Genomic DNA, 115,343 nt, shown 5'->3' on the forward strand with positions numbered 1-115,343 from the left:
GATTTCCCATAGCGTAAGCTAGTAAGACCCCTTGAAGAACACAAGGTTGATAGGTCAGAGGTGTAAGCATAGCAATATGTTCAGCTGACTGATACTAATAGGTCGAGGGCTTGACCAATAAAAAAGACGATCAACAAAAATTCATGTGCAATTTTCAGAGAACAATCTGAAATCTGGTGATGATGGCATAGAGGAAACACTCCTTCCCATTCCGAACAGGAAAGTTAAGCTCTATAGCGCCAATGGTACTGCACGGGAGACTGTGTGGGAGAGTAGGACGTTGCCAGGTCCAATTGGATCTTTAGCTCAGTTGGTTAGAGCAACCGGCTCATAACCGGTAGGTCCGGGGTTCGAGTCCCTGAAGGTCCACCATTTTGGGGGTATAGCTCAGTTGGGAGAGCACCTGCCTTGCACGCAGGGGGTCAAGAGTTCGAATCTCTTTATCTCCACCAAATAGGTGGAAAGCTATGAACTTAGGTTCATAGCTTTTTTTGTTTATATAAAATTGATAAGATATAATCTAAATGATATTATAAAGTAAGAAATAAAATATTTTTAATGAATTTAAAGTTTTGAGGAATTAAAAATGATATATAGAGTTAAACAATTTTTTTGGCATGTAACTTCTAGATGGCAAAGTATAGACAATAAGCTAATAAAAAAATATTTAAACAAAAAAGAAATAGAAATATTTAATAGATTAAATGTATCCGAACAGCAACATTGTATTAGAGTTTGTAATGATGCATTAGAAAAAGTTAATAAAGAAAATATAGATATTAATAAGAATAAATTAGCAAAGGTGGCTCTTTTACATGATGTAGGAAAGACTATAAAATCATTAAATGTAATGGATAAGTCTATAATGGTAATATTGGATAAGTTCACTAAAGGAAGTCTTAGAAATTATACTAATATTAAAAAAATAGATGTGTATTATAATCATCCTAAAGAAGGTGTTAGAATATTAGAGGACTTATATAGATATGATAATGAGTTCCTAGAAGTAGTAAAGAAGCACCATAAAGAGTCTGAAGAATCAGAAGATAATATATATCTTAAAATAATAAGAGAGTGTGATAACAAAAATTAAGGATGCTAAAATTATTTAAGGAGGATATATAAGAGAAAAATGGATTCAAAGAAAAGAAGAGAAGATATTTTATTAAAATTAATAGAAAATAATGGTCCTATAAAAGGTACTGATTTTGCCAAAGTATATGGAGTTACTAGACAGATAATAGTTAAGGACATCGCTATATTAAGGGCAAGAGGAAATAAGATTATAGCTACTCCAGATGGGTACATTATAGCTAAAGAAGAAAATAGAGTTAAATCTATAATTGCAGTGTCTCATGATAGTGATAGTATTAGAGAAGAATTGGAGATAGTTATAAAGTATGGCGGAATTATAGAAGATGTAATTGTTGAACATCCTATGTATGGAGAAATAAAAGCTATGCTAATGATAAAAAATTTGAATGATATAAATAACTTTGTAGATAAATATAAGAATAACCATGCTAAGCCGCTATCAGTATTAACAAATGGCGTTCACATACATACCATTTCGGCTGATGATGAGGTTAATATGGATTTGATAAAGAAAGAGTTAAAAGATAAGGGGTTTGTAGTTTCTTAAATGACTACACTTTAAATATGGAGGTATATCAAAAGTATGGATTATGATGTATTGATACTAGGTGGAGGAATAGTTGGATGCGCTGTTGCATATGAGCTTTCAAAGTATAACCTTAATATAGCATTAATTGAAAAAGGATATGATGTTGCAGATGACATTGCTGTAGTAAATACTACTATTGTATATGATGGGTCAGAAACTTCTAATGAAGTTATGGCTGGATTTGAGAATATAGGGAGCGGTCTTATTAGGGAAGCTTGTGAGAAATTTAAAATTCCATATAAGAAAGTAGGCTCTCTTAGAATAGCTACTAATGATGCACAATGTGCTAAGCTTGAGGAAATGTATTTAAATGCAAAAGATAGAGGTATATCTGGAGTTAAATTAGTTAATGATAGTGAAATAAAAGAGATAGAGCCTAATTTAGATATAGAGGTAAAAAAGGCTTTATATTCAAAAAATACAGCTATAATAGCCCCTTATCACTTATCAATAGCATATGCAGAAGTAGCGGCTGATAACGGGGTTAATTTTAGGCTAGAAGAGGAAGTCTTAAATATATCTAAAATAACTACCAAAACAACTAAGGGATTTGATGTAATTACAAGCAAAAATAAATTTAAATGTAAGGTAGTTATAAATACTATTCCAGACGAAATATATGTTTATGATAATAACAGGATAGAAGAAAAATCAGAGGAAATAATTCAAAAGAAAATGAACTACTTTTTAGCTGAGGATAAAATTAAAAATAGTCTTAAAAAGATAGTTGTTAATGTTATTGATGAGCAAACATTTGTTATAAGTTCTCCTATGATTAATGGTGGTACTATGTTTGGTGTTAAGAATACAAATGTATTAGATACTAATAAGGGTGTTTATTTTAGTAAATGTATCGTACCTAGCGTAACTAAGGAAGACATTAGTGAAATGATTAGAGAAGTATATAAAAGAGACGAAATGGTTATTGATAATAGTAAATTCGATGATGGATATATAAGAGTTACTGGTAAGCATTATGGTAAAGTAACTATAGCGCCAGCTATTGCGCAGAGTATACGAAATGATATAGTCTACGGAATGAATTCTACATTAAAGAAAAATTTTGTTGATAAGAGAAGAGAATTTTATAGATTTAAAAATTTAAATAGGGATGAAATAAATGAAATAATAAATCTAGATAGAAGATATGGAAATATTATATGTGCATGTAATAAAGTAAGTGAAGGCGAAATTGTAGATTGTATTAGAAGACCACTTGGTGCTAGAACAGTTGAGGGAGTTAAAAAAAGAACAGGAGCTGGATATGGTAATTGCCATGGATCATATTGTATTAGAAAAATAGTAAATATATTGGCAAGGGAAATGGATAAAAGCCCAACTGATATAGTTAGAAATTCAAAGGATTCTAAAATTGTATCAGGAAGAATAAAGGAATTTGATGAGGTCTAGTTTAGGGAGGAATACTTTTGGGTAAGAAAGATATTTTCACTAGTGTTGTGAGAATTAAAGGAGATATTAAGCATAAGGTTGTACCTGTAAAGAGTAGTGATAAGGTTGATATAGCTTTATGGAAAGAGTTTTCTAAAGTTATAGGGAGAATATATGCAAGTACACCTATTAATACTGGAGATATTATATGTAAAAATATATTAAATACAGGTATAGATATTGTATGTAGTAAAAGAATAGATAATGAGTAACAAATATATTGAGTAAAATATTGACAAAGAAGCTTGGAATGTAATATATTAGAGATAATCGTATAAAATACTTTAAACCGATGATAAGGATAAGTAATTTTAATTAGGCTTTAAGAGAGTCAGTGGTTGGTGTAAACTGATAGTTTTAATTAACATGAATCCACCTTTGAGGGACTGTGAACACAAGCAGTACGGTGTGAATCGTTAAATTTATTAAGAGGATAAGGAAAATTTTCTTATCAATTAGGGTGGCAACGCGGAGTCTATTCGTCCCTGTATTAGGGATAATAGGCTCTTTTTATATGTAAAAAATTAAATGATTAAATAGATTTTAGGAGGAAATAGAAATGTTAGACTTAAAAAGAATAAGAAATAATCCAGAAGAAATTAAGTTAGCTTTAACTAACAGAGGAGAAGATTTTGATGTAACTATTATTGATGAATTAGTTAAATTAGATGAGGAAAGAAGAAATATTTTAAGTGAAGTTGAAGTATTAAAGAGTAAGAGAAATCAAGTTTCAGCGGAAATTCCAAAGCTTAAAAAGGCTGGAGAAGATGTAGCTCCAATAATGGCTGAGATGAAAGAGCTTGGAAATGAAATAAAAGAACATGATACTAAGCTTGCTGAAGTTAATGAGAAAATGGATTATATAATGCTTAGAATTCCAAACATACCAAATCCACAAGTACCAGAAGGGGACTCTGATGCTGATAATGTTGAGATTAAGAGATGGGGGGAAACTAGAGTATTTGAAGGCGAACCAAAGGCTCACTGGGATTTAGGAACAGACCTTGGTATACTTGATGCAGAAAGAGGCGGAAAGGTTGCAGGTTCAAGATTTACATTCTATAAAGGATTAGGAGCTAGACTTGAAAGAGCTGTTCTTAACTACTTTATGGATAAACATTCAGATGATCATGGTTATACTGAAATATTACCTCCTTATATGGTTAATAGAAATAGTATGACTGGAACTGGCCAATTACCTAAATTTGAAGATGATGCATTTAAAGTAGAGAATAATGGATTCTTCTTAATACCAACGGCAGAAGTACCAGTAACTAATATGTATAGAGATGAAGTATTAAATGGAGAGGACCTTCCAATAAAGCATGTTGCTTACTCAGCTTGCTTTAGAGCAGAAGCTGGATCAGCAGGTAGAGATACTAGAGGTCTTATAAGACAACATCAATTCAATAAAGTTGAATTGGTTAAATTCTCAAGACCAGAAGATTCATATGATGAATTAGAAAAGTTAGTTAGAGATGCTGAAGAAGTTCTAGAAGAGCTAGGATTACCATATAGAAAAGTTAGAATATGTAAGGGCGATTTAGGATTTACTGCAGCATTAAAGTTTGACTTAGAAGTTTGGATGCCAAGTTACAATAGATATGTTGAAATTTCAAGTTGTTCAAACTTTGAGGATTTCCAAGCTAGAAGAGCTAATATTAAATTTAGAGACGGAAAGGGTAAGCCTCAATTCGTTCATACATTAAATGGATCAGGATTAGCTGTAGGAAGAACAGTAGCAGCTATACTTGAAAACTACCAAAATGAAGATGGAACTGTTACAGTACCAGACGTTTTAAAGAGATATATGGGTGTGGATGTAATAAAGTAATATAAATTTATATACAGAATAGCAGGAATTTAATAAATCCCTGCTATTTTGTATGAATAATTTTATAAAGATAATGATTCTAAGTATTTAACAACTCCATCATTAACATTTGAGTCAATTATAGAAGTAGATAAGTCTTTTATGTCTTTTGCAGCATTTTTTACTGCATAACATTCATCAGATATCTCAAACATAGGAATATCATTTAAGTTATCACCAAAAGAGACTAATCTATCGAAGTTAAAAAGGCTCATGATTTCTTTTATGGAATTAGCTTTTGAAGATTTGTTACTATATATTTCTAGATTATAAAAACCTTCGTTATAAACATCTTTATAAGCAATAGCATATATATCTTCTATATCTTTTACTTTATTATATATATTCATTACAATATCTTTTTTATTTAGTAGTAAAAAATATAGAACATTTGAATCTTTAGGCAAAGAAGCATTTATAAAGGTTTTATGAGGACTTCCTGCTCGATCTTTTATAAATTTTTCTTCAACATGATTGTTAATTTTATCATAGTATGCGTTTATATGATTATCACAAAGTGTATATGATAATGCAGAAATTTTGTTTTCTGATAATATAGATAGTATTTTATCTACTGGATTAGGTAAAATAGGATTAAATTTTAAATATTTATTATTTTCTATATCATATATTGCAGCACCATTCATCACGACTACAGGTAGCCTGATATCAATATCTGATAATATAGGTACAACCGTTGCTGGAGTTCTTGCTGTTGCAATAGAAAAGTTCAAGCCATTTTTTATAAGATTTTGTAGATTGGATTTTGTATAGTTAGAAAGCTTAGCAGTGCTATCTAACAAGGTCCCATCTAAATCTGAAATATATAAATTCATAAAATTCCTCCGATTTCATTTAAAAGATAAATTTCCAATAATTATAATATAAATGGTTGTATTATTCAATTAATAAATATTATAATATAATTCGATGATAATGAATTAAATGTAATATTATGGATAATAATATATAGTAGTGGAGGCGAAAAAATGAAAAAAAATAAAAAAAGTAATGTAAGCATATACTTACTAGCATTTTTAATTCCTATAATAATAATGATAATAGTTTATGCTATTTCTAAAATATATCCCTTTGGTGATAAAACATTATTATTTAGAGATTTAAGAGGACAATATATAAGTTATTTTGGTGCTTTTAGAAATGCCTTATTAGGTGACGGGAGTTTATTATATTCATTTACAAAGGAGATGGGTGGAAATATGTTTGGGCTTACAGCTTACTATATGATGAGCCCATTTAATATAATTTTATTGTTATTTCCTAAGGAAATGATTACCGAAGCTATTTTAGTTATGACTTTATTAAAGATAGGATTGTGTGGATTAACATTATCAATATTTTTAAGAAAATCATTTAAAGAGTTTGGATATTTTTCGATTATATTCTCATCAGCTTATGCACTGATGGCTTACAGTACGATGTATCAATCAAATATTATGTGGTTAGATGGAGTTATATTACTTCCTTTAGTCTTACTTGGTATAAATAATATTGTAAATAATAAGAAAATTTTACTGTATATATTTACTTTAGCACTGAGCATAATAACTAATTTTTATATAGGATTTATAATATGTATTTTTTCAGTTATATATTTTATATATAAAATTGCTGTAGAAAATACGTATAATAAAAAAAAATTTTCTAAACTAGTTATTTATAATAGAATTAAATACTTTTTATTAGGCTCTATTTTAGGTGGAGCTCTTAGTTCATTTGTATTAATACCAACTGTATATGCACTATCAGGTGGAAAAGCTAAATTTGAATTTTTCTCAGCGCCAATACATTCAAATTTTAAAATATATGATATAGTATCTAAATTCTATATAAATGGATTAGTTAATAATGATATATTAAAGGGTTTACCTAATATATATTGTGGTATATTTATAGCTATTTTATTTATACTATATTTCTTTAATAAAGGCATAAAAAGAGGAGAAAAAATTTGCTCAATTATAGTTGTTGGAATTTTATTAGTTAGCTTTTATGTAAATAAAATTGATTATATATGGCATGGATTCAATAAGCCTGTTGGATTCCCGTATAGGTATTCATTTATATTTAGTTTTTTTATGATATTACTAGCATACAAGGCTTATATAAACATAAAGAACACATCAAATAGATCAATATTAATAACATTAATATTGATCTGCATAACGTCATTGTTTATGTTTAAAATGAATTATGTTTATCTATCAAACTTTAATATTATAGTAAGTACAATATTAGCAATAGTGTACTGTATATTACTTATAATTAATAAAAATAAAATGAGCTTAGATAATATACTTACATTTTTTATAATTATACTAATGCTTGGAGAACTTGGGATACATGCATTAGAGATAAATATGAGATTAGACTATGCTAAAAGAAGTGAATTTGTAGAATATAATTTAGAGCTAAACAATATTTTAAGTGATATAAAAAGCAAAGATAATAGTTTTTATAGAGTAAGTAAGAGTTTTGGATATAATATTAATGACCCTATGCTTTTAAATTATAATGGATTATCTCACTTTAGCTCAATGTATAAGGTATATGTAAAAGATTTTTTAGGTAAAATGGGATATATAGCAAATGATGTTTGGTTTTTGGATGGTATGACTTCAACAATAATATCAAATTCATTATTAGATGCTAAATATATATTATCTAAAAAGGGAGAGGAAAACTTATATAATGATTATTATAAGCTATTGGGGAATGATAATGGAATAAACGTATATGAAAATCCTTATTATCTTCCATTAGGTTTTATGGTAAATAAGAATATTGTTAATTTAAATGTAGAAGATGAAAAGAATCCATTTAAGTTACAAGAGGATATAGTAGATTCTATGATTAAGGATAATGATGGAAATAATTATTATAAAATAGATGATTATAACGTCAAATTAACGAACTTAAATGTTAAAGATATAAATGGAGATAAAGAGTATACTAAAAAAAATGAGAATAAGCCAGCATATATAGAATTTACTATAAAGAATCGAAATAGTGGTCCTTTATATGCCTTTATTCAAACTAATAAAGCTTATGAAGCACAAATATATATTAACAATAATAAGTTAACATATTTTTCATCTAATAATTATAAAATTATACCTTTAGGTAAGCAAAAGATTGGTGAGAAATTGAATTTTAAAATTGAGCTTAAAGGAGATAAATTTAATATAAAAAATCAATATTTTTATTACTTAAATATAAATAATTACGAAAAAGATTATAAAGAGATGTCTAAAAATAAATATGATATAAGTTACTTTAGTAATACTAATATAAAGGGAACTGTAAAATCATCTAATTCAAAAAATGTGTTATACACATCAATTCCATATGATGAGGGATGGACTGTTAGTATTGATGGTAAGGAAGTTCCAAAAATAAAATTACTTGATTCATTAATAGGAGTAAATGTGCCAACTGGAGTACATGAAGTTGAGTTTAAATTTGTTCCTGAAGGTCTACGTTTAGGGAGTATAATATCAATAGTAGCATTAGGAGTAATAATAATAGGAGGTCTTTATAAGAAAAAAAGAAGTAATTAATTTATATAAGTATATATAAATTTATATTTAGAAGACTCATATAAATAAATTAAAGAATATTAGCTAGATATCTTATAAATTATACATAAGATATCTAGTATTTATTTAATAGAATATTCAGCAATAAAAGTTTTTTTAGGAAAAGTTTCGAAAATTAGTTGACATAAAAAATATATGTTGATATAATTCTACTTGTATTTCGCATGGAGAGATGGTCGAGTTGGTTTAAGGCACCGGTCTTGAAAACCGGCGTACCTTCACGGGTACCGTGGGTTCGAATCCCACTCTCTCCGCCAGAGAGCATAACCTGTTCGTAAGAACAGGTTTTTTCCATATAAAAATAAGTTGATTAATGAAGAATATAAAACTGATAAAAAGTATAGAGTGATATGTAAAATATAAATTTGCATAATGATTTTAATATTTAAGATTCAAGAGCACATAATCAGTTTATATTTTATAGTTAACTTTATTAAAATAGAGCCTAGTGATTAAAATATATTAAGTGAAGACACTAAGATTTATCTTGGTGTCTTTACTATTTTATTATTATGAAAAAAAGTTTTAGAAAAAGTGTTGACAGTATATTACCTTGTTGCTATAATAGTAAATGTCTTTGATACGGAGAGATGGTCGAGTTGGTTTAAGGCACCGGTCTTGAAAACCGGCGTACCTTCACGGGTACCGTGGGTTCGAATCCCACTCTCTCCGCCACATATATTTTTTAATATAGAAGGCACTTGGAGAATTACTCAAGTGGCTGAAGAGGCGCCCCTGCTAAGGGCGTAGGTCGGGCAACTGGCGCCCGGGTTCAAATCCCGGATTCTCCGCCATAAAGCATCTAACTTTTTGTTAGGTGCTTTTTTTATATATTAAATTATTTTGTTAGATAAATTATGTAATTAGGATATAATTAAAATATGTAAATTAAAGAAATAGGAGTTTAGTTATGGGAATAAGATTTATTTATGGGAGAGCAGGAAGTGGAAAAAGTAGATTTTGCTTAGACCAGATAAGAAAAAAATTAGATAATAAAGAACAAAATAAGTTAATATTATTAGTTCCAGAACAATATACATTCCAAACAGAAAATAAACTTTTAGATATAGCTGGAGAAAGGGCACTTTTAAGAGCTCAAGTTTTAAGCTTTAAGAGTATGGCACAAAGAGTCTTTGATGAATGTGGCGGAAGAGTTCATCAAAATATGAAAGATGAAGGAAAGAGTATGCTTATTTATAAGCTTCTTCAAGAAAAAGGTGAGGAACTTGAGTACTTTAATAAGATAGCTAGACAACAAGGATTTATTGATATAGTATCAAAAACTCTTACGGAATTTAAAAAGTATAATATTTCCCAGGAAGTATTATTAGATGGAGCGGAGAGAGCTGAAGATGAAGAATTAAAAGAAAAGCTTAATGATTTAGCTGATCTTTATAATGAATATAATAGAAGAATCGAAAATAATGTAATAGATGGAGATGATGAGCTTACTATACTAGCTAATAAGCTTAAAGGTTGTAATATTTATGAAGGTGCGGAAATATGGATTGATGAATTTACAACATTTACTCCACAACAGCTTGATGTGATTAGAGAATTAGCCTTTAGTGCAAGCAAAATAAATATAACTTTATGTATGGATGAGTCAGGTAATGGAAAAGACTCTGAAGTAACAGATATATTTAATGCATTAAAGAGTACAGAAAATAGAATTATTAAGCTTATGGAGGAAAATAACATAGGTTACTTAGAGCCTATAAATTTAAATAAGGAATATCCTTACAGATTTAAAGATAGTGAGGAATTAAAGCATATAGAGAAGCATTTCTTTACTTATCCTTTTAGAATTTATAGTGGAAAAAATAAAGATGTAAGATTATATAAAGCTAATAATAGTTATGATGAAATTGATATGATAGCTAAAGACATTATTAGGTTAGTTAGAGATAAAGAATATAGATATAAAGATATAGCGGTTGTTTGTAGAGATATTGGAGCATACGAGAAGATAACTTCTGTAGTATTTAATCAATATGATATACCATACTTCTTAGATAAAAAGATAGAAGTTTTAAGTAATCCATTAGTTATATTAATAATGTCAGCCTTTGAGATTTTTATACAAAATTGGTCATATGAAAGTGTATTTAAGTATTTAAAAAGTGGACTTATAAAAATTGATAGGAACTACATTGATATTCTTGAGAATTATATATTAGCTCATGGATTGAAAGGATACAGATGGACTACGGCAGAAGTTAATGATGGATATTTTGGGAGTGAGGATGTTTATGAGAATCAAGATGAGTTATTAATAAAAGAAATAATGGAAGAAGTACGAGCACCTCTTATGACATTCCATAAAAAAATAAAAGGTGAGAAATCTGTTAGAGAAGTCTGTACTGCTATATATGAATTATTACTAGAATTAGATGTATTTAATAGAATAGGTGAGTGGATAGAAACATTTAGTGAAGAAGGCCTAGAGGGGAAAATTAAAGAGTATGAGCAAGTTCCATCAATGGTTATGGAGATATTAGATCAAGCAGTCGATGTAATTGGAGATGATGAGGTATCACCAAAAGAGTTTTATAAGGTCCTAAATGCAGGATTTGAAACTAAGGAGATAGGTGTTATACCAGTTGCTTTAGATCAAGTTAATATAGGTGATATTGCAAGAGTTAAGGGAAGAGAAGTAAAGGCACTTTATATTGTTGGAGTTAATGATGGGGTATTACCAGGGGCAAGTAAGGATGAAGGGATACTATCAGATAGAGATAGAGATATATTAAAGGATATGGGAATAGAGCTTGCATCAACAACTAAGGCAAGGGTATTTGAAGAACAGTATATGGTTTATACTGCACTTACTATACCAAGTAGATATTTAATGGTTACTTATCCTATGGCAGATTTTGAAGGTAAGTCCCTTAGACCATCAATTATAATACCTAGGTTAAAAAGAATTCTTAGCAATTTAAAAGAAGAGAGTGATATATTCAATTACCCTCAAAAATATGATGAATTTAATAAAATAACAACTCCGGTACCAACCTTTAATGAACTTATATTAGCACTTAGAAAGCAGGCTGATAGAGAAGAAGTTGATGGTTATTGGAGAGATGTATTTAGCTGGTATATGAAGCATGAAGGTTTTGAACAGAAGACTAGTACAATATTCAAAGGTATAGATTATTCCAACACAGGAGAGGTTATTCCAAGAGAAAAGATTAGGAAACTGTACCAAAATGAAAATGGCAATTTAAGATTTAGTGTTTCAAGGCTTGAAAAGTATGCGGAATGTCCATTTTCATATTTTGTTCAATATGGATTGAAAGCTAAAGATAGAAAGATATATGAGTTTTCTGCACCAGATTTGGGCTCATTTATGCATGAAATATTAGATAAGTTTACTAATAAAGTTAAAGAAGAAAAATTAACATGGTCAGAATTAAATAGAGAAAAATGCAGAGAAATAGTTGGAAGTTTAATTGATGTGAAACTTAAAGAAGATGCTAATTCAATACTTAATAGTACAAAGAGATATAAGTACTTTACTGATAGATTTAAAAGAGTTATTACAAAATCAGTATCAATTATTTCGGAGCAAATGAAAAGAGGAGAATTCGAAGTATTTAGAAATGAATTTGAATTTGGATCAATGGATGGTGGAGAGCCAATAAAGCTTGATTTACCTACTGGAGAAAGAGTTTATCTAACTGGTAGAATAGATAGAATTGATACATTAAATATGGATGGTAATACTTATCTTAGAGTAATAGATTATAAATCTGGAGCTAAGAAGTTTGACTTAACAGAATTATATTATGGAATTCAAATTCAATTATTAGTGTACTTAGATGCGCTACTTAGAAATTCAGAACATATTTTAAATACAGGTGCTGTACCAGGTGCAATACTTTATTTTAAAATAGATGACCCTATAATAAAGAGTAATAAAGGATTAGATGATGAAGAAATTCAAAAGCAAGTTTTAGATAGACTTAAAATGAATGGTCTTATATTAAAGGATGCTAAGCTTGTAAGGGCAATGGATAACACTATGGAAACATATTCTCTTATAATTCCGGCTAGTTTCAAAAAAGATGGAGATTTTTCATCAAGAAGTTCTGTTGCAACAGAGGAGCAATTTAACATACTAAGAGAATATGTAAATATGAAGATGATAGAGCTTTGTACTGATATGTTAAGTGGAAAGATAAAAATAGAGCCAACTAAAAATAGTCAACGAGTATATTGTAATTATTGCGATTACTCAGCTATATGTCAGTTTGATACTAGTATAAAAGATAATAAATATAAGCTTATTATAAAGAAGAGTGATGATGAGGTATGGCAAAAAATTGAGAAGCAAGTTAAAGGGGAGGAGGAAGGATAGTAATGGGAGAAACAAAATGGACCAATGAACAATTGGAAGCAATAAAAACTAGAAGATGTAATCTCTTAGTAGCAGCTGCAGCAGGTTCAGGTAAGACTGCTGTATTAGTTGAAAGAATTATAAGGATTGTAACAGATATAGAGAATCCTATAGATATAGATAGGCTTTTAGTAGTTACATTCACAAGTGCAGCGGCTTCAGAGATGAGAGAAAGAATAGCTGCTGCAATAACAAAAGAGCTTGAAAGAAACCCTAGCTCTAAAATCCTTCAAAGACAATTAACACTTTTAAGTAGAGCCAATATAACAACTATGCATTCCTTTTGTTTAGATGTTATAAAAAATAACTTCCATACTATAGATTTAGATCCTGCCTTTAGAATCGGTGATGAGACAGAAGGTACACTATTAAAAAATGAAATCATAGATGAGTTATTTGAGGACTTATATGAAAATGATGATAAAGAGTTTTTCAATTTAGTTGAAGCTTACTCAGGAAGTAAGGATGATGAGAAACTTAAAGAGATAATATTAGGTTTATATAGATTCTCAATGAGTGGACCTTGGCCAGGAAGATGGCTTAAGGAAAAGGCTGAAGAATTTAATATTAAATCTTTGGATGAACTAGATGATACAGTGTGGGTTAAAGTGCTAAAAAATGATATAGGAATGGAAGTTGATAGCTTTATAAATATGTATCATAAAGCGATTGATGTTATATCAAATACTAAAGGAATAGAACCATACTTAGATGTATTTAACGACGAATTATCAGCACTTATTAACTTAAAGGATGGTTTAAATGAAGGGCTTAATGATATTTATAATGGGCTTTCTAAGGTATCATTTGGAAGACTTAAATCTATAAGAAAAAATAATGTAAGTGATCCAGAAGCACAAGAGTTAGTTAAGGGCATTAGAGATCAAGTAAAGAAAAAGATAGGAAAGCTTAAAGATGAAGTATTTTCTATGACTCCAGAGGAATCTTTAGATGGAATAAAAGCTTCATATCCATTTATGAAAAAGCTTGTAGAAATCACATTAGATTTTTCTAAGAGATTTAGTGAGAGTAAAAAAGAAAGAAATATGCTTGATTTTAATGACTTAGAGCATTTATGTTTAAAGATTCTTATAGAAGAAGATGAAGATGGAGAGATAAAGCCGTCTAAAGTAGCTGAGAATTTTAGAGAATTCTTTGATGAAGTGTTAGTAGATGAATATCAAGATTCAAACAATGTCCAAGAGGCTATTATAAATCTTGTATCAAGAAAGAGTACTAATAATCCAAATGTATTTATGGTTGGAGATGTTAAGCAGAGTATATATAGATTTAGACAGGCAAAGCCAGAGTTATTTTTAGAAAAGTATAATACTTATTCTAAAGAAGAAGGTGGTCTTGATAGAGTTATACAACTTTATAAGAATTTTAGAAGTAGAGAAGAAGTTATAAATGGAGTTAATTTTATCTTTAAAGAAGTTATGTCAACTAGTGTTGGAGAGCTTGAATATACAGATGAAGAATCTCTAAATTTAGGTGCAAGTTTTAAAGAAGTGAAAGAAGATAAGTGTTATGCAGGTGGACCTATTGAACTTCATATATTAGATAAAAATGATACTAGAGATTTAGATGAAATAGAAGATGACGAAGATATAGATTCAATAAACTTAGAAGCTAGAGTTGTAGCTAAAAGGATTAATGAACTTATGTCACAGCAAAATGAAAAGAATTTTAGGGTATTAGATAAAGATACAGGAGAGTACAGACCCCTTAAATATAAAGATATAGTAATACTTTTAAGAGCAACAAAAAACTGGTCAGAAATATTTTTAGATGAATTAGGATTAGAAGGGATACCTGTTTATGCAGATACAGGTTCTGGATATTTTGAATCAATAGAAATTAGAACTATAATGTCACTTCTTAAAATTATAGATAATCCACTTCAGGATGTACCTATGATTGCAGTATTAAAATCACCTTTTATGAACTTTACAGCTGAAGAACTTAGTGATATTAGAATGATAAATAGAGATAAATATTTCTATGAAAATATAATTTCTATTTCAAAAGATGAAGAAGAGGCTACCGATGAACTTAAAAGTAAGTGTGATAAGCTAGTTAATTACCTTGATAAGTGGAGAAATAAATCTGTATACATGCCAATAGATGAATTTATTTGGTATCTATATATGGATACTGCTTACTATGGATATGTTGGTGCTATGCCAAATGGAGTATTAAGACAGGCAAATTTAAAGATACTATTCCAAAGGGCAAAGCAATATGAGCAAACTAGTTTTAAGGGTCTATTTAATTTTATAAATTTCATAAATAAGCTCAGAAAATCATCAGGAGATATGGGAAGTGCAAAAATATTAGGTGAAAATGAAGATGTAGTTAGAATTATGAGTATTCATAAAAGTAAGGGATTAGAGTTCCCTGTTGTATTTTTAGCTGGAGCTGGAAAACAATTTAACTTAATGGATTTAAATAATTCAATTCTTCACCATGATGATTTAGGATTTGGTCCAGATTATATAAATTTAGAAAAGAGAATTAGTTATGGAACGCTACCTAAGGAAGCTATAAAGAAGAAAATTAGGTTGGAAACTTTATCTGAAGAAATGAGGATATTATATGTTGCATTTACTAGAGCAAAAGAGAAATTAATTATAACTGGAGCTACTCGTGATATAGATAAAGCTGTGGAAAAGTGGTTTCAATCTGCAAGCATAGAACAAAAAAGAATATCCCCAGCTGAAGTATTTAAGGGGAAAAGTTATTTAGATTGGATTGGAATGGCTCTTTGCCAACATAAAGATGGTGAGGTAATTAGGGAAAGAATAGGAGTATCAAATGAAATAGCTAAAGACGACTTATCCACATGGAAGGTTAAATTATGGGATAGAAATGATATAATTGTGGAAAAAAAATTAGAGGTTGTGGATGAAATTTCTATTGATGATGAGTTGTTTATAAATTGCAAAGAAGAAACTGTGGATAAAGAAATAGAAAGAAGACTTGGATATAGATACAAATTTAAAGAATCAACAACTATTAAAAGTAATTTTTCTGTTTCAGATTTAAAAAAGGCTGGATATGAGGCTGAAGTCGATTATAGTGGGGAAAGATTATTTAAAGAAGAGGTTGTTTTAAAGCCAAGATTCCTTCAAGAAGAAAAGGGATTATCAGGAGCTGAAAAAGGTACAGCAGTTCACTTTGTAATGCAAAAGATAGATTATGAAAGAATAGATTCATTAAAGGAAATAAAATTACAACTTGAAGAAATGGTCCAAAATGAGCTTTTGATTAAGGATGAATTTAAGGCTGTTAATCCATTTAAAATATTTAATTTCTTTAGAAGTGAAATAGGAAAGAGAATACTAAAGGTATACAAAGATAGGGGGATGGTTCATAGAGAATTACCATTCTACACAAGTATAAGTGCTAAAGAAGTAAAAGAGGATTTATCAGATGAATCAATTAATGAGAAAGTAAGACTTCAAGGGGTAATAGACCTTTTCTTTGAAGAGGATGGAGAGATAGTTCTTGTAGATTATAAAACTGATTATGTTAAAGATAATATAGAAGAAGAGATGAAGAAGAAATATAAGGTTCAGCTTGATTATTATACTGAAGCATTAGAAAAAATAACAGGTAAAAAAATAAAGAGTAGATATCTTTATCTATTTTATCCAGAAGAGGAAATCGAGATTTAATTTTAAATAAAATATGATGAAAAGAAAGAGTTATGATATTATAGATTAATGTAGAGTAGTTCTTAAGGAGTTTTTAGGAGGAAATTATGTTGGAGAAATTTATTGGATTATATAATAAGTTTAAAGAACAAATATTATATATAGTATTTGGCGTATTAACTACAGCAATTAATATCATAAGCTTTTTCTTATGTACAAGATTATTTGGAATTGGATTAATGGCAAGTAACATAATAGCATGGATAGCTTCTGTAATTTTTGCATTTGTAACTAATAAAATATATGTATTTGATAGTAGAAATTATAGTTTAAAGGTAGTAACTAAAGAATTAGTTGATTTTACTATATCAAGAGGAGCAACAGGTGTCTTAGATATGGGACTTATGTATTTGTTTGTATCGGTTATTCATATAGAAGATATGGCGAGTAAGATTATAATAAATATTATTGTTATTATATTAAATTATATATTAAGTAAACTATATGTATTTAAAAAAAGAGCTTAACTTAGATTTCTAAGTTAAGCTCTTTCTTTGGCCTATTTAGATTAATTTAGCTCTAATACAACCTTATTATTTTTATTAATAAGATTTTTATTTTGTATTATCTAGATTTTTTAGATATTCTTTCGCTTCTCTTAATAGAATATCTTTATTATTTAAATCGGGATCATCCAGAACTAATTGAAGAATATGGTTAAGTGTATCTCCAATAATTTTTCCAGGGACTAGAGATAATTCGCTTATTAATGTACCTCCATCTATAGCTAAGTCCTTAGTAGACATTGGAGCTTTTGATTCTAAAATAAGTTTGGTTTTATCCTTCATAATATTAAGTTTAGATAATGCTTCGTCAGGAATTTTAAGTGATTTTATATCTGCTTCCTGAAGAGAATATAGTAAGTGAATATTATCTACTGATACTCTATTTATAAGCCTTTTTATTGCCACGTTACTTGGATTATCTAAAACATTCATATGCTCTTTAATAAGAATGCATACAGTTTTAATTGTTTTATTATCAAAGTGTAATCTAGTTAATATTTTTTCAGTAATTTCTTCGCTAATATTGTTATGTTCAAAGAACCTTCCATTACCATCATCATCAATAAAGAAAAAATCTGGTTTTCCTATATCATGAAATAATGCAGAAAGTCTTAATATTAAATTATTTGGAGTATTCTCAACTACAGATAGTGTATGCTTAAATACATCTTCATGATGATATTTATTTCTTTGATTAAAACCTATAAGTGGTATTAATTCTGGAATTATTATATTTAAAACTCCACAATCTCTTAAAAGAATAAGTCCTTTTCGTGGATTATCGGATATTAATATCTTACAAAGTTCATCACGTATCCTTTCAGCACTTATATTTTTAAGTAACTCTTTATTTTTCTTAATGGCATTTAAAGTATTTTCTTCAATTTCAAAATTTAATTGAGCAGAAAATCTTATAGCACGCATTATTCTAAGAGCATCTTCATTAAATCGTTTATCACTATTACCCACTGTTCTTATAATTCTATTTTTAAGATCTTCTAGTCCGTTAAAATAATCTTTAAGACCTTCTCTAGAATTATAAGCAAAGGCATTTATAGTAAAGTCCCTTCTTGAAAGGTCATCTTTAATATCTGTAACAAAAGAGATTTCATCAGGTCTTCGATTATCCTTATATTTACCTTCAACCCTATATGTTGTAACTTCGAAAGGATCTTTATCAATAAGTACTGTTATAGTGCCATGTTTGATACCTGTTGGGATTGTCTTGTCAAAAAGTGATTCGGTTATTGTTGGTGTAGCAGAAGTTGCAATATCATAATCCTTAGGGTCTTTTAAAAGTAAAGAATCTCTTATGCAGCCTCCTACAATAAACGCTTCATAATTATTTTCATAAAATGTATCTATTATAAATTTAACTTTATCAGGAATATTTATATTCATAATTTCCTCCTATAATATTAAAATACCTTATCTATATTATAAATTAATAGATAAGGTATTTAAAACATAAAGGGACTACTTAATTATTACTTTAGTGCTTTTTGTTACATTATCATAAAGCCATTTAGAATCTGTTAATGATAATCTTATACATCCATGTGATGCAGGTGTACCTAATGTTGTATCAAGAACATTTTGCTTACCTTTATCATAAGGTAGTGAGTGGAAGAGATAATCTCCATCAAATTGGACCCAATACTTACCGCCTTGATTAAACTTTTCTGAGAAAAACCATTCATCTCTATTTTGAATAGTATAAACACCAGATGGAGTTTCTTTCCCTTTTATACCAGTAGAGCATTTCATTGATTTCTTTAAGTTCCATTTATTTTTTGAACCAGTATAAACATTAGTGGTTTGAGATGTAGTATCTACATATATTAGATAATCAGTTAAGCTTTCAATATCTAATGAATTTATGTTTGCTGCATTTATTGCACTAACTAATTGTGAAGAACTCGCTGGGGCAGCAGAAGATTTTTGACTTGCTAGATAATTATCTTTAGAAGTCTTTAAATCTTCAATTTTTTTAACTAAATCTTTATCATTAGAAAGTAAACTAAGCTTACTTTCTATTAAATTAATAGCAGCTGTAAAATACTCTTTTTTTTCATAGTCATTAGCTGTTTTTAGAAGATCTTCTTTTAGTTTTTCTTTAGATTTAGCTATATAATTTGTAGCATTTTGATAGCTTGGATCACTAGATGGGACATTTTGTAATGTTGCAATTGCATCTTCATATTTACCATCTTCAAACTCAGAGATACCTTTAGATAGGGGAGTATCGTTATTTGTACCTTGAGATAAAACAGAAGAATCATTTTGTAAATCTGTGCTCAATAGATCATACCTATTCATTTCATTAAATACTATTAAAGCATCATCTTTTGAAATCTCATTTAGACTTATCTTATTTTTTAGATCTGTTGCTTTTACTCTAAAATAAGTTTCTAAATCATCCTCTAAAAAGAATGTTTTAAATATATTAGAATTTCCTGAAGTTACAATATATTTATTAGCTTCTGAATAATTGCTTGAATCAAAATTATCTTTAAAGGTAGCCATTAGCGATTTATATTGATAAGCTTGATAACTTACTATACCTGCAGTTATAAATATAATAATTATTAATGCTGGAATTAATTTTCTAGGATTAAACCTTTTATAAAATCTATCTTCTAATTCATTTAGATTGTCCTCATTAATAGGTTCATTTGAATCATTAATATTATGTTTATCTTCTTGTAAGGCATTATCTTTTTGTATATTGGTTATATTTTCATCTGGTGTATTATTAAGTTCTTTCATATCTGACAAGCTGATCCCTCCTAAAATAATATTTATCTTAATACTTGACCAAATTTTGGAATATTAAACATAAAACATTTAATAATGTAATTGAGTATGTTACTATAGTTAAAGAGGATTTAGGAAAAAATAATTACAGAAAAGTAGTTTAAAGGAGTAGAGAACGTGAAGAGAGATGGTTTTTTTAGTAAGCTAAAAAATAATATATATAACATAGAAAAATTTTCGGAATATGTAAGATATGGACTTGGTAAAGCTATATTATATGCACTTATCCTAAGTCTTATAATCGGTGGCATACAAGGTGTATACATGGGATTTAGGGTTAAAAATAATATAAATGAAGGTATCATAGAACTTAATGAACCTAAGTATGATTTTTCAATAAAAAATGGAATATTAGAAATGAAAAATAGTCCAGTTAAATTTAATCAAGATAATATAGTTGTTTATATAGATAGTAATAAAGATTTAAATCAAGCAGAAGGATTAAAGGATGCATATGTTCATGGAGACATGTATATATTACTTCTTAAAGATGGAATTAAATTAGGTTCAGGAGGAGTTAATAAAGATATATTATATAAAGATGCATTTACAGGAGAATATACTAATAAAACTATTGTCGAACAATTAAAACTTGCATCGGTTGTTATACTTCCGATTACAGTAGGATTTACAATATTCCAATACTTCACAACATACTTACTTAATTGCTTAATAATAGCAGCTTTTTCAATAATAATCGGAATGATAATGGGGTTAAGAATGAAGGCATCAGCAATGTATTCATTATCTGTTTATGCAGCAACACTTCCAAGTTTAATATTGCTACCATTTAGCTTAATAAGGCCAGATATATATTTTGATACAGCATTTATGGCAGGGACAATAATATACGTGTCATTTATATTAAGGTATATAAAAAAGGATCTTTTAAAGAAAATAAAATTATAATATATAAGGTGATTTCTAATTCTTAGAGATCACCTTTATTACATTATTATAAATAATATCTTAATTTTATAGTATTATTTTCTAAATTAAAATTATATAAGCAAGGATATCCTATTTTTAAAAATAAAGTTATTGAAAAAAGATTTTATTTAGAAGAAGAAAAAGAAATACCTTAAATAGAAAAATATTATTAGAAAAATAAAGGTTTATAATATGCTTTTATAGAAGTAATTTATAAAATAAATGAATTAAATATAGTTTTTTGTACATACAAAAGTTGTAAGATATGATTTTATAAGGGTTAGAATTATAAAAGAAAAAATAAAATCCACTTTCCATATGTAGACCAGCTTATGTGATGTAGTAACAGAAAGCATATGTATTGTTATGAACTAATAAGAAATAATAATTTGGGGAGGAAAAAAATGATAAGATTAGGGATTGCGGGAATTGGATATATTGCTGAGGAATATATAAAATTAATTGTCAGCAATAAAATTAAGGGGTGTCGTATTTGTGCTTTATCAAGTAGAAATTTTGAACGTATGGAAGGTATATGTTCAAAATATGACTTGACAAATGTTTCATTATTTACAAATTATGAAGATATGGTTAAGTCTGGAAGGATAGATATGGTAATGATTTGTACACCACATTTTACCCATCCATCAATGGCAATCAAGGCTATTGAATCAGGCATTCACACATTAATTGAAAAGCCTGTTGGAGTATTTTCAGATGAAGTGGAAAAACTTATGAAGTGCGTAGAAATGCATCCTAATATTTTAAGTGGTGTACTGTATTGTAGAAGAACCAGTCAGGCCTTTAACAAAATAAAGGATCTGATTTCTTCAGGAAAAATAGGAGAGTTAAAGAGAGTTAACTGGATAATTACAAACCTGTATCGTACTCAGGCATACCATAATGCACAATCTTGGAAGGGTACATATAAGGGAGAAGGCGGTGGTTTATTGATGACACAGGCCTCTCATCAATTAGATTTGTTGATCTGGCTATGCGGTATGCCAAAAAATATTCATGCATTTTGTTATTACGGTGCTGAGCGTAAAATTGAAGTAGAAAATGATGTAATGTTGCATATGGAATATCAGAATGGTGCAACTGCTCAGTTCATCGCATCCTCAAGGGAATTTCCAGGAAGTAACCGTTTGGAGATAATAGGAAGTAAAGGACAGGTAATTTTATCTGATGATCAAAACTTGCTATTTCGTGAATTAGAACAAGATGAAAAAAATTATGCAAATACAACAGATGAAGTCTACGGAAAAATTCCGTTCAAAGAGAAAGAATTTACATTTGATGATGCAGATAATTCAATACAGCAAGCTGCTATTGTAAACAACTTCATAGGTTCTATTGCAGGTAATACAAATGTGTTGTGTCCTGTAAAAGAAGCTATAAATTCATTATATATAATTAATGGGGCATATTTGTCATCATGGAACAGTGAAATAATTACTTTCCCAATGAATACTAAAGAATTCAGAATGAAATTGGAGGAAAGGTTTTAATACAGTTGTGGGAAAGATAATAGATGAATTATTAGAATATGGTTTTAGAAATTTATATTGATGTATGAAATATGAATATAACAGATAGAGATATAAATATTCTAAAAATCTGAGTATTAAAAGCAATTACTATATTTAGTAAAATGGACTCATATAAAATATAAAGATGATTTCTAAAGGTTAGAAATCATCTTTTTTGATATAATTAATTTATATAGTAAAAATGGTAGGGAGGATTAATATGAAAATTATTCATACAAGTGACTGGCATATTGGGAAAATAGTAAATGAATTTTCAATTTTAGAAGATCAAAAATATATATTAGATGAATTAATAAAGCTTGTAGATAAAGAAAGGCCAGATGTACTTATAATAGCTGGAGATATGTATGATAGATCAATCCCACCTGTTGATGGGGTAGAATTACTAAATAATATTTTAAGTAAATTAGTAATGGAAAAAGGAATAAAGGTTTTAGCCATATCAGGAAATCATGATAGTGGAGAGAGAGTATGCTTTGCTAGTAATATATTAGAAAAACAAGGATTATATATCGTAGGTCGTGACGAAGAATTATATAGAAAAATAGAGATAGATGATGAATATGGTAAGGTGAATTTTTATTTAATACCTTATAAAGATCCATCAGTAATTAAGAAACTTTTAGATAATAGTGAAATTAGAAATCATAATGATGCAATGAAAGCAGTTGTAGAAAATATAAATAAAAATATTGATAAGAGTGATAGAAATATACTAGTAGCACATGGATATGTAACTATGTATAGAGAAGAGGCTAAAGAATCAAGTGAAGATAAATATGAGGCTGCAAATCTTGAGGTGAGCGAATCAGAGAGACCTTTATCAATAGGTGGAACAGATCTCATTGATTGTAATATATTTAATGACTTTGATTATGTGGCACTTGGACATCTTCATGGAAGGCAAAAAATAGGAAGAGAAGAAGTAAGGTATTCGGGTTCATTATTAAAGTATTCATTCTCGGAAGTTAATCAAAAGAAGGGAGTTACAATATTCGATATAGATAAGGATAAGAATGTAACTTTAGATTTAAGAGAATTAAAGCCAATAAGGGATTTAAGAATCATAAAAGGAAATATAGATGAACTTATAGAGATCGGTAGAAGTGTAGTAGATGGAAGAGAAGATTATATACAGGCAATTCTATTAGATGAAGGTGAACTTATAAATCCAATAGAAAAATTAAGAGCAGTATATCCAAATGTAATGCTAATAACTAGAGAAAAGAAAAGAGAACATGATGAGAATAGCACATCAGCTAAAAAAGGATATAAAAATAAATCAGAAAAAGATTTATTTGAAGAATTTTATAATGCATTATCAGATGGAGAATTTACAGAAGAGAAAAGTAAAATTATAGATGAAACTATAAATAAAATTTTAAAAGAGGAGGTGTAATTTATGAGACCAGTTAGATTAGTAATATCAGCATTTGGACCATATGCAGAAAAGCAAGAACTTGATTTTAGAGAATTAAAAGGTAGAAATATATTTGTTATAACAGGTACTACAGGTTCAGGTAAGACTACTATATTTGATGCTATAAGTTATGCTTTATATGGAGAGGCAAGCGGAGAATCTAGAGAAAATGATTCCCTTAGAAGCCACTTTGCAGATGATGATACGGAAACATTTGTAGAGTTAGATTTTGAACTTAGAGGAGATACATACAAAGTTGTAAGAAGCCCTAAACAAAAGAAAAGAAAGACTAGGGGGGAAGGGTTTACAGATAAAGAGCCAGAAGCTGAGTTAGTACTTCCAAATGGTAAAGTTATTACAAAGGTTAAGGCTGTTAATGATAAAATAACTGAAATTTTAGGTATAACTAAGGAACAATTTAAGCAAATTGTTATGCTTCCACAAGGTGAGTTTAAGAAATTACTTCTTGCAAGTTCTGTAGAACGTGAAGGTATTTTTAGAAAGATATTTAATACGTATGCCTTTGAAAAAATACAGTCATCACTTAAAGATAAGGCTATTAAATTAAGTAAGGAAAGAAACTTATGTAAGGAAAAGATGAAGACTTATTTAGAAAATATACAAGGTGAACATAATATTTTAATTGGTGATTATATAGATTTTCCTTTAGTAATAGAGGAGCTTACTGAATTAATAAATAGTGAGAAGAGTTCGTATAAGGAAAATAAGGATTCATTAAATGAAATAAAATCTGCTTTAGAGAAAAAGAATAAAGAAAAATTAATAGGAGAGCAAAATAATGCTTTACTAAAAGAAAAAGAAGAAACAGCAATAAATTTAGAAAAGGAATTACTTAAGGAAGGTGATTTTGAAAGAAAAAAAGAATTATTATTAAAAATAAAAAAGGCTAAAGATATTAAACATATAGAAGATAAGTATATAGATTTTAATAAAAGATTAGAGATAAAAGATACAGAATATAATAATTCAATTAAAGAGATAGAAAGATTAAAAAATGAATTAAGCAAGCAAGAGGATTTTGTAAAGGTTGAAGAAAATAATGATAAATTAAGAGTTGAACTTACTGAAGAGATAGGTAAATTAAGAAATATAGAACCTAAGATAGAGGCTTATGAAAAAGAAAGAAAGCTAATAATAACTTTTGAAAATAGAATTAAGGAAATAACTACTGAAATAAGAAATAAGCAATTGCGTTTAGAGGAAAATAAAAAAATTAGAGAAGAAAATGAAGCTATATTAAAAAATATTTCTGAGCTTGAAATCAAAAAAGTTAACTTAGAAAACATCATAAAAGATGAAACAAAAAGAATTAATGAACTGAGGGATTTATACGAGAAGATAAGATTATATGAAGGTATAAAAAATGATCATATAAGTTTTAAAAATGAATATTCTCAGTTTGAAATTAAATATAAAAATATTAAAAGTGAGTATGAAAATTTAGAAGAAATATATAAGAAAGAACAAGCTGGTATATTAGCAAATGGGTTATTAGATGGAATTCCTTGTCCTGTGTGCGGTTCATTAGACCATCCAAATCCAGCAAGCAAAAGTGGCGGAAGCATACCAACTGAAGAGGAATTAAAGAAAAAGAAGATTGAATTTGAAAAATATGAAAAAAAGAATAATGAAAAAATAATAAATCTAACTGAAATAAATTCTAACGTAAATAATGCATTACAAAATATCAATGATATCTTAAAGTCAGTAAACATAGGAGATGATTTTAGTACTTATGAAGATAATTTAAAAGTTATCATAAGAGATAAGGGAATTGAATTAAAGAATATAATTGATTCTATAAATAATGAGCTAAAGGATATTATAATTAAGATAAATAATAAAGATTCACTTCAAAAAAGAAATAGGGAACTAGAAGAAGATATAAAGATATTAGAAGCAGCAATTGAATTGCTAAATAATGAAGACAAAGGAACCTTTGCAAAGCTCGAGGGCTTAAAGGCTTCATGTAATAATCTTAAAAAAGATATTCCAGATGAAGTTAATTCTATTAATAGTTTAGCTAAATCAATAAAAGATAAGGAAAAGCAATTAGAGGATAGTAAGAATAGATTAATTACACTAGTAAAAAAGAGAGATAATACTATAAAAATTTTTGAAGGTGAAAAATCAAAGTGCAAAGAAATAGAAAAAAGCATTAAAGAGCTAAAAAAAGATATTAAAAAGGCCAAAGAAGATTTTGTAGTTAATCTAGGAAAAGAAGGATTTTTAAATGTAGATGACTATAATAATACAAAAATGTATATTGATAAAATAGATATTTTGGATAAAGAAATAATCGAATACAACAAAAAAATCGGAATATTAATGGAAGCTAAAGAAACATTAAATAAAAAATGTGAAAATATAAGTGTAGTTTCTATAGAAGAAATAGATGATTCAATTAAGTGTATGAAGATAGATGAGAAAGAAAAAGAAGATAAATTAAAACAAGAGTTTTCTATAATAGATAATAATATGAATGTTTTAAAAAAGGTTATAGAATTAAATAAGGAATTTAAGGAAAAAGAAGATGAGTATAGAGTTATAGGAGAGCTCTCAGAGCTTTCAAATGGAAGGAAGGCTCCGTATATATCATTTGAAAGATATGTATTAGCGTCATACTTCCAAGATATAATAGATGCAGCAAACTTAAGATTAGAAAAAATGACAGGAGATAGATTCTCTCTTAGAAGAAAAACAAGTAAGAGTAAAGGTGCAGGTCAAAAGGGGTTAGAGCTTGAAGTTTATGATAATTATACAGCAAGTTCAAGAGATGTAAGCTCACTCTCAGGAGGAGAGAGTTTTAAGGCATCGTTATCTTTAGCCCTTGGGTTATCTGATGTAGTTCAGTCAAATAGTGGAGGGGTATCATTAGAAACAATGTTTGTTGATGAAGGTTTTGGTACTTTAGATCCACAATCTCTTGATAATGCTATAGACAGTCTTTTAGATTTACAACGTGGGGGTAGATTGGTCGGTATAATATCTCACGTTGAAGAGCTTAAAGAAAGGGTAGATGCAAAACTTGAAGTAAAGGCAACTAAAAATGGAAGTATAGCAAAATTTAATGTTTTATAATAAAAATGAGATACTTTATAAGTATCTCATTTTTTTACCTTCAATTATTTAGGAGCATATCTTTTACTTTTGCCAAGAGCTTCAGTGTCATACATAATTTCAAAATATCCTTGAGGGTGCTTACATGCAGGACATATTTTGGGAGCTTCAGTCCCTTCATAGATGTATCCACAATTTCTACATTTCCAATATTCTGGTTCATTACGTCTGTATAGAAGATCATCTTTTAAGTTAGCATATAGGTCTAAATAACGTTGTTCATGATGCTTTTCTATTTCTAATATTTTTGAGAATGCAAATGCAACTTCTGGATAACCTTCTTCTTCTGCGACTTTAGCAAATTCAGGATAAGCAGTACCCCATTCTTCTCTCTCGCCTTCAGCTCCATACTTAAGATTATCTAGAGTTGTTCCAAAGCCTATTGGATAATCTGTATCGACGTGAACTTGTGCTGCTCCAAGACCTTCAATCATTAAGTCATAGAAAACCTTAGCATGAGCTCTTTCATTTTCAGCTGTTTCTAAGAATATAGATTCAATTTGCTTATGTCCTTCCTTTGCAGCCACTCTTGAGAAGAATGTATATCTATTTCTAGCTTGAGATTCACCTGCAAATGCCTTAGCTAGATTATCAGCTGTTTTACTTCCTTTTAAACTTTTCATAAAAAATCCCCTTTCAAATAGTTCTCGTTATAGTATTAACTATTTAAAAGAAGATTATGTTTAATTTATATTTCTATTATTTCCCTTAAAGAAAAGAGTTAGTGTATTTGGACCGGCATGACTTCCAATTGCAAGTCCAATATAATTTATAATTACTTCTGTATTATACTTTTCCTTTATCATATTTGCTAAGTTTTTCGCATCATTTAAACAATCGCCATGAGATATGAAAATTGTTTGATTACTAGGATCTACTACTTTTTCTTCAAATTTATTAAATAAAGCTTTTATTGATTTCTTTCTTCCTTTTACTTTACCAAAGTTTTGAAGAGTACCATCATCAGGAATGTAAAGAAGCGGCTTAACTTGAAGTAATGTACCTATAGTAGCCATAGCAGGAGAGATCCTACCCCCACGTTTTAAATGGTTCAAATCGTCAACTGTAAATAGATGATTTACCTTAAGCTTAGTATCTTCTATATATTTAATAACCTCATCTTTTGAAGCTCCATTTTCTCTTAATGTGCATGCATCATAAACTAAAAGTCCTACTCCCAGTGAAGCTGAACGAGTATCTATGATTGATATATCTGCGTTAGGATAAGATTCAAGTATTTCCTCTTTAGCAATTAATGCACTATTATATGTCCCACTTAGTGCTGAAGAGAATGCTAGGTATATAACTGAAATATCTTCTTTAGTATACTTTTCAAAGGCTTCATAAAATCTAAAACTATTTATCTGTGATGTGGTTGGCATTAGACCATTTCTTAAATCATTATAGAAATCTGAATAGCTTAATGATTCTCCACAGTCCTCAACATACTCAGTATTATTTAAATTGCATATAAGACCAATATAATGTATAGAGAATCTATCTATTATATCTTTTGGTAAATCACAACTAGAATCTGTCATTATAATAAAATTTTTAATAATAAAAACCTCCCTTTTATTAATTTATTATACTTAGATATTATCTAATAGTATAAATAGAAATACAAGTTATTAAATTATATCAATAAAATCTTAAAATAATATAATTTTATAAAATTTATTTTATAGAAACAAAAATGAAATTAAAGGATATTATACAAAAAAATGGTTGTTAGTATTCGAAAATAATGATAAAATTTATTTAGGGTTAAAATAGGGGGTAAGGTAGGGAGAATTATGGTCCAAAATAAATTTAAACATAAGGTAAATGAATTATCGAGAGAAGAGATGATATCACTTATAGAGAATTTAAAAGGTAAGCAGGAAATGCAAGAAAAGTTCATACTGAATATATCTCATGATTTAAGATCACCACTAAATGTGATTATGAGCATAAATCAGATGCTAGAATGTGTTAAGAAGAATGAATATTCTAATTATAATGATAAAGAAAAAGAATATTTAAAGATGTTAAAAAGAAATAGCTATAAAATGCTAAAGTTAATAGATAATTTAATTGATGTAACTAGATTAGAGAAAAATTATTTTAAAATGAATAAGAAAAATATAGAAATAGTAAACTTCCTTGAGGATACGATAGGTTCTATAGATAAATATGCAAAACAAAAAGATATAACTCTTATATTTGATACAAATAAAGAGGAATGCATAGTTGCGGTAGATCCTCAATCTCTTGACAGGATATGTATAAACCTTATTTCAAATGCTATAAAATTTTCACCAAGTGGAAGTTATATATATGTAACTCTTATGATAGACGATGAATATATTAAAATTAGTGTAATGGATAATGGTATAGGCGTAAGTGAAGAAGAGCAAAAGAAAATTTTTGATAGATTTGATAGAGGAAATGAAAAGAGTGAGTATAAAGGAAGCGGCATAGGTTTAGATTTAGTTAAATCATTAGTTGGGCTTCATAATGGAAAAGTATCTTTAAAGAGTAAATTAGGAGAAGGTTCTACGTTTACAGTTATGCTTCCTAATATTAAATTAGAAAAAGAAGAAGTCAAGTTTGAAGAACATAGTGACAAGGTTCAATTATTAGAAATAGAGTTTTCAGATATATATCTTTAAATAAGCAATTATAACAAGGAAAGAAGCTTCTAAGTATAGCCTCTTTCCATTTATCTTACCGCAAATAAATTTGCACTGGATTAAAAATTATGATAAGATATTTCTGTTAATAAAAAATAATATATGGGGCGTTAGTTAAATGGATATAACATACCGCTACGGACGGTACATTATGGGTTCGATTCCTATACGCCCTACCAAAATGGTTTAATTTGTAAAGTTAGACCATTTTTTTTAAATAAATATTGGTATATTTTCTTATAATTTTAAGAATAAGGATTAAAATTCTTGTAACTGTACATAGTATAAAATATATAATATAATAAAATGTACTTGAGATTGTAGATAGTTTAAATATTAAGTTATATTTTATTAAGCTATATTTTAGGAGGTAAATGGTTGATTAAAAGATGTAAGGTAAGTGTAATAATACCTGTTTATAACGTAGAGGAATATTTAAGAGAGACATTAGATTCTGTGGTTAATCAAACATTAGACAATTTTGAATTAATAATAGTTAATGATGGGTCAACTGATGGAAGCCAAGCTATTATTGATGAATATGAAAAAAAATATGACATAATAAAGAAAATATATCAAAAAAATAGGGGCCCTGGTGCTGCGAGGAATAGCGGAATAGATATGGCCGTTGGAGAATATATAATCTTTGTAGATTCTGATGATATTATACCGAAGGATTCTTTAAGGCAAAGATATATACAAGCTAAGGAAAGTGATTCAGATTTAAGTATATGTGCTACATGTATGTATGATGGAGAAAATAAATGGCCTATAAAAAGTCATTTTTTAGAAGGATATAAAAGTATAAGGAAAAACTATGAACTACTATGGATCATGGGGCCTTGTAATAAAATATATAAGAGAGATTTAATAAAAAACAATAGATTTCCTGAAGATATAAATTACGGAGAAGATCAAGTATTTGTTCTTAGAGCGTATTTAGAAGCTAATAAGATATTCACTTCCAAATATGTTGGATACTATTATAGGATTAGGAAAAGAGATGGTGGATCACTTACTCAACAAGTATTTGTTGATCCATCAAAAGTGATACAAAATATTACTGAGTTATGGAAATATGTATCATATGATACAAAAAAAGCAGTTGATAATAAAAATGAGTATAATAGCTTGATGAATGCATATTTTTATAGGTTAGTTAATGTTAATATATGGCCACCATTAAAGGAAGCATTTATAGGAAGTAAAAAAGATGATAAACAGAAGGTGTTTAATAGCTTAAAGAATCTTGTTAAAGTAGTAGATATAAGGCATATTGAAAACTTAGGAAAAATTAAAAAAGTTGTTTTCAAGATATTGTATAAGGATAATGATGGTAAATTTATGATTGATGCAATAACGGCATTAGTTTATACAAGTAATAAGTTAGCTATGGCTAGAAAAAAAATAAGTAAGTTAATTAAAAAGTTTAAATAAGATATTAATGTAGTTTTTATTAACTAGGAGGAAATTAAATTGAGCAATCAGTGTAAAGTGAGTGTAATAGTACCTGTATATAATGTAGAAGATTATTTGAGAGAAACTCTTGACTCTATTGTAAATCAAACTTTAGATGATTTTGAAATAATACTAATAGATGATGGTTCTTCTGATAATAGCCCTAATATCATAAAAGAATATGAGGAGAAATATAACAATGTAATTAGTATTTTTCAAAATAATTCAGGACCTGGGCAAGCAAGAAATAATGGTATACAGATAGCTAGAGGAAAATATATCGTATTTGTTGATTCAGATGATGTACTTCCAAGAGACTCATTAGAGGTTAGATATAACATAGCTGAGGAAACTGAATCTGATATAGTTGTATGTGCTACTTGTATGTATGATGGAGAGAAAATGTGGCCTGTAAAAACTCATTTTTTTGAAGAAGGGGCAAAGGATATAAAAAAGAATTATGAATTATTTTGGATGATGGGACCTTGTAATAAAATATATGCTACAGATCTTATACGTGATATTGAATTTCCAAAGGGAATAAATTATGGAGAAGATCAGGTTTTTGTTACAAAAGCCTATATAAGAGCTAAAAAAATATTTAGTTCACAATATATTTCATATTATTATAGAATTAGAAAAGAGGCCGGTGGATCATTAACTCAGCAAGTTTTCGTTAATCCTCATAATGTAATAAATGATATAAAGAAATCATGGATTTTAGCATTAGAAGAAATAAATTCATATATAGATAATGAGCATATAGCAAGGGAATTAGAAAAGGCTTACTTAATAAGATTAATTGATATAAATATATGGCCGCCATTTAAAAAAGCTATAGTAAGCAGAGATATAAATGTTCAGATAGAGGCTATAAAAGGAATGATAGAAATCTTAGATACTATTGATCCAATAATATTTAATCAACTAGAAAAGTTAAGGTGGATATTAATAAATGGAGTAATAGATAAGTTTTTATTTTTATCCAGTGATGCGAAGAAGCAATACATAGAATTACTTGTAAAAGCTTATAAGAAATTAGATGATTATAATATAAACCAGCTTAGATATAATTATAAAAGAATGATGAAATATGTAGAAAAAAGTGTTAAACATAATAGTGAAAAGTATATATATTTTTATTTAGTAAGAAGAAATATTTCTAGAAGAATAACTAAGTTTAAAAATAAAGTTGATAGAAATAGCAATAAGGTAATGTTTTACATGTGTAGCTTATTACCAACAAAAAAAAGCAAAGTTATTTTAGCTAGTAATAAATCGGATAGCTTGACTGGAAATTTGAAATCTATATATTATGAATTAAAAGAGAGAAACATAAGTGATGTTAAGTTATATTTGGATTCAAAGAGAAGCAAAATTGAGACTTTAAAAATGTATTATGATTTTGCTACGGCAAAAACTATTTTACTAGATGATTATTATAGGCAGCTATATGGACTAAAATTTAAAAAGAATGTTGAAATAATTCAAGTATGGCATGCGTGTGGGGCTTTTAAAAAATTTGGGTTTAGCGCTATTGGAAAAAAAGATGGAAATTCGGCTAAATTTGAGGAAAGAGCTCATTCACATTATACAAAAGTTATAGCAAGTTCTAAAAATATAAAGGAAGAATATTCGGAAGCTTTTAATATTGATAAAAATAATGTATTAGCATTAGGAGTACCAAGAACAGATAATTTGTTAGATAATGATTATAAAGAATATATAACTAATAAATTACTAGATGAAAATCCAATGTTAGAAAATAAAAAAATAATTACTTATGCACCTACATTTAGAGGAGGAGCAAAAGAAAGACAGCAATTTAAATTAAAGCTTGATCCCGTGAGAATATTAAGAGAACTTGGTGACGAGTATGTATTAGTATTAAAATTACATCCGAGTGTAAAATTTGGATTGAATGATATACTTGAAATTCCAAATGAATTTACAGATAGAATATTAAGTTTAGATAGTAGTATTGATATAAATGAATTATTAGTAATAACAGATATTGTTATTACTGATTATTCATCAGTAGTATTTGAGGCTGCATTGTTAGATAAAAAAATACTGTTTTACGCATATGACAAACAACAATATTTAGGAGAAAGAGACTTCTATTATGATTATGACGAGTTTGTTCCAGGCCCTATAGCTTATAGTAATACAGATATAATAGAGGTAATAAAAGATAATAAGTTTGATAGTAAAAAAGTAGAAGTCTTTAGAAATAAATTCTTTGACAGTAATGACGGAAAGGCAAGTAAAAGATTAGTTGATTATATAACTAGTACAGATAAATAGGTGATATTATGTTAAAAACTATGATAGTAGAAAATATAAAAAATATTAAACAAACTATATTAATATCTAAAACGGATTTAGTCAAATTTTACAAAGGTGCCGCTTTAGGATATTCTTGGGCAGTTATAAGGCCTATGGTAACAATATTAGTTTATTTATTTGCATTTACTTTCATTAGAACAAGTTCTATGGTTGATGGATTTCCATTCTTTGTTTGGCTAATTGCTGGATTAACACCTTGGTTCTTTGTTAATGATGGAATTGTTGCAGGAGCTATGTCTATTAGGCAATATAGACATTTTGTTACTAAGATGAAATTCCCAATCTCAACAATACCTACATTTGTATTATTGTCTAAGATGTATATACAAATTATGCTAATAGCTGCTGTTATTATATTGTTTTCTTGTTTAGGGTATTTCCCTGATATATACTACTTGCAATTGATATATTACATACCGACTATGTATATATTCTTTTTAGTATTATCATGGACTTTATCATCATTATCTGTTATAAGCAGAGATTTTGAAAACCTAGTTAAAGCAGCAATTCAAGCCGTATTATGGCTTACTCCAATACTTTGGAATATAAATAATGTAAGTTCACCAACTTTAAAGTTTATATTAAAATTAAATCCAGTAAATTATTTTATTCAAGGTTATAGAGATACATTTTTATATAAACATTGGTTTTTTGAAAGTAAATATACGATATATATATGGATAGTTATTTTAATTATTGCATTTATAGGAAGCCATATTTATAAGAAGTTACACAAAGACTTTGCAGATGTTTTATAAGGAGAAGATTTATGGAATATGCAGTTGAATTTAAAAATGTAGTTAAAGAATATAAATTATATAAAGATGATAAAGATAGATTTAAGGATTTGTTTTGGGGAAAAAGATATACACCATATAGAGCGATAGATAGACTGGATTTGAAGTTACCAGAAGGTGAAGTTATTGGGATATTGGGCAAAAATGGATCTGGAAAATCAACAATACTTAAGATGGTTACAGGAGTTGTGTATCCAACAGAAGGAGATATATTAGTTAGAGGAAAAGTATCAGCCTTATTGGAACTTACAGCAGGGTTTGATGGGGAACTTACAGGTAGAGAAAATATATATCTAAAGGGATATTCAATGGGAATGATAAAAAATGAAATCAGTGAAAAGATTGATGATATAATTGATTTCTCAGAACTTGGAGAATATATTGAGCAACCAGTTAGAATGTATTCAAGTGGTATGAAAGCACGTTTAGGATTTGCTATAGCAGTAAATATAGATCCGGATATACTTGTTGTTGATGAAGCATTAGCTGTAGGAGATGAGATATTTAGGGAAAAGTGCATGAAGAGAATGGATAAGTTTAGGGATGAGGGGAAGACAATACTTTTTGTATCTCACTCACTTCCACAGATGAGAAGCTTTTGCACAAAGGGAATATGGATTCATGAAGGTAAACTTATTGCTAGTGGAGAAATAGATGAAATAGGTAATATGTATAAACATTATTTAAATGGGGTATCAGTTGAAAAAATATTAGATGATATTGAAAAGTATAAAGACTTAGTGGAAATTAAGCAAAGTCTAACTGATATAAATATGTTTGGTGATAGTGTTGAATTAAAAGGATATGTAGAAATTGAACCAGAAAATAAAAAGTTTACTATAGATAGACTTGTATTAAAGCAAGATGATATTGAAATTAAATTCAATATCATTGAGGTAGAAGAAGTAAGTGGAACAAATAGAAAGAATTATAAGTTAAATATAAAGTTGAAGGATATACCTAAGGGATACTTCAATGCTGAGATATATTTAAATATTGATGATGAGCCGTTTATAAGACAGATATGGTGCATGAATAAGGTAGGACAATTTATGGCACAAGACTATAAATTATCTCTAATAATAAAGAATAACAGATTAAAGGTAAAAAAAGATTAATAGTTAAAATAAGGGTAGTGTTTATCACTATCCTTATTATTTTAAATAATAAAAAATTATGATACAATTATAATAATATGGAAAACAATAAGTAAATGTAATATATATTTAATACAGTAAAGCATAAAATAATATATTATTAAATTATGATAATATAAGATAAGAAACTAGATAAAGAATCGTTAAATTACAAAGAATGAGCATAAAAGAAAATATGCATAGGAGTGATAATATGATATACGCAGAGATATTAGCAGGTGGAAAAGGTACTCGTATGGGTAACACTGAAATGCCAAAGCAATTTTTAAAAATTGGTGATAAGCCAATAATAATTCATACTGTTGAGACGTTTTTATTAAATACAAGATTTGATAAAATAATCATAACAACACCAAAGCAATGGATTCAACACACTAATGATTTAATAAATAAATACATACCAAAAAATCTAATAGATAACATAGTTATATGTGCAGGTGGATCAGATAGAAATGAGTCAATAATGAGTGGTATAAGGTATATCGAAGAAAAATTCGGAATAAATGATGAAGATATAATAGTTACTCATGATGCAGTAAGACCGTTTTTAACTCATAGAATAATAAATGATAACATAGATTCTACTTTAGAATTTGGTGCTTGTGACACTGTCGTTCCAGCTTTCGATACAATAGTAGAATCAGTTGATGGGGATATAATAAGTGATATCCCAAGGCGTGACTTTATGTATCAAGGACAAACACCACAAAGTTTTAATATAAAAGAATTAACTAATTTATATAATTCATTATCAAATGATGAAAAGCAAATATTAACTGATGCTGCAAAGATATTCGTTGTTAAAGGAAAACATGTTAAGTTAGTACAAGGAGAAGTATTCAATATGAAGATAACTACTCCATATGACTTAAAACTAGCAAATGCTTTAGTGAGGGATGAGATAAATGATAAATAAGGTATATAGATTAATTGCACCTAAGCAAATCACTGTAGAATTTGAAGAGAGAAGCTTAGATGGAGAAGGAATAATTATAAGACCTACAAGATTATCAATATGTGCAGCAGACCAAAGATACTATACAGGAACAAGAGGAAAAGAAGCTATGAAGAAGAAACTTCCTATGGCTCTTATTCATGAAGGTGTTGGCGAAGTTATATATGATCCAAAGGGAGAATTTAAACCTGGAGATACAGTAGTTATGATACCAAATACTCCAACTCAAGTTGATAATGTAATAGCAGAAAATTACTTAACAACAAGTAAGTTTAGAGCCAGTGGTTATGATGGATTTATGCAACAATATGTATTTATGAAAAGAGATCGTATTATAAAATATGATAATATAAATCATGACGTTGCTTCATTCCTAGAACTTATAAGTGTTTCAGCTCATTCAATAGATAGATTTGATAGAAGAGCTCATAAGAGAAGAAATAAGATAGGAATCTGGGGAGATGGAAATGTAGGATTTATAACTGCATTAATACTTAGAAAGAAATTCCCGGAATCAGAAATAATAGTTTTCGGTAAAAACGAAGAAAAATTAAACTTCTTCTCATTCGTAGATGAAACTATACAAATAGATAATATTCCAGATGATTTAAGAGTAGATCATGCTTTTGAAGCAGTTGGTGGAAAAGGAAGTCAATATGCAATAGATCAAATAATAGATTACATAAATCCAGAAGGTACAATTGCACTACTTGGAGTTTCAGAAAATCCAGTGCCTATAAATACTAGAATGGTTTTAGAGAAGGGTCTAACATTTGTAGGAAGCAGTAGAAGTGGAAGAATTGATTTCCAAGAGGGAGTAGATTTCTTAGAAGCTCATGAAGATGCTCAAAATCAATTACAAAAACTAATTTCAGCAGTAATTGATGTAAGAGGCATTGAAGATATAATAAAAGGATTTGAACATGACTTAACAACTCCATTTAAAACAGTATTAAATTGGAGAGTTTAATATTAAAATAAAGGCCCTTTTATAAGGGTCTTTAAATATATCTTAAGGTGAGGATTTTAGTACATGAAAACATTAGAAAGAGTAATATTAAAGTACCTACTAAGGATTGTATATTATTGTTCTTATATAGTTCCTGTAAAGAAGAGGATAATATTTGCAACTTATAGAAATGACACTATGAATGGTAATTTTAAATATATACATGATGAAATAGAATCAAGAAATTCAGGATATGAGTGTAAATTCCTTTATGAAAAGTTTAATAAAGGAGTAAAAGGAATAGTAACTTATTTTCTTCATATGATGAAAGCTACATACTATATGGCAACTTCTGAGTATTTTTTAATAGATGATTTTTACTTTCCGGTATATACGGTAAGGAAACTTAGACGAGGTACAGAAGTAGCTCAAGTGTGGCATGCCTGTGGCGCATTTAAAAAGTTTGGATTTAGTATATTAGATAAAAACTTTGGGGCAGATAATAGTTATGTTAAGTATATACCAATACACAGTAACTACTCACATGTGTTAGTTAGTTCAAAAGAGGTAGCTAAGTATTATGCTGAAGCTTTTAATATGAGTGAGGATAATATCGATCCTATAGGAATACCAAGAACAGATATATTCTTTAATGAGAAAATGAAGCAGGATGCCATGGAGAGAGTATATAATAAATATCCAGAAATCAAAGGCAAAAAGATTGTATTATATGCGCCTACATTTAGAGGTAATAGTCAATCAGATGCTAAAATGGATATAGCTTTTGATGTAGAGAAAGTAGTAAATACATTACCAGAAGGTTATATATTGGCACTTAAGATGCATCCATTTGTAAAAGATAGTATAAATATAAAAAATGATAGAATAGTTAATTTATCAGACTATCCAGCTATAAATGATATTTTAATAATTACAGATTTACTTATTACAGACTATTCATCAATAGTATTTGAATATTCACTACTAGAGAGACCTATGATATTCTATGCTGATGACTTAGACTCATATGAGCATGAGAGAGATTTCTATTATCCATATGAAAGCTTTGTACCAGGGCCTATAGTTAAGAATACGGACGAACTTATAGAAGTATTAAATAGCAGTAATTGTGATTATGAAAAAATAAAGGCATTTAAAAATAAATTCTTTGATTATACTGATGGTTTAGCATCTAAAAGATTTGTAGATAAAATAATCTTAAAGAAGGATATTTAGGTGAGATACATGAAAAAAGTTATATTTATATCATCAACTGGTGGGCACTTATCTGAATTAATGCAATTAAAAAGTATATTTAAAAACTATGATTATCATATAATAACTGAGAAGAATGATACTACTTTAAAACTAAAAGAAGAGTATGGAAATAAAATAAATTATTTAGTGTACGGAGCTAGAAATTATATGCTTAGTTATATGTTTAAGTTTCCATATAACATAATAAAATCATTACTTTTGTATATGAAGATAAGACCAGATGTAATAGTAACAACTGGAGCTCACACAGCGGTACCAATGTGTTATATTGCAAAGTTATTTAAGAAGAATATAATATTTATTGAAACATTTGCAAGAGTAAATTCTCAAAGTATGTCTGGTAGGATGATAAATAAAATTGCAGATGTATTTTTAGTTCAACATGAAGAAATGCTTGATGTCTATGAAAATGCAATTTACAAAGGAGATTTATATTAATGATATTCGTTATTTTAGGAACTCATGAGCTAGAGTTTAAAAGAATGTTACAGTATTTAGAAGATATGAATATTAACGAGCAAATTATAATCCAATCAGGGAATACAGAGTTTTCTTCAAAAAAATATAAGGTAATACCTTTTTTATCACCAAAGGAATTCAATGAATATATAAATAAAAGTGATCTTGTTATAACTCATGGAGGAGTTGGTTCAATACTTACTGGGCTTAGATATAGAAAGAAAGTTATAACTATGCCAAGGCTTTCAAAGTATAATGAACATAATGATGATCACCAGTTAGAAATATGTAATAAGCTATCAAAAGAAGGATATACAATTAATTGTACAGATTTTGATTCATTAAATGAAGCTATTAATAACTACAAGAAAATAGATTTAAAGGAATACGTATTTGATAATAGTAAGCTTATCAACTTTATAAATGACACTATAGATAATTTATAGTTTGAATCTAAAGAGAAACCTATATAGGTTTCTCTTTTTTTATAGGGATAATTATCTGATGTATTACACTTCTCTTTGAATTAAAGTTGTGTTTAAGGGTTAAATTAATTATAAAATAGAGTATTTAAGGAGAGTTATTATGAAAGAAGGTACCTTGCTTACAGTATTTAATAATCATAATGAAAGTGGAATAATTTTAGCTAAAAAATATAAGTTTGAAAATATAATTGTTGCTGAATGTAATGTGCATAAAGACGAGGTGTTTGATAACTTAGTGGAGATATATAAAGAAAGTAATAATGATAGTAAGATTGAAATAGTGAAAGATGATATAGATAGTATAATGGATAGGTTTAAAGGTAAAGAGGGTAGACTTATAATAAACCTAACTTTAGATGATACATTAAAGGCTCTTAAACTTTTATATAAGTGTAAGGAACTTAATATAGATGGAGTATATATTGATATACCTAGAAAGAAGGAATATTGGTTTAAGAAGAATTTAAATATATTAGAAGAGGAGCTTGTAGATTTAGATATAGAGGAAATATTTAAATCGAATGGCAATAATATAATATCTCATGAGTGTAGACTTACAAATGATAATCAGATATTAGATTTTGCTAAGATAATCTATGAGAATATGGATATATGGCATAAGTACAAACAAAGGTTATATGATACGGAAATATTTTCACATGATTATACTAATCAAAAAATAGTTACTATAAATAAAGAAAAATTATGTGATGAAGAAAAAACTATCTTATTTAAAGTAATAAGCAGTCTTAAAAAATTAAATTTAATAGATGTAGAAGAAGATAAGGATATAAAAGTTACATTTTTGAATGATTATCTGAAAGGATTTATATTTAAAAGTGGAACTTGGCTTGAGATTCTTACAGAAAGTATAGTTAAAGAAATAAATTCTATAGATGATGTTAAAAGTGGAGTTGTATTTATGTGGAATGAGCTTCACGGAAATATAAAAAATGAATTAGATGTTGTAGCTATTAAAGATTCAGTTATGGTATGTATATCTTGCAAAGATAGTGCAAAGTATGACGAAAATACACTTAATGAGTTAAAGGTATATAGTGATAGAATTGGTGGGGAAAATTCTAAAAAAATACTAATAGCTACTAAAAAGCCAAATAAATCATCAGTGATAGATAGAGCAAGAGAGATGGGAATACACTTAGTTATACTTGATAGAGATATAAATATCTTTAAAAAAACATTAGAGAATATAATAAACAAAATAACTCAAGATTAAATCTTGAGTTATTTTACTATAGTATCTTGGTACCTATTTCTTCACCCATAACTACCTTTGTTTCATATCCTAAATTAGTTTGATTTATTATATCATCATCAATTTTAACTATCCCTTTTTTTAGGAATACTATAACTGTTGATCCACCAAACTTAAAATATCCTTTTTCATCGCCCCTATTGACGTGTTTGCCTACTGTGTATGATTGAATTATACTACCAACACATGTTGCCCCTACCTCAACATAGAGTACATCATCAAAATTATCTGATTTAAATACTGACCATTCACGTTTATTTTGGCAGAATAACTTAGGTATTTTATCAACTGCTATAGGATTTACTGAATAGTAATTTCCTCTTATAAAGTGATTTGGTCCAGGGGTACCAGAATCTATAAAGTGATATCTATGATAATCTGTTGGACAAAGTCTAAAAATTAAACAAGTTCCGCCATCATAGTCTTTAGCAACATTTGAACCTCCAAGCAATTCCTTTAAGCTATATGTAATTCCCTTAACTTGAACGATTTTATTCATATCTATGTTTTCATAAGCAAAGAGTCTTCCATCTGCAGGTGACATTAACTTATTAATATCATCTGGAATTGGACGAGCATTTGGTAGCACCGTTCTTGCAAAGAAATCATTAAATGTTATAAAATCAGAAGCTTCCTTAGAATATATATCCATATCAATATTAAAATCTTCTATAAATTGTGGTATTTTCTTTGTACTTAATTTAGTGTCACAGAAAAGTCCATACATTTTAGAGCAAAGTTTTTTCTTAATTAATAATTCGGTAAGGCGTTTGCCAGCAGGTGATTGATAGCACCATTCTAAATACTTTCTTCCAGCTACCTTTTCTTCCTCATGTGATTTTGTAGTTCTATTGTATACAAGTATCATTAATTACTCCTTTGTTACTTTTATTGGAAATTTCTTAGTAAATATAATAAAAGTATAGTAGAAATCGTTTGTTAATGCAAGTTATAGGAAATTCTGATACATAATAATAGGAACTTCCAATTGATATTAGTATCGGAATAGGTTAAAATCTAATAGTAGTTTAAATATGATTAGATATTTTATATAAATTTATACTTAATAATATAAATTTTATTTTTATTATTATAAGTTAAAATTATAACAAAGTTTTTGTTTAAGAGAGTTTTAAATTTAAGTTAATGGAGGTACGTCTTTTAGGATGAAAAAATTAGTTATTAATGATAAGGAAATCCAAGTTGCAGAAGGTACTAATATATTAGATGCAGCGAGAGCAAATGGGATTGATGACATTGCTACTCTTTGCTATTTAAAAGAGTGTGGAAATGTTGGTAAGTGTGGAGTTTGTGCAGTAGAAGTTGAAGGTAAACCAAATCTTGTACTAGCATGTCTTACAAAAGTTGAAGATGGAATGGTTATAAGAACAAACACAGAAAAGGTTCAAGAAAGAGTTAAATCTAGAGTTTCAGCTTTATTAAATAAACATGAATTCAAGTGTGGACCATGTTCAAGAAGAGAAACTTGTGAGTTCTTAAAATTAGTTATAAAAAGTAAAGGAAGAGCAACAACGCCTTTCTTACCAAAAGATAAAAGTGAATATATTGATGAAAGAAGTAAATCAATTACTATAGATAGAACAAAATGTGTACTTTGTGGAAGATGCCAATCAAGCTGTAAAGTAAAATCAGGTACAGAAGCTATAAAGATAGCAAACTTTGATGGAACTAGAATGGTAGCTCCAACAGATAATAAATGTTTTGATGATACAAATTGTTTATTATGTGGACAATGTGTATCTGCATGTCCAGTGGCTGCATTAGAGGAAAAATCACATATTGAAAGAGTTGAAGAAGCTTTAGCTGATCCAGAAATGCATGTATTAGTTGCTATGGCTCCTGCTGTAAGAACTTCAATGGGTGAATTATTCAAAATGGGTTATGGGGTAGATGTAACTGGTAAATTATATACTGCTTTAAGGGAATTAGGATTCAATAAAGTATTTGATATAAACTTTGGTGCTGATATGACCATAATGGAAGAAGCAACTGAGCTTGTCCAAAGAATACAAGCGGGTGGACCTTTCCCAATGCTTACATCATGTTGTCCTGCTTGGGTAAGACAAGTTGAAAATTACTATCCAAATCTTATAGATAATTTATCAACAGCTAAATCACCTCAACAAATATTTGGTACTGCTACTAAAACATACTATCCTCAATTAGCTGATATTGACCCTAAAAAGGTATTTACGGTAACTGTTATGCCATGTACAGCTAAAAAATATGAAGCTGATAGACCAGAAATGGAACAAAACGGATTAAGAGATATAGATGCTGTTATTACAACAAGAGAATTAGCTAAAATGATAAAAGCTAGAAAGATAGATTTTGCTAATTTAGAAGATGGAGTTCAAGATCCTGCAATGGGAGAATACACTGGTGCTGGAGTAATATTCGGAGCAACAGGTGGAGTTATGGAAGCTGCAATAAGAACAGCTAAGGACTTTGTTGAAAATGAAAGCTTAGAAAATGTAGAATATCATGAAGTAAGAGGATTAGATGGAATTAAAGAAGCTACTGTGAAGATAGGTGGAAAAGACTATAATCTAGCTGTAGTTAATGGTTCAGCAAATCTTTTTGAATTCATTGAAAGTGGAAGACTTGATAATAAACAATACCACTTCATCGAAGTAATGGCATGTCCTGGTGGATGTGTAGATGGTGGTGGTCAGCCACATGTAAGTGCTACAGATAGAGAAAAGATAAATGTAAGAGCTGTAAGAGCATCTGTTTTATATAATCAAGATAAAAACTTTAAAAAGAGAAAATCTCATGAAAATGAAGCTTTATTAAAGATGTATGAAACATATATGGGACATCCAGGTCATGGAAAGGCTCATGAGTTATTACATCTTAAGTATAAGAAAAAAGATAAAAAATCAGAAGAAATTGTATAATTCTGTAGAATAATCTGTAATTTAAATATATCTCATGCTATAGTAAGTGTGAGATATATTTTTTTTATTTATGGAGGTAATATGAAGATACTAGCGAGTGATTTTGATGGAACTTTATTAGTTGATAAAGAGATTAATCAAAAGGATATTGAGGGAATAAAGAGATTAAGGAAAGAAGGACACAAATTTATTGTATCCACTGGAAGAACTTTTTTAGGGATGAAAGATGTCTTAGAAAAATATGAGTTAGAATTTGATTACTTAGTGCTTTGTAACGGAGCATTAATATTAGATAAAGACCTTAAGGTTATAAAAAATAGTATGATAAGTTTTGACGTGGTAGAAAAGATTATTAAAGAATTCTCACAAGAAGAAAATACAATGGTTTATTTTGATAATGGAAATGGAATGAATTTAATTGAAAACCCTAGTGTTGATTTAAATAATCTTGAATTCTTTGCAGAATTAGATGTTGATATAGCATCAAAAGAGGAGATATTAAAATTAAAAAGCGGAGCCCTTATATTAAGTGTATTTGCGACAGATGGCTCAATAGAAAGAGCGGAGAAAATAAAAGAAAATTTAATAGGTATGTTTGGAGATGAACTTGGAATATTTAGAAATCAATTTTTTGTTGATATAGTATCAAAAGGTTCATCAAAAGGAAATGGACTTACAGAGGTACTAGAACTTGAAAATAAGAGTTTTGATGATATATATACAGTTGGAGATTCTTTTAATGATGTATCTATGTTTAATATAACTAATAATAGTTATACATTTAATAGGGCGGAAGAGGGAGTAAAAGAATATGCTAAGAATCATATAGACTTTGTTCATGAAATTGTAGATAACATAATAAAATAATTAAATGGATATTTTAAGAATATAAAGGTTAACTAATTTAAATAAGTTAACCTTTAAAACTATCTAATTTAAGAAATAAGAAGTATAAAAATGTTTATAAAAAATATAATGTTTATTTGCTATATATACTTTTAAAAATAGTATGATTTAAATAAAGGCATTACAGAAAAGGAGCTTTTTACTATGAAATTATTTAATAGTATTAAGAATGGTGCGATAAGGGCAGATATTATGCTAAATAGATTGAATTTTCCAATATTAGCTGTAATATTAGTTTTAGCTATAGGATCAATGACATTATTTATTAAACCTTTAATAGGCATGGCTAATAATGGTGACTTTTTTAGAATTATAAGTCAAAATGAGCTTCATTATTTAAACAATAATCCAGAAGATCAACAAGATGAGCATTTTAAATACTTTCAAAAAGACTATGGTATTAATCAGTATCATAGTAATAACAAAAGAATGCTTATATCAACTCAATCTATTCTAATAAAACCAGCAATTATGTTAAATAAATTAATTACGGGTAATAATAAAATATTTGATATCCGATTTTTGTCAGCTATATTACTTGTATTTCATGCAATAGCTGCTTATATATTAGTAAAGGTATTTACATCGTACTTAAGAAGGCCAGTATTTAAGTTAATAATAACTTTATTATACATATTTATTTTTATGGACACTGGCTATATAGCATATTTTAATTCTTTCTATGGCGAAGGAGTTAATATACCATTCTTTTTATTGAGTATAGGAATATTACTCTATATGATAAGATTTAATAAATTTACTTGGTATAACTTAATTACCTTTTTTATTACATCTTTTATATTTTTTGGAGCTAAGCAGCAATTAGCACCTACTGGTGTATTACTTGGAATTTTAATGTGGAGAATATTGCATTATACAAATAAATTATCAGTAAAAATACTAGCTTGTATAATGGCAATAGCATTTGTTGTAGGAGCAGGATTTTTTTACAAATCAATAGAAGGAGACTTTGACTATATAAATAGATATCATGCATTAAATAGAGGTATTCTTTTAGATGAAGGAGATGCAGATAAAATATTAGATGATATGAATATAAATGATCAATATTCATTGCTAGAAAATACAATATATTTTGTAGATGTCCCTCAAATTGATTTGAAAAATAAAGATCTTATTAAATCATATTATGATAATTTTACGATAGATAAGATAATTCTTTATTATGCAACACATCCGAAGGATATGTTTAAGATGATTGATATAGGATTCAGAAATGCTTATTATATAAGGCCCGTTACACAAGGAAATTATGAAAAAAGTGCAGGAATGGAGCCAGGTGCTAAATCTTATTTCTTCAGTGGATGGAGTACATTTAAGAGTGAATATTTACCTAAAACATTTATTGCATCTATGCTTTATATAATATTATTTTTCATTTTATCTATAAAGAGATATAAACTTTCAAGATATAAAGATGATGATAGTGGGCGATTAACAGAAGAGGCTTATGTATATATATTCTTAATAGGATTGGTCCAAATAGCGACATCATTAGTTGGAGCAGGAGATGCGGACCTTTCTAAGCATGAATTTATGTACAATATGTCTTGGGACATAATGTTTTTATATTTTGTATTAAATTTATTAAAGAAAAAGGACATTAAGGAGGGTTAAAGAGTGAGTTCGTTAGATATAAGAAAGAAAATAGACTTAGCAGTAACTATACTAATAGTATTTTTCTTTGGAATAGGGATTACATTTAATATATTAAAATTGGAATCAAGCTTTGAAAATTATATTATGTTTTTAATTTTAGTAATTGTTATGATTATATCTTATTATACAAATATAACATTGTCACTAATAGTATCCTTAGTTGTAGACTTTGTATATATGAGTATAAAACTTTATTTTGCATTAGGTGGAAATAGTAGAATTGATATTAGTACATATTTTTGGACTATTATTATTATTATTTCAGCTATATTAATATCTAATATATCAAGCCTTATTTTTAAGATGCAAAAAGAGATAACTGAACTAAGAGAAAGAAATAATAATCTTGTAATGATTGATCACGAAACAGGTATGCGAAACTCAAGAGCTTTTATGAATGAACTACCAATATATATAAGCATGACAAGAAGAAGAAAAGATATTCCAATAACTGTAATGGTTGTAAATATACAATATAGCGATAAGATAAAGGGATTTCTCGGAGAGGAGAAGTACAAGGATGTTATAACTTTTGCCGCAAATAGAATAAGTACTTTATTAAGAGGTGAAGACAGAAAATATATTATCAATGATTCAACTTTTGCGTATATATTATTATCAACTGAAGAAGGTGCAAGGGTAGTAATGAAAAGGCTTAAGGAAGAGATAAAGAAGATAGTTTTAGATGAGGATAGTTTGCTTGGAGGATTGAACCTAGAGATACAAGTTGGATATAAGACCTGGAGCGAAGATATAAAAGATCCAATTGATTTCTTAAGGAGAGCAGAAGCAGAGGTCGAGTATGATGTATAAAAAATATAGAAATTATATTTTTTATACTTTTATTATAGTTGCTTTATTTGGTGTGATTCCGCAAAGGAAAGCTTCTGCTTCAACATTTAATAATATAATCATATTATATGATAGCTATACTCAGTATGGAGAAGATAAGAATACCCTGGATTATGTAAATGAAATGGTGTTATCATTTGGAGGGAAAGTAAATATAGTTAATTTTAATGATTTTAAAGATGAGTTATTTAGAGATTACAGTAGTGTAATTATATTAAGTAATGATGATAATAGTCTAAGTAAAGATATGAAGGACAAAATCAAAAACTTTAAAGGAACTATATTCTGGATAGGAAAGAATTATGGTGAGTTTAAAGGCCAATCTAATATAACGCATATTGGTTTAAATTCATTAAATAGTTCTACTCAAAAAAAGATTTTTAAGGCATTTAATGAAAAAGAAGTATGGATTCAGAAGAAATATTTTATATTAGATAATGTTAATCCTTTCATAGATTTAAATGAACTAGTAAATAAAATAGATTATTTAAATAGTCATGGAATTCAATTTTTTATTAGTGCAATACCTATATTTGAAAATACAGATTTTAATGCAATGAAGAGATTTGCAGAAGTGCTTAGGTATGCTCAATGTAAGGGAGGATATGTAATATTACATAGCCCATATATTATGGAAAAATCAGCGCCTTCAGAAGATATAATTAATAAAAGTGAAATAGGATATCAAAATTATCTAAACTATCTTATATATCCATTAGGGTTTGATATACCAGATTTCTTTTTATATAGAGATAATATGAAGCAATTTCTTGAAAAGACAAATACAATCTTTATAAGTGATGATGAAGGTATGGGAGCCCAAAGTCCTGGATATTTTAAAAATATCAAATTTGATAATGTTATAAATAAGGTAGACTATACAAAGATAAATAATATTAAATATCGAGATTTTAAAGATATTGCTATATCTGTGGATAATAGTATACCTTATGATAAGTTTAAAAATATTGTAGATGAACTTAGAAATTTAGAGATATATTTTAATGATCCAAGATATTTAAATATAGAATTGAAGATAAATAATAATACAATAACGTCGGGGATTAGTGGTACTTTTTTAGATGGAAGTCCAGTTACTCAAAATAATTTTATAAGCCGAGATGACTTTGCAAAAGCTGTAGAGAAAAGTAGTAGCTTAGAGGTAGAGGAAAATAAAAAGTTAATAAGCATTGAAAAGCCTAAAAAAATAATTATAATAATAGCGGCATCTTCAAGCATTATTTTCTTAATAATAGTTATCTTGAGTAGGAAAAAAGACAAGAGGAAGTACTTCAAATAAGGAGACTGGTATGAATATATTTGATTATTTGGCTTTATACTCTTTGGCAGTTATATGGGTAATAATATTTATAAATGTCATATTAATGGTTGCTGGATATGTTTATTATACTAAAACTTTAAAAGTTAAAATGGATGAAGAATTAAAAGAATATCCTTTTGTTTCTGTTATGGTTCCAGCGCATAATGAAGCAAAGGTAATTAGAAAAACTGTTCAATCTCTTTTGGAGTTTGATTATCCAAAGGATAGATATGAAATTATAGTCATTAATGATAACTCAAGTGATAATTCACACGATATATTAACTGAAATACAAAATAATAATCCAGATAGAAATTTAACCGTGATAAGTACAGATAATATAGTTGGAGGTAAGGGAAAATCGAATTCTTTAAATATTGGATTTGAAAAAAGCAGAGGAGAAATTCTTGCAATATATGATGCTGATAATACTCCAGAGAAAAAAGCACTTAAATATTTAGTACAGACACTTATAAAAGATGATGGACTTGGAGCTGTTATCGGGAAATTTAGATGTAGAAATAAATCTAGGAACCTTCTTACAAGGTTTATAAATATAGAAACACTTACATTTCAATGGATGGCGCAGGCTGGTAGATGGCAATTGTTGGGTTTATGCACTATTCCAGGAACGAATTTTGTTATAAGAAGAAGTATAATAGAAGAAATGGGTGGATGGGACACAAAAGCAATAACGGAAGATACAGAAATAAGTTTTAGAATGTATAGAATGGGATACAAAATAAAATTTATGCCCCTTGCAGTTACGTGGGAGCAGGAGCCTCAAACTCTAAAGGTTTGGATTAGGCAAAGAACAAGATGGGCAAAGGGAAATACCTATGTTGTAATAAAAAACTTCAAATATTTATTTAAGAGAAATGCTGGTGTTACTAGATTTGATATTCTTTATTATGCTATGACATATTTCTTATTCTTATCAGCAAGTATTATTTCGGATGGCTTATTTATACTTGGAATGACAGGATTTATCCATTTAAATTTAACTGGATTTGGGGCAATAATTTGGTTAATTGCAATAGTCATGTTTATATTATCTATAATGGTAGCGATATCTACAGAAAAAGGTGAATTAACATTTAAAAATATAATTATTATATTCTTAATGTATTTTTTCTATTGTAAGCTATGGGCTTTTGTAGCACTACTTGGATTTTATAATTACATTAAAGATATATTATTCAAAAGAGAGGTTAAGTGGTATAAAACAGAAAGATTTTAGAAGGGAGGATATAATATGAAAAATCACAATAAAGCAGAATGGATGTTGAAAGTATTACTAATATTCAGCTTTACCATTATTATAGGATTTACCTTAAATAATAATATTGCGAATGCAGCACCTAAAAATAATAAAGTTACAAACCAAGCAAATAAAAAAACTTTTTATATAGATTCTGATGTAGTATTTAAAGGGGTATTTTCTTCTCATAGTTGGTTTTTTGATTTAGAAAAATGGTGGGGAACAGACTATGTTGAGGCAGAAATAGATTTTAGTATGAATCAAGTTGTTCAAAAAGGCGTTGAAAGTTATTTAACTCTTTCAGTAAATGATATACCATTTTCATCTGAGAAGATAGCATATAATCCTAAAAAAGAAACTCAAACTCTAAAGGTAAGAATACCAAAGAAACTATTTAAAGAAGGAAGTAATAAATTTACTGTAAATGCATATGCAAGAGTTACTGATTTGCCATGTGTTGATGATGTAAATTCAGCAAATTGGCTTGATATATACAAAAACTCTAAGGTAACAGTAAATTATAAAAACATAGCTTCAGATAATAATATTTCAAATTTTCCATATCCATTTTTAAAAGTTAATGATGATAAAAATCCTGGCACTGCAATTGTAGTGCCAGATAATCACACAGATAGTGATGTAGCATCTGCATTAATGATGAATTCATATCTTGGAAGCATATATAAAAATGGTGATTATAACGGGAAGATAATAAAGTATTCTGATATAAAAAATTATAAGGATTATAATATAATTTATATAGGTGAAGAGAGTAGTCTACCGAATGAACTTAGAGGTTATTTTAATAAAGTTGATTCAGGGAATTTTAAGAATGGATCAATAATAAAAGAAGCACAATCACCTTATACAAAAAATGAAAATACAAAGATACTATTATTAGTATCAAATAATACAGATATGCTAAATAAGTCAATTAAGTTTATGATGAATGAAAATCTAGTTTCTCAAATTAATCAAGATCAATATATAATTGATAATAATACCAAAGAATTAGATATTGCATCAGAGCCTTCAAATAAGATAACCTTTAGTGAACTTGGTAATAATGAGATTCTTTTAAAGGGACCATTTAGAAGAACAGCGAACTTATCATATTACATACCCAAAAATAGGATTCTTGCAGATGGTGGAAAAATAAAACTTAATATGAGATATTCGGAGAATTTAGATTTTGATAGATCACTAGTGACTGTTTATATAAATGGAGTTCCAATAGGGAGCAAGAAACTTACTAAAGAAAATGCTAATGGAGATTTTGTAGAACTAAATATTCCATCTGATATTAAAAAAACAAGTTACTTAAATATTCAAGTTGCCTTTGATTTAGAGGTTCCAGGAGTATGGTGTGAAAAGAGAAGTGAAGATACGCCATGGGCACTAGTTACTGGAGATTCTTATTTATACTTACCAAATTCAAAGCAACTTAATTATTATTTTGATAATTATCCTAATCCATTTATAAATGATGGTGTGCTTAATAATATATTAATAGTTACTCCAGATAATATGGAATCAGATGATTTAACTACATTAGGAAATATAGCATCATATTGGGGTAAGGATTTAAAATATAATATAGGAACTATAATGGTAAAGAAAGGTTCACAAGTAGGGAAAGAAAAGAAAGAAAAGAACCTTTTAATATATGGTACACCAGATAGTAATCCATTTATAAAAGAAGTAAATGAAGATTTATGGTTTAAATATAATAAAGAATATAGTGCATTTGAATCAAATGAGAAGTTGTATTTAACAGATCCATTTAGTTCTCAAATAACAACATATCAATTAAGTGAATCACCATTTAATAATCAATTAGGCATGCTTGTGCTTACATCACCTAACGATAAGTTATTAAGAGAATCAACAGAGTACCTATCATCATCAGATAAAGCATTCAAGCTTACTGGCGATTCAGAGATTATAGATCAGTATGGAAATGTAAGAAGTTTTGTTATGAGTGCTCCGAAGGAAAAGCCTATATTCGAAAAAATAAATAATTTAGATGGAAACATAAAGGTTTTAATGGCTACACTTATATTAATACTAATACTAGTAATAGCTATAATAATAATGTTCACATATAAGTATAGAAAATTAGATAAGAAAGAGAAAAAACATATAGTTGAAGACAAGATAAAGAATATATTTAAGAGAAAATAAAAAAAGCCTTAGGAGTTATAAATTCCTAAGGCTTTTAATTATTTCATTGTTTCTAAGTACTCATCATATGTCATAACTCTGTCAACTAAGCTACCATCTTCTTTAATATCAAAGATTCTATTTGCAATAGTTTGAATGAACTCATGGTCATGAGAAGCGAATAAAAGTACGCTCTTAAAGTCTTTAAGTCCATTATTTACAGCAGTTATTGATTCAAGGTCTAAGTGGTTTGTAGGTTGATCTAGCATTAATACATTTGCATTTGAAAGCATCATTCTAGATAACATACATCTAACCTTTTCTCCTCCAGAAAGTACTGAAGCTTCTTTTAATGCTTCTTCGCCTGAGAATAACATTCTTCCAAGGAAACCTCTTATGTAACTTTCTGATTTTTCTTCTGAGAATTGTCTAAGCCAATCAACAAGTGATAGGTTACAATCATTGAAGAATTCTGAATTATCTTTAGGGAAGTAAGAAGTTGATATAGTAACACCCCATTTGAATGCTCCGCTATCTGCTTCCATTTCTCCGTTTAATATCTTAAATAATGTAGTTATAGCTATTTCATTAGCACCAACTAAAGCAATTTTATCGTCTTTGTTTACTCTAAAGCTTACATTGTCTAGAACTTTAACACCATCGATAGTTTTACTTAAGCCTTCAACTACTAATATATCATTACCAACTTCTCTTTCAGGCTTAAATCCAACGAATGGATATCTTCTAGTAGAAGGTTGAATATCGTCTAAAGTAATTTTGTCTAATAACTTCTTTCTTGAAGTTGCTTGCTTAGATTTTGATGCATTAGCACTAAATCTAGCAATGAAGTCTTGAAGTTCTTTAATTTTTTCTTCTTTTTTCTTATTTTGATCCTTAGACATTTGAAGAGCAAGTTGACTTGACTCATACCAGAAATCATAGTTACCAGTAAATATTTTAATCTTACCAAAATCAACATCGGCTATATTAGTACAAACTTTATTTAGGAAGTGTCTATCATGGGATACAACTATAACAGTTCCTGGGAAGTTTATTAAGAACTCTTCAAGCCAGTTTATTGATTTAATATCTAAATGGTTTGTAGGCTCATCTAGTATAAGGATTCCAGGATTACCGAATAAGGCTTGAGCTAAAAGAACTTTAACCTTTTCTGAACCAGTTAATTCTGAAACTTTTTTATAGTGCGTATCAGTACCAATACCAAGTCCTTGAAGTAATGATGAAGCTTCTGATTCAGCTTCCCATCCATTAAGATCAGCAAATTCTCCTTCAAGTTCTGATGCTTTTATTCCATCTTCATCAGTGAAATCAGGTTTTGCATATAATGCATCCTTTTCTTTCATGATTTGATATAATCTTTCATTACCCATAATTACTGTTTCTAAAACTTCGAACTCATCATATTCAAAGTGATCTTGTTTTAAAACAGACATTCTTGTATTTGGAGCAATTGATACGTCTCCTGTGTTTGGCTCAACTTCTCCTGAAAGAATCTTTAAGAAAGTACTCTTACCAGCACCATTAGCTCCAATTACGCCATAACAGTTTCCAGCAGTGAACTTTAAGTTAACATCTTCAAAAAGCTTACGTCCACCATATCTTAAACTAACATTTGATACAGTTATCAATCTTATTCTACCTCATTTCATAAATATATTTATCTGCCTATTATAACATATAAATTAAAATAAATACCATAACAAAATAAACATTAGGTAAATGGCTCTAAAGTTAGTAAAAGTAATAACTTAGATAACATACCAATAGTAAGAATTTATATTGACAAGTTTTTTATAATGATGGTAAAATTAACTTATATTAAAAAGTAGGTTGGGAGAATCAGTCATGAAAAATTGCATTAACTTCAATTTTATAAAAAAAGTTAATATAGCATATTACTTTAATTATTATAGATAAAGTTTGTATTTATGAAATGAAATTATAGATACAAACTTTAGTCGAAACTCTAAGTTTGTATCTATGATGGTTAAGGTTAAATGACTTGTTCGGATTTAATATATTATTAGCCACATAGGACGAAATACTATGTGGTGCTTTTTATTTTTACAGTAAAATATGCCACATAGGAGAGAAATCACCTATGTGGCTTTTTATATAAATTTAATCATCAAGTACATAATAAATATGTATATTGATTAGTAGGATAGTAGGATAAGAAGGGGGACATTAAAAATGAAAAGAGAAAAATTTAGTAGTAAAGTAGGATTTGTATTGGCGTGTATAGGAGCGGCAATAGGGCTTGGGAACATATGGATGTTTCCATACAGGCTTGGTCAATATGGAGGTGCGGCATTTTTAATACCATATTTCATATTTGTTTTTGGACTTGGTACGATAGGGCTTATGACGGAATTCTCTTTTGGGAGAAGATTTAAGGGTGGATCATCAACTGGACTTAGTAAAATACTTAAAGATAAAGGAATAAAATTTAATAGGCTTATTTCCTTAATACCTGCAATTGGACTCATGGGAGTATTCATGTTTTATAACATTGTTATTGGATGGATAATAAAATATTTTGGTATGAGTATAACAGGTAATATATCAAAAGTAGATATACCAAATTATTTTAATTCTTTTGCAGGAACTAGTAGTTCTATATTCTTTAATTTTATAGCCATAGCCATAACTCTTGGAATTGTATACCTTGGAGTGACAAAGGGGATTGAAAAGATAAATAAAATAATAATGCCAGCATTATTTATAATATTTATATTACTTGCAATTAGATCTTTAACACTTCCTAATGCAATGGAGGGAGTTAAGTATCTTTTAACACCAGACTTTTCATATCTATTAAAGCCAGAAACTTGGGTTATGGCTTTAGGTCAAGCTTTTTTTACAGTTTCTCTTAATGGATGTGGAATGGTTGTATACGGAAGCTACATTGATAAAGACTTTGATATTCCAAAATCAGCATTTAGCACAGCTGTATTAGATACATCAGCAGCACTTTTAGTATCATTTGTAATAATGCCAGCAGTATTTTCTTTTGGATTAGACCCACAAGCTGGGCCACCATTACTTTTTATAACAATGCCAACAATATTTAAATCAATGCCAGGAGGACATATATTAAGTGTTATATTCTTTTTAAGTATACTTTTTGCAGCTATAAGCTCATCAATAAATATGCTTGAAGGGCCAGTTGAAGCTTTGATGGAAAAAACTAAGATTACAAGAAAAAAAGCCTCAATACTTGTTGCACTTATAGGATTTATATTATCAATACCTTTAAATTTGAGCATGAGCGGTTTTGATAATTTTACTAATTTAATAACAATAGTTATATCACCAATTGCAACTCTTATAGTTGCTTTAACCTTTTATTTCATGCATGGAGCAGATAATGTCCTTGAAGAAGTTAATATTGGAGCTAAAAGAAAGCTTGGTGATGGATTTATAGTTATGGGTAAGTATGTATTTAGTATAACAACAATATGTGTAATAGTACTTGGTATTGTTTATGGGGGTATAGGTTAGAAATATCTATTGAAGTATATTTTATCATAAGAAAAAAAGTAATTTAAAGAAATAAAAGAAAACTAACTTCATTGCACTAGAGAGAATGTTTTTAGAGATCATTTTTATTTATTACGATTAGAGTTTAATGATTATTAGGATTTTTATATATTAGCCACATAGTATAGAACTATGTGGCTTTTTGTTTTTCTTTTTGATAGTAGACTAATATAAATTTCAATTTGAATTATAAAAATATTATGTTACATTAAAAAATACTTTTAAAATTTAGGCTAAATTTATTTTTTAATGTAACTAAGCTCTTAATTCAATGTTTTAGTCAAAGTGAACTTTATAAATTTTTATCCATATCAAATGTCAATTTTGAAAGTTCAATGCTTTTAACTACTAGTTCTCCAATGTATTTCATAGTAATTTCACGCATCTTAGCAACAATTTCATGATTTTTATTTGTTAAGAATTTAGTTGCTTCTTCATTCCTTAAGTATTTACCAGCTTCATCTGTTTCATTAATAATTCTAATTAAGAATTCACGACACTCTTTTAAATAATCTAAATCAGATTGTATTAATTTGCTGTAATGGCCTTCTACTAAAGCGGTAACTGTACGATACATCCAATAAGCATCAGTTAAATTCCATTCTAATTTTGTATCACTATAGCTTGGATCTGAGTCGTTAGAATTTCCGTAAAATGGTACATAAGGTGTATAAGCAGGAACACCTACACATATCCACATTATTGTAGACAAATCTTCTGGTACATTATTTCTAACTTGCATTACATGAGAATTTTGAGTACGGTTTAAAGAAATTGGTCTGAATAAAAGTTTTTCAGTTTCTGTTCCTTTACCATATGGATCATATACTGTCTCATCATAATGAGAACTTAAAATATATTCTACATCTTCCACAGAAAGTTTTCTATTTGCATGGAAAATGAATGGTAAATCATTAGAATCAGGTTCTTGTTTAATATCTGGATTAAAATATCTTTGTCCAAACCAAACTCTTGGAGTATTATAGTGACGATCTTTTTCTGTGCTTGTACCAAAAATTTTACGGAAGTTCCATCCAGATAAATTTGGATTTAGATTATTTTTTTCTACAAACTCTTGAATTCCTTCTGACCACATAAAGTTTTCATTATCATTAAAATCTATCTCTTCAATAGATACTTGGTTTGCAATTACACAGCATGCATCATCTGGTATTCTTTGAGCTACCCAATGATGTCCTGTTACTATTTCCATATACCAAACATCATTTTTATCACTAAAAATAACACCATTTCCTTCTGCAGAACCATGTGTTTTAATTAAATTACCTAAATACTCAACACCATGTTTTGCTGAATCAATGTAAGGGAGTACCATAAGCATCATAGAATCTTCAGCTAATCCATCTGATAATAAGGGGTCATAAGCTAGTACATGTTCATTTGCATAAACACTTTCTGTTGCACTCATTCCTACATTTTTTTCATTAAAGCCACTTTCTCCAAAGAATCCTTCTTTTTTTATATCTACATTTGGAACAATTTGATACCTATAAGCGGCTTTAGGTAGCTCTGCCTTAAATCCATTTTGATTAGAAGAATAAATACCACTTTGTTCTTTATTGGATGCTTGAACATAAAATCTTTGTGGATTATAAGGTGCAAAAGTATCGTCATTTCTACCGATAATTGTTGAACCATCAATTGAAGCTTTTTTTCCTACTAAAACAGTTGTACACATAATACATTCCTCCTAAATTTTTTATTTACATATTTTATATTACATAGTAACATTTTCAAGACACTCTATAATTCATATGATATACTTTAAGATTATTTTGTAAATCCTTCTAAATTTTAATTATTGATACCTAAAGTGCTTATTTATAACGTTTAATATACTTTTTAAAATGGATACTATAAAAAGTTTAATTAACTATATTTAATATTGAGAATGTTATAATAGTTATGAAATATTTAAAAAATATTTAGTGTACTTTAGTTAAATAGTAATTTGAATTAGCTATGGCTAACATTTTTAAATTAAACATATAATTATTTAAGAAATTTTTATAGAAGAAATGAAAAATAAATATTTATATAAATTAAAAGACTAGGAATTCACTCCTAGCCTTTATTTTAAAGTTTAGTATGTTTGTTTTATGAAAGGTTTTTTATGGAATAGAATCCATAACGTTAAACTAGTTATAGCAACAATTAAATACATAGTTCCAATGGCAACTATTTTATTACCTACATTTAAAGTTATAAGGAACATTCCAACGCTACCCATTATTGTATTCGCAAAGCTTATAAGAGAAGAGGCTGAGCCTATGTTGGTATCTTGTTGAGCTAACATTAAGTTCGTACTAGGTGGTCTTAGCATATTACCACAAAGCATAGCAGGAACTAGTGAAATAGAGAAAATATATGGTGATTTATTTCCTACTAAAATTAATAAAATTCCACTTAAGATTAAAACTATAAAGTCTATAGTCATAATAGTATTACTTTTAAATTTCTTTGATAATTTAACATAGAGAATTGGCCCTATTATTAAAAATATAGCAGAGAAAGAATAGAAGTAAGTATAAACATCATCTTTTAGACCAAAGCCATCGATGTAGATATAAGATGACATAGTTATATAGGCCATAAGTGGTATTGATGTTATTGAAAATATAAGCATAAGTAATGAAAATCCTGGATTTTTACTAACAACTTTTAAATTACCAAAAACTTTAGATATTTTTTGAGTGCTGTAAGTTACTAAAGTTTCTTCTAATAAAATCCCACCAACTATACCAATTACACTAACAATTGTTAAAGTCCAAAATATTCCGTGCCATGAAGAATATTTTAATATAAGTGCACCTATTGAAGGAGCAATAACTGGTGTAGTCATCGCTATTGATTGAACTAAAGCTAACATAGCGACTAATTTTTTGCCAGTATAGACATCTTTCATCATAGCAGTAGAAACTGATACGGCAGAACCACTGCCTATAGCTTGAATTATACGAGATATTATAAGTGTTTCAACGCTACTTGAATTTGCACATAAAAAACTTCCTATACAATAACAAGTCATTCCTATTAAAAGAATTTTACGTCTTCCGTATTTATCACTTAATGGTCCCCAAAATAACATACCAATTGCATAGAAAATAAAGAAAAATGTTATTGTTAAGTTTAATGTACTTATATCTGTATGAAAAGTATCTACCATTTTAGGTAATGCAGGTAGATAGAGGTCAGTAGACATAGGGACAAAGGCGCTTAAAAATCCAATAAATAATATAAAACCTTTATCTCCTAAGAATTTTTGAGTATTATTGATTTTTTCTTCTGTGTTCATTTAAATCTCCCTGTGTATTCAATTTTATAATAAAAAACAAGAACTTAGACATTTACATTAGATAATTGACTAGTAATGTAAATGCCTAAGTTATTGCATAAAGAAATGATAATATCAAATTAAACATAAGTCAATGTAAGGAAAGGTCTATGTTTACTTTATTTTCTATAACTTTTAAATATTAAAAATAATTTCTTAAGAATTTATAAGTAAATTTATATATAAAATAATAGTATAGAGAATTAACAAAGGAATAGATAAAATGATAGGTAAATAATAGTTGTAACTATTAAACAGATTAAGCATAAAAGGGAGATAGTTTATTTTGAGAAATTTATTTAGTTCAAATGGAAGCTTATTTAAAAAAGTTAAAGATGGGAAGCCATCAGGAATTATATTTACGTTATTACTTCCTATAATAGTGCCATTCTTAGCACTTCCTATAGTAGTATTAATTACAATGATTATTAAACTTTTAGGAATATGGAGAATTGGAGCGTTTGCATCTATAAATAGGCCTTTAGGTCTTATTATATCAACAGGATCAGTAATTATAGTATATTTTCTAATAGTTAAATTTAAAGAAAAGAGAAAAATAGCTACTATGGGATTCTCACTTAAAGATAATGCTGTATTTAAATACATAAGAGGATTTCTTATAGGGGTTTTAATGATTTTTATAGTTGCTGTTTTAATAGTTGCTATAGGTGATGGAAAATTTGTATTTAATAAAAATTTAGACTTTTCTTTTTTAATATCCTTTATATTTATGATTATAGCTTGGATTATTCAAGGTGCATCAGAAGAAATTATGATGAGAGGTCATATGTTGCCAGTTTTAGGGGTTAAAATTTCACCTATAGTTGCAATAATAATATCATCGTCATATTTTGGAGTACTTCATCTTGGAAATCCAGGTGTAGCACCGCTTGCTATAGTAAACCTAATATTATTTGGAATTTTCGCTGCTATATATGCAATTTATGAGGAAAGTCTTTGGGGGGTATGTGCATTACATAGTGCTTGGAATTTCGCGCAAGGAAATATATTTGGATTTCTAGTAAGTGGTACAGAGACAGGTGTAGGAAGTATTATAAACACGAAAATATTAGAAAATAATTTAATTAATGGTGGAACATTCGGACCAGAGGGCGGGGTTATAGTTACTTTAATATTGGCTATTGGAATAGCTATTTTAGTATACTTACTTATAAGAAAAAATAAATTAAAGATATAAAAATAAGCTAACCTATATTTTAAAATATAAGTTAGCTTATTCTATTGTAACCTTATTTATATTTTGCCAAGCATGTAGTTTTTCTTTTATTATTTCACGATGTTTAAGATTAGGTCTAATTTTAGTTTTCAAAATATATTCTTTTGGAAATATAGTTTTAATATCTTTATTATGAGAGATAGATTTAAAATCAGTAACAATAAAATCTTTATCATTTTTTGAGATAGATATTACTCCATTGAAATCTTCATTAGATGTGTTTTTAGCTGTATTCTTATCAACTTTATATCCAGATAGAGAGTATGTTATATAGGCAAGAAGTACATTGTTTTTAACTTCTTTTCCTACAATGTCATATGATAAAAATATTTGATTTGCATTAGAAAAGTGCTTATCTTTATAATCCTTTTTTAAGTAATTAGATATAACATTATCTAATCTTTTATAAGAGATAAAATTTTCTTCTTTATTTAAACTTTCATTAGGAATATACTCTTGTTCAAAAGCAAATAAAAAAATAATGGCAGTTGATACAAGAATTATAATTAATTTCTTCAAAAAATCACCCCCTATAAGAATAGTATAAAGCATGTCTAACACCTAATTAACAACAAAAGGGTTAAAAAAAGGAATATTTAAGGTTACATTAAGGAAAATATAAGATTTCAAAAATAATGTGTATAATAAATATATGAGATTTTAAAAATGGAGTGATTATTATGCAAAAGACTAATGCGATGAGAATATTAGACAAGAATAAAATAGAATACAATGCACTTGAGTATGACTGCTCAGACGGTCATATAGATGGAGCTTCAGTAGCAGAAAAGACAGGGCAAGATCCAAAGACAGTATATAAAACATTAGTTACAATTGGTAACTCAAAAAATCTTTATGTATTTGTTATTCCTGTACTTGAGGAATTAGACTTGAAGAAAGCTGCAAAGGTATCAGGGGAGAAAAAAGTTGAAATGATACATGTTAAAGATATAAATAAACTAACTGGATACATAAGGGGAGGTTGTTCTCCTATAGGAATGAAAAAACAGTATAAAACATTTATACAAAAGGAAGGACTAGAACTGGAAAAGATAGTTTTTAGTGGTGGAAAGATAGGACTTCAGATAGAGATGAATCCAAAAGATATAGAAAAAGCAATTAGAGTGAATTTTGAAGATTTAATAAAATAGTAGTATGTATGGTATAAGCTAACTTGGATAAACTAACCTTATAATGAAAAAGGAGAGTTTATTATGAAAACAAAGAAGGTTATATCGTATTTAATTATAGCTAATTTAATAGTAATTTTATTATATATCCTTGGAAATTTTAAAGTAATAGATGAATTTATAGATGTATTTGTTTTGGTTATATTCACACCAATGATATTTGGAGTTTTTTTATTTTATATATTGAAACCATTAAATGAGATATTTATAAGAAAGGGATTAAAGCGTTCTATGGCAACAGCTTTAACACTTGTTATTTTTATATTTGTGCTATCAGGTATAGCAAAGTATTTTGGAGAATATTTTATAAAGCAGATAATACAATTAAGGCAAATTATAAATTCAATATTAATAGAAAATAATATAAGAGAATTTGCAGAAAAAGGTTTTAATGATGGTCAATTAAAAGTATTTATAGATGGATTTGCTAATCAGATTATAAGATATATTAATTTAATACTATCTAATGTAGGTGGAATATTTAATAAGGGAATGATGTTATTTTCAAATGTTATACTTGTTATTTTAATAACTTTTTTCTTGTTAAGAGATGGAGATCAGTTTAAACCTCATGTACTTAAATATTGCCCTAAGAAATATCAAGGTACTGCTGAGGGTATACTATCTGAAAGTGATACAGTATTATCAAGTTATATAATAGGTCAGGCTACAGTAGCATTATCTTTAGCAATAATGGTCTTTATAGGATATAAAATAATAGGTATGCCAGGTGCGTTATTTTTAGCAGGATCGACATTTGTATTAGCATTTATACCTTTTGTTGGATTTTTTATATCCATGATAATCCCATATATACTTGCAGCATCTATGGGACTAGGTATGATAATTAAACTTACTATATTATTTATAATAGCTCAGACTTTAAAAGGAAGAGTAGTTGTACCATTTATTATGGGAAGGGCCATGAAGATACACCCAATAACGGATATATTTTTAGTTGTAGGAGCTGCTGCAATTGGAGGTCCTATAGCAGCTTTTTGTATAGTTCCTATATATTCATTATTAAAAGTGATTTTGAAAAATTTAAGAGATAATGGTTATATATCTTATGAAAAAATAATAGAGAAAAAATTCAATTAGAAAATAATAAATAACTATCTTATAATTCTATGATTATAAGATAGTTATTTATTCATGTAAATGTTTAAATTGGTGATATAATTGGTATTAAGAACTATGAGGTAATAAAAATTATTATTAAAGGGGTGATATTATGTATGATGTTGTAATAATTGGTGGTGGAGTTATTGGTGGAAACATCGCTAGAGAACTTTCAAAATACAAATTAGAAGTCTGTATGATAGAAAAAGAGGAAGATGTTAGCTGTGGCTGCTCCAAGGCTAATAGTGGAATAGTACATGGTGGATATGCAGATACTCCAGGAACATTAAAGTCTGAGCTTTGCGTTAAAGGGAATAGAATGTTCGCTGATCTGGAGAAGGATCTAAATTTTGGTTATAGGGAGACAGGCTCTCTAGTATTAGCATTCTCAGATGAAGAGAAGGAGCATTTAGAAAAACTTTATAATGATGGTATAGAAAATGGAGTACGTGGACTTAAAATAATAGATGGTGAAGAAGTAATTAAAATGGAGCCTCGTCTAAATAAGGAAGTAAAGTGGGCGTTATATTGTAGTGATGCAGGGGTATGCTCTCCATATGAATTTACTATAGCCCTTATAGAAAATGCCATAAAAAATGGAATGGAATTAAGACTAAGTGAGGAAGTTATAGGACTTGAAAAGTCAGGAGATATATTTAAAGTTAAAACTAATAAATGTGTTATTGAATCAAGATATGTAATAAATGCAGCTGGTGTATATAGTGATAAGGTATCAAAAATGATAGGAGTAGACACATTTGATATTATTCCTAGAAAGGGTGAATATATAATATTTAATAAAGATCAAGCTTATTTAGTGAATAAAGTAATATTCCAAGTGCCTACTAAAAAGGGAAAAGGGATATTAGTTACAACAACTTATCATGGCAATCTTTTAATAGGTCCAGATGCAGAGCAAGTTGCTCATAAAGATGATGTATCTACAGATGAAAAATCTCTTAGAGAGATTGTAGATTCTGCAAGAAAATCAGTAAGTGGATTTGATATGAAGAAGGCTTTAACTTCTTTTGCTGGGGTAAGACCCACTAGTTCAACTAAAGATTTTATAGTGGAGGAGACTGATGTTAAAGGATTCCTAAATGTAACAGGAGACTCACCAGGACTTACATCATCACCTGCAATAGCTAAGAAGGTAATTGGAATACTTAGAGATTCAGGACTAAAATTAGAAGAAAATAATCATTTTATTGCCTATAGAAAACCTATATTTATTAAAAAAGATAGGGACTTTAAAGGAGATATTAATGCAATAGATCCAAAGAAACATATAATATGTAGATGTGAAGCAGTCACTGAAGCTGAAATAGTAGATGCACTAAATAGAGAGATAAAGATTTGCTCTATAGATGCTATTAAAAGGCGTACAAGAGCTGGGATGGGTACATGCCAAGGGGCATTTTGTAGACCAAGAGTTAGAAAGCTTATTGCGGAAACTCTAAATATAAAGGAAGAAGATGTAGGTGGCTTAGCACCAAGGTCCTCAGATCTCCATAATAGAGTTAAAAGAATGGATATAATGAAACTTTAATATAAACATAAAATGAGTGTCTTTACTGTTATATAAATAATAATAGTAAAGACACTCATTTTGTTATATTAAATAACGTAAAAGAATACTGCTATAAAGTGGCATAGAGTTCCAAGCATTATAAAGATGTGAAAAATTTCATGAGTGCCAAAGGGTCCTATTTGAATTCTATCATCCTTAAATGCGTAGATAATCCCACCAATTGTGTACATAACTCCCCCAAGAACTAGTAAAAATAAAGCTTGAGGTACTAATACTTGTGATAATGGGTATATTGCAAATATAGCAAACCAACCAATTGCTATATACATTACACTTGAAATCCATTTAGGGCAACCAACCCAAAACATTTTAAATATAATTCCAAGTACACCAGAGGTTAATACTGCTCCAAATAGAATCCAACCAATTTTATTGTTGAGAGCTATTAAGCAAAATGGTGCATATGAACCTGTGATAAGTACAAATATCATTGAGTGATCTAATTTTTTTAATCTATATATTACCTTTTCGGTAGAAATAACTGAGTGATAAGTCGCAGAAGCTGAGTAAAGCAAAATCATGCTGATTCCAAACATAATAACTGACAGTATAGCAATAAATCCACTATGGGTTAATATCGCCTTTATAACTAAAGCTATTAATCCTACTAATGAAAGAGCAGCACCTATAAGGTGAGTAAGCCCATTTACTGGTTCTCTAAAATATTTATCCATACTTAAACCTCCAAAAAATTCCACGTAGTTTTTATAACTACTTATTATAATATTATTATATTATTTATAACTAAATATGGTCAAAGTTATTATTGACTCAAAAATGAGTAAAAATACTTAAAATACTGTAAAAATATTGAATTATCTCCGAAATACTATTATTATTAAAATATAGATATTTTGACACGTAGTTTTTGAAACTAGATTGGGAAGTGAAGTTATGGAAAAAAAACAAATAATAAAGTTGATAGAGGAAATGGCATTAGAGAAAAATATTAGATTAGAGGATATGCCGGAAATAGATCTATATATGGACCAAGTTATACAGTTATTTGAGAGTAAATATAATGACTCTAAAAGAAATGAAGAAGATAAGGTATTAACAAAAACAATGATAAATAATTATGCTAAGGGTAAGCTTCTTATGCCAATTAAAAATAAGAAGTATTCAAAAGAGCATTTAATACTTATGAGCCTCATTTATAATTTAAAGGGCAGTTTATCAATAAGTGATATAAAATCATCTTTAGATCATATAGTAAAAGAATTTGAAAATGGATCAGAATATCCTTTAAGAGAGGTGTATAATGCTTATTTAGAACAGTGTGAAGAAGATTTAGATAGCTTTAAAAATAGCGTTTGTGATAAGGATGAATTAGTAAAAAATAAGGTTAAAAATGATAAAGATAAGGATTTTGAAGAAAAGTTTCTACTTCTATGCTCAATGATTAATATGAGCAATATGTATAGAAGAATGGGAGAAAAAATTATAGATGAGTTCTTAACTATAGAAGGAGGAAAATAAAATTTATGAAAAATTTAAATGATCTAAAGAAGCAAATAGATTCTATAGATGGTAGAGGTTATAAATCTTATAAGACATTAGAGGGAGATTATGATTTTTCAGATTATATACTTCATATAGATCATGTTCAAGGAGATCCATTTGCATCACCATCAAGAATAAGAGTAAGTATGAAAAGTAATGTAAATAAGATTCCATATGATTTATTTAATGAAAACCATAAAAGAATAGCAGTTCAAGATTTTATAACTAGGGTTTTTTCTCAAAATATAAATAGATTTGGAGAAAGGGTTATGGGGTCTGGTAAAAGTGGAATGATAAATATAAGTAGATGCCCACAAGAAATACTAGATAGAACAGCAATTGTTATAGATAAAGATAAAATTGAAGCGAGATTTGAAGTTGGATTTCCAGCTAGAGGAAGAAGTGTTTTAGGAAGAGAACTTCAAAAGATACTTTATGATTTCTTACCGAAAATAGTAGATGATAGCTTAAAATATGAAAGGCTAAATAAAAATAAACTTATAAATAGAGTTAAACTTGTATGTGATCAAGAGTTTATAAGAGAAGAACTTAAAAGACAGGGATTAGTTGCATTTGTTGCTAATGGATCAATATTACCAAGAGAAAGTGGTGTATCAACTAGACCATTAAGAGATGGAAGAGAATTTATATCACCAAAGGAATTAGAGGTATCAATAAGCTTACCAAACAAAGGACTAATTAAAGGAATGGGAATAAAAAAGGGAATAACTTTGATAGTTGGTGGAGGATACCATGGTAAGTCAACTCTTTTAAATGCTCTAGAACTTGGAGTATACAATCACATAGAAGGTGATGGAAGAGAGTATGTTATATCTGCTAGCACAGCTATGAAAGTTAGAGCTGAAGATGGTAGAGCAATAATAAAAGATGATATATCTTTATTTATAAATAACCTTCCAAATGGAAAAGATACTAAGAAATTTACAAGTGAAAATGCTAGTGGTAGTACATCACAGGCTGCAAATATAGTTGAGGCAATGGAATCAGGAAGCGAGCTATTACTTATAGATGAAGATACATCTGCAACTAATTTTATGATTAGAGATGATGTTATGCAAAGCTTAGTATCTAACGAAAATGAGCCAATAACTCCATTTATAGAGCTTGTTAGAGGAATATATGAAGAAAAGGATATATCAACTATCATAGTTGTTGGAAGTTCTGGAGATTATTTTGATATTGCAGATACTGTAATACAAATGGATGCATATGAGCCAAAGGATGTAACAAATAAAGCTAAGGGATTAGCTAAGGGACTTATTCTTAAGAGAATAGAAGATAGAGATTTAAAGATTGACATAAACTTTGATAGAAAGTTATTAAAGGGATCAATAGAGAAGGGTCCAAAGGGTGTGAAAATTAAGACTCTAGGGGTAGATGGACTTAATATAAATAGAGAAGAATTAGATTTAAGATCTGTTGAGCAAATAGTAGATAGAGAGCAAGTAACTACAATCGGAAACGTAATGAAATGGGCTGATGATAAATTAATTAATAACAACCTTACTATGATTGAAATAACAGATAAAATAATAGATGAGATAAAGAATAAAGGTTTACTATCAATTAGTGGAACTAAAGGTGGAGCGGGGAACTTAGCTCTTCCAAGAAGACAAGAAATAATGGCCGCATTTAATAGATATAGAAAGCTTAGAATAAAGTAAATTTTAAAATAACAGTAGCTAGATTCGTACAAAGACATATCTAGCTACTGTTTTTTTGTGATTAATTATATGATTCAATCTGTAAGCAAAATGATCTTGTACTTATAAATCTTTAGTCATTTTCATATGTAAAATTCCTACTTCTGTGAATTCTTCACCTATCTTTTTATAACTAATTCTTTCATAAAATGGTATAGCTGTTTTTCTAGCATTTAGTATTATTTTAGTAAAACCTTTATCTTTAGCAAAGCTTTCTGCAAAAGATATAAGTTTTTTTCCTATATGTTTATTACGTAAAGATTCATCTACAGCGACTTGTCTCATTTGAAGTGTAGTATTATTAAATTTCCTTAGTAGAAGTGTACCCACAACTTTAGAATTAATAATTGCACAAATATGATAATCATCTACTTCTATTTCTAAAGCATCATCTGATATATCCATTCCTAAAGGCTTTCTTAAAACATTATCTCTAAGCCTCAATTCAGATTTATATTCTGGAGTATTAAAAAATACCTCTTTTATTATTATCTCATTCATTAAAATTCACCCCAAATTAATGTATTTATATTAAGATTTTATTATATATAGTTATTTGTGAACAGTATATAATAAAAATTTAGTATATTATTAAGTAGGAGGGGATGTGTAGGTATGAAAATAATAATTTCTATATTAGTAGTAATTATAATATTATTAGGTGGGGTATTGGGTTTCGTAGGAAATTATTTTTATAATTTAGCACTTAATCCACACATGTCAAAGGATGCAATATTTGGTGCAACTGAAGAAGCAAGTAGTGATGCAGTATCTCAAGATGAAACTAGTGGGGAAACTAGATCTGAAGATCTAGAATGGCTTTTAGCGGAATCAGATTATAAAGATAAATATGTAAAGTCTAATGATGGGCTTAAACTTCATAGCTATGAAGTTAGAAATACAAAGAAAACAAACAACTGGGTTGTAGTTGTTCATGGATATACTAGTGAAGGAAAGCAAATGTCTAGCTTTGCAAAACCTTTTTATGATATGGGATATAATGTACTAATTCCAGACTTAAGAGGGCACGGAAAAAGCGAAGGTGACTATATAGGCATGGGATGGGATGATAGATTAGATATTATAAAATGGATAGATCATATACTAGAAGAAGATAAGAATGCAAATATAGTACTTCATGGAGTATCAATGGGGGCTGCTACAGTTATGATGACAGCGGGAGAAGAACTTCCAAGCAATGTTAAAGCTATAATTGAGGATTGTGGTTACACTTCAGCTTGGGATGAATTTTCATATCAATTAAAAGCACTTTTTAAGTTGCCATCATTTCCAGTAATGAATGCAGCGAGTATAGTTAGTAAGATAAGAGCTGGATATTGGCTTGGAGAAGGCTCTGCAATAAAGCAAGTTGCTAAATCAAAGACACCTATGCTATTTATACATGGTGATGCAGATGACTTTGTTCCATATTTTATGTTGGATGAACTATATAATGCAGCAACCTCTGAGAAGGAAAGGTTAGTAATAGAAGGTGCTGGACATGCTAAGGCAGCAACAGTAAATCCTGAACTTTACTGGGATACAATAAAGAAATTTATAGATAAGAATATTTAAAATACTTTATAGAAATAAAGGAGGACTTTATGAGAAAGTTAAGTCATGGTTGTACTTTAGATTGCTTTGATTGCTGTAAATTTAATGTTTACGTTGAGGATAATAATATAATCAAAATAGAAGGTGATAAGGGACATCCATACACTAAAGGATTTGTATGTAAAAAGGGACTAGCTCATTTAGATAGATTAAATCATAAAGATAGAATATATAGCCCAATGATAAAAAGAGATGATAAGTGGTTGGAGATATCATTTGATGAGGCTTTAGATATAATGGCAGAGAAATTAAAAAAGTATAAAACTGATTTTGGTTCAAAATCAATTATGTACTATGAACAATACGGCAATGGAGCTTTATTAAAGAGCATAGGCAATATATTTTTTAATATGTATGGTGGTGTAAGTACATCAAAAGGGGGACCGTGTTGGAGTGCTGGAATAATGGCACAGAAATATGATTTTGGAGATGTTAGAAGCCATTCATTAGAAGATATGTTAAATAGCAAAAGTATATTTGTTTGGGGTAAAAATCCTGCATTTACTACTATTCATACCATGCAAATGATTAGAAAAGCTAAGGCTAATGGAAGCAAAATAGTAGTAATAGATCCTATATATACTGAGACTGCTAAAATTTCTGATTTATATATAAGAGTTAAGCCAGGTGGAGATTATGATTTAGCTTTAGCAATGGGAAAGATAATCATAGAAAAAGATTTATGTGATTTTGAATATATAGATTCATATGTATTAGGATTTAATAATTATAGAAGATATATTGAATCGTTAGAACTAGATGAACTTTTAAAAAGATCTGGAGTATCTAGAGATGATGTAGAAAAATTAGTTGAGTTATATACTAATAAATACTCTACACTTTTATTAGGTTATGGAATGCAAAAATATAAAAACGGTGGAAATACGATTAGAGCTATAGATGCTTTAGGAGCTATAACAGGACAAATAGGTTTTAGCGGTGGAGGAGTAAACTATGCAAATAAAGTTTATCCTAAAATATTAAATGGAGATCCTTATAATAGCGAAAATTTCGGTGATAATAGACTGTTTTATGTAAGTGATATGAGTGATTTTATTGACGAAACAATAGAGGGTGATACCTATTATAAAAATGGAATATTTACTAATGATATAAAAAATAGAGAAGATTTAGAGAAATTAAATATTCCAATAAAGATGGCTGTTATAACTAAAAGTAATTTATTAAATCAATTAGCTGATTTAAATAAGATTAAGGATTCAATAAATAAAATTGAATTTAAAGTTTGTTTTGATATGTTTATGACAGACACAGCAAATATGTGTGATATGGTTATCCCAACTACAAGCACATTAGAAAGTGAAGATTTACTATTTAGCTCAATGACAAATCCATATATTATTTATAATGAGAAACTTGTAGAACCTAAGAATAAGTATATGGATGAGTATTATTTCTTTATGGAATTAGCAAAGAGAATGGGAATAGAGAAATATCCATTAGTCTCAAAGAAAGAATATTTAACTAAAGTGATAGAACCACTTAAAGGTTATTATAAAGATATATCATTAGATAAAATAAAAAATGAATATATAACAATACATGAGAGCATTCCATGGGAGGATAAAAAATTTTTAACACCATCAGGCAAGTTTGAAATTTCTTTATATAGAGATAACTTCAAAGATAATAGGGAAGGTAAGTTTAGACTATTAACTAATCATGGCAGGGATTCTCTATCTAGTCAGCATTTCATGGATACAGAAGGTATATCTAAAGCTTATATAAATGAGAAGATGGCAAAGAGTATAGATATATCTAATGGAGAGACGGTAAACTTAAAATCAACAAATGGAGCAATAAAAGTAGAAATAATTATAGATGAATCTGTAATTGATGATGTTGTAATGATGTATGTAGGATGGTGGAATAAGCATGGAAATCCTAACTTATTAACAGAGTCAGGAATATCAGATATAGGTGGACAAGTAACATATAATGAAACCTTTGTAGAGATAGAAACTAAGCGTAAATAGTGTCTCACATTTTGGATATAAAGCATATAATAACCTTGAAAAATAATATTTATGGAATGAAGAAATGAAGCACAATGATTGGGTAATAATGAAATTTAGAGGGGAGCCAAATAAGAAATCTTTCACTCTTGAAGAGGCAAGGAAAATAGCAAAAGAATTGAAGATCGATTTTTCTAAAGAAAAGTTTGATATAGAACAATTTAGAATGGGATTAGATGTGGAACTTGAGCACGGCAGTAAGGTCCCAAGTACCAATGTCACTCATGATGACCCTATATTAACAGGGAAAATAGCTTTGGCACACTTGATGGAATTTCCGGATTATTATACAAGACTTAAAAAACTTGAATCTGAGGCTAAGGCTTATTGGAGCAAAAAAATAACATAGGGATATTATTTATAAATTAGATACACAATCTTTATAAGATTGTGTATCTTTTTATACTTAGAAATATTTTCGTGATTATAAAATGTCATCAAAGGGAAAAGGTGACAGGAACTTAAAATAACCTTTAAGAATATAATATAATAAATTTTTTTTGGGGAGAAAAGTTATGATAAGTAATAAAAAGTATGTTGTACTATCGTTAGAGTTACATTTATTTTTTGCAAGAATAATGAAAGAACATTCTCTTTTTTTAGAGGCAGGTTTTACACCTAAAGATTCTAAACTTGCTAAAGAAGCGGATTGTTATAAGCGAAGATTTGAGGAAGTTTTATTAGAAGCAGTTAAATTAAGTGACGGTATAATTAGGGAAGAAGTATTAGAGTCTGGAGAATTTTTTACTGACTATACATTAAGCACGGAACGAAAAACAGAGCACTTTACAGGCATAAAGATAAATGAAAAGATAACTATGATGGAGCTAAAGCTACACTGTGAAGAACATAAATATATTAAGTCTGAAACGGTTAAAGATGTAAAGCAGCTTAATAAGAGAGCAAGGAGATTAGTAGAGGGTCTTATAGATTTAAAGATGAGAATATTGGATTGTGTACTATGTTGTGAGATATTTACAATGAATTATCCTCTACTTATTGAACATATAATCAGAGAGGCAAAATTATATCGTGATTATATAGTAAATCTTGAGAATAATGAAAATGTTGAGGAGATTGATAATAGAGATATTAAAGAAACACAGTTATTCTGGGATAGAATTATGATGGAGCATGCGTTATTTATTAGAGGATTACTTGATCCGGCTGAGAATAATTTAATTGATACGTCAGATAAGATTGCTAAAGAGTATGATATGATTATTAAAAAGGCACGTAGAATGACTGATGAAACGATGTCTGATGTTACTATGGAAACTCTAAATGAAACAATTAAAATTAAAGATTTTAAGCAAGCTGGAACAAAGGGGATAGATGAATGTAAAATACGATCAATAATTTTACCTCTCCTTGGAGATCATGTACTAAGGGAAGCTAACCATTATATTAGAATATTAGAAAAATATAAAGGCAAAATGGAAGAATGTTAGGGGTTATAGTTAATTAAAAAATTATCTATAAGGTATTAATAAATTAGGAGAGGTGAATTTTAAAAAATTCACCTCTTTTTGTTTGATATTAGCCTTTTGACATTTGTTGTTTAACTGTTGCTACTTCTTCAGGTTTTGCTTGTTCAGCAGGTATGTAATATCCCTTTTCTCTCGCTTTTTGGAAAAGAGCATATTGACGAGTTTCATCTTGGTTTCTCATCATTTGAATAGTTTCACGAAGTTCTTTATTTTCTGTTTGAGCTATTATACCTCCATAGCCAGCTAGACTAGCATTTAAGCCAGCAAGGTAATCGCTTATCATTTCTTTTTCTTGCATAAATAATACCTCCTATCCTAAGAAGGACATTAATTTGTCCTTACTTTTTTTAGCATCTTGAGCATCTTTTTGTAACATTTGCTTTAATGTTGCATCTGTACATTGATTAGAGTAATCTGTTAATTTTTTTTCGATTGTACCATGAGCACCAATTAGGTGACGTAAGTTTTGTAATTCTAATTCGTTTAAATTAGCCACAATATTCAACTCCTTTTGTTTAATGTTCAATATTAATATCTGCAATCTAGTAAAAAGTTATTCTTAATTAAGCAATGGTTATTTTAGATTATTAATTCTAATAATGGTATATTTAGATTAGTATATAATTAATTCTTATAGATAAAAATAAATTGTAAAATTTAAGTGTAGTTAATTATTTTATTAGAAATGATAGAAGAGAACCTAGCAATTCAATAGATTAAAGAAACATACATTATTTATTCATTCATTTACGAAAGAGATATATAAGCATCTAAATATAGTATATTAAATTCACGAATATGTATGGATAGAGTATTATAATAATGAAAACTCTTAAATAATGGGGAATTAAATAATGGGATATTATGTTGAAGTTGATTCAAATGTAAAAGTATATGTAGAAGACCTTAATGAGGAAGGAAATAAAACAATTGTATTTTTACATGGATGGCCAGGTAGTCATGAGCTATTTGAATATCAATTTGATTATTTTTCAAAAAAAGGCTATAGGTGTATTGGATTGGACCAAAGAGGTTTTGGTAAGTCTGATAGACCAAAGGATGGATATGATTATAATACATTAGCTGATGATGTAAAGTGTGTTATGGAAAGGTTAGAATTAAAAGACTGTACATTATTGGGGCATTCTACTGGTGGAGCAATTGCTACAAGATATATGGCAAGGCATGAACAATATGGGGTATCAAAACTTGTACTTTGTGCAGCAGCGGTTCCTAGTCTTATAAAACGAGCAAATTTTCCTTACGGATCAAAAGTGGAGACAGTTGAAAGTATTATAGAGGGAACTTATAGAGATAGGCCTAAAATGTTAGAGGATTTCGGTAAAATATTCTTTCATAAGAAGATAAGTAGACCATTTTCTGAATGGTTTTTACAATTAGGATTTCAAGCGGCAGGATGGTCTACAGCAGCAATTGCTAACACTTGGATTAATGAATGTTTATTTGAAGATTTGGAGGAGATTTATGTTCCTACATTAATTTTGCATGGTGTTCATGATAAAGTTGTTTTACCTCCACTTGGTGAAGCACAAAGAGATCTTATTAGAAATTCTAAGCTTATAAAGTTTGAAAAGAGTGGTCATGGATTATTTTATGATGAAAAAGATAGGTTTAATAAGGTGGTAAGATGTTTTATTGAAGAGGGGAATTATTAAATGTATTTTATTTCTTTTTGATAATTTTAAATAGTATAGAAATATAAATTTTAAGCCAATAAAAAAGAGCATTTCTGCTCTTTTTTATAAACAATATTAACAATCTATCCTTGGCTTAGTTGGATCACATTCTGGTCTTTTTACCTCTGAAACCATAGATAACTTTGTTAAATAATAGCATTCTTCCCTATACATATGATCAAGTATAAGAGGTCTCAAAGTTCCTAAAACCTTCTTTTCTATAACTAATTTTTCTAACTTCTTTAAAAATTTCTTAAAACATAACATTTCTTCATCTGCATCTTGATTTAATTTATCTAATGCTGGAAATTTATTTAATCCAGTTCTCATATATCCTTTCATTTCGGTTGCTTTTTCATATAATGTATCGAACTTTTTCCTATACTTCATACTAAGTTTTATTAAGTCTTTTTCAGACATATCAAGTGAACTTGAAATTGATGCGGCGTGACCAGATCCATCAAGTAGCCATAACTTATGATAATGTATAGGGTTTAATAAACTTAGCTCCTTATTCACAAGACAGCTTAGAATAAATATATATTCTTCTACTTCATTGACCATATGATTTATAAATGTTGGGGGAAGGTTAATCTTTATGTTACCTACTAATAGTTCTTTAATAATATGAAGTTTAAAAGCGCGAATTTCACAAGCAGCATTATAGGCTGAATTATTTAGATTCGCAAGTTCTTCTTCGTCTAATTTCATTTTAGATTGGTCTAAAAGTTTATCAAATAAATGTATAAAGTGCTTCGCTCTCTGTATGGTTTCCTTCTCTTCCTCTGCCAAGGCCATTAGTATGAACCTAGAGTGGTCTCCCAATATCTGCAACCAAAAGCGATGTTCAAATAATATTTCGTTTCTATAATTCCAAGTTTCCAAAACATTTCTCCATTAAATATTTCTTTACTAAATTATATTATAATATTTCTAGAAAACTGTTACAGGTTCTTTTGAATTATACGGTTTTTACTTTGAATCGAGTAAACAATAAAGAACTTACATAAAGCATTTATCGTGTTAACCTTAAATTCTTAACTGTAGATACTTTTTATTATTAATTTAAGATAAAAAGAGAAGTAATTATTAGATATTTTTTTAATTTACTTCTATTCCTTTATTTTATACTTCATAGTAATTGGTTCTATTATAAATAATGTAATTATAGCTATTATTACAAATGGAATATAGAAGGGAACAATTCCCTTAGCTGATAGGAGTTGAGATACACCATAACCTATAACTAAGCATATTCCTGCAACAAAGGTATTAGATAAAGTAGCTATTAGAGGAGTTTTGCAATGAGGACATTTTGTAACTCTACTCATTTTTACTTGAGTAACTTTAAAATCTTCTTTACACTTAGGACATGTTTTAGTGAAACTATACAAAGTAATCACCTCCTAATTTAAATATATTATACAGATTATACCATATATTGCTACATATTAAACAAAAACCCCATCTATAGATGAGGTTTTTATTTAAAAGAATATATTTGCCATTATAACAATAACAGGTAGTGTTATGATAGTTCTTTCTATAAATAATATTACTAAGTCTTTTAATCCAACTGGAATTTTTGATCCAAGTAAAAGTCCACCAACTTCTGACATATAAATAAGTTGAGTAACTGATATACAAGCAACTATAAATCTTGTCATTTCACTAGTTATACTAGTTGCAAGAACTGATGGAATAAACATATCAGCAAAACCAACAACTAATGTTTGAGCAGCAGCAGCAGCTTCTGGAACACCAAGTAATTTTAACAATGGAATAAATGGTGTACCCATAACTTGGAATATTGAAGTGTATTCTGCAATCATAAGTGCAATGCCGCCCATAGCCATAACTATTGCAAGAACACCAATCCACATATCTAGTACATTTTTTATTCCTGATATAACAAATTCTTTTGGGTGAGTATTGTCACTAGCCTTTTCTACAGCTTTTTCAAGTCCCCAAGAAAATGGAGTATAGCCTTCTGGTATAACTTCTAAATTTTTTGAATCCTGACCACCAAAGTAATCATCTTTCTTTCTTGAAAGAGGTGGTATTCTAGGTATTATTATTGCAGCAACTATTCCTGAAAGTGTAACTGTTAAATAAAATGGTAGGAACATATGAGCAAGTCCTACTTGAGATATTATAACTAGACAGAATGTAATTGAAACAGCAGAGAATGTTGTACCAATTACAGCAGCTTCCCTTTTAGTATAAAAACCTTGTTCGTATTGTTTTGAAGTTAAAAGTATACCAATACTTCCATCACCAAGCCATGAAGCTATACAGTCAATTGAAGATCTACCTGGTAAGTTAAATATCGGTCTCATGAATTTAGTAAGAAGTGATCCAACAAATTCTAAAAGACCAAAATCTAAAAGTAGTGGAAGTAAGAATCCTGCAAATAGGAAAACTGCTATTAGTATAGGTAATAAATCATTTAAAACAAGTCCACCAGTATTCTCTGACCATATGAATTCTGGTCCAATTTTAAAAAATGCACATATAATAAAAATCATTCCTAAGATTCTAGCAATAAACCATAGTGGTGTTACATTAAATAGATTATTTAAATAAGTATTTTTAGTTAAAAACTTTGGCTTAAATAATTTTATAACAACACTACCTACAACTGATAGTGAAATAAGTATTAATGCCATGAACTTAAGTAATTCTGTAAAATTCCCCTCAATAAAATTAGCCATAAATGCTATTGGTATAGTTATCTGTCCATCTATTTTCATTGGTATCATAAATAGAGATATTCCAATTAAAGATGGTATTATAAATTTCAATAATGATGCCGTGTGGTATTTAGTATCTATCTTTTCCATAATTAGCTCCTTTATATAAATTTTATGCATAAATTATTTATAAATATACAATATATATACATGATAACCTAAAATATTAAAAAAAGATACCCTTTTTAATAAAAATATTCATAAAATATACATAAAACATTAAAGGCTTAATTTAAAATAGTGGAGTATCAAATAAAGAAAACTACAGACAATATTAAGGTAGAAAGAAATGAAGGAGGGTGAATTGCGATGGCACAAAATGAACAAAATACACAAGATTCACAGTGTATGCAATATATGCAAACTGCGCAAAATAAGCAAGGCTTGCAGAATGAACAGAATACGCAAGGTTCACAAAATACACGAGGCTCACAGAATGAACAGAATACGCAAGGTGCACAAAATAAGCAAGTCTCACAGAATGAACAGAATACTCAAGGTGAACAAAATACGCAAGGTTCACAAGATGAACAGAATACTCAAGGTACACAAAATATGCAAAGGCCACAGAATGAACAGAATACTCAAGGTGAACAAAATACGCAAGGTTCACAAGATGAACAGAATACTCAAGGTACACAAAATATGCAAAGGCCACAGAATGAAGAAAATGTGCAGAATGCACAAGTTGCACAAAATGCGCAATATGCTCAATACGCACAAAATGCACAATATGCGCAGTATGCACAAAATGTACAAAATGGGCAAAATACACAAAATGAACAAGGTACACAAAATAATCAAAATGAACAAAATACACAAAGTGCAATAGAAAGTGTAGAAAGCTGCCTAGATGAATTAAATAAGGCTAAAACAAAGTTAGATGAAGCTATTCAATCATCAGAAAAAGAGCAAAATAAAAGCTTAATTCAAAATTCCTTAAAGTCAGTTGACCAATCAATAAATAATGTAGAATATACAATCAATAACTATAAGGAGAGCAGTAAATAGATTGATAAAACATTAAATAAAAAAGAACTATCAATTATAATTGATAGTTCTTTTATAGTTAAATGTTATTAATTAATCTTCTTCCCAATCCATAGATCTCTTAACAGCCTTTTGCCATCCAGCATAATATTTATCCATATCAGCCTTAGAAGCCTTAGGGATGAATGTTTCACCAATGCATTTCATAGACTTAATTTCCTCTTTATCTTTCCAGAATCCAACTGATAATCCAGCTAAATAAGCAGCACCAAGTGCTGTTGTTTCTACTATTATTGGCTTTTCTACCTTTTTATCTATTAAATCAGATTGAAATTGCATTAAGAATTTATTTCTACTTGCACCACCATCAACACTTAAAACGTTTACTTCACAATTTGTATCAGAAACCATTGCATCTAAAACATCTTTAGTTTGATAAGCTATTGATTCTAAAGCAGCCCTTATTAAATGGTTTCTATTAGATCCTCTAGTTAATCCAAGGATTGCTCCTCTAGCATACATATCCCAATAAGGTGCACCAAGTCCTACAAATGCAGGTACAACATATACTCCACCATTGGTATTAACTTTTTTAGCAAAGTATTCAGAATCAGCAGCATCATTTACTAATCTTAATTCATCTCTAAGCCATTGTATAACAGCACCACCAACAAATATGGATCCCTCTAAAGCATATTGAACATTATCCTTAGTACTTGCTGCTATTGTTGTTAGAAGTCCTTTATTACTTTTAACCATTTCATTACCTGTATTCATAAGTAAGAAACATCCAGTACCATACGTATTCTTAGCATCACCTTTATTAAAGGCAGTTTGTCCAAATAGAGCAGCTTGCTGATCACCTGCCATACCTGAAACTGGAACTCTAACACCACCTTCTCCACCTAAATTAGTATATCCATAGATTTCTGATGAGCTCTTAACTTCTGGAAGCATACTCTTAGGTATGTTTAATTCATTTAATAATTTTTCGTCCCATTTTAAATCTCTTATATTAAATAGCATAGTTCTTGATGCGTTAGTATAGTCAGTTACATGAACCTTTCCATGTGTAAGTTTCCAAACAAGCCATGTATCAACTGTTCCAAATAATAATTCACCCTTTTCTGCCTTTTCTCTAGCACCTTCAACATTATCGAGTATCCATTTTATTTTTGTTCCTGAGAAATAAGCATCTATAACTAGTCCAGTAGTATCTTTTATATATTCTTCTAATCCTTTTTCTCTTAATTTATCACATATAGGGGCAGTTCTTCTACATTGCCAAACTATTGCATTATATATAGGAGTTCCTGTATTTTTATCCCAAACTATTGTAGTTTCTCTTTGATTTGTTATACCTATTGCTGCAATTTCATCTTGATTTATATTACTTTTAGCTATAGCTTCTTGAAGCACTGCAAATTGAGATGACCATATTTCCATAGGATTATGTTCAACCCAACCTTCTTTTGGATATATTTGAGTAAATTCCTTTTGGCTAACTGCAATTATATTTTGTTCTTTATCAAAAATGATTGCTCTTGAACTTGTAGTTCCTTGATCTAATGCTATTACATATTTTTTCATTTCACTCACCTCTAAATTAAAAATATTAATTATCTAAATAAGTATATAAATGTAAATCCTCCAACTAGTGCTCCTAGGATAGGTGCAACTACAGGAATCCATGCATATTTCCAGTCAGAATCTCTCTTTCCTGGCACTGGTAAGATTGCATGAGCTATTCTTGGAGCTAAGTCTCTTGCAGGGTTGATTGCATAACCTGTAGTTCCTCCAGAGCTTAAGCCTATTGCCCAGATTAGTAGTCCTACAGCAAGTGTATTTAATCCATTTGCCATTGGAACTGCATTTATTCCTAGAATAGCAAATACTAATAAAAATGTTCCTATAAATTCACTTATGAAATTAAACTTACCATTTCTTATAGCTGGGCCTGTACAGAATACTCCAAGCTTACCATCTTTATCATCAGTTGCTTCAAAATGATTATAATATTGAATAAATACTAGGAAAGCACCTAAGAAAGCACCGATCATTTGAGCGGTTATATACATAGGAACTTGACTCCAAGGGAAATCTCCAATAGATGCTAATGCTAAAGTTAGTGCTGGATTAAAGTGAGCACCACTTGTAGCACCAAATATGAATGCAGGAATAGCGACAGCAAAAGCCCAGCCAGTAGTAATAACCATCCAGCCACCATTTGTGCCTTTTGTTTTTTTCAAGACAACATTTGCAACAACCCCATCACCTAAATAAATTAGGATCATTGTTCCAATCATCTCAGCTAGAAAATTGATCATAAAAATACCCCCATTAGAATTAATTTTTATAATATGAACATTAGCAATAGTTTTAAAATATTGTTAATGAACAAATCAAATAATCTTAGGTTACATAATAAAATAAAAAAAGCTAAGCAAAAAGATGAAAATCTCCTTTATGCTTAACTCTCTAAATCTCTATCACACAAATTATATTCATTTTATTTAATTATCAAACGTAAATGTATTTTTATTCTTTGAAAATGTTTACAACAATAGTATAACACTTTTGACTAGATATGTAAAAAGATTTTTAGAGAGTAAAAAATAATTTATAAGTATAGTATTTTAATATGCTAAAAATATGAGAATAATGAATAATGGACTGTTAATTTTAATAGTTTCAATAAAAAACATTATATTTTTGAGGTATACTATATAAAGTAATTAAACTTTTATAGTAAATATAATAATAAAAAGATATAATAAAATCAGTTTAATAAATAAAATTAATACAAGGGGCTGTGCACAATATGAGCAATAGAAATGAAATAAAAGATTCAAAAAGAATAGTTATAAAAGTAGGAACATCTACATTAACTTACGAGAATGGAAATATTAATTTAACTAGAATTGAAAGATTAACTAGAGTTATTTCAGATTTAATGAATTCTGGCAAAGAGGTTGTACTTGTTACATCAGGTGCAATTGGCGTTGGAAGTAGTAAGTTAAAGCTTAAAGAAAAACCCCAAAGTATTAGAGAGAAACAAGCAGTTGCAGCAATAGGTCAATGTGAATTAATGCATATATATAGTAAATTTTTTGGAGAATATAGCAATACAGTAGGTCAAGTATTACTTACTAGAGATGTTGTTGAAGATGATCATATAAGAAATAATGTATGTAATACATTTAATACATTATTAGAAATGGGAGTAATTCCAATAGTAAACGAAAATGATACGGTTTCAATTGATGAAATAGAGAATATAGTTAAGTTTGGAGATAATGACAATCTGTCAGCTATAGTTTCACGACTTTGTGATGCAGATCTTCTTATAATACTTTCAGATATAGATGGATTCTATGATAAGGATCCAAGAACCAATGAAGATGCTAAACTTTTAACTGAAGTTCATGAAATAACAGAAGAATTAGAAGCAGCAGCAGGTGGAGCAGGAACAAGCTTTGGTACAGGTGGAATGATTACTAAGCTTGCAGCTGCAAAGGTTGCAAATAGTTCAGGTATAAACATGATTTTAGCAAATGGTGAAGAACCAAAGATACTATTAAATATAGTAAACGGAGAAAATATAGGCACATTATTTTTAAAGGGTAGAGAGGAGAATTAAAGTGAGTGAGTTAATTTTAAAAGGGCAAAAAGCCAAGGAAGCATCATATGTATTAGCTAATCTTACTACTACAGATAAAGATAGGGCTTTAGGAAGTATGGCAAAAAAGCTTTTAGAAAAGTCAGATGAAATAATACTAGAAAACAAAAAGGATTTACAAAAGGCGGTAGAGAACGGAACAAGCAAAGCTATGCTTGATAGATTATTATTAGATAAAAGTAGAATAGAAGGTATGGCAGAGGGGTTAATGCAAGTTGTAAATCTGCAAGATCCTGTTGGAGAAGTTATAGGAATGTGGAATAGGCCAAATGGACTTCAAATTGGTCAAAAGAGAGTTCCTATGGGAGTAATAGGAATAATATACGAAGCAAGACCAAATGTTACTTGTGATGCGGCTGGACTTTGTTTAAAAACAGGAAATGCAGTAATACTAAGAGGTGGAAAAGAAGCTATAAATTCAAATATGGCGATAATAAGAGCTCTTAGAGAAGGACTTAAGGAGGCAGGTCTTCCAGAAGATGCAGTTCAACTTGTTGAAGATACAAGTAGAGAAGTAGCTACAGAAATGATGAGATTAAATGATTATATAGATGTTCTAATTCCAAGAGGAGGAGCTGGGCTTATAAATGCGGTGGTTAATAATGCAACTGTTCCTGTAATTGAGACAGGTACAGGGAATTGTCATATTTATGTGGATTCAGAGTGTGATTTTGAAATGGCAAAAGATATTGTAGTTAATGCGAAAACATCAAGACCAGCAGTATGTAATGCGGCAGAAAGTTTAGTTATACACGAAGATATTGCGGAGGAATTACTTCCAATACTTGCAGAAGCCTTAAGAGAAAAAGATGTACTTTTAAAAGGTGATGAAAGAGCAAGAGAAATAGTAAAGGATATGGAAGAGGCTACAGAAGAAGATTTCTATAAAGAATTCTTAGATTATATAATGAGCGTCAAAGTAGTAAAAAATATAGATGATGCTATAGCTCATATAAATAAATATAATACTGGACATTCAGAAGCTATCGTTACAAGGAGTTATGAGAATTCTCAAAAATTCTTACAAAGAATTGATGCAGCAGCTGTTTATGTAAATGCATCAACAAGATTTACTGATGGATCAGAATTTGGATTTGGAGCTGAGATTGGAATAAGTACTCAAAAGCTTCATGCAAGAGGACCTATGGGACTTAAAGAGCTTACAACAGTTAAATATATTATATTTGGCAATGGACAAATTAGATAAATAAGTTATGAATAATTAAGCTCGCTCTAAGATTTTAGAGTGGGCTTTATATAAAAGGAGGAGAGAGCTTTATGAGACTTTGTATTGAGAAGTTTGATGAACTTACAAGAGATGATTTATATAGAATAATGCAAGAAAGATTTGAAGTCTTCGCTTGTGAGCAAAAAATAACATGTGAAAATGAATTTGATGGAAAGGATAAAGATTGTATACATATATATGCTAAGGATGGCGATAAAATAGCAGCTTATCTTAGAATATTACCAAAAGGGATTGGATATGAAGATACGCCTGGTATAGGAAGGGTGTTAGTAAAGAAAGAGTATAGGGGATATGGACTTGGGAGAGTTGTATTAAGAGCAGCTATAAAATATATAAAAGAAAATTTTGATGATAAAAAGATAAAATTATCATCTCAAGCATATATAAAGAGTTTATATGAATCAGTTGGATTTTCAGTAGTATCAGATGAATATGAGGAAGCTGGAATTCCCCATGTTAAAATGATTTATGATATATAGTAAAAAGCCTTCGGACGTTAAGTCTTGAAGGCTTTTAAAGGTATTATTGAAAGTAAGTTTGGTCAGTTCTTAAAAAATCAAGTAACTGCCTCTTACTATAAATTATCTGAATATTCAAATAAATTATACTATAAATTATAAATAAAATCAAATTACATCTATATCTAATATATATTATGAGTTTTGGTAAAATATGTTACAATTAATGTGTAAATAAACACTAAAAGGGAGAGTGTATGGGATATGTTTATAAAGAAGCATAAAAGGGGAATAGCATCACTTTTAATAGTGGGAAGTTTCTTCACTACTATATTATTTGGATGCTCTAAAAAGGAAGAGGTGTCATCTACTCCAAAGGCTAATGGATTTCAGTGGGAAGTAAAAAAGGATGATAAAATTATGTACTTAATAGGTACAATGCATCCTATAAATAAGGGGTATGATTACTTTACTGATACTGTAAATAATATAGTTAAAGAAACAGATGTACTAGCAGTTGAAATTAATCCAACACAGGAAGAGATATTAAAAGTTAACGCTGATGGGGTATATGCTGGGGATGACTCTATTGAAAAGGAATTAAGTAAAGATCAAGTTGAAAAACTAAAATCTATATGTAATGAAATTGGGATAGAATATGAAAAAATAAAGATATTAAAACCTAATATGGTTGTAAATAATCTTGAAGCAGTTTTATATGATAAAGCTGGTCTTACTATGGAAACCTTTGATGATATGTTAATGAAGGATATAAAGAATAAGAAAAAGGAGATAGTTCAATTAGAATCAATTGGTTTTCAAATGGATCTTCTAAATAAAATAGGGGGAATACAAGCATTAAAAGCAACCCTTGATGCACATGAAGATGGGAAGTTTATAGAGAGTGGGAAAGAAGTTATTGAGTATTCAGAAGGGTTAATGGATGGATATGTAAAAGGTGATACAAAGGTAATGGAAGATGCAATAAAAACTCAAAAGCAAAGTCCAGAAAGTTATGATCTTATGATAACTAAAAGAAATAAAGCTATGGTAGAGAAGATGGAAAAGTTCTTTAAAGAAGATAAAACATATACTGTAGCAGTTGGTGCACTTCACTTTTTTGGTGATGATGGAATAGTTAAAATGATGAAAGATAAGGGCTATGAAGTTAATATAATGGAATAATAAAAAGATTAGAGGCAAGTTATATCTTAAATAAAGAAGGTTTAACTTGCTTTTTTATAAGGATTTTATATTAGATCAATTAAAATTAGGTTTATTACAATAATTTTTAATATTTAACTTCAAAATATAATTAAGATAAGTAAATTAAATCCTAATAGAAAGTATACTTTTATATATAGGTAAAAATATATTATTATTATAAAAATAATATATTTTACTTATATGTAATGCAACTATATAATATAATTGAAGTTACTTAAGAATGCTTTAAATAAATTGATAACTATAGATAAATTGATGATAACTAATGATAAGAGGTGATTATTAGATATGAAAAAATACTTAGATAAATTAAAAAATTATCCTATTGGTATAAGTGGTACATGCTTAGCATTTATAACATTGAGTAATTCTTGGATAATAAAAGATGTTAATTATTTCAAGCCAATAGCAATATTTATTGCAGTATGTATGTTAGGACTAATGTTAATAAGATTAATTAGATTTCCAAAAGTTATGTTAGACGAATTGAAAAATCCTGTTACAGGTACATTTTACCCAACTATTGGTATGGTAGTATGGCTTGTTTCAGCTTATTTCTACCCTAGTTTCCCAGTACTTTGTAGTTATTTATGGATTGGTGCAGTAGTATATCACTATGCAATCGTAATTTTCTATACAATATTAAGAATTAAAGAGAGAAAATTTAGTAATATAATGCCAACTTGCTTTATCGTATATACAGGTATGATAACAGGTAGTGTTGCTAGTAAAGGAATGGATGGGGTTATACCTCAAATTCCACAAATAGCATACTTCATGCTTATGTTCGGATTTGTGTTTTATACATTACTATTACCATTAGTTCTATATATAGTGTTTAGAAGTGAAAAATTAGATGATCATAAACTTCCAACAGTAGGTATAATTTGTTCACCAGCTCCACTAGGAGTAGTTGGAATATTAACAATAGAACCAAATCCAAATAAATATATGTTAGCTTGGTTAGTTATTACAGGATTAATTTTACTTGTAGTTGTATATGGATATATTTTAAAATTATTTAAGGAAGGCTTTAAACCAGCATATGCAGCATTTACGTTCCCTTTAGCTATCGCAACCCTTGCAGCGTATAAATTATCAGATTATTGCATGGGATTAGGAAATATATCATTAGGAAATATTTTTGAATTATTAGGGAATATAGAAATATTTATAGCAACTTACGTAGTGCTATTTATATTATTAAATTTCTTAAACATGTTTATTAAAGCTATTAATCCTAGAGCAGGCAAATATATAGAAAAAGAAGAGCAAATAGTAGGGGGCTCTTTATACTCTAAATAATAAAAATATACTCTATATTTATAAAGTTTTATAAATATTAAGGAATAAAATAATAGAATTATTAAAGACAAGCTATAACCTTAGATAAAAAGATTTAGCTTGTCTTTTTTATATTTTAAGAATCGGATATTTCATTATTATATTTAATGTCTAAGTTATCTTGTGGAATAATTTTAAGTTCAATAGTTCCTTTTGCGTTTTTTGCATATATTTTTATTGAAAAATCATAGTTTCCATTAGAATTTATAACCATAGAGCCAGAATTATTAGATGATATTTCTTTAATAATGTTATTATTTTTATCTACTACATAAATATTTAATTTGCCACTTAAAATCTTACTGTCATATTTGATAGTAAAATTACCATTATCTTTAATATGAATTTTGCTTAAAGTAGTAATTCCGGTTAGTTTTCTGAAAGCTACTAATTGTTCATTATTGTTTTCCTCACTATCATAATATAGTGATGAAATCTTTTGATCAGGATCTTTTAGTAGTTCTTGTGGATTGTGAAATGCAAATACTGAAAACGTTTTAAAAAATAGGAAAATAATAATGGCTAAACTTGCTGATATAATGGCTACTCTTCTTTTGTTAATCATCTTCATAGAATATCATCCTCTCATCATATGGTAATAATACTAAAAATTACTTATATGATTATTATACTACAAAACTTAGATAATAAATAAAAGTAGCATAAGCTACTTTTATTTATTGCATGTATTTAAACTCTCTATATTAGATAAGTTTCTTATTTTATATATATTTAGTATTAATCCAATTAACATTAGGTTTATTATACCTGAAGTTCCCCCATAACTTAAAAATGGAATAGAAATTGGTATGTGTGGGGCCATTCCTAAATTCATAAGGATACCATATATAAACTTAATACAAAGAGTAGTAAGCATTATAATTATTAATGATTTATTGTAAGTATTTTTTACTTTCATTAATATTTTTGATATTTTAAATAATAAGAATCCGCATAATAAAACAGTAATAAATCCTGCTAAAAATCCAAATCTATATATTATAAAAGTAAAGATAAAATCTCCCTCAAATCCAGGCATTAAATATGTTGTAAAGTCATTAGCTTGTCCTATAAATACTGAGTTACTAAGAGCAGTATGGATTTGATTATATATATAAGTACCTCCTTGTGGGTCAGATGATGGATTTAAAAATGAAGTTAATCTCATAAATCTATAACCATCTAAAGCAAATAAAAATAATAAGAAACATACCAAAATAGGAATTAGTATATATCTATTTTTATATTTTTTAATTTTTAAAATTGTGCATACTCCAACAACATATATAGCTATACAAGGAATATTTCGAAATGTAATCATAAAGATTAATGGCATAAAGCATAGAGTATATACTTCTAAAAAATCCATTTTACTTTTACATTCTTTAACCCCTTTAACTAAATTGCATAATGATATTAGTATAAGTATAGGAGATAATTCTAATATATTTATAGAAACAGAACCTAACACTAAAAATGCTCTACTACCACCTATCACTTCTTCATGGAATAAGCAAAGTAACAATAATAATATAGATGTTATATATATCTTTTTAGACCATACATTTAATTTAATATAATTGAAATAGCTACTTAAAAATAGAAGAACTATTCCTATAAGAGAAAATACTAAACTTCTACTAATAAATAATTCTCTTAAATCTAAAGAGTTTGATAAAGAATTTAAGGCAATTAGGCCTATACATAATATTAATATTGTTGATATCAATATTCCCCATTCAATTGAAGGCTTATGGATTTTATTTAAATCATTACCAACTTTTTTGTAATCACCCATAACTGTAACTGCGTTTTTAATAGCTTCTTCATCATCTAGCCCCTTATCTAAATCTGAAAGAAATCTATCCTCAATATGGCATAATAATTCCTCACGAATTTCACTATGCATTCTAGTATTTCGTATATTTGAACAGACATTATCTAAGTAGTCATTAACAAGCTTATTATTTTCTATATTCATGCTGTAGTTCCCCCTAAAACTTTATCTACAGTTTTACTAAATAAACTCCATTCATCTTCTTTTTCTTTAAGATGTTTTTTTCCTGTGTTAGTGATGCAATAATATTTCCTTTTTCTTTTAGTTTCTCCTTCTTTCCAGAATGATTCAATTGCTCCTTCGTTTTCAAGTGCATGAAGTATAGGATAGAGTGTACCTTCGTTGAAAGAAAAAACGCTATTTGAAGTTACTTCAATTTCTTTAATCATTTCATATCCATACATCTCTTTCCTGTTTAATAATCCAAGGATTAAAAGAGAAGTACTGCCTTTCATTAATTCCTTGTTTACTTTCATTATTATTCCTCCTCTAATTCATTATAAGTTTAAATAGTTTTACCTTTGAGAATAAAGTAAATATTAAAAAGCCAAATAGTCCCCCTAAAATATTTAATATAACATCATCTATATCAGTAACTCTAAAGCCTCCACTTAATGATGTAATGAATTGGATTAACTCTATAGATATTGTAGCTATTAGTGAGATCTTAAATATAGGCTTTATATTATTAATATTCGGATTTACTATTGGAAGTAAAAATCCGAGTGGCGTGAAGAGTAATATGTTACCAAGCACATTAACTAAAAATAATTTTATTGCAAATAAAGTTGAAAATGAGTCTAAAAGGCTATTAAATGAATTTATAGTTTCTTTAAAAGGAACTAAGTTTATAGTTGCAGAAACATCAATTGTTCTTTGAGTATTTATAATAATAGGGAATATAGTTACACTCATAACCAATAGAATGTAGATTGCAAATAAAGTATTCCATATTACGCGTTTTGTAGAAAACTTTAAATTACTTCTTTTTTGCATTTTAAAGAATAGTATGTTGAGTATAATTATAAAAGGAATAGATATCAGAATTAGAAACCCAGAATTTAAATGAATCATTAAGTGTCCTCCTATATAATCATGAATTTTAAATTATACCTAGATAATCTATGTATAGATTATCTAGGTATAATTATATTAGAATATTTTAACAAATACAATACTTTTATCCAATAATATGTTAATTATGTAAAATGAATTTATATTAAGGGATAAATAAAAAAACAATATTAATCTTTTATATAAGTGTAAATTTAAACTAATACTATAATTCTAAATATTATTATTGTAAAATAATAGAAAGTGAAAGGTGAAAAACTTTATAAGAATAGATGTTAATTATATTTAGGAGTGAACTTAAAATATTATGGATAAAAAATATACACTAATAACTGGAGGAACAAAGGGAATAGGACTAGAGCTTGCTAAATTATTTGCAAAGGATAGAAACAATTTAATTATAGTAGCAAGAAAAGAAGATGAGCTTAAAATAGTAAAAGAAAAATTAGAAAAAAAATTCAATATATTTGTTGAGATTTTAGAATTGGATCTTAGTGTGGATAATTCTTGTGAGGAACTTATAAAATTTGTGGAAGAAAAAAATGTAGTTGTGGATAACTTAATTAACAATGCTGGTGTAGGAAGTTTTGGATATTTTGATGAAATAGATGTGGATAAAGATATAAAACTTATAGATATAAATATTATAGTGTTAACTAAGCTTATAAAATATTTCTTACCAAAAATGAAAGAGAGAAGGTCAGGAGGAATATTAAATGTGGCATCTACAGCAGCATTTGTTGGAGGACCTAAAATGAGTACTTATTACTCTTCAAAAGCATATGTACTTACATTATCAGAGGCACTTTATGAAGAGGCAAAAGAATTTGGAGTTAATGTAAGTTGCCTTTGTCCTGGACCAGTTAAAACATCTTTTCAAGAAAATGCAGGAATTATAAAATCAGAGAAAGCAAAGAAATATTTAATGGATGCAAAGGATGTTGCAAAAGAAGGTTATGATGGATTTAAAAATAAAAAAGCTATTATAATACCTGGATTTAAGAATAAAGCTATGGTTATAGCAACAAAATTTTTACCTAGAGGTATAATAAGAAAAATAATATTTAGTACAAATAAATAGGAGGAATAGGGATATGGGGATTTTTAATGGTTATATTTTAGTTTCAGATATGGATGGAACATTGTTAAATGATAAAAGAATAATTTCAGATGAAGATAAAAAATCAATACAGTATTTTATGGATAACGGAGGGCTATTTACAATAGCTACAGGGAGGATGCTTCCAGCAGCTAGTAGGTTTGCAAGAGAGCTTAATTTGAGTTTACCGATAATTTTATATAATGGTAGCAAGGTTTATGATTATTCAAATGAAGAAGTTATTAAAGAATACTTTTTAGAAGAAGAAAGAAAAGATGTAATAAATAAAATACTTAATACTAGAAATGATGTTGGAATAGAGGTTTATTCAGAAGAAAATATATACATATTTAAAGACTGCACCTATACAAAAAGATTTACAGGTAAGGGATATAACGTAATTTATGATATAGATGAGGATGTATGGAAAAAGAGATGGACTAAGATTTTAGTTGTAGGTGATAAAAACGTATTAGACGAAATGGAAGAAGAGTTTAAAGAAAAGTATGATAGTGAAATTCCAATAAGAAGTGGTTATAATTTTCTTGAAGTTGTTCCTAGATACACATCTAAAGGTCATGCACTTAAAGATTTAATAAATAATTATAATCTAAATGATCTAAAGATAGTTACGGTAGGAGATAACATGAATGATAAAGAGCTTATAGAAGAAGCTCACTATGGATTTGTAGTTGATAATGGAAATGAAAAGCTAAAAGATAGGACTAATTATATAGCTCCAAGCAATAATGAGAATCCTATTACTTATATTGTAAAATTTATAGAAAAAATCTAAAAAAAATCTCTCCTTACGGAGAGATTTAAAAGTTTTATCATTAAATTAAACCTTGATCTACTAGAAACTTATGAGCAACCTCTTCCGGAGATTTTCCAAGTTCATCTACTTGATAGTTAAGATCTATCATAGTTTTTTCATCAATTTTGCCTTTTAATGAATTGAATATATCTTTAAGTTCTGGATGTTCTTCTAAAGTTTCGTTATTAACTAAAGGTACTGCGTTATAAGGCGAAAAGAAACCTTTATCATCTTTTAATACCTTAAGCTTAAATTTCTTTAAAAGCCCATCAGTTGAGAATGCATCAACTACTTGAGATTCATTATTTGCTAGGGCTGAATATCTAAGGCTTCCATCCATTGCCTTAACATTTTTAAAACTCATGTTATAGAATTTAGATAATCCAACTAATCCATCATCTCTGTTTTCAAACTCTATTGTTGGAGAAAATATAAGATCCCTACTATGTTTAGCTAAATCAGATAGTGTATTTATTCCATACTTTTCAGCAACCTCAGGCATCATAGCTAATGTATATGTGTTATTAAATCCAATTGGATCTAATAAAGTTAATCCATATTTATTATTCATAATATCTTTTATATGGTTATAAGATTTAGTCGCATCCTTTATTGGTTGTTCTTTCATTACACTTAATAAAAGCGTACCAGTATAATCAACGTACATATCTAAATCACCAGATTGAACAGCTCCAAATGCTACGGATGTACCACCAAGATTAAGTTTTCTATCTACATTTAAATCTGTTTTAGCTTCAACTAAATCAGCATACATATTTCCAAGTATAAGTTGTTCTGTATAGTTCTTTGAACCGATAGTTATAGTATTTTTCTTACCTACAAATATTGAGTTAAATGCTGTAAATAGAACTAATATAGCAAGTATAACTCCAACTACTTTTAGTACAATAGTATTTCTTCTTGGAGATTTAGGATTTAAACCTGATGGAGTAACAGCAAGCTCTATTTTACCAAATATATAGTCTACGATTAAAGCAAGTATACAAGCAGGTATAGCACCAGCTAATATCATATTATTATTAACAGTTTGAACTCCTGAGAATACTAAGTACCCAAGACCACCAGCGCCTATAAATGCAGCTAGTGTCATAAGACCAACAGCGGTAACAGCTGAAATTCTGACACCTGCCATTATTATTGGAAGTGCAAGAGGTAATTGAATTTTAAATAAAGTCTGATTTCTTGTAAGACCAATACCTTTAGCTGATTCTAAGATTACTGGATCAATGCTTGTAAGACCTGTATAAGTATTCTTAACAATAGGTAATAAAGAATAAATTACTACCATAAATATTGCGGGAGTACTACCTATACCAAGTAGAGGAATAAGAAGTCCAAGTAATGCCATTGATGGTACTGCTTGAATTAGATTTACAAAACCTATTATAGGCTTTCTAAGAAATGAAACTCTAGATACTATTATCCCAAGTGGAACACCAACTAATATAGCAATTAAAATAGCAGTAAGTGTCAATGAGATGTGTTGAACTAAAAGATCAAGTATTTGATTCTTTTGTGAAATTATAAATTGAAAGAAACTATCCAAGAACACTCACCTCCATATCAAGGAATTGTTCACTTAAGACTGAAAGTAAACTACTTCTAGTTATCAATCCAACTAATTTATTAGATGAATTAGTAACTGGAACATATCCAACTGAATGTTCATTCATCTTAGCTAAAATATCTACTAAATTATCATTTTCATTTACAGTAAGAGGCTCTTTACTCATAATTTTTTCTAAATGTGTAGATTTATCATGAGTAGATTTAATATCTTTTACTGTAACTATTCCTTTTAATATATGATCTTTATCAACAACTAAAAGACTATCAACTTTACTACTTCTCATTATTTCTATACCTTGAAGGATAGTTCTAGCTCCCTTAACTGCAACTGGATTTTTAATCATAATATCATCAGCTTTAATAAACTCTGGATTGTTCCAAACTCTATCAGAGCCAATGAAATCTCTAATAAAATCATTAGCAGGATTTCTAAGTATATTTTCAGGTGTATCATACTGAGCTACTTTTCCATTTTCCATGATACAAATCTTATCAGCTATTTTTAGTGCTTCATCCATATCGTGAGTAACAAATATTATTGTTTTCTTTAATTCTTCATGAAGAGAAAATAATTCTTCTTGAAGAGAAGTACGAGTTATTGGATCTAGTGCACTAAAAGGCTCATCCATAAGAATAATCTCTGCATCAGTAGCAAATGCTCTTGCAACCCCAATTCTTTGCTGCTGCCCTCCACTTAGTTCTGATGGATACTTATTTAAATAAGTATCAGGATCAAGTCCTACCATGTTTAAAAGTTTTACTGTAGCTTCCTCAATATCTTTAATAGACTTTTCCTTTTTAAGTTTTGGAATAAGCTCTATATTTTCCTTTATAGTTAGATGTGGAAATAATCCAGTGTTTTGTATTACATAACCAATTCTTCTTCTAAGATCTATAGTATTTTCTTTAGAGAGTGGTTTGCCATCAATAAAAATTTCACCAGAGGTTGGTGTAATTAATTTATTTATAAGTTTAAGTGTTGTAGTCTTTCCACAACCACTTGATCCTATTAAAACAACCAAACTACCACTTTCTATTGAAAGCGAAATATCATCTAATATCAGCCTATTGCCTAATTTTTTTGATACGTTTTTTATCTCTATCACAAAAAAGCCCCCTTTTCGACAACTGACAACTTAATAATAAAATTAAAGTTGTTAGAAGTGATTATATCATTAAAGTTCATAAATTTCAAATAAAATTCATTAATACAATTAATTTTATTAATTATATTATTTGAGTAAAAGGGAGATTTTATTATGAAAATTATAAAAAAAGAAGGTTATTTTTAATAACCTTCTTTAAAATATTTAAGCTCTAAATATAACTTCCTCTCTTGAGAACATATACTTAGCAAATAATACAGCAGCAACTACATAAATTATATGCCATCCAACTACTATTCCTATATGAGTTGGATTATAAACTCCTACCATAACTTCTTTCATGAGAGCAACTGAATTTGCAACTGGAATATTAAATATAAGCATAGATGTATTTTTTGCATCCATGAATACAGGAACATATGAAAGAATCATAAATGGCATAATAAGTCCTGATAAATAAGTTCCAGCCTCTTTAACTGATTTAGCATATAAGCTAACACAAGTTTCTAATGAACAAATTGCAATCAATAATAAGAATGATATCAATAGTATAAGAGTTATACTTGTTGCATTTAATCCTAGTGAGAAGCCTTCTTCAAGTCCAGGTATATTTTGCATAGCAAAGTACATGGAACCTAGGCTTAATACAAGTGCTAAAGCAGATACTATACTCATTGCAACTACTTTACCCCATAAAAGAGCACTTCTATTACATGAAGTTGAAAGTAATGGCTCTAAGGTATTTCTCTCTTTCTCTCCAGCACCTAAATCTGCAGCTATTGCAAGTGTTGGTGAGATCATAAGTATTACTATTAATGATGGAATCATTCCTAAGAATCCATTAGTTGCACCATTTCCAGTACTATCACTTAATCCAGATTTAACATCTAATGAAAATGGTGTAAGTGATGCCTTATCGATTCCTTTTGCTTTTAATTTATCAGTAACTATTTTATCTGATAAGCCTCCTAATAATTCTTGGACTACATTTGAGGCAATAGCTGAATTATTAGAATTCTCATCAATTGATATAGGGATTTTTAGTAATTCACCTTTATTAACTCTTTCATCGAAATTATCTGGAATAGATACAATAAGTTGAATGTCTCCATTTTGTAGTGCTTCTGTAGGATCATCAACATTTTTTATACTTATATTTTTTTGAGATTTAAGTAAGTTTGCTGCACTAGAGTTTACATCACCTTTAAGACATATATTTATATTTTCTGTTGCCTTTTTTGCTGTACTTTCCATGCCTTTAAACATAACGTTAAATATTATTGGAAAAACTAATATTGGAAGTAATATAGAGAATAAAATAGTTTTTCTATCACGGAATATATCTTTAAGTTCTTTCTTTAAAACGATCATAAAATTACTCATGGCTATTACCTCCGATTAAAGATACAAAAACATCTTCTAAATTATCATTATTATATTTTGTTTTAAGAGTATTTATTGAGCAATTTTCTATAAGTTTACCTTTATTTATAATAACAACTCTGTCACAAAGCTTTTCAACTTCTGCCATAGAATGGCTAGAGAATAGAATAGTTTTACCTTCTTCTTTACAGCTAAGTATAAAATCCTGAATTGTTCTTGCAGCAGTAACATCAAGTCCTGTAGATGGCTCATCAAATAGCATAACACTTGGACTATGTACTATTGAACGTGCAATAGATACCTTCTGCTTCATACCCCTTGAAAATTTTGATACTCTTTTATCGATATATTCATCCATTTGAAATCTTTTAGATAATTCATCGATTCTTTTGTCGGCTTCTTTATTGTCTATGCCATAAAGATTTGCAAAATATCTTATGTTTTCTCTTGCTGTTAGTCTATCATAAAGACCAACATCTCCTCCAAAAAGAATACCAATCTCATTTCTCACTTTAATAGGATCTATAGAGGCTGAATAATTATTTACTATAGCCTCTCCAGAAGTAATTTTTAGCATTGTAGAGATCATTCTGAGAGTAGTAGTTTTACCAGCACCATTTTCACCTAAAAGTCCAACTATTTCACCAGGATTTACAGTGAAAGTAATATCGTTAACAACGGTATTTTTCTTAAATGTTTTAGTTAAATTTTTTACCTGTAACATGTATTTCCCCCTTTAATGTTTTCATGTAATATATTACCATATTTTAGTTGTTAAGGAAATTATACTATTATAAAAAACTATTGTAAATAGTATTTAATAACTTTTTAAATAATATTTACATCTATTTTAACGAGTATATGTAATTGAAGGTAATTTAAATAAATTCCTTGACATGGAAATCGTCATAAATTAAAATAAGAAAAAAGAATAAATTTGAAGTTAAGGTACACTTTAAATTGGTCCTGTGAGGCCAGAAAGGAGTATGCAACTATGTTATTGAGAAATATGAATATCATAGCTTTGTCTTTAAAGATAAATTTAAATAACGATGAACATACGAGGATAATAAGGATAGCAATTTAAAATGTTGTAGTCTCTTTATTGTCCTTTTTTTTATAAAAAATTATTGAGATTTATCTTTTAAAGTGTATTTTTAGCAGCTAACTAATAGTTTAGAGGAGGGCTAAGCATGAAAGCAAAGCTTATATTAGAAAATGGTATGGTCTTTGAAGGAAATCCATTTGGATATTTAAAAGAAAATGTAGGAGAAGTAGTTTTTACTACAGGTATGACTGGATATCAAGAGGTTTTAACTGATCCATCATATTATGGTCAAATAGTTACGATGACATATCCTTTAATAGGAAACTATGGAGTTAATTTAGAGGATGTAGAGTCAAGTAAGCCACAGGTTAAAGGGTTTATAGTTAGGGAAAAATGCAATATGCCAAATAACTTTAGATGCGAATTAACTTTAGATGATTATTTAAAGCAAAATAAAATAATAGGGCTTGAGGGAATAGATACAAGAGCACTAACAAAAGTATTAAGAAACAATGGAACAATGAAGGGAATAATTGTTTTAGATGATTCAAATTTAGATGATGTTAATGAAAAATTAAATAGCTTTTCAAACAAAGAGGCAGTACATATAGTTACTACAAAAGAAAAATATGAGATTCCAGGAGAAGGCAAGCATGTAGCAATAATAGATTATGGAATAAAGCAAAATATAATAAGATGCTTCAGAAAGAGAGGATGCAAACTTACAGTATTCCCATCAGGTACATCAGCGGAAGAAATACTTAATGTAAATCCGGATCTAGTATTTGTATCAAATGGTCCTGGGGATCCTCAAGATTTAGAATATGAAATACAAACAATAAAAAATATAATAGGAAAGAAACCTATAGTTGGAATATGTCTAGGGCATCAACTTTTAGCATTAAGCTTAGGTGGAAACACAACTAAATTAAAATTTGGACATAGAGGTGGAAACCATCCAGTAAAAGATTTAGAAACAGGAAAAGTACACATAACCTCACAGAATCACGGATATGTTGTAGATAGTATGCCAGAAGATGTAGAGGCGACTCATATAAACATCAATGATGGAACGATTGAAGGATTAAAGCATAAAACAATGCCAATATATTCAGTTCAATTCCATCCAGAAGCATCAGCAGGTCCAAAGGATTCTGAATATATATTTGATAGATTCTTAAATTACGCACTATAAGATTATTAGGAGGTTTAAAGTTATGCCATTAAATAAAGATATAAAAAGAGTATTAGTTATAGGTTCAGGTCCAATTATAATAGGTCAAGCTGCTGAGTTTGATTATTCAGGAACTCAAGCTTGTCAGGCTCTAAAAGAAGAAGGAATGGAAGTTGTATTAATAAACTCAAATCCTGCAACTATAATGACGGATAAAGAAGTAGCAGATAAAGTTTACTTAGAGCCATTAACTTTAGAATTTGTTGAAAAAGTAATAGATAAGGAAAGACCAGATAGCTTACTTGCGGGAATGGGTGGACAAACAGGTCTGAATTTAGCAGTAGAGCTTTATGATGCTGGAATTTTAGATAAATATAATGTAAAAGTAATAGGTACATCTATCGAATCTATAAAAGAGGGTGAAGATAGAGAACTATTTAGAAATATGATGAATAGAATCAATGAACCAGTTATACAAAGTGATATAATAACTGATTTAGAAGCTGGAATGGCTTTTGCAAATAAAATAGGATATCCAGTTATAGTAAGACCTGCGTATACCCTAGGAGGAACTGGCGGAGGTATTGCTGAAACTGAAGAAGAATTAAGAGAGATATTAGAGTCAGGGTTACAGTTAAGTACTATAGGACAGGTTCTTTTAGAGAAATCAGTTAAGGGTTGGAGAGAAGTTGAGTATGAAGTAATGAGAGATTCATACGGAAACTGCATAACAGTATGTAATATGGAAAACATAGACCCAGTTGGAATACATACAGGAGATAGTATAGTTGTTGCACCATCTCAAACATTATCAGATAAAGAATATCAAATGCTTAGAACAGCATCAATAAACATAATAAATGCTGTAGGAATTGAAGGTGGATGTAATGTACAATTTGCTCTTCACCCAGAAAGCTTTGAATATGCAGTAATAGAAATAAACCCAAGAGTTTCAAGATCATCAGCCTTAGCATCAAAGGCAACAGGATATCCAATAGCAAAACTTGCAGCAAAGATAGCACTTGGATATGGATTAGATGAAATCAAAAATGCAGTTACACAAAAAACATATGCATGTTTTGAGCCAACACTTGATTATGTTGTATGTAAAATACCAAAATGGCCTTTTGATAAATTCTTCAGCGCAGATAGAGCACTTGGAACAAAGATGATGGCAACTGGAGAAATAATGGCTATAGGAGCTAACTTTGAGCAAGCATTCTTAAAAGGGATAAGAAGTTTAGAAATAGGAAGATACTCATTAGACTTTAAAAAGTTTAGAGATTTAAGCATGCAAGAATTAAAAGAGAGAGTAGTAACTCCTGATGATGAAAGAATCTTTGCACTTGCAGAAATGCTTAGAAGAGACTATAGAGTTGATATGGTATCTCAAATAACTGGAATAGATAGATTCTTTGTAGATAAAATAAAATGGATAGTAAATGAAGAACAAAGGCTAAAGTTAAGCCACATAGAAAATTTAGATAAAGAATGGTTATTAAACTTAAAGAAAAAGGGATTCTCAGATAAGGCAATTGCAGATTTCTTAGAAGTTAGTCCCGAAGATATCTATAGATTAAGAGATATATGGAATATTAGACCTTCATATAAGATGGTTGATACTTGTGCAGGAGAATTTGAAGCATTATCACCGTATTATTACTCAACTTATGAGCAATATGATGAAGTTACAGTAAATAAAGATAAGAAGAAAGTAATAGTTATAGGTTCAGGTCCAATAAGAATAGGACAAGGTGTTGAATTTGACTATGCATCTGTACATTGTGTAAAATCACTTAAAAACATGGGAATAGAGACTATAATAGTTAATAATAACCCAGAGACGGTAAGTACAGATTTTGATATATCAGATAAGCTATACTTTGAACCATTAACAGAAGAAGATGTACTTAATATAGTAGAGAAAGAAAACCCAGATGGAGTAATACTTCAATTTGGTGGTCAAACAGCAATAAAACTTGCTAATTTCTTAAAGGAAAAAGATATACCAGCTCTTGGAACAACAGCAGATCAAATAGATATGGCTGAAGATAGAGAAAAGTTCGATGAATTATTAGAAGAACTTGGGGTTTCAAGACCTAAGGGTAAAGGTGTATGGTCACTAGGAGAAGGATTAGAAGAAGCTAGAAGACTTGGATTCCCAGTACTTGTTAGACCTTCATATGTACTTGGTGGCCAAGGGATGGAAATAACTCATGACGAAGAGGAATTAACATATTATCTTAAGAATGCATTTATAAAAGATACAAAAAATCCTATATTAATAGATAAGTACTTAATGGGTAGAGAAATTGAAGTAGATGCAATATCAGATGGAGAAGATATATTAATACCAGGAATAATGGAGCATTTAGAAAGGGCAGGAGTACACTCAGGGGATAGTGTTACTATGTACCCAAGTCAAAATATAAGTGATGAGATTAAGGGGAAAGTATTAGAATATACTAAGAAGCTCGCTTTAGCAATAGGAATAAAGGGAATGATAAACATACAGTTTATCGAATTCGAAGGGCAGTTATATGTAATAGAAGTTAATCCAAGAGCATCAAGAACAGTACCATATATAAGCAAGGTATCTGGAGTACCAATAGTAGATCTTGCAACTAAGGCGATGCTTGGATATAAGATTAAAGATTTAGGTTATGGAGTAGATGTTTATAAAGAACCAGAATTAGTATCAGTAAAGGTTCCAGTATTCTCAACTCAAAAGCTTCCAAATGTAGAGGTATCATTAGGACCAGAAATGAAATCTACAGGTGAAGTATTAGGAATAGGTAGAAACATAGAAGAAGCTTTATACAAAGGATTTGTTGGAGCTAGTATGTTCCCAGGAATGGAAAAAGGAAAGATACTTGCAACAATTAAAAATCATGACAAAGATGAGTTCTTAAAAATGGCAGTAGAACTTTCAAAACTTGGATATAAATTTGTATCAACAGAAGGAACTTGTAAGCTTTTAAGAGAGCATGGAGTTGATGTAGAAGAAGTAAGAAAGTTAAATGAAGAAAAACCAAATATATTAGATGTTGTTAAGAATAAGGAAGTAGATTTAGTAATCAACACGCCAACTAAAGGAAATGATTCAAAGAGAGATGGATTCTTAATAAGAAGAGCTGCTGTAGAGAGAAATATTGGGGTTATAACAGCCCTTGATACACTAAAGGCTATTATAGATGTTAAGAAGAAGCATTTTGAAAATGAGAGCAATCTAGATGTATTTAATATAGCTGAAATCTAAAGCAGAATTATATAAATAAAATTACACCTATTTTAATATGAGGGAGTTTATTGTTATGTTCATAGTTTTAAATACTATGAGTATTTAGGGGCAATGAACTCTCTTTTCTTGTAAATTAAGTAAATTTATAAAAGTTAAAAAATAATTAGGAATATTTAGAAAATGGGTACATATATTGTTAACATAAGAGAAAAATATGTTGACATACGAACTTGCGTTCGATAAAATGTAATCAAACGTATGTTCGTACAGAAGGAGTGTTATTTATGAAATCAGATTCAGGCGTTTTTGTAAAATTAAACTATAAAAATATAGGTGAAAGCAATAGCTTAATTATCGATAGACAAGGAAACTTTGGAAGTTCAAAAAAATACTTAATGTGTGCAGGTAAGTATGATAAAAATGGATGGACTATAGTTTTTAAGGCTAGAGATTTTAAAGAGGCTGAAGAGATAGTAAATAATAATCCTTTTAGACATGGCAAAGACTATTCAGCTAGTATGTATCAGAATTAATATAAAAATTAATATAAAGATAAAAAGACTAGATATTTGATCTAGTCTTTCTTAATTAAATTTATAGGTCTAATAAATTCTTTTCATATGATGAATAAAGTTCTCTTAATTCACTCATAGAATCTTCAATTTGCAAGTATAAGCTTGAAGCTAATTCATAATCATTATTTTTAAATGCATCCTTAGTGCTAGTGAATAATGATTTACTATTATAAGTATCTTTAAGTAAAGTGTGTCTTAGCTTATTTATTTCTGTCCATCTTGAAATATCTAAATCAAGAGCCTTTTCAGGGGCATGAAGAATTCTACTAGCTCTTATTTCTTTCATATAATTAGTTATTACTCTATGTTCTATTTCAGTAGCCCATCTACTTAGTGCTGCTATTTTAAAGCTTTCTATTATTTTGTCAGTAAATACTGGATTTTTCTTTAATACATCAACCTTTTCTGGATTAGCTTCAAGTTGAGCTAAATTCTCAAATACAGTTGATGGAGCTTTTCCAAAGTATTTGCTTCTTTCTTCTTCAGTGAAATCTTCAAATACATCTTCTTCAGTTCTATAAGCTCTTCCCTTTTCTAGGTAATCAGCATCTTCACCAGGTTTCTTTGATAACTCTTTTAATAGATCATCTTTTGATTTATTAGAATTTGCAGCATATAATATACCATCAAGCATAGCTGTATAAGAAACTGCTATAGCAAGATATGTATTTGTATGAGGATTTGGTGATCTAAGTTCAAATCTAGTAGCCATAGGCTTATCAAGATCTCTTATTAATCCTATAAGTATTGTTCTATTTCTTGAAGGATTATCAGGTGCTAATCCTAAGGATGTAACAGTACATATAGGTGCCTCAAATCCAGGTTTTAATCTTTTAAGTGAATTATTAGTTGAAGAAATAAATGGATTCATTACTTCATAATTTTTAAGTACTCCCATTACAGCTCCATATCCTATTTCACTTAAGAAGTGCTCTTTTCCAACGTGGAATAAGTTAATTCTACTTCCGTCCTTTAACTTAGCACTAACTCCTAGGTGAGTGTGCATACCAGATCCAGCAACTCCATCTATTGGTTTAGCCATGAATGTTACATCAAGTCCGTTTCTTCTGAATGTTTCTTGGATTAATATTCTAACAAATAATTCATTATCAGCAGCTTGTAATGCTGAAAAGAATTTCCAGTCAACCTCTAACTGTTCCATTATATGATTGAATTTTCCTGAACTTTCTAATTGAGCTCTAACACCACCAACTTCTTTATGACCCATTTCTGGCTCAAATCCGTACTTATCCATTAAATCTAATGTTTGTTCTAAAGCTGTTCTAACATTACCTTTTGTTCTTGTCCAGTATTGCTCGCACAAAACTTGAGAAGTTGATAATTCTTCTATTTGAGCTATATCATTTGGTGTCTTTACCCAGAATTCTAACTCAGTAGCTGAAGTAAGAACAATTTCTTCTACATCATCTTTAGTTATATTGTATGTATCTAATAATCTAGGATTTTTATCAAATGCTTCCCAAAGAGATTTTTTGAAAGTTTCAATGGATGATTTTAAGATATATCTTGAATCAACAGGTTTGTTGTCGTGATATAAAAAACAAGGGATTTTAAGAGTACCAACAGGTCTGTTAGTTATTGGGTCTACGTTATCGTAGTTATAGTCAACGAACCAATTACAGTCTAGGTCTGCAATCATATCAACTTTAGCGTTATTAAGAGTAGCAATTCCAGGAAGGACAACGGAAGAACCGTCAGTTTGAACAGCAACGCCATTTAAGAAAGAGTCGATATCATCTAAGAATAAGGTCATAGGAATTTTTTCGTCAGTATCATTCCCTGATAAATCTATTCCGACTAAAGAAACAAATTTAATTTGAGGATTCTTAGACATAAACTCGATAATATCATTTTTAGTATGTTTATCGCTTGGTATAGTGTAAATTAAATTTTCAATCATAATAGTATAATTCTAGATAATTTATATTAATTTATATTAATTTATATTAATTTATATCTAGAATAGCTTCACATCCTTTCTTAATGTAGGGTCGAATGAAATTGTGAACATTTCATTAAATGTTCGTGTAATCCAAATCTTAGAAAGATTTTACTACAATATATCTCGTCAGTCAATAAACTTAATAAAAAATTATATTTTATATTTGAAATAAATAAACTAAGTAAATCTAGATTTATTTTACTTAAAGTTATAGAATATGTAGTATATAAATTTAAACGAAAAAGAGTGGAGTGATTAGGCTTTGAATAAGAAACAATTACCAATAGGTTTTTTTGATTCAGGAGTTGGTGGGCTAAGCGTGATGAGAGAAGCATTAAAACTTATGCCTAATGAAAATTACATATATTTTGGAGACTCAAAAAATGCTCCTTATGGAGTTAAAGAAATGAAGGAAGTTAGAGATCTAACATTTGAGGCAGTTGAATTTTTATTAAATAAGGGAGCTAAAGCTATAGCAGTAGCTTGCAATACAGCAACAAGTGCAGCAGTTGCAGAACTTAGAAGGGTCTACGAAGATGTTCCTATAGTAGGTATAGAGCCAGCAGTTAAGCCAGCCGTTGAATTACATAGAGATGGAGATGTTATAATAATGGCTACTCCATTTACATTAACACATAATAAATTCAAGAGGCTTATGGATAGTTATGGAGAACAGGCTACTATAACTCCAATGCCTTGTGATGGATTAGTAGAATTTATTGAAAATGGAGATTTAGATAGCGAAGAACTTAAATACTATCTTAAAGATAAATTTAAGGAATACAAAGATAAAGATATAGCAGCTATAGTCCTTGGTTGTACTCATTATCCATTTATAATAGAGAGTCTATCAGAAGTAGTAGGAAAGGATATTCCTATAATTGATGGTGGAGAAGGTACTGTAAGAGAACTTAGGAGAAGGCTTAGAGAAGCTGATCTTATAAATGATAGTAATGAAAAGGGAACAGTTGAATTTTATAATTCTTGTGGAAGAGATGATGTAACAGAACTTAGTAAAAAATTACTTGGTATATAGGAAATAATATTTATAATAAACCGCATGTATTTTATATACATGCGGTTTATTAAATTTAATATTAAAAAACAGTAACCATATTAGAAATTTTTAATATATTAAATTAAGAAGATAAAAAATTCAAAAAAACTTTGTTAAATAGTTGACAAAGAAATAGGAAGTTGGTATATTATAGATGTAGACAGAATTGTCAGAAAATTTGAAAAAAGAAAACTAATAAAGATAAAAATAAATTTATGAGGTGATTGTAATGATGATTAATGTTAGAGAATTTTTAGGAGAAAATTTTGCTGTTGAAGATGCTATAGTACTAAGAGAACAAATAAAACAGAACTTAAATGATGAAGTTGTTTTAGACTTTGAAGGACTAGACAGAATACCAAGCACATTCTTAACATGCTTATTCAGTGAATTAATAAATCAAAATGGAAGAGAAGCAATTTTTAATGCTATAAATGTTAAGAACTTAACAAACTACAATGATTTTTCAAGAGTTGTAATGGGAACTACTTTCCTAAATTAACAAATGGAGTAATAGAATGAGTATATTAATTAAAATCCATAAGAGGCCACTATCTTTTTGATATTAAGATAGTGGTCTTTTTACTTTTATAGCATTAATAAATTTTATAAGAATCTATTAATATTATAATTACTTAATCAATAATTAACATAATACATTTATAATAATTATGAAAACAAAAAATCGATAAAAACTTAGAGCAAAATTAGCTTAGGGAGTGATAAGATGAACTTAATAAGTGGACTAATAGACATAGTATTACACTTAGATAAGTACTTAGGAGTATTAATTAATAATTATGGAACACTGGTATATGTTATATTATTTTTCATAATTTTATGTGAAACAGGATTAGTTGTAACACCATTTTTACCAGGTGATTCATTAGTATTTGCAGCAGCAGCCTTTGCAGCAATAGGATCACTTAATATTTGGATACTATTAATTTCTTTATCAGTAGCTGCAATACTTGGAGATACTATAAATTATAATATAGGAAAACATCTAGGGCAGAGGCTATTAAATCGTGGAGATTCAAGGTTTATAAAAAGAGAATACATAGATAAAACAAATGCTTATTATGATAAATATGGAGGAAAAACTATTGTAATAGCGAGATTTATTCCAATAGTTCGTACATTTGCACCTTTTGTGGCAGGGATAGGGTCAATGCATTATAAGCAATTTATAACTTTCAATGCCATTGGTGGATTACTTTGGGTAGTAACAGCATCTTTATTAGGATTCTTTTTTGGGAATATACCATTTGTTGCAAATAATTTCTCACTTGTTATAATAGCTATAATTTTAATATCAATTTTACCAGCGGTTATTGAAGTGATTAAAGGAAGAAAGAATGCTGAAAAGAGTTTAAATTAAATATAAAAGATTATTTAATGTATGTTTTATTTAAATTCTTTAATGAAAATATACTATAGGCTATAGTAATTGTTTAATAGGTATAAATGAGATATAATTTCATTATATAGAACAAAATATTATCTTAAGAAGTATATGAATTTATATGAATTTTTTGGATAATAATAGTTAATAGGTTTTAGTTTTGAAAGGAGAATTTATATGAAAAATCCAATAGTAACAATAGAAATGGAAAACGGAGGAGTTATAAAAGCAGAATTATACCCAGAAATAGCTCCAACTACAGTTGATAACTTTATACATTTAATAAATATGGGATTCTATGATGATTTAATATTCCATAGAGTAATTCCAGGATTCATGATCCAAGGAGGATGCCCAGAAGGAACAGGAATGGGTGGCCCAGGATACTCAATAAAAGGAGAGTTCTCAAGAAACGGATTTAAAAATGATTTAAAACATACTAAAGGTGTTTTATCAATGGCTAGAGCTATGCATCCAGATTCAGCTGGTAGCCAATTCTTTATAATGGTTGCAGATGCACCACACTTAGATGGACAATATGCTTCATTTGGTAAGGTTATAGAAGGAATGGAAGTTGCCGATAAAATAGTTAAAGAGCCAAGAGATCGTGGAGATAGACCATACGAAGACCAAAGAATTAAAAAGGTTACTGTAGACCTTGGAGATTACTCAGCAAAAGAACCTAAAGTAATAGAAGAGTAAGAGGTGGCTAAATGAATAATAATAAATCATTATTAGTACATGGCTTATCAAAAGATGAAATAAATTCATTAAGATTATTAGCAAAAGTTATTGAAATAAAACCAGAAATGGTAGAACTTAAAGTTCATGAAATAGCTTCAGGCATTGTTAATGAAGAAGTTATTGAAATAGTTGAAATGCCAGATGAGAAGGTAATATTATTTAATGGATTCTCAGATGGTGAAGTTCAAATTTTAATAAAGAAAATAAGAAGAGCTGTAAAGGATGGAGTACTAGCAGTAGTAACACCTGTATCACGTAATTGGTCATTTAAGTACCTAATTACACACCTTTTAGAAGAGAGAGAATGGTATAGAAAACAGCAAAAAGGAGAGTAATAGTCTTGAGTAGAGTTGGAGATAGAATTAAGGAAGCTAGACTTAAAGCTAATATACCTCAAAAAGCATTAGCTAAGAAGCTTGGTGTTTCTGAAAAGTATATAAATGAAGTTGAAATGGGAAGAAAAGTTGCTCAAGAAAGTTTTATAAATAAAGCTTCAAAGGTTCTAAATACTGATTTAAATGATATCAATATGGTAGTTACTGATGAAGATTTAATGGAAGAAAAGAGAGTAGCTAAAGAATCTAGACCTAGCTTTAAAAAAGATAATAAATCAAATGAAGTTTGGGAAAATGCTTTTTCTTCAGTTTTAAAGAATGTTCCTATATATGATTATGAATTAAAAAATGTTAAGGGACATAAGGAATTGCCTATACATTCAAATAAGGTTGAAGGTTATCCTCAAGATAAGGTAATATATTTAGAAGTTTCTGATGATGAAATGAGTGGATTTAGAATGCTAAGGGGAGACTTAGTATTTGGACACTTAGTTACTGAACTTAATCAAAATGGTTTTTACTTAGTTAATTACAAGGGAGAAACTAAAATAAGAGAAGTTAGAAGACTAGATAATTCTAAAGTATTACTTATGAGCAACAGAGGAAGTGCTATGACTGAGACTGTTGAAGTTAGAAATATGAAGGTAGTAGCAAAATTAGATAGAGTAGAAATTAAGTTATAAATAAAAAGAAAGTACATCTATGGATGTACTTTCTTTTTATTTATATATGTTTTTACAGCACCTTTATCAAAAGTCATATACTTTCATACAATAAGTATATGATAAGAATAATCTCGAGGTGAATTAGAGGTGGAGAATAAGTTAGATACTTACTTAGAACTATATAGAGCATTAGGCAGGGATACAATTAATAAACTTAATTTATTTAAAGGGAATATGATTAATGGAGAAAATGCGATAGAAGTTATAATAATAAGTGGAGAAAGTGTGGATAGAATATCACAAATTGTGAATGGTATAGGCGGAAAATATGAAAGCCTGGGGTATGGGTATGGAATAGTGACCATATCTGTGGATAAAGTAGCTCAATTAGAAGATTTAGATGAAATACAATATATAGAATTACCTAAAGCTTTATATTTTTCGGATATAAACAGCAATAGAGCAGCTTGTATACCAGAAGCACAGTCCAGTTACAGTGTAGATGGAGAAGGTGTTGTTGTAGGATTTATAGATACTGGAATAGATTATATGCATCCTGCATTTAGAAATACTGATGGTACTACAAGAATAGAGTATATTTATGATTTAAGTTTAGGTGGAACTATATATAATAAAGCAACAATAAATGAGGCTATATTAAATGAAGATCCATCTAGTATAGTTCCATCAATTGATTTAGCAGAGCATGGAACTCATGTTGCGGGAATAGCGTGTGCTGGAGGACGAATTCCGGTAGCTAATTATGGGGTAGCACCTAAGAGTTCTATAATGATGGTAAAAGCAAATCGAGGAAGGTTCGCCCTTAGTACTCAAATATTAAGAGGACTTAAGTTTTTGGTCGATAGGAGCAAGGAACTTAAAATGCCTTTAGTTGTAAATATAAGTTTAAGCACTAATGATGGTGCACATAATGGTCAATCACTATTAGAAAAATATATAAGTACGGTCTGTGATTTGGAAAGAATAACTATAGTTATAGCAGCAGGTAATGAGGGTGATGCTTCACATCATGTTGGAGGAGAACTTAGAGGTGAGCAAACAATATCAATAAATATTGCAGATGATGAGCCATCTGTAGAATTAGCTTTATACCATGATATTTTGTCAGCGATAAATGTTCAAATAACAAATCCAACAGGTAGAGTAAGTGGAGCAATGAAAATAGGTCAAGGATTAAATGAAATTAATTTAGATGGAGATAGAATTGTATTTTATATGTCAGGACCCAAACCTTTTGATTTGCTTGGAGAAGTAGTTATAGCATTCATTTCAGGGGGAGAATATCTTATTGCAGGTGAGTGGAAAATAAGATTAAATGTTTTGAATGAGTATAGAGGAAATTATGATATATGGATGCCTGTATCAGAAGGACTTAATAAAAATACAAAGTTTTTAAGACCAACACTTTTTAATACATTAGGAATACCAGCAACAGTTAGTAATGTGATATCAGTTGGAAGTTATAATTATATAACTAATACTATATCGAGTTTTAGTGGAAGAGGAGCAATTGGAGATCCAGCATATACAAAACCAGAGCTTATAGCCCCTGGGGAAGGGATAATCTCATCCGTTCCTTATAATAATTTTGATGCTAAAACAGGGACTTCTATGGCAGCACCTCATGTTACAGGTATAGCTGCATTATTTATGCAATGGGGAATAGTAAAAGATAATGATAAATTCCTATATGGGGAACGGTTAAAGAATTATCTAGTTAGAGGAGCGAAAAGAGATAGACCAAGTGTAACCTATCCTAATCCTTTATGGGGATATGGAACCGTATGCGCATATAATGCACTTGAGATATTGAGGAATGAAGTAGGTTTACCTAGAGTTGAAAGAGGTCTTGAAGATCTAAATAGGCAAGAGATAAGGCGGAAAATAATTGAATATGCAGGCGATATTCAGAAAGCAATAGATGCATATCCAAATGCGAAAGTAATAATATTAGACGAAAATTTTGCAGTAATAACGGCACCTGATAATGAGATAGACAAAATAACGTCTGAAGTACCAGAGATTGTATTTGTAGAACAATCCCCGGTTTACACACTTAATGATATATCTCCAGTATATGCATCCAATTCACCAATTTTTCACAAAAATCCTTATCTCGGATTAAATGGGAGAGGCGTATTAGTAGGCATACTCGATACTGGGATTGATTATATGAATACAGAATTTACTAGAGAAGATAATAAAACGAGAATATTATCATTATGGGACCAAAGTATTATAGATGGAGTTACAGAAAGCTTTGCTCAATATGGAATAGTATATTCAGAAGAACAGATTAATAATGCAATAAGTGTGGGACTAGGTGGAGGAGATCCGTACTCTATTGTTAAAAGCAGGGATGAAATAGGACACGGAACTATGGTAGCAGGACTTGCTGGGGCAAGAGGAAAGAATCCTGAACTTGTAGGTGCAGCACCAGACTGTAGTTTTGTAATAGTAAAATTAAAGGAAGCATCCCAAGCATATTTAAGGAATTTTGGGGTAACTACACCAGGGGTTGGAAGATATGAAAATACAGATATGATATTAGCAATAAGATATATATTAAATGAAGCTAGAAGTAGAAATATGCCTGTTGTAATATATATTCCAGTTGGAACTAATATAGGATCTCATGATGGAACTTCTATTGTAGAGAGGTATATAGATGATATATCTAAGCGAAGAGGACTTGTTGTAGTTACAACAACAGGGAATCAAGGAGATGCAGATACACATACTGTATCCACTATAACAGCAACAGGAGATACAGCTACAATGGAGCTTAGGGTAGCTCCTAATCAAACAGAATTATACTTTGAGATATGGGCAAATAGTCCTGATAAAGTATCTTTATCGATAGTATCACCTTCTGGAGAAATTATAGAAAAAATACCAGCAAAATTGAATCAGACTGAGGAAATAAAGTTTGTTTTTGAGGGGACAAGGATGTTTATACAGTATTCAATTCCAGAAGAGCAAACAGGGGATGAGTTAATAATAATAAAAGCAGAAAACTTAAGAGAAGGAATATGGCAATTTAAATTAACAGGAGATTATATAGTTGATGGAAGATGTTATTCTTGGATACCTCAAAAGGATTTACTTCAAGAGGGTACAAGATTTTTAAACTCAAATCAATATACTACACTAACACTTCCATCAACAGCACGTAGAGCCATATCTGTTGCATATTATAATCAAAATAATAATGCTACAGTGGGAAAATCGGGGCGAGGATATACTAGGGATGGAAGAATAAAGCCGGATATAGCAGCAGGGGGAATAAATGCAGTAGTACTATCACCAGGCGGAGGTACTAAAGTTGCATCTGGGTCATCTATCGCAGGAGGGGTTGTTGCTGGATGTTGTGCCCAATTGCTTCAATGGGGAATAGTAGATGGAAATGATCCCACTATGTATTCTGTAAAGATGAAGACATACCTAACAAGGGGAGCTGGAAAGAGGGAAGGAGATGTATATCCAAATCGTGAATGGGGCTATGGAACCATTGATATGCAGGGTGTATTTAATAATATTAGAAGTAGGACTTATAGAAACGATATATATGATGAATTTTATGTAGGAAATTTATTTATAAGGAAACCAAATGATTTCACCAATGAAGATAAAAAGGCATAAATTATTTATAAAAGAAATATTAAGGAGCATTTTATGGCTGATAAAGGAAGTTTAAAAATTCAGTGTTTTAGTGGAGATGATTATATCCCTGTAGAGGGGTGTAAAGCGACTGTAACTCCCCAATATGGGACATCGACTCAGGTTCAATTAGTTACTGATTCCTCTGGACTTACTCAAACAATACGACTAGACGCGCCTCCGTTTGAGAATTCACAAAATCCTAATCAACAGGGCTTACCATATAGCTTATGCAATATAACAATTGAAAGAGATGGATTTCAACCATTCGTAGTTAATGGGTGTCAGATATTTCCTAGAGAAACAGCTTATCAAAAGTGTAATTTATCAGAGATATCTACAGCTAGAGCAAGCAGAGCAGAAATTATAAATATACCACCGAATAGACTTAATGGTAATTTCCCAAGAAAGATTCCTGAAGAGGTAGATAAGCCACTACCACCACCATCTAGTGGGGTAGTATTACCAAAGCCTGTTGTACCAGAATATATCATAGTTCATGAGGGTGGACCTAATGCACCTGGCAGAAATCATAGAGTTCTTTATAAGGACTATATCAAAAATGTTGCTTCAAGTGAAATATATTCAACATGGTCAAGTAATACAATAAGAGCTAATATATTTTGTATTATATCATTTACATTAAATAGAATTTACACAGAATGGTATAGATCAAAAGGTAAGAATTTTGATATTACTAATTCAACAGCTTATGATCATGCATTTAATTTTGGTCGTAATGTATATGAAAATATAGGCGATATAGTAGATGAAATTTTTTCAACATACGTAAGAAGAATAGGAAGAAAGCAACCGCTCTTAACTCAATATTGTGATGGAAAGAATGTTATTTGTCCAGAATGGCTTAGTCAATGGGGGAGTAAGGCGCTTGGAGATCAAGGGGTAGCTCCATATGATATATTAACTCGCTATTATGGAAGTAATATTGAGCTTACTACAGCGGAAATTGTTAAAGGAAGTCCTCAATCTTACCCAGGATATGACTTAACTGTTGGCTCAAGAGGAGAACCAGTTCGAGTAACACAAGAATATTTAAATAGAATAGCTAGAAATTATCCATTAATACCTAAAGTAGCTGAGGATGGTATATACGGAGAAAGTACGGCAGAGCAAGTAAGGGTATTCCAAGGTATATTTGGATTACCAAAAACAGGAGTAGTAGATTATAAAACATGGTATAAAATTTCAGAAATATATGTTGGAGTTACTAAAATAGCAGAACTTAATCAATAAGGTAAATGACCATTTCTATATTAAATAAGAAATGGTCATTTATCTGAAAAATATTAAGAATTTAATGTTTTTCTATTTTTAAAATAGAATATTAAGCATTGAGAAATAAAAATTAAGCTCAACATTCCAAATAGTGGGTATAAAGTCGATATAAGATTACCAAAGCCTATTTGTGATATTGGAAGTGCTATTAATAATACTAATAGTATCCCTTTTTTAAATCCTATCTTAAAGGTTTTTTCTAATGTTTTACTTATAGAATATACATCAGAAACCTCTGTTGAGAACATTTCTAAAAGTATAACCATAAGAAGAAGTGCTTGCAAGATTGTACTAAATCGTTTTGCTACAAATAATAACGGTATTTCAAGGGTGTAAATGTAGGGTTGATTTATTATAAGTAATAAATTTATCATTAGGCAAAGTAATGTAAGGCCTAATGCACCAAATACAACACCTAAAGACATAGTCTTAGTCTTCTTTATACTTGTACTTAATGGTACTAAAACACCACAACAACATAATATATTATAGCCTGCATAAAGAATTGTTGATACAGCAAGTCCACTTTCTTTTTTAGGTGTAAAGCTTAATATGTTTTCAAATGTTATAGCATCACGACAAAGTATAAAATAAAGTATCGTAATAGTTGATATCGTAAATATCAAGGTTGGAACTATGAAAGAGTTGACCTCTATTAATCCATTTGTACCTCTAAGTAAGAAGAATATAGAAACTGCAATCATAATTAAAGTACCAACTATTTTAGGAATTCCAAAAAATTGATTAATAAGTGCTCCGCTACCTGCAAGAATTATAGATGCACTTGATATTAAATAAATTGTTGTTATACCTCCTGTAATTTTCCCAAAAAAGTTTGGACTAATTTTATGAATAACATCTCCATAGGACTCTAGTTTATATTTGATACTTATTTTTGAAATTATAGTCCCCATTGCAATATAAAATAATCCACAAATAATTATAGATATAAAGCTTGCTATACCGAAAGATGTAAAAAATTGTGTTATTTCTTTTCCGGAAGCAAGACCAGCACCAACAACTGTTCCTATAAAAACAACTGCCACTTGAAATACTTTAATCCATTCTTTTTTCAAGATATACCTCCTTATAAATACTCTTAATATCAAATATACAAAGTATACTTAAGATTTATTCTATTTATAAGTGAATAAGGTAAATTTTCTAAGGAAAACTAATAGGAGATTAAGTAGCACTAAAGAGGAGTGAGTTTTTTGAAAAAGAAGAGATTATTTATAATATTTATAATATTTATTTTATGTATAGTTGGATGTAAGGCAAAAGAGGAAAAGGTTGAAGTACAGCAGAGATTCAATACTCAAATTGCAAAAGAAAAAGGGATTCAGTATATGGAGAGGCTTAAGGCAAGTGATATATCAGGAGCCAATGCTATATCGACTCCAGAACTTGCAGCTAGTAATAAGATAAAAGAGCTATCTAATATGCCTATTGTGGCTTTTCAGCCTGGAAATGTAACTGAGACTGGGATGAGTTCATATATTGTATTTTTTTGTTCTAGAACAAATGGCCATTTATCAGATGCAGATTTAGATATGGTAACTTTAAAGATAGTTAAGTCTGGAGAGGAGTATAAAGTTGCAGATGTTAAAAGTGATAATGTTAAAGAAGTATACCATGACAAGGATGAACTTAGGGTACTAACAAAGGGAACAGGAAGTAGTCAATTAATACTTAGATTAAAAGATTTGCCTTTAGAAATTTATCCAAAGGGGCAAATACCGGTTATAAAAAAAGTTACTGTACCAAAAGATAGATATTCTGCAATAGGGATAAGTTATAAGGGTAGCAATATAGCAATAAGTACAACGGATGGAAAAAATAGTTTTATTGGAGTTGCTATTATTGAAGAGGCTAGTATTGAAAGTAGTGCAAGAGTATCAGATGAAAGAGTAGCACAAGACGGAAATGCTGGTGGCGGAAGTAGTACTGGTGGTGGATTAAATGAAAATGCGTTAAAAAAAGCATTAGAAAAGCCTATTGCACAAAAAATATCTGCATATGATGTTTTAGAAGATAGTCAAGTTAAAAGAATGATGTTTAATGAAGAAGAAGGTTTTTTAATAGTTCAATACGCAAAGGTGAATGGAACGTCATTAGGACTAAAGATATACAAAAACCCTGAAGGAGACTTGTTGCCAATAGAATTTGATAAAATATTCCCAATAGATAAATATAATATTGAATATGTAAAGGCAACAAAAAATAATATTATAATTAATGTTACAGCAGGAGACAAAGGTAATGCATCTCAAGAAATCCTTGGAAATTATGAAATAGATTTAGTAAAAGAAACCATTGAAAAAATGTAATAGGAAATAAAATTTCACTTATGATATTATAGTATAAAAGAGAAATAACAATGGAGGAAATCATGGTGAAAGAATGGAATGGAAAAAGATATCACAGCTTAAACTATTTCCTAAGAAATAAATTTGACGAAAAAGTATTTAAAATATCGTTAGATGGAGGATTTTCTTGTCCAAATAGAGATGGAACTATAAGTATAGGTGGTTGCCTTTTCTGTAGTGAAAGTGGGTCAGGAGATTATGCTGGAAATAGAGTTTTATCAATAGATAAGCAATTTTGTGATATAAAAGAGATGATGAATAAAAAGTGGAAAGAAGGTAAGTATATTGCCTATTTTCAAGCTTTTACAAATACATATGCACCAGTCGAAGAGCTTAGAAGAAAGTATGAAGAAGCTATAAGCCAAGAAGGTGTAGTTGCACTTGCTATTGCAACTAGACCAGACTGTTTGGGTGATGATGTATTAGATTTATTAGAAGAGATAAATAAAGATATATATGTTTGGGTAGAACTTGGACTTCAAACTGTATCTGATGAGACAGCAAGAAAAATAAATAGAGGATATAAATTAGAAGTATATGAAGATGCTATAAAAAGATTAAAGGAAAGAAATATCGATTTTGTAACTCATTGTATATTTGGACTTCCTGGTGAAACAAAAGAAGATATGCTAAAGAGTGTAGACTATATAGCACATTCAGGATCAAAAGGAATTAAATTTCATCTTCTACATTTAATGAAGAATACTCCTATGGTTAAGTTATATGAAAGAGGAGAGCTTGAATTTGTATCACAGGATGATTATATAGACTTAATATGTAAGTCCATAGCTATAATTCCAGAAGATATGATAGTTCATAGATTAACTGGAGATGCACCAAGGGATCTTTTAATAGGGCCTATATGGAGCCTTAAAAAGTGGGAGATATTAAATGCTATAGATAAAGCTTTAATAGACAATGAGATATATCAAGGAAAAGAATTTAGGGAAACTAATGATAAATAATTAAATATATTTTTATAACATAAAAAGCCCTTAGGGGTTT

At 28.9% G+C, this 115,343-nt stretch carries 93 protein-coding genes, 6 tRNA genes, 2 rRNA genes and 1 other annotated feature; of the genes, 72 read left to right on the forward strand and 29 right to left on the reverse strand.

From position 1 onward, the window contains the following. The 9 genes from K5V21_RS10510 to serS all read left to right on the forward strand — a co-directional run. A 23S ribosomal RNA gene (locus K5V21_RS10510) occupies positions 1 to 118 on the forward strand; the annotation flags it as partial. A gap of 54 nt (positions 119 to 172) precedes the next feature. Beyond that, positions 173 to 289, forward strand: a 5S ribosomal RNA gene (gene rrf, locus K5V21_RS10515). A gap of 6 nt (positions 290 to 295) precedes the next feature. Beyond that, positions 296 to 372, forward strand: a tRNA-Ile gene (locus tag K5V21_RS10520). A gap of 4 nt (positions 373 to 376) precedes the next feature. Continuing rightward, positions 377 to 452 (forward strand) — tRNA-Ala (locus tag K5V21_RS10525). Positions 453 to 586: 134 nt separating this feature from the next. Further along, on the forward strand, positions 587 to 1,093 hold the full coding sequence (locus K5V21_RS10530; protein WP_221861219.1) for an HD domain-containing protein: 507 nt from the start codon (positions 587 to 589) through the stop codon (positions 1,091 to 1,093). A 39-nt stretch (positions 1,094 to 1,132) separates the two neighbouring features. After that, positions 1,133 to 1,642, forward strand: a complete 510-nt coding sequence (locus K5V21_RS10535; protein ID WP_221861220.1) for a transcription repressor NadR — start codon at positions 1,133 to 1,135, stop codon at positions 1,640 to 1,642. A 36-nt stretch (positions 1,643 to 1,678) separates the two neighbouring features. Then, positions 1,679 to 3,094: an NAD(P)/FAD-dependent oxidoreductase gene (locus K5V21_RS10540; RefSeq protein WP_221861221.1), complete on the forward strand. Its 1,416-nt coding sequence runs from the start codon at positions 1,679 to 1,681 to the stop codon at positions 3,092 to 3,094. A 17-nt stretch (positions 3,095 to 3,111) separates the two neighbouring features. After that, positions 3,112 to 3,345, forward strand: coding sequence for a DUF1667 domain-containing protein (locus K5V21_RS10545; RefSeq protein ID WP_204594231.1), 234 nt, complete (start codon positions 3,112 to 3,114; stop codon positions 3,343 to 3,345). Positions 3,346 to 3,416: 71 nt separating this feature from the next. Next, positions 3,417 to 3,623 (forward strand) — a binding site (T-box leader). A 69-nt stretch (positions 3,624 to 3,692) separates the two neighbouring features. Beyond that, on the forward strand, positions 3,693 to 4,967 hold the full coding sequence (serS, locus tag K5V21_RS10550) for a serine--tRNA ligase (RefSeq protein WP_221861222.1): 1,275 nt from the start codon (positions 3,693 to 3,695) through the stop codon (positions 4,965 to 4,967). Positions 4,968 to 5,029: 62 nt separating this feature from the next. Here the strand turns inward: serS and K5V21_RS10555 are convergent, their stop codons facing one another. Further along, positions 5,030 to 5,842, reverse strand: a complete 813-nt coding sequence (locus tag K5V21_RS10555; RefSeq protein ID WP_221861223.1) for a Cof-type HAD-IIB family hydrolase — start codon at positions 5,840 to 5,842, stop codon at positions 5,030 to 5,032. A 153-nt stretch (positions 5,843 to 5,995) separates the two neighbouring features. Here K5V21_RS10555 and K5V21_RS10560 point away from each other — a divergent pair, with 153 nt between their 5' ends. From K5V21_RS10560 to K5V21_RS10590, 7 genes are all read left to right on the forward strand, one after another. After that, the gene (locus tag K5V21_RS10560; RefSeq protein ID WP_221861224.1) at positions 5,996 to 8,587 is read left to right on the forward strand and encodes a YfhO family protein; all 2,592 of its coding nucleotides are present in this window, start codon (positions 5,996 to 5,998) and stop codon (positions 8,585 to 8,587) included. A gap of 205 nt (positions 8,588 to 8,792) precedes the next feature. Then, positions 8,793 to 8,883, forward strand: a tRNA-Ser gene (locus tag K5V21_RS10565). Between the two features lie 327 nt (positions 8,884 to 9,210). Beyond that, positions 9,211 to 9,301 (forward strand) — tRNA-Ser (locus K5V21_RS10570). Positions 9,302 to 9,329: 28 nt separating this feature from the next. Beyond that, positions 9,330 to 9,420, forward strand: a tRNA-Ser gene (locus tag K5V21_RS10575). A gap of 116 nt (positions 9,421 to 9,536) precedes the next feature. Continuing rightward, positions 9,537 to 12,986: a helicase-exonuclease AddAB subunit AddB gene (gene addB, locus K5V21_RS10580; protein ID WP_221861225.1), complete on the forward strand. Its 3,450-nt coding sequence runs from the start codon at positions 9,537 to 9,539 to the stop codon at positions 12,984 to 12,986. A gap of 2 nt (positions 12,987 to 12,988) precedes the next feature. Further along, positions 12,989 to 16,705, forward strand: a complete 3,717-nt coding sequence (gene addA, locus K5V21_RS10585; protein ID WP_221861226.1) for a helicase-exonuclease AddAB subunit AddA — start codon at positions 12,989 to 12,991, stop codon at positions 16,703 to 16,705. An 86-nt stretch (positions 16,706 to 16,791) separates the two neighbouring features. Further along, a complete protein-coding gene (locus tag K5V21_RS10590; protein ID WP_221861227.1) occupies positions 16,792 to 17,211 on the forward strand; it encodes a GtrA family protein in 420 nt (139 codons plus the stop codon). A gap of 87 nt (positions 17,212 to 17,298) precedes the next feature. On the opposite strand, the gene K5V21_RS10595 is transcribed toward K5V21_RS10590, so the two are convergent. Then, positions 17,299 to 18,651 carry a CCA tRNA nucleotidyltransferase gene (locus K5V21_RS10595; RefSeq protein WP_221861228.1) on the reverse strand — a complete coding sequence of 451 codons (1,353 nt, stop codon included), beginning with the start codon at positions 18,649 to 18,651 and terminating at the stop codon, positions 17,299 to 17,301. Between the two features lie 75 nt (positions 18,652 to 18,726). Further along, on the reverse strand, positions 18,727 to 20,019 hold the full coding sequence (locus tag K5V21_RS10600) for a L,D-transpeptidase (protein ID WP_245000702.1): 1,293 nt from the start codon (positions 20,017 to 20,019) through the stop codon (positions 18,727 to 18,729). Positions 20,020 to 20,184: 165 nt separating this feature from the next. Between K5V21_RS10600 and K5V21_RS10605 the strand changes: the two genes are divergently transcribed. From K5V21_RS10605 to K5V21_RS10620, 4 genes are all read left to right on the forward strand, one after another. Continuing rightward, on the forward strand, positions 20,185 to 20,976 hold the full coding sequence (locus K5V21_RS10605; RefSeq protein WP_221861230.1) for a DUF1189 domain-containing protein: 792 nt from the start codon (positions 20,185 to 20,187) through the stop codon (positions 20,974 to 20,976). A gap of 425 nt (positions 20,977 to 21,401) precedes the next feature. Beyond that, positions 21,402 to 22,508, forward strand: coding sequence for a Gfo/Idh/MocA family protein (locus K5V21_RS10610; protein WP_221861231.1), 1,107 nt, complete (start codon positions 21,402 to 21,404; stop codon positions 22,506 to 22,508). A gap of 241 nt (positions 22,509 to 22,749) precedes the next feature. Next, positions 22,750 to 23,949: an exonuclease SbcCD subunit D gene (locus K5V21_RS10615; RefSeq protein ID WP_221861232.1), complete on the forward strand. Its 1,200-nt coding sequence runs from the start codon at positions 22,750 to 22,752 to the stop codon at positions 23,947 to 23,949. 3 nt (positions 23,950 to 23,952) lie between these two features. Next, a complete protein-coding gene (locus K5V21_RS10620) occupies positions 23,953 to 27,072 on the forward strand; it encodes an AAA family ATPase (protein ID WP_221861233.1) in 3,120 nt (1,039 codons plus the stop codon). Between the two features lie 44 nt (positions 27,073 to 27,116). Here K5V21_RS10620 and rbr read toward each other — a convergent pair whose 3' ends face one another. Both rbr and K5V21_RS10630 read right to left on the reverse strand, forming a co-directional pair. Next, a complete protein-coding gene (rbr, locus tag K5V21_RS10625; protein WP_221861234.1) occupies positions 27,117 to 27,734 on the reverse strand; it encodes a rubrerythrin in 618 nt (205 codons plus the stop codon). Positions 27,735 to 27,794: 60 nt separating this feature from the next. After that, positions 27,795 to 28,670: a DegV family protein gene (locus K5V21_RS10630; RefSeq protein ID WP_221861370.1), complete on the reverse strand. Its 876-nt coding sequence runs from the start codon at positions 28,668 to 28,670 to the stop codon at positions 27,795 to 27,797. 237 nt (positions 28,671 to 28,907) lie between these two features. Between K5V21_RS10630 and K5V21_RS10635 the strand changes: the two genes are divergently transcribed. The 12 genes from K5V21_RS10635 (at position 28,908) to K5V21_RS10690 (ending at position 40,913) form a co-directional block, all read left to right on the forward strand. Continuing rightward, on the forward strand, positions 28,908 to 29,765 hold the full coding sequence (locus tag K5V21_RS10635; RefSeq protein WP_204594216.1) for a sensor histidine kinase: 858 nt from the start codon (positions 28,908 to 28,910) through the stop codon (positions 29,763 to 29,765). Positions 29,766 to 29,890: 125 nt separating this feature from the next. Beyond that, positions 29,891 to 29,965: transfer RNA gene (locus K5V21_RS10640), tRNA-Arg, on the forward strand. A gap of 199 nt (positions 29,966 to 30,164) precedes the next feature. Then, the gene (locus K5V21_RS10645) at positions 30,165 to 31,223 is read left to right on the forward strand and encodes a glycosyltransferase family 2 protein (protein ID WP_221861235.1); all 1,059 of its coding nucleotides are present in this window, start codon (positions 30,165 to 30,167) and stop codon (positions 31,221 to 31,223) included. Positions 31,224 to 31,262: 39 nt separating this feature from the next. After that, a complete protein-coding gene (locus K5V21_RS10650) occupies positions 31,263 to 33,551 on the forward strand; it encodes a bifunctional glycosyltransferase/CDP-glycerol:glycerophosphate glycerophosphotransferase (RefSeq protein ID WP_221861236.1) in 2,289 nt (762 codons plus the stop codon). Positions 33,552 to 33,559: 8 nt separating this feature from the next. Beyond that, a complete protein-coding gene (locus tag K5V21_RS10655) occupies positions 33,560 to 34,354 on the forward strand; it encodes an ABC transporter permease (RefSeq protein WP_221861237.1) in 795 nt (264 codons plus the stop codon). Positions 34,355 to 34,365: 11 nt separating this feature from the next. Next, positions 34,366 to 35,511, forward strand: a complete 1,146-nt coding sequence (locus K5V21_RS10660) for an ABC transporter ATP-binding protein (RefSeq protein ID WP_221861238.1) — start codon at positions 34,366 to 34,368, stop codon at positions 35,509 to 35,511. A 232-nt stretch (positions 35,512 to 35,743) separates the two neighbouring features. Continuing rightward, on the forward strand, positions 35,744 to 36,466 hold the full coding sequence (locus K5V21_RS10665) for an IspD/TarI family cytidylyltransferase (protein ID WP_221861239.1): 723 nt from the start codon (positions 35,744 to 35,746) through the stop codon (positions 36,464 to 36,466). After that, positions 36,456 to 37,475 carry a ribitol-5-phosphate dehydrogenase gene (locus tag K5V21_RS10670; protein ID WP_221861240.1) on the forward strand — a complete coding sequence of 340 codons (1,020 nt, stop codon included), beginning with the start codon at positions 36,456 to 36,458 and terminating at the stop codon, positions 37,473 to 37,475. The genes K5V21_RS10665 and K5V21_RS10670 overlap by 11 nt, the downstream gene beginning before the upstream one ends. Positions 37,476 to 37,538: 63 nt before the next feature. Next, positions 37,539 to 38,690: a CDP-glycerol glycerophosphotransferase family protein gene (locus K5V21_RS10675; RefSeq protein WP_221861241.1), complete on the forward strand. Its 1,152-nt coding sequence runs from the start codon at positions 37,539 to 37,541 to the stop codon at positions 38,688 to 38,690. 9 nt (positions 38,691 to 38,699) lie between these two features. Further along, a complete protein-coding gene (gene pssD / locus K5V21_RS10680; protein ID WP_221861242.1) occupies positions 38,700 to 39,170 on the forward strand; it encodes a PssD/Cps14F family polysaccharide biosynthesis glycosyltransferase in 471 nt (156 codons plus the stop codon). After that, complete coding sequence (gene pssE, locus K5V21_RS10685) at positions 39,170 to 39,637, forward strand: PssE/Cps14G family polysaccharide biosynthesis glycosyltransferase (RefSeq protein ID WP_221861243.1); 468 nt, start codon at positions 39,170 to 39,172, stop codon at positions 39,635 to 39,637. Before pssD ends, pssE begins: the two co-directional genes overlap by 1 nt. Before the next feature lie 139 nt (positions 39,638 to 39,776). After that, positions 39,777 to 40,913 carry a Card1-like endonuclease domain-containing protein gene (locus tag K5V21_RS10690; RefSeq protein WP_221861244.1) on the forward strand — a complete coding sequence of 379 codons (1,137 nt, stop codon included), beginning with the start codon at positions 39,777 to 39,779 and terminating at the stop codon, positions 40,911 to 40,913. 16 nt (positions 40,914 to 40,929) lie between these two features. Here the strand turns inward: K5V21_RS10690 and K5V21_RS10695 are convergent, their stop codons facing one another. Further along, positions 40,930 to 41,820, reverse strand: a complete 891-nt coding sequence (locus tag K5V21_RS10695; protein ID WP_221861245.1) for a phosphatidylserine decarboxylase — start codon at positions 41,818 to 41,820, stop codon at positions 40,930 to 40,932. Positions 41,821 to 42,118: 298 nt separating this feature from the next. Between K5V21_RS10695 and K5V21_RS10700 the strand changes: the two genes are divergently transcribed. The 7 genes from K5V21_RS10700 (at position 42,119) to K5V21_RS10730 (ending at position 52,077) form a co-directional block, all read left to right on the forward strand. After that, positions 42,119 to 43,873: a ferredoxin hydrogenase gene (locus K5V21_RS10700; protein ID WP_204594204.1), complete on the forward strand. Its 1,755-nt coding sequence runs from the start codon at positions 42,119 to 42,121 to the stop codon at positions 43,871 to 43,873. Positions 43,874 to 43,954: 81 nt separating this feature from the next. Then, entirely contained in the window at positions 43,955 to 44,740 is a 786-nt protein-coding gene (locus K5V21_RS10705; RefSeq protein WP_221861246.1) for an HAD-IIB family hydrolase, read from the forward strand. Positions 44,741 to 44,923: 183 nt separating this feature from the next. Then, positions 44,924 to 46,417, forward strand: a complete 1,494-nt coding sequence (gene wsfD, locus K5V21_RS10710) for a glycan biosynthesis hexose transferase WsfD (protein ID WP_245000699.1) — start codon at positions 44,924 to 44,926, stop codon at positions 46,415 to 46,417. Positions 46,418 to 46,420: 3 nt separating this feature from the next. After that, on the forward strand, positions 46,421 to 47,272 hold the full coding sequence (locus tag K5V21_RS19645) for a GGDEF domain-containing protein (protein WP_221861247.1): 852 nt from the start codon (positions 46,421 to 46,423) through the stop codon (positions 47,270 to 47,272). Further along, positions 47,262 to 48,611: a DUF2334 domain-containing protein gene (locus K5V21_RS10720; protein ID WP_221861248.1), complete on the forward strand. Its 1,350-nt coding sequence runs from the start codon at positions 47,262 to 47,264 to the stop codon at positions 48,609 to 48,611. Before K5V21_RS19645 ends, K5V21_RS10720 begins: the two co-directional genes overlap by 11 nt. A 10-nt stretch (positions 48,612 to 48,621) precedes the next feature. Further along, positions 48,622 to 49,872, forward strand: coding sequence for a glycosyltransferase (locus tag K5V21_RS10725; RefSeq protein WP_221861249.1), 1,251 nt, complete (start codon positions 48,622 to 48,624; stop codon positions 49,870 to 49,872). A gap of 15 nt (positions 49,873 to 49,887) precedes the next feature. Beyond that, positions 49,888 to 52,077: a cellulose biosynthesis cyclic di-GMP-binding regulatory protein BcsB gene (locus K5V21_RS10730; protein ID WP_221861250.1), complete on the forward strand. Its 2,190-nt coding sequence runs from the start codon at positions 49,888 to 49,890 to the stop codon at positions 52,075 to 52,077. A 38-nt stretch (positions 52,078 to 52,115) separates the two neighbouring features. Here K5V21_RS10730 and K5V21_RS10735 read toward each other — a convergent pair whose 3' ends face one another. After that, positions 52,116 to 53,705, reverse strand: a complete 1,590-nt coding sequence (locus tag K5V21_RS10735) for an ABC-F family ATP-binding cassette domain-containing protein (RefSeq protein WP_221861251.1) — start codon at positions 53,703 to 53,705, stop codon at positions 52,116 to 52,118. Between the two features lie 565 nt (positions 53,706 to 54,270). On the opposite strand from K5V21_RS10735, the gene K5V21_RS10740 reads away from it, so the two are divergent. Continuing rightward, on the forward strand, positions 54,271 to 55,581 hold the full coding sequence (locus tag K5V21_RS10740; protein ID WP_221861252.1) for a sodium-dependent transporter: 1,311 nt from the start codon (positions 54,271 to 54,273) through the stop codon (positions 55,579 to 55,581). Positions 55,582 to 55,912: 331 nt separating this feature from the next. Here the strand turns inward: K5V21_RS10740 and K5V21_RS10745 are convergent, their stop codons facing one another. Together K5V21_RS10745 and K5V21_RS10750 are read right to left on the reverse strand one after the other, a co-directional pair. Next, the gene (locus K5V21_RS10745) at positions 55,913 to 57,319 is read right to left on the reverse strand and encodes a C69 family dipeptidase (protein ID WP_221861253.1); all 1,407 of its coding nucleotides are present in this window, start codon (positions 57,317 to 57,319) and stop codon (positions 55,913 to 55,915) included. Positions 57,320 to 57,724: 405 nt separating this feature from the next. Continuing rightward, positions 57,725 to 58,936, reverse strand: a complete 1,212-nt coding sequence (locus K5V21_RS10750; RefSeq protein WP_221861254.1) for a multidrug effflux MFS transporter — start codon at positions 58,934 to 58,936, stop codon at positions 57,725 to 57,727. A gap of 325 nt (positions 58,937 to 59,261) precedes the next feature. Here K5V21_RS10750 and K5V21_RS10755 point away from each other — a divergent pair, with 325 nt between their 5' ends. Continuing rightward, positions 59,262 to 60,173, forward strand: a complete 912-nt coding sequence (locus tag K5V21_RS10755; RefSeq protein WP_221861255.1) for a CPBP family intramembrane glutamic endopeptidase — start codon at positions 59,262 to 59,264, stop codon at positions 60,171 to 60,173. Positions 60,174 to 60,209: 36 nt separating this feature from the next. Here K5V21_RS10755 and K5V21_RS10760 read toward each other — a convergent pair whose 3' ends face one another. Further along, the gene (locus K5V21_RS10760; RefSeq protein WP_221861256.1) at positions 60,210 to 60,731 is read right to left on the reverse strand and encodes a hypothetical protein; all 522 of its coding nucleotides are present in this window, start codon (positions 60,729 to 60,731) and stop codon (positions 60,210 to 60,212) included. 161 nt (positions 60,732 to 60,892) lie between these two features. Here K5V21_RS10760 and ybaK point away from each other — a divergent pair, with 161 nt between their 5' ends. The 3 genes from ybaK to K5V21_RS10775 all read left to right on the forward strand — a co-directional run bounded on the left by ybaK (position 60,893) and on the right by K5V21_RS10775 (position 64,073). Further along, on the forward strand, positions 60,893 to 61,363 hold the full coding sequence (gene ybaK / locus K5V21_RS10765; RefSeq protein ID WP_221861257.1) for a Cys-tRNA(Pro) deacylase: 471 nt from the start codon (positions 60,893 to 60,895) through the stop codon (positions 61,361 to 61,363). 63 nt (positions 61,364 to 61,426) lie between these two features. After that, positions 61,427 to 62,503: an AI-2E family transporter gene (locus tag K5V21_RS10770; protein ID WP_221861258.1), complete on the forward strand. Its 1,077-nt coding sequence runs from the start codon at positions 61,427 to 61,429 to the stop codon at positions 62,501 to 62,503. A 133-nt stretch (positions 62,504 to 62,636) separates the two neighbouring features. Beyond that, positions 62,637 to 64,073: an NAD(P)/FAD-dependent oxidoreductase gene (locus K5V21_RS10775; protein ID WP_221861259.1), complete on the forward strand. Its 1,437-nt coding sequence runs from the start codon at positions 62,637 to 62,639 to the stop codon at positions 64,071 to 64,073. A gap of 68 nt (positions 64,074 to 64,141) precedes the next feature. Here the strand turns inward: K5V21_RS10775 and trhA are convergent, their stop codons facing one another. Next, positions 64,142 to 64,789 (reverse strand): PAQR family membrane homeostasis protein TrhA, encoded by a 648-nt coding sequence (gene trhA, locus K5V21_RS10780; protein ID WP_221861260.1) that lies wholly within the window; start codon positions 64,787 to 64,789, stop codon positions 64,142 to 64,144. Between the two features lie 220 nt (positions 64,790 to 65,009). Here trhA and K5V21_RS10785 point away from each other — a divergent pair, with 220 nt between their 5' ends. Further along, positions 65,010 to 65,594: a DUF1836 domain-containing protein gene (locus tag K5V21_RS10785; protein WP_221861261.1), complete on the forward strand. Its 585-nt coding sequence runs from the start codon at positions 65,010 to 65,012 to the stop codon at positions 65,592 to 65,594. A gap of 5 nt (positions 65,595 to 65,599) precedes the next feature. Continuing rightward, the gene (locus tag K5V21_RS10790) at positions 65,600 to 67,303 is read left to right on the forward strand and encodes an ABC-ATPase domain-containing protein (RefSeq protein WP_221861262.1); all 1,704 of its coding nucleotides are present in this window, start codon (positions 65,600 to 65,602) and stop codon (positions 67,301 to 67,303) included. A gap of 102 nt (positions 67,304 to 67,405) precedes the next feature. Here K5V21_RS10790 and K5V21_RS10795 read toward each other — a convergent pair whose 3' ends face one another. Next, a complete protein-coding gene (locus K5V21_RS10795) occupies positions 67,406 to 67,843 on the reverse strand; it encodes a GNAT family N-acetyltransferase (RefSeq protein ID WP_221861263.1) in 438 nt (145 codons plus the stop codon). Positions 67,844 to 67,957: 114 nt separating this feature from the next. Here K5V21_RS10795 and K5V21_RS10800 point away from each other — a divergent pair, with 114 nt between their 5' ends. The 4 genes from K5V21_RS10800 (at position 67,958) to K5V21_RS10815 (ending at position 72,443) form a co-directional block, all read left to right on the forward strand. Next, complete coding sequence (locus tag K5V21_RS10800) at positions 67,958 to 68,917, forward strand: alpha/beta hydrolase (protein WP_221861264.1); 960 nt, start codon at positions 67,958 to 67,960, stop codon at positions 68,915 to 68,917. A 29-nt stretch (positions 68,918 to 68,946) separates the two neighbouring features. Continuing rightward, positions 68,947 to 70,953: a molybdopterin-dependent oxidoreductase gene (locus K5V21_RS10805; RefSeq protein WP_221861265.1), complete on the forward strand. Its 2,007-nt coding sequence runs from the start codon at positions 68,947 to 68,949 to the stop codon at positions 70,951 to 70,953. 64 nt (positions 70,954 to 71,017) lie between these two features. Further along, on the forward strand, positions 71,018 to 71,341 hold the full coding sequence (locus K5V21_RS10810; protein ID WP_221861266.1) for a DUF5661 family protein: 324 nt from the start codon (positions 71,018 to 71,020) through the stop codon (positions 71,339 to 71,341). A gap of 166 nt (positions 71,342 to 71,507) precedes the next feature. Beyond that, positions 71,508 to 72,443: a DUF2935 domain-containing protein gene (locus K5V21_RS10815; RefSeq protein ID WP_221861267.1), complete on the forward strand. Its 936-nt coding sequence runs from the start codon at positions 71,508 to 71,510 to the stop codon at positions 72,441 to 72,443. An 88-nt stretch (positions 72,444 to 72,531) separates the two neighbouring features. Here K5V21_RS10815 and K5V21_RS10820 read toward each other — a convergent pair whose 3' ends face one another. Beyond that, positions 72,532 to 72,780: a spore coat protein gene (locus tag K5V21_RS10820; protein WP_204594181.1), complete on the reverse strand. Its 249-nt coding sequence runs from the start codon at positions 72,778 to 72,780 to the stop codon at positions 72,532 to 72,534. A 12-nt stretch (positions 72,781 to 72,792) separates the two neighbouring features. Then, complete coding sequence (locus K5V21_RS10825) at positions 72,793 to 72,978, reverse strand: hypothetical protein (protein ID WP_204594180.1); 186 nt, start codon at positions 72,976 to 72,978, stop codon at positions 72,793 to 72,795. 358 nt (positions 72,979 to 73,336) lie between these two features. Between K5V21_RS10825 and K5V21_RS10830 the strand changes: the two genes are divergently transcribed. Then, positions 73,337 to 74,158 carry an alpha/beta fold hydrolase gene (locus K5V21_RS10830; protein ID WP_221861268.1) on the forward strand — a complete coding sequence of 274 codons (822 nt, stop codon included), beginning with the start codon at positions 73,337 to 73,339 and terminating at the stop codon, positions 74,156 to 74,158. Between the two features lie 96 nt (positions 74,159 to 74,254). On the opposite strand, the gene K5V21_RS10835 is transcribed toward K5V21_RS10830, so the two are convergent. The 3 genes from K5V21_RS10835 to K5V21_RS10845 form a co-directional block, all read right to left on the reverse strand. Continuing rightward, positions 74,255 to 75,064, reverse strand: coding sequence for a DUF2935 domain-containing protein (locus K5V21_RS10835; RefSeq protein WP_221861269.1), 810 nt, complete (start codon positions 75,062 to 75,064; stop codon positions 74,255 to 74,257). Positions 75,065 to 75,291: 227 nt separating this feature from the next. Continuing rightward, the gene (locus K5V21_RS10840) at positions 75,292 to 75,573 is read right to left on the reverse strand and encodes a hypothetical protein (protein WP_221861270.1); all 282 of its coding nucleotides are present in this window, start codon (positions 75,571 to 75,573) and stop codon (positions 75,292 to 75,294) included. Between the two features lie 93 nt (positions 75,574 to 75,666). Further along, positions 75,667 to 77,022, reverse strand: a complete 1,356-nt coding sequence (locus tag K5V21_RS10845; protein WP_221861271.1) for a YjiH family protein — start codon at positions 77,020 to 77,022, stop codon at positions 75,667 to 75,669. Positions 77,023 to 77,241: 219 nt separating this feature from the next. Here K5V21_RS10845 and K5V21_RS10850 point away from each other — a divergent pair, with 219 nt between their 5' ends. After that, complete coding sequence (locus K5V21_RS10850) at positions 77,242 to 77,943, forward strand: hypothetical protein (RefSeq protein ID WP_221861272.1); 702 nt, start codon at positions 77,242 to 77,244, stop codon at positions 77,941 to 77,943. Positions 77,944 to 78,015: 72 nt separating this feature from the next. On the opposite strand, the gene glpK is transcribed toward K5V21_RS10850, so the two are convergent. Then, complete coding sequence (gene glpK, locus K5V21_RS10855) at positions 78,016 to 79,512, reverse strand: glycerol kinase GlpK (protein ID WP_221861273.1); 1,497 nt, start codon at positions 79,510 to 79,512, stop codon at positions 78,016 to 78,018. Between the two features lie 29 nt (positions 79,513 to 79,541). After that, positions 79,542 to 80,249, reverse strand: a complete 708-nt coding sequence (locus K5V21_RS10860; protein WP_221861274.1) for an MIP/aquaporin family protein — start codon at positions 80,247 to 80,249, stop codon at positions 79,542 to 79,544. A 494-nt stretch (positions 80,250 to 80,743) separates the two neighbouring features. On the opposite strand from K5V21_RS10860, the gene proB reads away from it, so the two are divergent. The 5 genes from proB (at position 80,744) to K5V21_RS10885 (ending at position 85,840) form a co-directional block, all read left to right on the forward strand. After that, complete coding sequence (gene proB, locus K5V21_RS10865; RefSeq protein WP_221861275.1) at positions 80,744 to 81,562, forward strand: glutamate 5-kinase; 819 nt, start codon at positions 80,744 to 80,746, stop codon at positions 81,560 to 81,562. Between the two features lies 1 nt (position 81,563). Next, on the forward strand, positions 81,564 to 82,808 hold the full coding sequence (locus K5V21_RS10870) for a glutamate-5-semialdehyde dehydrogenase (RefSeq protein WP_221861276.1): 1,245 nt from the start codon (positions 81,564 to 81,566) through the stop codon (positions 82,806 to 82,808). Positions 82,809 to 82,879: 71 nt separating this feature from the next. After that, on the forward strand, positions 82,880 to 83,329 hold the full coding sequence (locus K5V21_RS10875; RefSeq protein ID WP_221861277.1) for a GNAT family N-acetyltransferase: 450 nt from the start codon (positions 82,880 to 82,882) through the stop codon (positions 83,327 to 83,329). Between the two features lie 243 nt (positions 83,330 to 83,572). After that, positions 83,573 to 84,493 (forward strand): TraB/GumN family protein, encoded by a 921-nt coding sequence (locus K5V21_RS10880; protein WP_221861278.1) that lies wholly within the window; start codon positions 83,573 to 83,575, stop codon positions 84,491 to 84,493. Between the two features lie 330 nt (positions 84,494 to 84,823). Beyond that, positions 84,824 to 85,840, forward strand: a complete 1,017-nt coding sequence (locus K5V21_RS10885) for a TDT family transporter (RefSeq protein ID WP_221861279.1) — start codon at positions 84,824 to 84,826, stop codon at positions 85,838 to 85,840. A gap of 115 nt (positions 85,841 to 85,955) precedes the next feature. Here the strand turns inward: K5V21_RS10885 and K5V21_RS10890 are convergent, their stop codons facing one another. The 4 genes from K5V21_RS10890 to K5V21_RS10905 all read right to left on the reverse strand — a co-directional run bounded on the left by K5V21_RS10890 (position 85,956) and on the right by K5V21_RS10905 (position 88,790). Next, entirely contained in the window at positions 85,956 to 86,450 is a 495-nt protein-coding gene (locus tag K5V21_RS10890; protein WP_221861280.1) for a hypothetical protein, read from the reverse strand. Positions 86,451 to 86,552: 102 nt separating this feature from the next. Continuing rightward, positions 86,553 to 87,860, reverse strand: a complete 1,308-nt coding sequence (locus tag K5V21_RS10895; RefSeq protein WP_221861281.1) for an FtsW/RodA/SpoVE family cell cycle protein — start codon at positions 87,858 to 87,860, stop codon at positions 86,553 to 86,555. Further along, complete coding sequence (locus K5V21_RS10900) at positions 87,857 to 88,192, reverse strand: PadR family transcriptional regulator (protein ID WP_221861282.1); 336 nt, start codon at positions 88,190 to 88,192, stop codon at positions 87,857 to 87,859. The genes K5V21_RS10895 and K5V21_RS10900 overlap by 4 nt, the downstream gene beginning before the upstream one ends. Positions 88,193 to 88,205: 13 nt before the next feature. Beyond that, positions 88,206 to 88,790: a VanZ family protein gene (locus K5V21_RS10905; RefSeq protein ID WP_221861283.1), complete on the reverse strand. Its 585-nt coding sequence runs from the start codon at positions 88,788 to 88,790 to the stop codon at positions 88,206 to 88,208. 307 nt (positions 88,791 to 89,097) lie between these two features. Between K5V21_RS10905 and K5V21_RS10910 the strand changes: the two genes are divergently transcribed. Then, positions 89,098 to 89,871, forward strand: coding sequence for an SDR family NAD(P)-dependent oxidoreductase (locus K5V21_RS10910; protein ID WP_221861284.1), 774 nt, complete (start codon positions 89,098 to 89,100; stop codon positions 89,869 to 89,871). 13 nt (positions 89,872 to 89,884) lie between these two features. After that, positions 89,885 to 90,685, forward strand: coding sequence for an HAD family hydrolase (locus tag K5V21_RS10915; protein ID WP_221861285.1), 801 nt, complete (start codon positions 89,885 to 89,887; stop codon positions 90,683 to 90,685). A 40-nt stretch (positions 90,686 to 90,725) separates the two neighbouring features. Here the strand turns inward: K5V21_RS10915 and K5V21_RS10920 are convergent, their stop codons facing one another. From K5V21_RS10920 to K5V21_RS10935, 4 genes are all read right to left on the reverse strand, one after another. Continuing rightward, entirely contained in the window at positions 90,726 to 92,273 is a 1,548-nt protein-coding gene (locus K5V21_RS10920) for an ABC transporter permease/substrate-binding protein (RefSeq protein WP_221861286.1), read from the reverse strand. Then, the gene (locus tag K5V21_RS10925) at positions 92,266 to 93,402 is read right to left on the reverse strand and encodes a betaine/proline/choline family ABC transporter ATP-binding protein (RefSeq protein WP_221861287.1); all 1,137 of its coding nucleotides are present in this window, start codon (positions 93,400 to 93,402) and stop codon (positions 92,266 to 92,268) included. Before K5V21_RS10925 ends, K5V21_RS10920 begins: the two co-directional genes overlap by 8 nt. A 204-nt stretch (positions 93,403 to 93,606) precedes the next feature. After that, positions 93,607 to 94,785: an ABC transporter permease gene (locus K5V21_RS10930; RefSeq protein WP_207758147.1), complete on the reverse strand. Its 1,179-nt coding sequence runs from the start codon at positions 94,783 to 94,785 to the stop codon at positions 93,607 to 93,609. Next, positions 94,778 to 95,509, reverse strand: a complete 732-nt coding sequence (locus K5V21_RS10935; RefSeq protein WP_221861288.1) for an ABC transporter ATP-binding protein — start codon at positions 95,507 to 95,509, stop codon at positions 94,778 to 94,780. The genes K5V21_RS10930 and K5V21_RS10935 overlap by 8 nt, the downstream gene beginning before the upstream one ends. Positions 95,510 to 95,978: 469 nt before the next feature. Here K5V21_RS10935 and carA point away from each other — a divergent pair, with 469 nt between their 5' ends. The 3 genes from carA (at position 95,979) to K5V21_RS10950 (ending at position 100,781) form a co-directional block, all read left to right on the forward strand. Beyond that, complete coding sequence (gene carA, locus K5V21_RS10940) at positions 95,979 to 97,028, forward strand: glutamine-hydrolyzing carbamoyl-phosphate synthase small subunit (protein WP_221861289.1); 1,050 nt, start codon at positions 95,979 to 95,981, stop codon at positions 97,026 to 97,028. A 22-nt stretch (positions 97,029 to 97,050) separates the two neighbouring features. After that, on the forward strand, positions 97,051 to 100,266 hold the full coding sequence (gene carB, locus K5V21_RS10945) for a carbamoyl-phosphate synthase large subunit (RefSeq protein ID WP_221861290.1): 3,216 nt from the start codon (positions 97,051 to 97,053) through the stop codon (positions 100,264 to 100,266). A gap of 266 nt (positions 100,267 to 100,532) precedes the next feature. Beyond that, positions 100,533 to 100,781, forward strand: a complete 249-nt coding sequence (locus tag K5V21_RS10950; RefSeq protein ID WP_204594157.1) for a hypothetical protein — start codon at positions 100,533 to 100,535, stop codon at positions 100,779 to 100,781. A 61-nt stretch (positions 100,782 to 100,842) separates the two neighbouring features. On the opposite strand, the gene K5V21_RS10955 is transcribed toward K5V21_RS10950, so the two are convergent. Continuing rightward, entirely contained in the window at positions 100,843 to 102,744 is a 1,902-nt protein-coding gene (locus K5V21_RS10955) for a type I glutamate--ammonia ligase (protein WP_221861291.1), read from the reverse strand. Between the two features lie 304 nt (positions 102,745 to 103,048). Between K5V21_RS10955 and murI the strand changes: the two genes are divergently transcribed. The 8 genes from murI (at position 103,049) to K5V21_RS10995 (ending at position 111,927) form a co-directional block, all read left to right on the forward strand. Continuing rightward, positions 103,049 to 103,822, forward strand: coding sequence for a glutamate racemase (gene murI, locus K5V21_RS10960; protein WP_221861292.1), 774 nt, complete (start codon positions 103,049 to 103,051; stop codon positions 103,820 to 103,822). Positions 103,823 to 104,072: 250 nt separating this feature from the next. Then, positions 104,073 to 104,345: an STAS-like domain-containing protein gene (locus K5V21_RS10965; RefSeq protein ID WP_204594154.1), complete on the forward strand. Its 273-nt coding sequence runs from the start codon at positions 104,073 to 104,075 to the stop codon at positions 104,343 to 104,345. A gap of 225 nt (positions 104,346 to 104,570) precedes the next feature. Further along, positions 104,571 to 105,224: a DedA family protein gene (locus K5V21_RS10970; protein WP_221861293.1), complete on the forward strand. Its 654-nt coding sequence runs from the start codon at positions 104,571 to 104,573 to the stop codon at positions 105,222 to 105,224. A gap of 201 nt (positions 105,225 to 105,425) precedes the next feature. Then, positions 105,426 to 105,950, forward strand: coding sequence for a peptidylprolyl isomerase (locus K5V21_RS10975; RefSeq protein WP_221861294.1), 525 nt, complete (start codon positions 105,426 to 105,428; stop codon positions 105,948 to 105,950). A gap of 11 nt (positions 105,951 to 105,961) precedes the next feature. Then, positions 105,962 to 106,327, forward strand: a complete 366-nt coding sequence (locus K5V21_RS10980; protein ID WP_221861295.1) for a DUF3783 domain-containing protein — start codon at positions 105,962 to 105,964, stop codon at positions 106,325 to 106,327. A 5-nt stretch (positions 106,328 to 106,332) separates the two neighbouring features. Further along, complete coding sequence (locus K5V21_RS10985; protein WP_221861296.1) at positions 106,333 to 107,010, forward strand: helix-turn-helix domain-containing protein; 678 nt, start codon at positions 106,333 to 106,335, stop codon at positions 107,008 to 107,010. 129 nt (positions 107,011 to 107,139) lie between these two features. After that, the gene (locus tag K5V21_RS10990) at positions 107,140 to 110,655 is read left to right on the forward strand and encodes a S8 family peptidase (RefSeq protein ID WP_307495374.1); all 3,516 of its coding nucleotides are present in this window, start codon (positions 107,140 to 107,142) and stop codon (positions 110,653 to 110,655) included. Positions 110,656 to 110,688: 33 nt separating this feature from the next. Further along, complete coding sequence (locus K5V21_RS10995) at positions 110,689 to 111,927, forward strand: peptidoglycan-binding domain-containing protein (RefSeq protein ID WP_221861297.1); 1,239 nt, start codon at positions 110,689 to 110,691, stop codon at positions 111,925 to 111,927. A gap of 53 nt (positions 111,928 to 111,980) precedes the next feature. Here K5V21_RS10995 and K5V21_RS11000 read toward each other — a convergent pair whose 3' ends face one another. Next, positions 111,981 to 113,045, reverse strand: coding sequence for a YkvI family membrane protein (locus tag K5V21_RS11000; RefSeq protein ID WP_221861298.1), 1,065 nt, complete (start codon positions 113,043 to 113,045; stop codon positions 111,981 to 111,983). Between the two features lie 138 nt (positions 113,046 to 113,183). On the opposite strand from K5V21_RS11000, the gene K5V21_RS11005 reads away from it, so the two are divergent. Together K5V21_RS11005 and K5V21_RS11010 are read left to right on the forward strand one after the other, a co-directional pair. After that, positions 113,184 to 114,299, forward strand: coding sequence for a hypothetical protein (locus tag K5V21_RS11005; protein WP_221861299.1), 1,116 nt, complete (start codon positions 113,184 to 113,186; stop codon positions 114,297 to 114,299). Positions 114,300 to 114,361: 62 nt separating this feature from the next. After that, entirely contained in the window at positions 114,362 to 115,303 is a 942-nt protein-coding gene (locus tag K5V21_RS11010; RefSeq protein ID WP_221861300.1) for a TIGR01212 family radical SAM protein, read from the forward strand. Positions 115,304 to 115,343: the final 40 nt, after the last annotated feature.

The organism is Clostridium sardiniense (genome assembly GCF_019753795.1).
GTDB lineage: Bacteria > Bacillota > Clostridia > Clostridiales > Clostridiaceae > Clostridium > Clostridium sardiniense.

Excerpts from the sequence above, each read along its gene's own strand:
- K5V21_RS10590 (WP_221861227.1), top strand. The coding sequence starts at position 16,792 with ATGTTGGAGAAATTTATTGGATTATATAATAAGTTTAAAGAACAAATA.
- trhA (WP_221861260.1), bottom strand. The coding sequence starts at position 64,789 with ATGGATAAATATTTTAGAGAACCAGTAAATGGGCTTACTCACCTTATA.
- K5V21_RS10975 (WP_221861294.1), top strand. The coding sequence starts at position 105,426 with ATGAAAAATCCAATAGTAACAATAGAAATGGAAAACGGAGGAGTTATA.
- pssE (WP_221861243.1), top strand. The coding sequence starts at position 39,170 with ATGATATTCGTTATTTTAGGAACTCATGAGCTAGAGTTTAAAAGAATG.
- K5V21_RS10970 (WP_221861293.1), top strand. The coding sequence starts at position 104,571 with ATGAACTTAATAAGTGGACTAATAGACATAGTATTACACTTAGATAAG.
- K5V21_RS10995 (WP_221861297.1), top strand. The coding sequence starts at position 110,689 with ATGGCTGATAAAGGAAGTTTAAAAATTCAGTGTTTTAGTGGAGATGAT.
- K5V21_RS10720 (WP_221861248.1), top strand. The coding sequence starts at position 47,262 with ATGATGTATAAAAAATATAGAAATTATATTTTTTATACTTTTATTATA.
- K5V21_RS10555 (WP_221861223.1), bottom strand. The coding sequence starts at position 5,842 with ATGAATTTATATATTTCAGATTTAGATGGGACCTTGTTAGATAGCACT.
- K5V21_RS10905 (WP_221861283.1), bottom strand. The coding sequence starts at position 88,790 with ATGATTCATTTAAATTCTGGGTTTCTAATTCTGATATCTATTCCTTTT.
- K5V21_RS10915 (WP_221861285.1), top strand. The coding sequence starts at position 89,885 with ATGGGGATTTTTAATGGTTATATTTTAGTTTCAGATATGGATGGAACA.
- K5V21_RS10815 (WP_221861267.1), top strand. The coding sequence starts at position 71,508 with ATGATAAGTAATAAAAAGTATGTTGTACTATCGTTAGAGTTACATTTA.
- K5V21_RS10595 (WP_221861228.1), bottom strand. The coding sequence starts at position 18,651 with ATGAATATAAATATTCCTGATAAAGTTAAATTTATAATAGATACATTT.
- K5V21_RS10820 (WP_204594181.1), bottom strand. The coding sequence starts at position 72,780 with ATGCAAGAAAAAGAAATGATAAGCGATTACCTTGCTGGCTTAAATGCT.
- K5V21_RS10705 (WP_221861246.1), top strand. The coding sequence starts at position 43,955 with ATGAAGATACTAGCGAGTGATTTTGATGGAACTTTATTAGTTGATAAA.
- proB (WP_221861275.1), top strand. The coding sequence starts at position 80,744 with ATGAGCAATAGAAATGAAATAAAAGATTCAAAAAGAATAGTTATAAAA.
- K5V21_RS10670 (WP_221861240.1), top strand. The coding sequence starts at position 36,456 with ATGATAAATAAGGTATATAGATTAATTGCACCTAAGCAAATCACTGTA.
- K5V21_RS10965 (WP_204594154.1), top strand. The coding sequence starts at position 104,073 with ATGATGATTAATGTTAGAGAATTTTTAGGAGAAAATTTTGCTGTTGAA.
- K5V21_RS10935 (WP_221861288.1), bottom strand. The coding sequence starts at position 95,509 with ATGTTACAGGTAAAAAATTTAACTAAAACATTTAAGAAAAATACCGTT.
- K5V21_RS10615 (WP_221861232.1), top strand. The coding sequence starts at position 22,750 with ATGAAAATTATTCATACAAGTGACTGGCATATTGGGAAAATAGTAAAT.
- K5V21_RS10775 (WP_221861259.1), top strand. The coding sequence starts at position 62,637 with ATGTATGATGTTGTAATAATTGGTGGTGGAGTTATTGGTGGAAACATC.
- rbr (WP_221861234.1), bottom strand. The coding sequence starts at position 27,734 with ATGAAAAGTTTAAAAGGAAGTAAAACAGCTGATAATCTAGCTAAGGCA.
- K5V21_RS10810 (WP_221861266.1), top strand. The coding sequence starts at position 71,018 with ATGAAGCACAATGATTGGGTAATAATGAAATTTAGAGGGGAGCCAAAT.
- K5V21_RS10805 (WP_221861265.1), top strand. The coding sequence starts at position 68,947 with ATGAGAAAGTTAAGTCATGGTTGTACTTTAGATTGCTTTGATTGCTGT.
- K5V21_RS10980 (WP_221861295.1), top strand. The coding sequence starts at position 105,962 with ATGAATAATAATAAATCATTATTAGTACATGGCTTATCAAAAGATGAA.
- K5V21_RS10750 (WP_221861254.1), bottom strand. The coding sequence starts at position 58,936 with ATGAACACAGAAGAAAAAATCAATAATACTCAAAAATTCTTAGGAGAT.
- K5V21_RS10930 (WP_207758147.1), bottom strand. The coding sequence starts at position 94,785 with ATGAGTAATTTTATGATCGTTTTAAAGAAAGAACTTAAAGATATATTC.
- K5V21_RS11010 (WP_221861300.1), top strand. The coding sequence starts at position 114,362 with ATGGTGAAAGAATGGAATGGAAAAAGATATCACAGCTTAAACTATTTC.
- K5V21_RS10860 (WP_221861274.1), bottom strand. The coding sequence starts at position 80,249 with ATGATCAATTTTCTAGCTGAGATGATTGGAACAATGATCCTAATTTAT.
- K5V21_RS10725 (WP_221861249.1), top strand. The coding sequence starts at position 48,622 with ATGAATATATTTGATTATTTGGCTTTATACTCTTTGGCAGTTATATGG.
- K5V21_RS10560 (WP_221861224.1), top strand. The coding sequence starts at position 5,996 with ATGAAAAAAAATAAAAAAAGTAATGTAAGCATATACTTACTAGCATTT.
- addB (WP_221861225.1), top strand. The coding sequence starts at position 9,537 with ATGGGAATAAGATTTATTTATGGGAGAGCAGGAAGTGGAAAAAGTAGA.
- K5V21_RS10795 (WP_221861263.1), bottom strand. The coding sequence starts at position 67,843 with ATGAATGAGATAATAATAAAAGAGGTATTTTTTAATACTCCAGAATAT.
- K5V21_RS10845 (WP_221861271.1), bottom strand. The coding sequence starts at position 77,022 with ATGGAAAAGATAGATACTAAATACCACACGGCATCATTATTGAAATTT.
- carB (WP_221861290.1), top strand. The coding sequence starts at position 97,051 with ATGCCATTAAATAAAGATATAAAAAGAGTATTAGTTATAGGTTCAGGT.
- K5V21_RS10655 (WP_221861237.1), top strand. The coding sequence starts at position 33,560 with ATGTTAAAAACTATGATAGTAGAAAATATAAAAAATATTAAACAAACT.
- K5V21_RS10850 (WP_221861272.1), top strand. The coding sequence starts at position 77,242 with ATGGCACAAAATGAACAAAATACACAAGATTCACAGTGTATGCAATAT.
- pssD (WP_221861242.1), top strand. The coding sequence starts at position 38,700 with ATGAAAAAAGTTATATTTATATCATCAACTGGTGGGCACTTATCTGAA.
- carA (WP_221861289.1), top strand. The coding sequence starts at position 95,979 with ATGAAAGCAAAGCTTATATTAGAAAATGGTATGGTCTTTGAAGGAAAT.
- K5V21_RS10535 (WP_221861220.1), top strand. The coding sequence starts at position 1,133 with ATGGATTCAAAGAAAAGAAGAGAAGATATTTTATTAAAATTAATAGAA.
- K5V21_RS10690 (WP_221861244.1), top strand. The coding sequence starts at position 39,777 with ATGAAAGAAGGTACCTTGCTTACAGTATTTAATAATCATAATGAAAGT.
- K5V21_RS10620 (WP_221861233.1), top strand. The coding sequence starts at position 23,953 with ATGAGACCAGTTAGATTAGTAATATCAGCATTTGGACCATATGCAGAA.
- K5V21_RS10635 (WP_204594216.1), top strand. The coding sequence starts at position 28,908 with ATGGTCCAAAATAAATTTAAACATAAGGTAAATGAATTATCGAGAGAA.
- K5V21_RS10885 (WP_221861279.1), top strand. The coding sequence starts at position 84,824 with ATGAAAAAATACTTAGATAAATTAAAAAATTATCCTATTGGTATAAGT.
- glpK (WP_221861273.1), bottom strand. The coding sequence starts at position 79,512 with ATGAAAAAATATGTAATAGCATTAGATCAAGGAACTACAAGTTCAAGA.
- ybaK (WP_221861257.1), top strand. The coding sequence starts at position 60,893 with ATGCAAAAGACTAATGCGATGAGAATATTAGACAAGAATAAAATAGAA.
- K5V21_RS10950 (WP_204594157.1), top strand. The coding sequence starts at position 100,533 with ATGAAATCAGATTCAGGCGTTTTTGTAAAATTAAACTATAAAAATATA.
- K5V21_RS10800 (WP_221861264.1), top strand. The coding sequence starts at position 67,958 with ATGAAAATAATAATTTCTATATTAGTAGTAATTATAATATTATTAGGT.
- K5V21_RS10660 (WP_221861238.1), top strand. The coding sequence starts at position 34,366 with ATGGAATATGCAGTTGAATTTAAAAATGTAGTTAAAGAATATAAATTA.
- K5V21_RS10730 (WP_221861250.1), top strand. The coding sequence starts at position 49,888 with ATGAAAAATCACAATAAAGCAGAATGGATGTTGAAAGTATTACTAATA.
- K5V21_RS10540 (WP_221861221.1), top strand. The coding sequence starts at position 1,679 with ATGGATTATGATGTATTGATACTAGGTGGAGGAATAGTTGGATGCGCT.
- K5V21_RS10895 (WP_221861281.1), bottom strand. The coding sequence starts at position 87,860 with ATGAATATAGAAAATAATAAGCTTGTTAATGACTACTTAGATAATGTC.
- K5V21_RS10875 (WP_221861277.1), top strand. The coding sequence starts at position 82,880 with ATGAGACTTTGTATTGAGAAGTTTGATGAACTTACAAGAGATGATTTA.
- K5V21_RS10790 (WP_221861262.1), top strand. The coding sequence starts at position 65,600 with ATGAAAAATTTAAATGATCTAAAGAAGCAAATAGATTCTATAGATGGT.
- K5V21_RS10955 (WP_221861291.1), bottom strand. The coding sequence starts at position 102,744 with ATGATTGAAAATTTAATTTACACTATACCAAGCGATAAACATACTAAA.
- K5V21_RS10880 (WP_221861278.1), top strand. The coding sequence starts at position 83,573 with ATGTTTATAAAGAAGCATAAAAGGGGAATAGCATCACTTTTAATAGTG.
- K5V21_RS10900 (WP_221861282.1), bottom strand. The coding sequence starts at position 88,192 with ATGAAAGTAAACAAGGAATTAATGAAAGGCAGTACTTCTCTTTTAATC.
- K5V21_RS10530 (WP_221861219.1), top strand. The coding sequence starts at position 587 with ATGATATATAGAGTTAAACAATTTTTTTGGCATGTAACTTCTAGATGG.
- K5V21_RS10675 (WP_221861241.1), top strand. The coding sequence starts at position 37,539 with ATGAAAACATTAGAAAGAGTAATATTAAAGTACCTACTAAGGATTGTA.
- addA (WP_221861226.1), top strand. The coding sequence starts at position 12,989 with ATGGGAGAAACAAAATGGACCAATGAACAATTGGAAGCAATAAAAACT.
- K5V21_RS10785 (WP_221861261.1), top strand. The coding sequence starts at position 65,010 with ATGGAAAAAAAACAAATAATAAAGTTGATAGAGGAAATGGCATTAGAG.
- wsfD (WP_245000699.1), top strand. The coding sequence starts at position 44,924 with ATGAAATTATTTAATAGTATTAAGAATGGTGCGATAAGGGCAGATATT.
- K5V21_RS10745 (WP_221861253.1), bottom strand. The coding sequence starts at position 57,319 with ATGTGTACAACTGTTTTAGTAGGAAAAAAAGCTTCAATTGATGGTTCA.
- K5V21_RS10890 (WP_221861280.1), bottom strand. The coding sequence starts at position 86,450 with ATGAAGATGATTAACAAAAGAAGAGTAGCCATTATATCAGCAAGTTTA.
- K5V21_RS10665 (WP_221861239.1), top strand. The coding sequence starts at position 35,744 with ATGATATACGCAGAGATATTAGCAGGTGGAAAAGGTACTCGTATGGGT.
- K5V21_RS10610 (WP_221861231.1), top strand. The coding sequence starts at position 21,402 with ATGATAAGATTAGGGATTGCGGGAATTGGATATATTGCTGAGGAATAT.
- K5V21_RS10695 (WP_221861245.1), bottom strand. The coding sequence starts at position 41,820 with ATGATACTTGTATACAATAGAACTACAAAATCACATGAGGAAGAAAAG.
- K5V21_RS10770 (WP_221861258.1), top strand. The coding sequence starts at position 61,427 with ATGAAAACAAAGAAGGTTATATCGTATTTAATTATAGCTAATTTAATA.
- K5V21_RS10740 (WP_221861252.1), top strand. The coding sequence starts at position 54,271 with ATGAAAAGAGAAAAATTTAGTAGTAAAGTAGGATTTGTATTGGCGTGT.
- K5V21_RS10700 (WP_204594204.1), top strand. The coding sequence starts at position 42,119 with ATGAAAAAATTAGTTATTAATGATAAGGAAATCCAAGTTGCAGAAGGT.
- K5V21_RS10830 (WP_221861268.1), top strand. The coding sequence starts at position 73,337 with ATGGGATATTATGTTGAAGTTGATTCAAATGTAAAAGTATATGTAGAA.
- K5V21_RS10600 (WP_245000702.1), bottom strand. The coding sequence starts at position 20,019 with ATGAAAGAACTTAATAATACACCAGATGAAAATATAACCAATATACAA.
- K5V21_RS10910 (WP_221861284.1), top strand. The coding sequence starts at position 89,098 with ATGGATAAAAAATATACACTAATAACTGGAGGAACAAAGGGAATAGGA.
- serS (WP_221861222.1), top strand. The coding sequence starts at position 3,693 with ATGTTAGACTTAAAAAGAATAAGAAATAATCCAGAAGAAATTAAGTTA.